General features: G+C 64.3%; 120 protein-coding genes (2 of these 120 only partly in view). 53 read left to right on the plus strand and 67 right to left on the minus strand.

Annotated features, from left to right (window positions below):
* Positions 1–439, plus strand: partial view of a chromosomal replication initiator protein DnaA gene (gene dnaA, locus H0O22_RS01925; RefSeq protein ID WP_185187387.1) — the 3' portion only. The gene continues 968 nt to the left of window position 1, outside the view; the window shows 439 of its 1,407 coding nt (coding positions 969–1,407); the start codon falls outside the window, past its left edge; it ends in the stop codon at positions 437–439.
* A gap of 3 nt (positions 440–442) precedes the next feature.
* On the opposite strand, the gene cbbX is transcribed toward dnaA, so the two are convergent.
* The 16 genes from cbbX to H0O22_RS02010 all read right to left on the minus strand — a co-directional run bounded on the left by cbbX (position 443) and on the right by H0O22_RS02010 (position 16,067).
* Positions 443–1,375, minus strand: a complete 933-nt coding sequence (cbbX, locus tag H0O22_RS01930; RefSeq protein ID WP_185187388.1) for a CbbX protein — start codon at positions 1,373–1,375, stop codon at positions 443–445.
* Positions 1,362–1,616: a 4a-hydroxytetrahydrobiopterin dehydratase gene (locus H0O22_RS01935; protein WP_185187389.1), complete on the minus strand. Its 255-nt coding sequence runs from the start codon at positions 1,614–1,616 to the stop codon at positions 1,362–1,364. Before H0O22_RS01935 ends, cbbX begins: the two co-directional genes overlap by 14 nt.
* 9 nt (positions 1,617–1,625) lie before the next feature.
* On the minus strand, positions 1,626–2,768 hold the full coding sequence (locus H0O22_RS01940) for a CO2 hydration protein (RefSeq protein WP_185187390.1): 1,143 nt from the start codon (positions 2,766–2,768) through the stop codon (positions 1,626–1,628).
* A 1-nt stretch (position 2,769) separates the two neighbouring features.
* Positions 2,770–4,278 carry an NADH-quinone oxidoreductase subunit M gene (locus H0O22_RS01945; protein ID WP_185187391.1) on the minus strand — a complete coding sequence of 503 codons (1,509 nt, stop codon included), beginning with the start codon at positions 4,276–4,278 and terminating at the stop codon, positions 2,770–2,772.
* Between the two features lie 3 nt (positions 4,279–4,281).
* A complete protein-coding gene (locus H0O22_RS01950) occupies positions 4,282–6,141 on the minus strand; it encodes an NAD(P)H-quinone oxidoreductase subunit F (RefSeq protein ID WP_185187392.1) in 1,860 nt (619 codons plus the stop codon).
* Between the two features lie 93 nt (positions 6,142–6,234).
* Positions 6,235–6,738, minus strand: a complete 504-nt coding sequence (locus H0O22_RS01955) for a ferritin-like domain-containing protein (RefSeq protein WP_185187393.1) — start codon at positions 6,736–6,738, stop codon at positions 6,235–6,237.
* Positions 6,739–6,743: 5 nt separating this feature from the next.
* Entirely contained in the window at positions 6,744–7,400 is a 657-nt protein-coding gene (locus H0O22_RS13380) for a BMC domain-containing protein (RefSeq protein WP_304623028.1), read from the minus strand.
* An 82-nt stretch (positions 7,401–7,482) separates the two neighbouring features.
* Complete coding sequence (locus tag H0O22_RS01970; RefSeq protein ID WP_185187396.1) at positions 7,483–7,734, minus strand: carboxysome peptide B; 252 nt, start codon at positions 7,732–7,734, stop codon at positions 7,483–7,485.
* Positions 7,734–8,024, minus strand: coding sequence for a carboxysome peptide A (locus tag H0O22_RS01975; protein WP_185187397.1), 291 nt, complete (start codon positions 8,022–8,024; stop codon positions 7,734–7,736). Before H0O22_RS01975 ends, H0O22_RS01970 begins: the two co-directional genes overlap by 1 nt.
* 1 nt (position 8,025) lies before the next feature.
* Positions 8,026–9,777 carry a carboxysome shell carbonic anhydrase gene (locus tag H0O22_RS01980; RefSeq protein WP_255439409.1) on the minus strand — a complete coding sequence of 584 codons (1,752 nt, stop codon included), beginning with the start codon at positions 9,775–9,777 and terminating at the stop codon, positions 8,026–8,028.
* A 13-nt stretch (positions 9,778–9,790) separates the two neighbouring features.
* Positions 9,791–12,151: a CsoS2 family carboxysome shell protein gene (locus tag H0O22_RS01985; protein WP_185187398.1), complete on the minus strand. Its 2,361-nt coding sequence runs from the start codon at positions 12,149–12,151 to the stop codon at positions 9,791–9,793.
* A gap of 174 nt (positions 12,152–12,325) precedes the next feature.
* Positions 12,326–12,667, minus strand: coding sequence for a ribulose bisphosphate carboxylase small subunit (locus tag H0O22_RS01990; protein ID WP_010316537.1), 342 nt, complete (start codon positions 12,665–12,667; stop codon positions 12,326–12,328).
* Between the two features lie 116 nt (positions 12,668–12,783).
* Positions 12,784–14,196 (minus strand): form I ribulose bisphosphate carboxylase large subunit, encoded by a 1,413-nt coding sequence (locus H0O22_RS01995; protein WP_185187399.1) that lies wholly within the window; start codon positions 14,194–14,196, stop codon positions 12,784–12,786.
* A 71-nt stretch (positions 14,197–14,267) separates the two neighbouring features.
* On the minus strand, positions 14,268–14,582 hold the full coding sequence (locus H0O22_RS02000) for a BMC domain-containing protein (protein WP_010306728.1): 315 nt from the start codon (positions 14,580–14,582) through the stop codon (positions 14,268–14,270).
* Between the two features lie 204 nt (positions 14,583–14,786).
* Entirely contained in the window at positions 14,787–15,068 is a 282-nt protein-coding gene (locus H0O22_RS02005) for a transcriptional regulator (RefSeq protein WP_185187400.1), read from the minus strand.
* Between the two features lie 3 nt (positions 15,069–15,071).
* Positions 15,072–16,067 (minus strand): sodium-dependent bicarbonate transport family permease, encoded by a 996-nt coding sequence (locus H0O22_RS02010; RefSeq protein ID WP_185187401.1) that lies wholly within the window; start codon positions 16,065–16,067, stop codon positions 15,072–15,074.
* Between the two features lie 209 nt (positions 16,068–16,276).
* Between H0O22_RS02010 and rdgB the strand changes: the two genes are divergently transcribed.
* Positions 16,277–16,873: an RdgB/HAM1 family non-canonical purine NTP pyrophosphatase gene (rdgB, locus tag H0O22_RS02015; RefSeq protein WP_185187402.1), complete on the plus strand. Its 597-nt coding sequence runs from the start codon at positions 16,277–16,279 to the stop codon at positions 16,871–16,873.
* 1 nt (position 16,874) lies between these two features.
* Here the strand turns inward: rdgB and H0O22_RS02020 are convergent, their stop codons facing one another.
* The gene (locus H0O22_RS02020) at positions 16,875–17,669 is read right to left on the minus strand and encodes a BMC domain-containing protein (protein ID WP_185187403.1); all 795 of its coding nucleotides are present in this window, start codon (positions 17,667–17,669) and stop codon (positions 16,875–16,877) included.
* Positions 17,670–17,869: 200 nt separating this feature from the next.
* Between H0O22_RS02020 and H0O22_RS02025 the strand changes: the two genes are divergently transcribed.
* Both H0O22_RS02025 and H0O22_RS02030 read left to right on the plus strand, forming a co-directional pair.
* Positions 17,870–18,178, plus strand: a complete 309-nt coding sequence (locus tag H0O22_RS02025; RefSeq protein ID WP_185187404.1) for a hypothetical protein — start codon at positions 17,870–17,872, stop codon at positions 18,176–18,178.
* 73 nt (positions 18,179–18,251) lie between these two features.
* Complete coding sequence (locus H0O22_RS02030; protein ID WP_185187405.1) at positions 18,252–18,686, plus strand: hypothetical protein; 435 nt, start codon at positions 18,252–18,254, stop codon at positions 18,684–18,686.
* Here the strand turns inward: H0O22_RS02030 and H0O22_RS02035 are convergent, their stop codons facing one another.
* Positions 18,687–19,085 carry a hypothetical protein gene (locus H0O22_RS02035; protein WP_255439410.1) on the minus strand — a complete coding sequence of 133 codons (399 nt, stop codon included), beginning with the start codon at positions 19,083–19,085 and terminating at the stop codon, positions 18,687–18,689.
* Positions 19,086–19,152: 67 nt separating this feature from the next.
* Here H0O22_RS02035 and H0O22_RS02040 point away from each other — a divergent pair, with 67 nt between their 5' ends.
* Entirely contained in the window at positions 19,153–21,003 is a 1,851-nt protein-coding gene (locus H0O22_RS02040; RefSeq protein WP_255439411.1) for an APC family permease, read from the plus strand.
* Here H0O22_RS02040 and bioA read toward each other — a convergent pair.
* Together bioA and H0O22_RS02050 are read right to left on the minus strand one after the other, a co-directional pair.
* Positions 21,000–22,268 (minus strand): adenosylmethionine--8-amino-7-oxononanoate transaminase, encoded by a 1,269-nt coding sequence (bioA, locus tag H0O22_RS02045; RefSeq protein ID WP_185187406.1) that lies wholly within the window; start codon positions 22,266–22,268, stop codon positions 21,000–21,002. The genes H0O22_RS02040 and bioA overlap by 4 nt on opposite strands.
* Positions 22,269–22,271: 3 nt before the next feature.
* Positions 22,272–23,960: a SulP family inorganic anion transporter gene (locus tag H0O22_RS02050; protein ID WP_255439412.1), complete on the minus strand. Its 1,689-nt coding sequence runs from the start codon at positions 23,958–23,960 to the stop codon at positions 22,272–22,274.
* Between the two features lie 110 nt (positions 23,961–24,070).
* Here H0O22_RS02050 and H0O22_RS02055 point away from each other — a divergent pair, with 110 nt between their 5' ends.
* A complete protein-coding gene (locus H0O22_RS02055; protein WP_185187407.1) occupies positions 24,071–25,168 on the plus strand; it encodes a DUF389 domain-containing protein in 1,098 nt (365 codons plus the stop codon).
* 56 nt (positions 25,169–25,224) lie between these two features.
* Positions 25,225–26,310, plus strand: coding sequence for a calcium/sodium antiporter (locus H0O22_RS02060; RefSeq protein WP_185187408.1), 1,086 nt, complete (start codon positions 25,225–25,227; stop codon positions 26,308–26,310).
* A 12-nt stretch (positions 26,311–26,322) separates the two neighbouring features.
* Here the strand turns inward: H0O22_RS02060 and H0O22_RS02065 are convergent, their stop codons facing one another.
* Both H0O22_RS02065 and H0O22_RS02070 read right to left on the minus strand, forming a co-directional pair.
* Positions 26,323–26,541, minus strand: a complete 219-nt coding sequence (locus H0O22_RS02065; protein WP_185187409.1) for a hypothetical protein — start codon at positions 26,539–26,541, stop codon at positions 26,323–26,325.
* A gap of 95 nt (positions 26,542–26,636) precedes the next feature.
* Positions 26,637–26,852, minus strand: a complete 216-nt coding sequence (locus tag H0O22_RS02070) for a DUF4278 domain-containing protein (protein ID WP_370521461.1) — start codon at positions 26,850–26,852, stop codon at positions 26,637–26,639.
* A 366-nt stretch (positions 26,853–27,218) separates the two neighbouring features.
* On the opposite strand from H0O22_RS02070, the gene H0O22_RS02075 reads away from it, so the two are divergent.
* A complete protein-coding gene (locus H0O22_RS02075; RefSeq protein WP_185187411.1) occupies positions 27,219–28,676 on the plus strand; it encodes an ammonium transporter in 1,458 nt (485 codons plus the stop codon).
* A 97-nt stretch (positions 28,677–28,773) separates the two neighbouring features.
* A complete protein-coding gene (locus H0O22_RS02080) occupies positions 28,774–29,028 on the plus strand; it encodes a hypothetical protein (protein ID WP_185187412.1) in 255 nt (84 codons plus the stop codon).
* Here the strand turns inward: H0O22_RS02080 and H0O22_RS02085 are convergent.
* Positions 29,021–29,473 carry an Rrf2 family transcriptional regulator gene (locus H0O22_RS02085; protein ID WP_255439413.1) on the minus strand — a complete coding sequence of 151 codons (453 nt, stop codon included), beginning with the start codon at positions 29,471–29,473 and terminating at the stop codon, positions 29,021–29,023. The genes H0O22_RS02080 and H0O22_RS02085 overlap by 8 nt on opposite strands.
* Before the next feature lie 145 nt (positions 29,474–29,618).
* Here H0O22_RS02085 and H0O22_RS02090 point away from each other — a divergent pair, with 145 nt between their 5' ends.
* Together H0O22_RS02090 and H0O22_RS02095 are read left to right on the plus strand one after the other, a co-directional pair.
* Positions 29,619–31,424, plus strand: coding sequence for an SLC13 family permease (locus tag H0O22_RS02090; RefSeq protein WP_185187413.1), 1,806 nt, complete (start codon positions 29,619–29,621; stop codon positions 31,422–31,424).
* Between the two features lie 32 nt (positions 31,425–31,456).
* Complete coding sequence (locus H0O22_RS02095) at positions 31,457–31,918, plus strand: DUF2062 domain-containing protein (RefSeq protein ID WP_185187414.1); 462 nt, start codon at positions 31,457–31,459, stop codon at positions 31,916–31,918.
* Here H0O22_RS02095 and H0O22_RS02100 read toward each other — a convergent pair.
* Complete coding sequence (locus H0O22_RS02100; protein ID WP_185187415.1) at positions 31,915–32,910, minus strand: CNNM domain-containing protein; 996 nt, start codon at positions 32,908–32,910, stop codon at positions 31,915–31,917. The genes H0O22_RS02095 and H0O22_RS02100 overlap by 4 nt on opposite strands.
* A 50-nt stretch (positions 32,911–32,960) precedes the next feature.
* Between H0O22_RS02100 and H0O22_RS02105 the strand changes: the two genes are divergently transcribed.
* From H0O22_RS02105 to bchL, 5 genes are all read left to right on the plus strand, one after another.
* On the plus strand, positions 32,961–34,364 hold the full coding sequence (locus H0O22_RS02105; protein ID WP_185187416.1) for a TrkH family potassium uptake protein: 1,404 nt from the start codon (positions 32,961–32,963) through the stop codon (positions 34,362–34,364).
* A 45-nt stretch (positions 34,365–34,409) separates the two neighbouring features.
* Positions 34,410–35,114 (plus strand): TrkA family potassium uptake protein, encoded by a 705-nt coding sequence (locus H0O22_RS02110; RefSeq protein ID WP_185188227.1) that lies wholly within the window; start codon positions 34,410–34,412, stop codon positions 35,112–35,114.
* Between the two features lie 121 nt (positions 35,115–35,235).
* Complete coding sequence (locus H0O22_RS02115) at positions 35,236–36,501, plus strand: ferredoxin:protochlorophyllide reductase (ATP-dependent) subunit N (protein WP_185187417.1); 1,266 nt, start codon at positions 35,236–35,238, stop codon at positions 36,499–36,501.
* A gap of 10 nt (positions 36,502–36,511) precedes the next feature.
* Positions 36,512–38,095 carry a ferredoxin:protochlorophyllide reductase (ATP-dependent) subunit B gene (locus tag H0O22_RS02120; RefSeq protein WP_185187418.1) on the plus strand — a complete coding sequence of 528 codons (1,584 nt, stop codon included), beginning with the start codon at positions 36,512–36,514 and terminating at the stop codon, positions 38,093–38,095.
* Positions 38,096–38,332: 237 nt separating this feature from the next.
* Positions 38,333–39,217, plus strand: coding sequence for a ferredoxin:protochlorophyllide reductase (ATP-dependent) iron-sulfur ATP-binding protein (bchL, locus tag H0O22_RS02125; RefSeq protein ID WP_185187419.1), 885 nt, complete (start codon positions 38,333–38,335; stop codon positions 39,215–39,217).
* A 13-nt stretch (positions 39,218–39,230) separates the two neighbouring features.
* On the opposite strand, the gene H0O22_RS02130 is transcribed toward bchL, so the two are convergent.
* The 7 genes from H0O22_RS02130 to psaM all read right to left on the minus strand — a co-directional run bounded on the left by H0O22_RS02130 (position 39,231) and on the right by psaM (position 42,201).
* Entirely contained in the window at positions 39,231–39,458 is a 228-nt protein-coding gene (locus H0O22_RS02130; RefSeq protein ID WP_185188469.1) for a hypothetical protein, read from the minus strand.
* On the minus strand, positions 39,455–39,913 hold the full coding sequence (locus tag H0O22_RS02135; protein ID WP_185187420.1) for a hypothetical protein: 459 nt from the start codon (positions 39,911–39,913) through the stop codon (positions 39,455–39,457). Before H0O22_RS02135 ends, H0O22_RS02130 begins: the two co-directional genes overlap by 4 nt.
* Positions 39,910–40,182 carry a hypothetical protein gene (locus tag H0O22_RS02140; RefSeq protein ID WP_185187421.1) on the minus strand — a complete coding sequence of 91 codons (273 nt, stop codon included), beginning with the start codon at positions 40,180–40,182 and terminating at the stop codon, positions 39,910–39,912. The genes H0O22_RS02135 and H0O22_RS02140 overlap by 4 nt, the downstream gene beginning before the upstream one ends.
* A gap of 15 nt (positions 40,183–40,197) precedes the next feature.
* Positions 40,198–40,404 carry a hypothetical protein gene (locus H0O22_RS02145; protein WP_185187422.1) on the minus strand — a complete coding sequence of 69 codons (207 nt, stop codon included), beginning with the start codon at positions 40,402–40,404 and terminating at the stop codon, positions 40,198–40,200.
* 78 nt (positions 40,405–40,482) lie between these two features.
* The gene (locus H0O22_RS02150) at positions 40,483–41,493 is read right to left on the minus strand and encodes a protochlorophyllide reductase (protein ID WP_185187423.1); all 1,011 of its coding nucleotides are present in this window, start codon (positions 41,491–41,493) and stop codon (positions 40,483–40,485) included.
* 42 nt (positions 41,494–41,535) lie between these two features.
* Positions 41,536–42,039, minus strand: coding sequence for a hypothetical protein (locus tag H0O22_RS02155; protein WP_255439414.1), 504 nt, complete (start codon positions 42,037–42,039; stop codon positions 41,536–41,538).
* A 63-nt stretch (positions 42,040–42,102) separates the two neighbouring features.
* Positions 42,103–42,201 carry a photosystem I reaction center subunit XII gene (gene psaM / locus H0O22_RS02160; protein WP_185187424.1) on the minus strand — a complete coding sequence of 33 codons (99 nt, stop codon included), beginning with the start codon at positions 42,199–42,201 and terminating at the stop codon, positions 42,103–42,105.
* A gap of 133 nt (positions 42,202–42,334) precedes the next feature.
* On the opposite strand from psaM, the gene H0O22_RS02165 reads away from it, so the two are divergent.
* A complete protein-coding gene (locus tag H0O22_RS02165; protein WP_255439415.1) occupies positions 42,335–42,820 on the plus strand; it encodes a CRR6 family NdhI maturation factor in 486 nt (161 codons plus the stop codon).
* 4 nt (positions 42,821–42,824) lie between these two features.
* Here the strand turns inward: H0O22_RS02165 and H0O22_RS02170 are convergent, their stop codons facing one another.
* Positions 42,825–43,607: a sulfite exporter TauE/SafE family protein gene (locus H0O22_RS02170; protein ID WP_370521462.1), complete on the minus strand. Its 783-nt coding sequence runs from the start codon at positions 43,605–43,607 to the stop codon at positions 42,825–42,827.
* A 12-nt stretch (positions 43,608–43,619) separates the two neighbouring features.
* Here H0O22_RS02170 and H0O22_RS02175 point away from each other — a divergent pair, with 12 nt between their 5' ends.
* On the plus strand, positions 43,620–44,345 hold the full coding sequence (locus tag H0O22_RS02175; protein WP_185187425.1) for a lipoate--protein ligase family protein: 726 nt from the start codon (positions 43,620–43,622) through the stop codon (positions 44,343–44,345).
* Here the strand turns inward: H0O22_RS02175 and H0O22_RS02180 are convergent.
* The gene (locus tag H0O22_RS02180) at positions 44,342–45,568 is read right to left on the minus strand and encodes a site-2 protease family protein (RefSeq protein WP_185187426.1); all 1,227 of its coding nucleotides are present in this window, start codon (positions 45,566–45,568) and stop codon (positions 44,342–44,344) included. The two genes, H0O22_RS02175 and H0O22_RS02180, sit on opposite strands and share 4 nt — an antisense overlap.
* 55 nt (positions 45,569–45,623) lie before the next feature.
* Here H0O22_RS02180 and H0O22_RS02185 point away from each other — a divergent pair, with 55 nt between their 5' ends.
* Both H0O22_RS02185 and H0O22_RS02190 read left to right on the plus strand, forming a co-directional pair.
* Entirely contained in the window at positions 45,624–46,328 is a 705-nt protein-coding gene (locus H0O22_RS02185; RefSeq protein ID WP_185187427.1) for a phosphoribosylanthranilate isomerase, read from the plus strand.
* A 9-nt stretch (positions 46,329–46,337) separates the two neighbouring features.
* Complete coding sequence (locus H0O22_RS02190) at positions 46,338–46,838, plus strand: hypothetical protein (protein WP_185187428.1); 501 nt, start codon at positions 46,338–46,340, stop codon at positions 46,836–46,838.
* On the opposite strand, the gene folE is transcribed toward H0O22_RS02190, so the two are convergent.
* The 6 genes from folE to H0O22_RS02220 all read right to left on the minus strand — a co-directional run bounded on the left by folE (position 46,835) and on the right by H0O22_RS02220 (position 52,168).
* Positions 46,835–47,554 (minus strand): GTP cyclohydrolase I, encoded by a 720-nt coding sequence (folE, locus tag H0O22_RS02195; RefSeq protein ID WP_185187429.1) that lies wholly within the window; start codon positions 47,552–47,554, stop codon positions 46,835–46,837. The two genes, H0O22_RS02190 and folE, sit on opposite strands and share 4 nt — an antisense overlap.
* Positions 47,555–47,574: 20 nt before the next feature.
* On the minus strand, positions 47,575–48,306 hold the full coding sequence (locus tag H0O22_RS02200) for an SDR family oxidoreductase (RefSeq protein WP_255439416.1): 732 nt from the start codon (positions 48,304–48,306) through the stop codon (positions 47,575–47,577).
* A gap of 45 nt (positions 48,307–48,351) precedes the next feature.
* Positions 48,352–49,341 carry an acetyl-CoA carboxylase carboxyltransferase subunit alpha gene (locus H0O22_RS02205; protein WP_185187430.1) on the minus strand — a complete coding sequence of 330 codons (990 nt, stop codon included), beginning with the start codon at positions 49,339–49,341 and terminating at the stop codon, positions 48,352–48,354.
* Between the two features lie 38 nt (positions 49,342–49,379).
* A complete protein-coding gene (locus H0O22_RS02210; RefSeq protein WP_185187431.1) occupies positions 49,380–50,444 on the minus strand; it encodes a long-chain acyl-[acyl-carrier-protein] reductase in 1,065 nt (354 codons plus the stop codon).
* A gap of 78 nt (positions 50,445–50,522) precedes the next feature.
* On the minus strand, positions 50,523–51,236 hold the full coding sequence (locus H0O22_RS02215) for an aldehyde oxygenase (deformylating) (RefSeq protein ID WP_185187432.1): 714 nt from the start codon (positions 51,234–51,236) through the stop codon (positions 50,523–50,525).
* A gap of 107 nt (positions 51,237–51,343) precedes the next feature.
* Complete coding sequence (locus H0O22_RS02220; protein WP_185187433.1) at positions 51,344–52,168, minus strand: creatininase family protein; 825 nt, start codon at positions 52,166–52,168, stop codon at positions 51,344–51,346.
* A gap of 63 nt (positions 52,169–52,231) precedes the next feature.
* Here H0O22_RS02220 and H0O22_RS02225 point away from each other — a divergent pair, with 63 nt between their 5' ends.
* Genes H0O22_RS02225 through pgeF form a run of 3 tightly spaced genes read left to right on the plus strand, consistent with a single transcriptional unit; the run spans position 52,232 to position 55,313 of the window.
* Entirely contained in the window at positions 52,232–53,584 is a 1,353-nt protein-coding gene (locus tag H0O22_RS02225) for a S1 RNA-binding domain-containing protein (RefSeq protein WP_185187434.1), read from the plus strand.
* Complete coding sequence (locus H0O22_RS02230) at positions 53,581–54,480, plus strand: Tab2/Atab2 family RNA-binding protein (RefSeq protein ID WP_185187435.1); 900 nt, start codon at positions 53,581–53,583, stop codon at positions 54,478–54,480. Before H0O22_RS02225 ends, H0O22_RS02230 begins: the two co-directional genes overlap by 4 nt.
* Positions 54,481–54,488: 8 nt before the next feature.
* Entirely contained in the window at positions 54,489–55,313 is an 825-nt protein-coding gene (gene pgeF, locus H0O22_RS02235; RefSeq protein WP_185187436.1) for a peptidoglycan editing factor PgeF, read from the plus strand.
* Here the strand turns inward: pgeF and H0O22_RS02240 are convergent.
* Positions 55,306–57,000, minus strand: a complete 1,695-nt coding sequence (locus H0O22_RS02240) for an FAD-binding domain-containing protein (RefSeq protein WP_185187437.1) — start codon at positions 56,998–57,000, stop codon at positions 55,306–55,308. The genes pgeF and H0O22_RS02240 overlap by 8 nt on opposite strands.
* Before the next feature lie 103 nt (positions 57,001–57,103).
* Between H0O22_RS02240 and H0O22_RS02245 the strand changes: the two genes are divergently transcribed.
* A complete protein-coding gene (locus tag H0O22_RS02245) occupies positions 57,104–57,469 on the plus strand; it encodes an AbrB family transcriptional regulator (RefSeq protein ID WP_185187438.1) in 366 nt (121 codons plus the stop codon).
* On the opposite strand, the gene H0O22_RS02250 is transcribed toward H0O22_RS02245, so the two are convergent.
* A complete protein-coding gene (locus H0O22_RS02250; protein WP_185188232.1) occupies positions 57,408–59,102 on the minus strand; it encodes an NAD(P)/FAD-dependent oxidoreductase in 1,695 nt (564 codons plus the stop codon). The two genes, H0O22_RS02245 and H0O22_RS02250, sit on opposite strands and share 62 nt — an antisense overlap.
* A gap of 87 nt (positions 59,103–59,189) precedes the next feature.
* Here H0O22_RS02250 and H0O22_RS02255 point away from each other — a divergent pair, with 87 nt between their 5' ends.
* Together H0O22_RS02255 and H0O22_RS02260 are read left to right on the plus strand one after the other, a co-directional pair.
* A complete protein-coding gene (locus H0O22_RS02255) occupies positions 59,190–59,972 on the plus strand; it encodes an MBL fold metallo-hydrolase (RefSeq protein WP_185188233.1) in 783 nt (260 codons plus the stop codon).
* 24 nt (positions 59,973–59,996) lie between these two features.
* Positions 59,997–60,758, plus strand: a complete 762-nt coding sequence (locus H0O22_RS02260; RefSeq protein ID WP_185187439.1) for a Tic22 family protein — start codon at positions 59,997–59,999, stop codon at positions 60,756–60,758.
* Positions 60,759–60,771: 13 nt separating this feature from the next.
* On the opposite strand, the gene H0O22_RS02265 is transcribed toward H0O22_RS02260, so the two are convergent.
* From H0O22_RS02265 to H0O22_RS13270, 6 genes are read right to left on the minus strand one after another with little or no spacing between them, the layout of a single operon-like run.
* Positions 60,772–60,987, minus strand: coding sequence for a GIVxVP protein (locus H0O22_RS02265; RefSeq protein ID WP_185187440.1), 216 nt, complete (start codon positions 60,985–60,987; stop codon positions 60,772–60,774).
* Positions 60,988–60,993: 6 nt separating this feature from the next.
* Positions 60,994–61,362 (minus strand): nuclease, encoded by a 369-nt coding sequence (locus H0O22_RS02270; protein WP_185187441.1) that lies wholly within the window; start codon positions 61,360–61,362, stop codon positions 60,994–60,996.
* Positions 61,359–63,212: a biosynthetic-type acetolactate synthase large subunit gene (gene ilvB / locus H0O22_RS02275; RefSeq protein ID WP_185187442.1), complete on the minus strand. Its 1,854-nt coding sequence runs from the start codon at positions 63,210–63,212 to the stop codon at positions 61,359–61,361. Before ilvB ends, H0O22_RS02270 begins: the two co-directional genes overlap by 4 nt.
* Entirely contained in the window at positions 63,172–63,813 is a 642-nt protein-coding gene (locus H0O22_RS02280) for a M23 family metallopeptidase (protein ID WP_255439417.1), read from the minus strand. Before H0O22_RS02280 ends, ilvB begins: the two co-directional genes overlap by 41 nt.
* Positions 63,764–64,939 (minus strand): ferrochelatase, encoded by a 1,176-nt coding sequence (gene hemH, locus H0O22_RS02285; protein WP_185186234.1) that lies wholly within the window; start codon positions 64,937–64,939, stop codon positions 63,764–63,766. Before hemH ends, H0O22_RS02280 begins: the two co-directional genes overlap by 50 nt.
* 8 nt (positions 64,940–64,947) lie before the next feature.
* Positions 64,948–65,199 carry a hypothetical protein gene (locus H0O22_RS13270; RefSeq protein WP_255439418.1) on the minus strand — a complete coding sequence of 84 codons (252 nt, stop codon included), beginning with the start codon at positions 65,197–65,199 and terminating at the stop codon, positions 64,948–64,950.
* Between H0O22_RS13270 and H0O22_RS02290 the strand changes: the two genes are divergently transcribed.
* Both H0O22_RS02290 and cobO read left to right on the plus strand, forming a co-directional pair.
* Positions 65,194–66,240 (plus strand): site-specific integrase, encoded by a 1,047-nt coding sequence (locus H0O22_RS02290; protein ID WP_255439419.1) that lies wholly within the window; start codon positions 65,194–65,196, stop codon positions 66,238–66,240. The two genes, H0O22_RS13270 and H0O22_RS02290, sit on opposite strands and share 6 nt — an antisense overlap.
* Before the next feature lie 26 nt (positions 66,241–66,266).
* The gene (cobO, locus tag H0O22_RS02295) at positions 66,267–66,944 is read left to right on the plus strand and encodes a cob(I)yrinic acid a,c-diamide adenosyltransferase (RefSeq protein WP_185188236.1); all 678 of its coding nucleotides are present in this window, start codon (positions 66,267–66,269) and stop codon (positions 66,942–66,944) included.
* Here cobO and H0O22_RS02300 read toward each other — a convergent pair.
* The gene (locus H0O22_RS02300; RefSeq protein WP_185187443.1) at positions 66,941–67,147 is read right to left on the minus strand and encodes a hypothetical protein; all 207 of its coding nucleotides are present in this window, start codon (positions 67,145–67,147) and stop codon (positions 66,941–66,943) included. The genes cobO and H0O22_RS02300 overlap by 4 nt on opposite strands.
* 101 nt (positions 67,148–67,248) lie before the next feature.
* On the opposite strand from H0O22_RS02300, the gene pyrH reads away from it, so the two are divergent.
* The 3 genes from pyrH to H0O22_RS02315 are packed head-to-tail and all read left to right on the plus strand — an operon-like array spanning position 67,249 to position 69,691.
* Entirely contained in the window at positions 67,249–67,962 is a 714-nt protein-coding gene (pyrH, locus tag H0O22_RS02305) for a UMP kinase (RefSeq protein WP_185187444.1), read from the plus strand.
* Between the two features lie 44 nt (positions 67,963–68,006).
* Entirely contained in the window at positions 68,007–68,546 is a 540-nt protein-coding gene (gene frr / locus H0O22_RS02310; protein ID WP_185187445.1) for a ribosome recycling factor, read from the plus strand.
* Positions 68,543–69,691, plus strand: coding sequence for an NAD(P)/FAD-dependent oxidoreductase (locus tag H0O22_RS02315; protein WP_185187446.1), 1,149 nt, complete (start codon positions 68,543–68,545; stop codon positions 69,689–69,691). The genes frr and H0O22_RS02315 overlap by 4 nt, the downstream gene beginning before the upstream one ends.
* 4 nt (positions 69,692–69,695) lie before the next feature.
* On the opposite strand, the gene H0O22_RS02320 is transcribed toward H0O22_RS02315, so the two are convergent.
* From H0O22_RS02320 to H0O22_RS02340, 5 genes are all read right to left on the minus strand, one after another.
* Complete coding sequence (locus H0O22_RS02320) at positions 69,696–70,076, minus strand: Crp/Fnr family transcriptional regulator (protein ID WP_185187447.1); 381 nt, start codon at positions 70,074–70,076, stop codon at positions 69,696–69,698.
* Positions 70,077–70,109: 33 nt separating this feature from the next.
* The gene (locus H0O22_RS02325; RefSeq protein ID WP_185187448.1) at positions 70,110–71,279 is read right to left on the minus strand and encodes a transaldolase; all 1,170 of its coding nucleotides are present in this window, start codon (positions 71,277–71,279) and stop codon (positions 70,110–70,112) included.
* A gap of 77 nt (positions 71,280–71,356) precedes the next feature.
* Positions 71,357–73,180, minus strand: coding sequence for a penicillin-binding protein 2 (locus tag H0O22_RS02330; protein WP_255439420.1), 1,824 nt, complete (start codon positions 73,178–73,180; stop codon positions 71,357–71,359).
* Positions 73,180–73,638, minus strand: coding sequence for a hypothetical protein (locus tag H0O22_RS02335; protein WP_185187449.1), 459 nt, complete (start codon positions 73,636–73,638; stop codon positions 73,180–73,182). Before H0O22_RS02335 ends, H0O22_RS02330 begins: the two co-directional genes overlap by 1 nt.
* A gap of 47 nt (positions 73,639–73,685) precedes the next feature.
* Complete coding sequence (locus tag H0O22_RS02340) at positions 73,686–75,113, minus strand: CPBP family intramembrane glutamic endopeptidase (RefSeq protein ID WP_255439421.1); 1,428 nt, start codon at positions 75,111–75,113, stop codon at positions 73,686–73,688.
* A 65-nt stretch (positions 75,114–75,178) separates the two neighbouring features.
* Here H0O22_RS02340 and H0O22_RS02345 point away from each other — a divergent pair, with 65 nt between their 5' ends.
* Both H0O22_RS02345 and H0O22_RS02350 read left to right on the plus strand, forming a co-directional pair.
* Positions 75,179–76,543 (plus strand): histidine phosphatase family protein, encoded by a 1,365-nt coding sequence (locus H0O22_RS02345; RefSeq protein WP_185187450.1) that lies wholly within the window; start codon positions 75,179–75,181, stop codon positions 76,541–76,543.
* A 30-nt stretch (positions 76,544–76,573) separates the two neighbouring features.
* A complete protein-coding gene (locus H0O22_RS02350; protein ID WP_185187451.1) occupies positions 76,574–77,851 on the plus strand; it encodes a dihydroorotase in 1,278 nt (425 codons plus the stop codon).
* Here H0O22_RS02350 and lepB read toward each other — a convergent pair.
* A complete protein-coding gene (gene lepB / locus H0O22_RS02355) occupies positions 77,820–78,581 on the minus strand; it encodes a signal peptidase I (protein ID WP_185187452.1) in 762 nt (253 codons plus the stop codon). The two genes, H0O22_RS02350 and lepB, sit on opposite strands and share 32 nt — an antisense overlap.
* Positions 78,582–78,643: 62 nt before the next feature.
* On the opposite strand from lepB, the gene H0O22_RS02360 reads away from it, so the two are divergent.
* The gene (locus H0O22_RS02360) at positions 78,644–80,137 is read left to right on the plus strand and encodes a hypothetical protein (RefSeq protein ID WP_185187453.1); all 1,494 of its coding nucleotides are present in this window, start codon (positions 78,644–78,646) and stop codon (positions 80,135–80,137) included.
* Here H0O22_RS02360 and H0O22_RS02365 read toward each other — a convergent pair.
* Positions 80,100–80,477 carry a Spx/MgsR family RNA polymerase-binding regulatory protein gene (locus tag H0O22_RS02365; RefSeq protein WP_185187454.1) on the minus strand — a complete coding sequence of 126 codons (378 nt, stop codon included), beginning with the start codon at positions 80,475–80,477 and terminating at the stop codon, positions 80,100–80,102. The two genes, H0O22_RS02360 and H0O22_RS02365, sit on opposite strands and share 38 nt — an antisense overlap.
* Entirely contained in the window at positions 80,474–80,833 is a 360-nt protein-coding gene (locus H0O22_RS02370; RefSeq protein ID WP_185188239.1) for a 2Fe-2S iron-sulfur cluster-binding protein, read from the minus strand. The genes H0O22_RS02365 and H0O22_RS02370 overlap by 4 nt, the downstream gene beginning before the upstream one ends.
* 141 nt (positions 80,834–80,974) lie before the next feature.
* On the opposite strand from H0O22_RS02370, the gene H0O22_RS02375 reads away from it, so the two are divergent.
* Entirely contained in the window at positions 80,975–81,643 is a 669-nt protein-coding gene (locus H0O22_RS02375; protein ID WP_185187455.1) for a class I SAM-dependent methyltransferase, read from the plus strand.
* Here the strand turns inward: H0O22_RS02375 and H0O22_RS02380 are convergent.
* Together H0O22_RS02380 and H0O22_RS02385 are read right to left on the minus strand one after the other, a co-directional pair.
* A complete protein-coding gene (locus H0O22_RS02380; protein ID WP_185187456.1) occupies positions 81,640–82,155 on the minus strand; it encodes an inorganic diphosphatase in 516 nt (171 codons plus the stop codon). The two genes, H0O22_RS02375 and H0O22_RS02380, sit on opposite strands and share 4 nt — an antisense overlap.
* Before the next feature lie 369 nt (positions 82,156–82,524).
* Positions 82,525–82,971: a hypothetical protein gene (locus H0O22_RS02385; RefSeq protein ID WP_185187457.1), complete on the minus strand. Its 447-nt coding sequence runs from the start codon at positions 82,969–82,971 to the stop codon at positions 82,525–82,527.
* A 240-nt stretch (positions 82,972–83,211) separates the two neighbouring features.
* On the opposite strand from H0O22_RS02385, the gene H0O22_RS02390 reads away from it, so the two are divergent.
* From H0O22_RS02390 to H0O22_RS02405, 4 genes are all read left to right on the plus strand, one after another.
* On the plus strand, positions 83,212–85,038 hold the full coding sequence (locus tag H0O22_RS02390; RefSeq protein ID WP_185187458.1) for a proline--tRNA ligase: 1,827 nt from the start codon (positions 83,212–83,214) through the stop codon (positions 85,036–85,038).
* A 28-nt stretch (positions 85,039–85,066) separates the two neighbouring features.
* Positions 85,067–85,477, plus strand: a complete 411-nt coding sequence (gene psb27, locus H0O22_RS02395) for a photosystem II protein Psb27 (RefSeq protein WP_185187459.1) — start codon at positions 85,067–85,069, stop codon at positions 85,475–85,477.
* Positions 85,478–85,619: 142 nt separating this feature from the next.
* Complete coding sequence (locus tag H0O22_RS02400; RefSeq protein ID WP_185187460.1) at positions 85,620–86,939, plus strand: adenylosuccinate synthase; 1,320 nt, start codon at positions 85,620–85,622, stop codon at positions 86,937–86,939.
* A gap of 5 nt (positions 86,940–86,944) precedes the next feature.
* Complete coding sequence (locus tag H0O22_RS02405; protein WP_185187461.1) at positions 86,945–87,940, plus strand: adenosine kinase; 996 nt, start codon at positions 86,945–86,947, stop codon at positions 87,938–87,940.
* Here H0O22_RS02405 and cutA read toward each other — a convergent pair.
* Complete coding sequence (gene cutA / locus H0O22_RS02410) at positions 87,933–88,247, minus strand: divalent-cation tolerance protein CutA (protein ID WP_185187462.1); 315 nt, start codon at positions 88,245–88,247, stop codon at positions 87,933–87,935. The genes H0O22_RS02405 and cutA overlap by 8 nt on opposite strands.
* On the minus strand, positions 88,240–89,055 hold the full coding sequence (locus tag H0O22_RS02415; protein WP_185187463.1) for a precorrin-6A/cobalt-precorrin-6A reductase: 816 nt from the start codon (positions 89,053–89,055) through the stop codon (positions 88,240–88,242). Before H0O22_RS02415 ends, cutA begins: the two co-directional genes overlap by 8 nt.
* 32 nt (positions 89,056–89,087) lie before the next feature.
* Here H0O22_RS02415 and H0O22_RS02420 point away from each other — a divergent pair, with 32 nt between their 5' ends.
* Entirely contained in the window at positions 89,088–89,564 is a 477-nt protein-coding gene (locus H0O22_RS02420) for a single-stranded DNA-binding protein (RefSeq protein ID WP_185188240.1), read from the plus strand.
* A gap of 22 nt (positions 89,565–89,586) precedes the next feature.
* On the opposite strand, the gene H0O22_RS02425 is transcribed toward H0O22_RS02420, so the two are convergent.
* Positions 89,587–89,808, minus strand: a complete 222-nt coding sequence (locus tag H0O22_RS02425) for a hypothetical protein (protein ID WP_185187464.1) — start codon at positions 89,806–89,808, stop codon at positions 89,587–89,589.
* Between H0O22_RS02425 and H0O22_RS02430 the strand changes: the two genes are divergently transcribed.
* From H0O22_RS02430 to H0O22_RS02440, 3 genes are read left to right on the plus strand one after another with little or no spacing between them, the layout of a single operon-like run.
* Positions 89,807–90,349, plus strand: a complete 543-nt coding sequence (locus tag H0O22_RS02430; protein ID WP_185187465.1) for a DUF2854 domain-containing protein — start codon at positions 89,807–89,809, stop codon at positions 90,347–90,349. The genes H0O22_RS02425 and H0O22_RS02430 overlap by 2 nt on opposite strands.
* 54 nt (positions 90,350–90,403) lie before the next feature.
* The gene (argB, locus tag H0O22_RS02435; protein ID WP_185187466.1) at positions 90,404–91,288 is read left to right on the plus strand and encodes an acetylglutamate kinase; all 885 of its coding nucleotides are present in this window, start codon (positions 90,404–90,406) and stop codon (positions 91,286–91,288) included.
* On the plus strand, positions 91,289–92,431 hold the full coding sequence (locus H0O22_RS02440; RefSeq protein ID WP_185187467.1) for a DUF3153 domain-containing protein: 1,143 nt from the start codon (positions 91,289–91,291) through the stop codon (positions 92,429–92,431).
* On the opposite strand, the gene priA is transcribed toward H0O22_RS02440, so the two are convergent.
* The gene (gene priA / locus H0O22_RS02445) at positions 92,428–94,689 is read right to left on the minus strand and encodes a primosomal protein N' (RefSeq protein WP_185187468.1); all 2,262 of its coding nucleotides are present in this window, start codon (positions 94,687–94,689) and stop codon (positions 92,428–92,430) included. The genes H0O22_RS02440 and priA overlap by 4 nt on opposite strands.
* A gap of 455 nt (positions 94,690–95,144) precedes the next feature.
* Between priA and rpoD the strand changes: the two genes are divergently transcribed.
* The 7 genes from rpoD to H0O22_RS02480 all read left to right on the plus strand — a co-directional run bounded on the left by rpoD (position 95,145) and on the right by H0O22_RS02480 (position 103,586).
* Entirely contained in the window at positions 95,145–96,554 is a 1,410-nt protein-coding gene (gene rpoD, locus H0O22_RS02450) for an RNA polymerase sigma factor RpoD (protein ID WP_185187469.1), read from the plus strand.
* Between the two features lie 80 nt (positions 96,555–96,634).
* The gene (locus H0O22_RS02455; RefSeq protein WP_185187470.1) at positions 96,635–97,735 is read left to right on the plus strand and encodes a glycosyltransferase family 2 protein; all 1,101 of its coding nucleotides are present in this window, start codon (positions 96,635–96,637) and stop codon (positions 97,733–97,735) included.
* A 2-nt stretch (positions 97,736–97,737) separates the two neighbouring features.
* Positions 97,738–99,504, plus strand: a complete 1,767-nt coding sequence (locus H0O22_RS02460) for a glycosyltransferase family 39 protein (protein WP_255439424.1) — start codon at positions 97,738–97,740, stop codon at positions 99,502–99,504.
* Positions 99,505–99,509: 5 nt separating this feature from the next.
* The gene (locus H0O22_RS02465; RefSeq protein WP_255439425.1) at positions 99,510–100,178 is read left to right on the plus strand and encodes a phosphatase PAP2 family protein; all 669 of its coding nucleotides are present in this window, start codon (positions 99,510–99,512) and stop codon (positions 100,176–100,178) included.
* Positions 100,171–100,578, plus strand: coding sequence for a DUF1824 family protein (locus tag H0O22_RS02470; protein ID WP_185187472.1), 408 nt, complete (start codon positions 100,171–100,173; stop codon positions 100,576–100,578). Before H0O22_RS02465 ends, H0O22_RS02470 begins: the two co-directional genes overlap by 8 nt.
* Before the next feature lie 94 nt (positions 100,579–100,672).
* The gene (gene hemC, locus H0O22_RS02475; protein WP_185187473.1) at positions 100,673–101,626 is read left to right on the plus strand and encodes a hydroxymethylbilane synthase; all 954 of its coding nucleotides are present in this window, start codon (positions 100,673–100,675) and stop codon (positions 101,624–101,626) included.
* Positions 101,601–103,586, plus strand: coding sequence for a chloride channel protein (locus H0O22_RS02480; RefSeq protein WP_255439426.1), 1,986 nt, complete (start codon positions 101,601–101,603; stop codon positions 103,584–103,586). The genes hemC and H0O22_RS02480 overlap by 26 nt, the downstream gene beginning before the upstream one ends.
* Positions 103,587–103,631: 45 nt before the next feature.
* On the opposite strand, the gene H0O22_RS02485 is transcribed toward H0O22_RS02480, so the two are convergent.
* From H0O22_RS02485 to H0O22_RS02500, 4 genes are read right to left on the minus strand one after another with little or no spacing between them, the layout of a single operon-like run.
* Complete coding sequence (locus H0O22_RS02485) at positions 103,632–104,219, minus strand: inorganic diphosphatase (protein WP_185188243.1); 588 nt, start codon at positions 104,217–104,219, stop codon at positions 103,632–103,634.
* Positions 104,220–104,275: 56 nt separating this feature from the next.
* Positions 104,276–105,286 carry an LOG family protein gene (locus tag H0O22_RS02490; RefSeq protein ID WP_185187474.1) on the minus strand — a complete coding sequence of 337 codons (1,011 nt, stop codon included), beginning with the start codon at positions 105,284–105,286 and terminating at the stop codon, positions 104,276–104,278.
* Positions 105,287–105,340: 54 nt separating this feature from the next.
* On the minus strand, positions 105,341–106,870 hold the full coding sequence (locus H0O22_RS02495) for a carboxypeptidase M32 (protein ID WP_185187475.1): 1,530 nt from the start codon (positions 106,868–106,870) through the stop codon (positions 105,341–105,343).
* A gap of 40 nt (positions 106,871–106,910) precedes the next feature.
* Positions 106,911–107,312, minus strand: a complete 402-nt coding sequence (locus tag H0O22_RS02500) for an OsmC family protein (protein WP_185187476.1) — start codon at positions 107,310–107,312, stop codon at positions 106,911–106,913.
* Positions 107,313–107,364: 52 nt separating this feature from the next.
* Here H0O22_RS02500 and H0O22_RS02505 point away from each other — a divergent pair, with 52 nt between their 5' ends.
* Complete coding sequence (locus tag H0O22_RS02505; protein WP_370521463.1) at positions 107,365–107,805, plus strand: DUF2721 domain-containing protein; 441 nt, start codon at positions 107,365–107,367, stop codon at positions 107,803–107,805.
* On the opposite strand, the gene H0O22_RS02510 is transcribed toward H0O22_RS02505, so the two are convergent.
* The gene (locus H0O22_RS02510; RefSeq protein ID WP_185187477.1) at positions 107,776–108,201 is read right to left on the minus strand and encodes a thiol-disulfide oxidoreductase DCC family protein; all 426 of its coding nucleotides are present in this window, start codon (positions 108,199–108,201) and stop codon (positions 107,776–107,778) included. The two genes, H0O22_RS02505 and H0O22_RS02510, sit on opposite strands and share 30 nt — an antisense overlap.
* Before the next feature lie 76 nt (positions 108,202–108,277).
* On the opposite strand from H0O22_RS02510, the gene H0O22_RS13400 reads away from it, so the two are divergent.
* Positions 108,278–108,733: a secondary thiamine-phosphate synthase enzyme YjbQ gene (locus tag H0O22_RS13400; protein WP_185187478.1), complete on the plus strand. Its 456-nt coding sequence runs from the start codon at positions 108,278–108,280 to the stop codon at positions 108,731–108,733.
* 3 nt (positions 108,734–108,736) lie between these two features.
* On the plus strand, positions 108,737–108,793 hold the 5' portion of the coding sequence (locus H0O22_RS13405; protein WP_185187479.1) for a hypothetical protein. Its footprint extends 198 nt past the window's final position; 57 of the gene's 255 nt are visible here — the first part of the coding sequence; it begins with the start codon at positions 108,737–108,739; the stop codon falls past the right edge of the window.

A 108,793-nucleotide genomic window follows, 5' to 3' on the forward strand; every position in this document is an offset into this window, starting at 1 on the left:
TCGCTTCACCTCCAACATCCGTGAACTCGAGGGTGCTTTGACTCGGGCCGTGGCCTTTGCCTCGATCACCGGCCTGCCGATGACGGTGGAATCGGTCGCGCCGATGCTCGATCCCGCGGGCGTTGAGGTGGAGGTCACTCCGGATCAAGTGCTCAGCAAGGTGGCCGAGGTCTTTGGTGTCGGCGTCGATGAGATGAAGAGCGCCAGCCGCAAACGGGCCGTCAGCCAAGCCCGCCAGGTGGGCATGTATCTGATGCGCCAGGGCACCAACCTCTCCCTACCCCGCATTGGCGATGCCTTTGGCGGCAAGGATCACTCCACGGTGATGTACGCCGTCGAGCAAACCGAGAAGAAGCTCGCGGCCGATCCCCAGCTGGGTCGCCAGGTTCAGCAGGTGCGCGATCTCCTTCAGATCGACTCCCGCCGCCGCACCCGCTAGGCGTTAATCGGTGATCGGCTCACTGGGGTCGAGGCCTTCGACTTCACCGGAGAAGACGCGGCTGGCGGTGATGTCATCCGCTTCGAGAGTCATCAGATCCAGCTTGGTGAGCTGACTGCTGTTCATCACCTTGAACAGACGATTGGCCTGGCGCATCCGTGCGCGATCGATCGCATTGCGGATCGAGCGGGCATTCGCAAAGAACGGCAGTTGCATGCGCCGATCGATGTAATCCGCGAAGGCTGCCAGGGCCTCCTCGCTGAAGCGGTAGTTCTCCTCCGCCAGGATCAACCGGGCAATCGCGAGCAGCTCACTCGCGCTGTAGTCCGGGAAATCAATGTGATTGGCGACCCGGGAGGAGAGACCTGGATTGCTTTGGTAGAAGACATCCATACGCTCCTTGTAGCCCGCAAAGATGACGACGAGGTCATCGCGGTTGTTCTCCATCACCTGGAGCAGGATCTCGATCGCCTCCGCGCCGTAGTCCCGCTCGTTTTCAGGACGATAGAGGTAGTAGGCCTCGTCGATGAACAGCACCCCGCCCATCGCCTTTTTGAGCATCTCCCGCGTTTTCGGTGCGGTGTGGCCGATGTATTGCCCCACCAGATCATCCCGGGTGGCGGTGACCACATGGCCTTTGCGCACATAGCCGAGCTTGTGCAGAATCTGCGACATTCGCTCGGCCACGGTCGTCTTGCCCGTGCCCGGCCGACCCGTGAAGGACATGTGCAGGCTGGGGGCCGTCGTGGAGAGCCCCACCTGCTTGCGGGCGCGATCGACGACCAGCAGAGCCGCGATTTCACGGATCCGCGTTTTCACGGGTTTGAGGCCGATCAGCTCCCGGTCGAGTTGATCAAGAACGTCCTGAACCTCGGCGCCTTCGTAGGCGGCCTGGAGATCAACCGGCGTGCTGTCGGGCTGCTCAGATGAGACCATCGATGGCAGCGGCAAACGCGTGGTCAGCCTCGCCGATATTGGCCCCCTCCTCTTCAGGCCTCAGGGTGATGTTCACGTATGTACGACCAAAACTGAGGTCGGGGTAACGCCCTTCCTGTTCACAGAAGTCGTTGAGGCGATCCAGAAAAGCCCGATTGCCTGCGTAATCCTCGAATTCAATCCGGCATTCCAGCCATTCGACGCGATCGGGCTTGGGCCGTGGGTTCCAACGTTGATCCATGGCTTGACCCTACGCCGCGAGGCAGTCGGTCCTGCCGATCACCAGGCGACCTGCCCAGGAGGCGGCATAGGCCCGGTTGGCCTCCTGTTCCTCCGGGTTAGTCGTGTCCAGGGCGTGGGGCATCGTGCCGCTGATGGCCGCGTTGGTCACGCAGAACATCGACTTCTGGAAGCTGCGGCAAATCTTTTCGCGCACATCCCCCTCGCCGCGGGTGCGTTCCCAATACCACTCGTGTAGACGCTTGGGCAGATGGCGGTACATGTCCTGCATCAGCAGGCTGGGCGGAACGCCGGCACCCATCGTGGGTAGGGGATCGGCGTAGAGGGCGCCGTAGGTGAAGGTCGCCTGGTCCGGTGAGATCTGCTGGGCCTGGGCGTTGTAGCTGACGGTGCCCAGGAAGGGCATGCCCCGCAGGAAGACCGCTTCGACGTAGGGGACGGCCACATCCACCAAGAAGGTGAGCTTGGCCTCGGGCGGCAGGATCCAGAACCGTTGCCCGCCGATCATCACGCCGTATTCGATCGGGTTGGCGGCGGCCGCCACCAGTCCCTGTTTGATGAAGTCGACCACATCCGGGATCGAGCGCACGGAGCCAGAGCGCTCAGCCTTGGCCAGATCGATGAACAGATCGCTCATCACCCGCCAGAACTGACCCAGGGCATGGGTCGTGGCGGCGTTGCGGATCAGTTCGCTCAGGAAATCCGGGAAGAGCGGATGCAGGATTGCCAGCAGCGGGTCGCGCCGGCGCTTGGCGGCGATGATCGCGTTGCAGTTCTCGGCGAAGGCCTCACTGTCGAAGTAGGCATCCATCCCGCCGGTGGCATGCCAGAGCATGCCTTTCATGCAGTACTCGGCGTACTCGAAGTTGATTCGGTCGTGGTTGAGATGGCGCCAGATCTTGGCGGGGCTGAGGTCCCCGTCGAGGTACTTGAAGATCGGGAATGGATTGAGGAACTGATGTTCCCCTTGGTAGATCAGGTTCTTGCTGTAGGCGTCCAGGACTTCGCCATAGCTCTCGAGCACATCGACGACCTCGATCAGATGATCGGGGGTATCGCTGAGGAGGGTTTCACCGCCAAGCAGCTTGGCGATGATCTGCTCGGTGTCGAGGCCGGGGTTGCTGTGAACCAGCTCGGCAGGAATAACAGGCATCTCAGCTCACTCCCATCGATTGCAGGGCCAAGGCGGTGATCGAGGTCTCGCTCAGGTAACTGAGGCCAAACGGTAAGAGCCCAAGCGCAACAATCGCTGCCGCCAGGGCGATGGCCGGATAGGTCTCCCTCGGAGCCACCGGAGCGAGTTGCACGTCCAAGCGGGCGTCCTTGATCGGATCGTCGCTGTCCGGGGTAATGGAGAGGCGGCCGAAGAAGGCGCGGTTCACCAGCAGCAGGAAGTAGACCGCCGTCAGACCCGAGCCAACCATCGAGAGCAGGGTGGCGACGGGGAAGGCCGCGATGCTGCCGCGGAAGACCAGGAATTCGGAGATGAAGCCCGCCATGCCGGGCAGGCCGGCGCTGGCCATGACCGCCAGGATCATCAGGGTTCCGGTCAGGGGGAGACCCTTCTCGGGGCTCAGCAAGCCATGGAGCACCTTGAGATCGCGGGTGCCGGTCTTGCGGTAGACGATGCCCACCAGCAGGAAGAGCAGGGCCGAAATCAGACCGTGGGCCACCATCTGGAAGACGGCCCCAAGCAGGCTGATCGGCGTGTTGGCCGCGGCAGCCAAGAGCACGTAACCCATGTGGCCGACCGAGCTGAAGGCCACCATTCGCTTCATGTCGGTCTGGGCGATGGCCGCCAGGGAGCCATAGAGCACGGAGATGGCCGCCCAAATGGCTAGGCCCGGGGCCAGTTCAGCCCAGGCTTCCGGGAAGAGCTGCAGACCAAACCGCAGCAGGCCATAGGTGCCGAGTTTCAGCAGCACACCCGCCAGCAGGACCGAGACCGGGGTGGCGGCCTGGGTGTGTGCATCCGGCAGCCAGTTGTGCAGCGGCACCAGGGGGATCTTGATGCCAAAGCCCAGCAGGATCGCCACCAGCAGAACGATTTGACCGCCCATGGCCAGGCGATCCGAGAGGACCGGGGTGATGCTGAAGTCGACACTGCCGGTGAGCAGGGCCAAGCCCAGGAAGGCCCCCAGGATCAACATCCCGGAGATGGCCGTAAAGATCAGGAACTTCGTGGCGGCATAGGCCTTGTTGGCGCCCCCCCAAACTGAGATAAGGAGCCAGAGCGGGATCAGCTCGAGCTCATAGAAGAGGAAGAAGAGCAGCAGGTTGTCGGCGATGAAGGCACCATTTACGGCACCGCTGATCAGCAGCAGCATCGCGAAGTAGATCCGCGGCCTTCGATCGATATCGCGGGTGATGACCGCCGAAACCAAAGTCAGGGCGGCATTGATCAGCACCAACGGCAGGGAAAGGCCGTCGATCCCGAGGGAATAATCCAGACCGATGCCCGGCAGCCAGCTGTGGAATTCCTGCAGCTGCATCCCGGCAATGCCGGGATCGAACTGGACGGTGATCACCAGGCTGGCCAGCAGCTGGACCACAAGGATGGCGATCGTGATCAGGCGCAGCCGTCCCAGGGGTTGCTCCCCCGGCCAGAGCAGCAGGATGGCGGTCCCCAGGAAGGGGATCAGAAGCAGAGAACTCAGCAACATCGATCAACCTCCCCGTCCGAGCTGGAGCACACCGAGCAGCAAGACAATCGCCAGCAACACCGTCAGCACGTAGCTCTGGGTCTTACCGCTGACGCTGAGCTTCAGTCCGTTGGCGGTGGCCATCGAGAGGTTGCCGACACCATCGGCCATGGCCTTGATCACGTTGAGATCAAACCAGAGGGTGAATTGCGCCAGGTTGGCCACGAGGCTGACGACCGTGCGCTTGTAAATCTCCGGCGTGTAGAAGTCGTAGGCCAGCAGATCCTGCAGGGTTCGGATCCACGGCGTTGTGGAGCGTGACCAGAACTGATCGAGGGGGATCAGGGCTCCGATCACCACACCGATCAGGCCGGAAACTGAGACCGCACCGGCCACCGGAAGGCTGAAGGAGGCGATTCCTGGTACGGGATCGATGCGCTGCATCATCGCGGGCAGCAGCAGCACGATCACGCTCAGGCTGACCATGGGCAGGGCCATCAACCAATTGACCTCAGGCGCACGCTTGGTCTTCGGCAGAGGCTTCCCAAGGAACAAGGAGCGGTAGACCCGGGTGGAGTTCGTGGCCGTCAGCAGGTTGGTGAGTAAGAAAACCACCGCAAAGCCCGGCGCGCTGTCCTGGAGGCTGTTGACCATGAGGCCGTAGCACCAGAAGGAGCCGAGGGGCAGCAGACCGACGACGCCGGCGCTGCCGATGATGAAGGCCAAGGAGGTCGCGGGCATGCGGGTGCCAATGCCGCCGAGCTCCGTCAGGTCCTGACAGTTGGTGGTGGCGATGATGCTGCCCACCCCCATGAACTGCAGCGCCCGGGCCAGGCCATGGGCGAAGAGCAAGAGCAGGGCAATGCCAGGCAGTTGGAGGGCGATCGCGATGAAAACGAGACCCAGATAGGAGGTCGTCGAGTAACTGAAGGCGCGTTTGAGGTCCACCTGGGCCAAGGAGACCAGGGCTCCACCGATCGCACTGATGGCTCCGACCGCCAGCAAGACATCAGTGGCGACCGGCGAGAGCCGAACGATCGGCATCAGCTTCATCAGCACGATCGCCCCGCAGGTCACCACGACGGAATTCCTCAGGATCGAAGCCGGGTTCGGGCCCTCCATGGCTTCGTCGAGCCAAAGGTGCATCGGGAACTGGGCGCACTTGCCCATCGGGCCTGCAATCAGGCCGAGGCCCAACAGGCTGATGCCGAGTGGTCCGAGGGCCCCCGTTCCCTTGAGGTTGCCGGCCCAGTCGTAGAGGTCGTTGAACTCCATCGAGCCGGCAAAGGCCGAGAGTGCAACCACCCCCATCAACAGCAGAACATCGCCAACGCGCTTGGTCAGGAAAGCGTCGCGGGCGGCGGTCACGACCAAGGGCTGGGCATACCAGAACCCCACCAGCAGATAGGTCGAAAGCGTGAGCATCTCCAGCAGGAAATAGCTCATGAAGAGGTTGCTGCTGAGCACCACACCGCTCATGGCCCCTTCGAAGAAACCGATCAGGGCGTAGAAGCGGGCCAGGGACCACTCTTTGTCGAGGTAGCCCAGGGCATAGACCTGGCAGATCAGGCTCATCGTCGTGACGAACTCCAGCGCAGCCAGATTCGTCAGCGAGAGATCGAAGCCAATGCGGAGATTCAAGTCAGCGGCCTGGAACCAGGCCAGATCGACATGCTGCGGTCCGATCTCGTAGACCGAGCGGATCACCAGGCTGCCGTGCACAACGGCGAGCAACGTGATCAACAGATTGAGGTAGGCCGCCGGACGGGGGCCATTGCGCTTGATCCACCCCGTCGCCCAGGGCAACGACAGGAGCATCCCACTGAACCCGTAGATCGGGATCAGCCAGATCAGTTGCAGGGGGAGGGGTAGAGCGGCGCTCAAACGGTTAAAGAATTGGGCCGCCGAATGCGGCTTCGGTGGCGGAATTTAGGCGCTTCTGATGCCGATTGACGAAACCAGAAGCATCCAAGCGACTCAGAAGCTGGCGCGGTCCTGCAGGGTTCCGCGGCGGCGGTTGCCGTAACGGCCATACCCACGTGGACGGCGACCGCCGAGCTCCTTGAGCCAGGCCTCCAGGTCCTGCATATGGTGCTGCTCGTCGTCCAGCAGGGACTGGAAGAAGGCCGCGTTGTTTTGGTCGTTCAGCAGACGACAAAAACGCACGGCTTCGTCGTAGTGGCTGACGAGTTGCTGCTCCAGATCGGCGTTCTGCTCGAGCAGTCCCACCAGATCGGTGGCGTGGGTGACCGGCTGCAGTTGGGAGGCTGCCGGTGCCACGCCAAGGGAGAGCATCTGCTGGACGATCCGCTCAGCGTGTTGCATCTCCTCCACGGTTTCCTCGCGGAACCGTTCGGCGGATGCCTCATCACCCCAGAGCCCCGCGAGGGAGGCCTGGGTCATGTACTGCTGAACAGCGGTCAGCTCAAGGCTGAGGGCTCGCCCCAGAAAACCCAGGACGCGCGGATGGACGGCGTCCATGGTCATCAGGCCCGGCGGTTGTTGGTGCTGGACAGGGCGGGCTCCACTTCGGCGTGGGGGCGGGCAATGATGTGGGCTGCCACGAGGCCGTCACCCACGCGCTCGCAGGCGTCGGCGCCAGCGCGAACGGCGGCGTTCACAGCACCGGTTTCGCCACGCACCAGCACGGTGACGTAGCCACCACCGACGAACTCGCGACCGATCAGGGTCACTTCAGCCGCCTTGGTCATGGCATCAGCTGCTTCGATCGCGGGCACCAGACCGCGGGTCTCGATCATGCCGAGAGCAATGCCTTGAACGGAAGAAGCCATGGGGGAGGTGCGAGTGGAGGGGGTAGAGCGGTTGCCGCCGGAGCCCGAGCCGGAGGCAGAGGAGCGAGAGGCCGCAGCGCGGGTGCTGCGGCGGGCGGCCGGAGCCGCCTTGGCGGCGGAGCTGGCCGCGGTTTTCGCGGGGGTCGAAGCGACCGTCTTGGCGGTCACCGTCACGGGGGCAGAGGCTGCCGCCGGAGCGGGGGTGCTGGCCTTGGCGGCCGCCGCGGGGATCGCGGTCACCGGAGTGGTCCCGGCCGCAGGCTTAGCGGCAGCTGCTTTGGCGGCAGAAGGCTTCGCGCTGGTTTTTGCGCTCGCTGACGTGCTGGTGGCTCGGGATCGTGGTGTGGCCATGACGGTGATGGGCTAAGCCCGGTGGATGGTCGCTGGTGGAAACGGAATGGACCCAGGCTGGCTGGGAGGAACGCAGGGCTCCTTAGCCGTCGGGCGACCAGTGGTCGATGATGCCGCCGATCGTGAGATCGGTGAACAAGTTGGCGTTGCCGGTGGCGTGGCGGGCAGCGGAGCCACTGGCGGTGAACACCCAATTGCCGGGGGAGGCACCCACCGGATCGGTGGCGACGTTCAACTTGCCCTTGGAGTTGCGCAAGATCCGCAGGTTTTGGTGGGCGAAGCCCTCCACCCGTTGGGTGCAGACCATCGATCCCATCACCTGCATGATCTCCATTACTTGGCTGCCCCTTGGGGTTTGCCCGCCGCCATCTCTTTGCCGGCGTCTGGATCCCAGTGGTCGATGATTCCGACGATCGTCAGATCGCTCGGATAGGACTTGCTGCCGGCCGCTTCGCGGGCCGCGGAGCTACCGACGCAAATCACCCAATCGCCGGGGATGGCACCGACGGCATCGACAGCCACCTTCTGGGTGCTGCCATCGAGCACGACCTGGAGGTGTTTGTGCTGGAAGTCCGCGATGCGGTTGGTGGAAACCAGTGGCTTCACCACTTTGCAGATCAACATGTCAGTGCCCCCCTCCTGTGTTGAACGTGATTGAGGAACTTACGGTCTCGGCCGGAATGTGCCGATCGCGATCCCTCACGGTGAGAAGGGTGTGCAAAAGACCTTGCTCACAGAGTTCGCTGTAACGGGCCTCGATGGCGGCCTTCACCCGCTCGCAGTGCTGGATTGCACGTTCGCGGGCACCGGGAACGGCACCGTGGTAGTCGAAGCGCAGCACCACCGGAATCGGTAGACCGCGGGAGACGTTGAGGCCCTTGAAGATCTTGACCCCGACGTCGAGATCGGGAGCGCCTTCTTCCACGGTGTCCATGTAGGCGAAGTAGGTCAGGTTGCGCAGGTGGATCTCCTTGAAGCCGATGCCCACACCGATGAAACGCTCGGCGTGGCCGAAATCGCTGTAGCTGCCGCCGTGGTACTGGCGGACGTAATCGATTTGAGAAAGGTTGTTCTCGATCAGTCGGCTGATCAGCTTGACCATGCCCTGATCGGGGGCCCCGGCTGCAGCCGAGCTGACCTGCTTCTCGATCTCATCCCGGGCCTGGTCCGCGCGCATGCCGCGGGTCGCCTCATAGACGTCGCGGGCATCGAGCCAGCGCTCCAGGTTGGTGCTGCCCTCGGCACCGGGAACGTGGACCCGAATCGCGTCGGTGTCCGTGTCCATGCCGATCAGCAACAGATCGACGGAGGCGCCGCAGCAGAAGCTGTTCTCGACCGCTTGCTGGAAGTCCTGCAGACGTTGCAGCCCCTGGGCGGCGGCGGCGGTGTCATCGCTGCCATGGGCGGCGCAGCCCTCATGGCAGGGGTCCTTCGAGCTGAAGTGGTAGACGACCGTTTTCAGGTAACGGGTGTCGGCGTGGGCAGGGTTCGGAAGCCCTTCGCGGTAACGCCTGTGCTCGGTCTTGACCCAGCGGTCGACGGTGTTCTCGACGTCGAACATCGCACCGGCATGGGAGCGGCGGCGCACCGAGCTGAACGGCAGCCTGAGCGCATAGGCGATCGCATGGGCCAGGCGACCGTCTGCGCAGGGGGTGACATCCAAGAGATGGAAGCCGCACTCCAGCAGGAAGGCGTTGAAGGATTCGGCGTCGCTGCTGCCGGACTGGGCCGCCAGGGGATCGTCGTTGAAGAAGGAGAGGCTGGCTTGCTCGTAGGCCTCAAAGACGCACCAGGCAAAGAGGGTGCGCATGTCCAGTTGCGCGGTCCAGGCGGTCTCGAGGATCGGCTGGGGCAGCTCATGGCCCAGCTCAGCGAGGGCCAGGCGCTGGGCCTGCTCAACAAAATTGTTCTCGTGCTGAAGGGCCGAGAGGCGCTTCAGGACCGGCACGATCCGGTCAAAGGAGCCAAGGGTCTGCTCCTCGTAAGCCCGTAGGGCGGCGTTGGCTTGGCCGTTGCTCAGTGGATGGAGTCCACCGGAACGCATCGAGCTGGCCGAGAGGACTGCACTGGAGCTGCGGTCCAGAACGACCTGGGTCGCGACAGGACGAACGCGGCGAGCGTTCCCCAGCTTGGTGCTGACCACCGCGCTGGAGGGTTTCTTTGCCCTGGGGCCGCTGGGGCGTGTCGCGCCGCTGGGGGTGCGGGAGGCGTTCGCCAATTCACGCTGACGCAGAACCTTGCTGAAGGCACTGCTGGGGTTGAGCTCAGCGGGAGAGTCCGCTGGGTTGACCGAGACCGGGTCCCCAGTGCCGCGTTGGCGGCGGCTGGGGGCCGTTGGTGCTAGCGGCCGCTCGTTATTGGCGGAACGCTGAGGCATCTCGAAGTGCTCCTCAGCCCCGGGCGCCGCCGGAGACGGTGATCAGAGAGCCCTGATCGGTGCTGCCGCTGGAGCCGGTCACCTTGTTGTTGGGAGCGGGAACTTCGTCGTTGCGCTTCGGCTGAACGCCGGGCATGGCACTCATCGGACCCACGCGGGTGGGGTTCCGGCGGCGGGCCGAACGGCCCTCGGTGCCGGTGACGCGGTCTCCACGATCCCAGTCATCGCCGGTGATCTTGGTGCCGGAGCCTTCCCCGGTGACGCGGGAGGCTTGGGCCTCATCGGCGGCGATGGCCACGGGCTCCTGGGCTTGGGCCAGGCGCTGGCTGGAGCGACGGTCGAAGCGGAACTGTTCAGTGCCGGTGATCTTGCCGCTGGCCATATCGAAAGGACCAGTGATCCGTCCGCCTTGCTCGTAGGTGCTGCCGGTGACGCGACCGGTGCTTTCGCGCTCTTCCTGAGCAGCACGCGCCGGGGATTGGACGCTGAACTCTTGCCAAGCCGCACCGTTCAGGGGCTGGGGAAAGTCGGCATCGCGGCTGGGAGCAGTGCCGCAGGCGTTGGCCTGTTGGTCCGCACCGACGTAGGGGGTGCCGCTGATGGATTCGCAGGCGCCGCGCTCGGCGCCGGTCATCACACCACCGATGCCGGGCTGAATGCCGGTCATGCGGTTGGAGTTGCGGACGGGGGTGCGCTCACGGACAGCGCGAACGGCGGAGGTGTTGCAGAAGTCGCCTGCCTGCTCGAGGCCGGCGTAGGGGGTGCCGGTCACCACCTTGCAGCTGCCGGGCTCATCACCGGTGACTTTTTCAGAGCGGCCGGTGCGGCTGCCGCTGACCACTTGATTGCGGTTGGTGATGCTGAAGCCCACCTTCGCGGCTTCCGGTGCGGGACGCGTGCCGCAGAAGCCGTCGAACTGCTCGCTGCCGATGTACTCATCACCAGTGACGTTGCGGCAGCTACCGGGTTCATCGCCGGTGACTTGCTTGCTGCGGCCCACGGCGGTGCCGGTGACATCGGTGCCCCGAAGGGTGTTCTGGCTGCTGACCTTGGTGGCCGCACGGCCACCGACGCTGGCATCAGAACCCAGGTACTGGTCGCCCGTCAGGTTGCGGCCTGAACCGGCTTCATCTCCGGTGACGCGCTCGCTGCGACCCACCATGACGCCGCTGACGGCCTGGCCGCCTTGGGTCTGGCTGCGCCCCACCTTGCGGACGGACGGATTCACGCCACCGCAATAGGAGCTGGACTGGTTGGCCGAGATGTACTCGGTACCGGTCACGGTCTTGCAGGTTCCGGGCTCATCGCCGGTGACCTTTTCACCGCGGCCGACTTCGTTACCGGTGACGCGGTTGCCGTGGCTGGTGGCGCTGACGCGCACCTTTGAGGGCTGGTTGCTGCTGGCGGGTTGGCCACCGCAGAAGGTCTGGAACACCTCGGCGCCGAGATATTCGGTACCGGTGATCGAACGGCAGGTGGCTGCTTCGTTGCCGGTGGTTTTCACCGAACGGTTGGCTTGGGTGCCGGTGACCGTTTGACCGGAGAGGGTTTCGCTGACGCCCACCTTCCAGGCGGCATCGGCGGCGGCTTGCTTGGCGCCGTGGCGGTTGGGGCCGCTGGGGCGGGTGCCGCTGTTGCGGGCACTGCCGGCAGCACCGGTCTTGCTTTTCAGCTCACGGACTTTCTGGGCCAGCTCGCGGGCACTCAGATCAGGGTTGATCTGGCGGGCGACAGCCGCGGCACCGGTCTTGGTGGAGTTGCTGGCGGACTTACCGCGCTTGCTCAGGGCCTCACGGCGAGCCAGTACCAGGGCGCGGCTGGCGTTGTGCTGAGCGGTCCCCTTGCGGGCAGCGGCGCGACGCTCACTGCCGGCACGGCTGGAGCTAGAGGCAGCCCGCTCGCTGGAGAGCGACAGGGACGCCGAACGGGATTGTTGGGTATCGCTGGTCTTGTCTTGGCACTTGCACTTGTGCTCAGCAGCGGGCGCCGCAGCTGCCTTCGGGGCTTCCTTCGCGACGTCGGTGCGGGTGCGGTCTTTGGAGGTGTCCGCGCGCTTGCCACCGCGAGTCATGGCCTCACGGCGGGAGAGCACCAGGTCGCGGCTGGGGTTCGAAACCCGCTTGCCGGCGTTGGACCGATGGGCGCTGATGGGGGCGGACAGCTGACGGGTCGGTGCCGCAGCAGGGTCAACTGCTTCAGCGGCAGCCGGACGGGGGGCGCTGCTGGGAGCGGCGTTGGTCCGGGTCGGACGGGCATCGGAAGCGCTGCGAACGCGACCACCACCGCTGCCGTAACGGCCGGAGGCTTTCTTACCGCCGTCGGTGAGGGCCTTGCGGCGCTCCAGGGCTGCTTCGCGACTCGATTTAGTGGCCATGTCCGCCCGGTGTATGGAATGACTGGATGGCATTAACGGGCTGGTTGATCTCAATCAACCCAGCGCGACAATGCTTGGAATCTGAAGGCGGAAACCCGCAATCAGATGGTTAATGCGTAAAAGAAGGAGTGGTCTCGAGATCACCCGAGACCACAACTTGATGAAGGCGCTTTATCAGCGGCCTTCGAACACCACGAAGCAAGCGCCTTGGCTTTGGGTGTAGGCGTCGTAGCCCACGAGACGCACGTGGTGGTCGGGGTAAGCGCGGTGGCAAGCTTCGAGCTCGTTCACGATGACGCTCAGGTCCTTCTCACCGAAGAAGGGCAGCTTCCAGTAGGACCAATAGGTGGCCATGGAGCGGCTGGGGTGGACGTGCTCAACGAGCGGGCTCCAACCCTGGGCAATGATGTACGCGATCTGGTCGTAGATCTCGTCCTGGGTCATCGGCGGGAGGAAGCCGAAGGTCTCCAGGGTGGCGACTGTTTGGTAGTCACCCACGGTGCTCTTGAAAGGCATGGGGTTCCTTGAGATGGATGGAATGAATGAACCTTGATTTGGTTCGATGTCCTGTTCCGATCACTGAGTGGGTAGGAGTCAACCGAAGCTGACTCCGTCTCCCACTCGCTTCGAAATCAGTTGACGTCGAGCTTGTCGACGGTGTCGAACTCGAACTTGATTTCCTTCCAGGTCTCGAGGGCGATGGCCAGCTCGGGGCTGTGCTTCGCGGCTTCCATGAGGATGTCGCGGCCTTCGCGCTCAATCTCGCGACCGGCGTTACGGGCTTTGACGCAGGCTTCCAGTGCCACGCGGTTAGCCGCAGCACCAGCAGCAGAACCCCAGGGGTGACCGTGGGTACCACCACCGAACTGGAGCACGGAGTCGTCGCCGAAGATGCTCACCAGGGCCGGCATGTGCCAGACGTGGATACCGCCGGAGGCCACGGCGAACACGCCGCCCATGGAACCCCAATCTTGGTCGAAGAAGTTACCGCGGCTGCGATCTTCGGGAACGAAGGATTCGCGCAGTTGGTCGATGTAGCCGAGGGTGGACTGACGGTCGCCCTCGAGCTTGCCGACCACGGTGCCGGTGTGCAGCTGGTCACCACCGGAGAGACGCAGACACTTGGCGAGAACGCGGAAGTGGATGCCGTGCTTGGGGTGACGGTCGATCACCGCGTGCATGGCGCGGTGGATGTGCAGCAGGATGCCGTTCTTACGGCACCAGTGCGACAGACCGGTGTTAGCGGTGAAGCCACCAGTGATGTAGTCGTGCATGATGATCGGCTGCCCGAGTTCCTTGGCGAACTCGGCCCGCTCGTACATCTGCTCAGGGGTGGCGGCGGTGCAGTTCAGGTAGTGACCCTTACGCTCGCCGGTCTCCTGCTCAGCGGACTTCACAGCTTCGGCAACGAACTCAAAGCGGTTCTGCCAACGCTGGAAGGGCTGGGAGTTGATGTTCTCATCGTCCTTGGTGAAGTCGAGACCACCGCGGAGGCACTCATACACAACCCGGCCGTAGTTCTTACCGCTCAGGCCGAGCTTCGGCTTGATGGTGCAACCCAGCAGGGGACGGCCGTACTTGTTCATACGGTCGCGCTCGACCTGGATGCCGTTCGGGGGACCCATGCAGGTCTTGATGAACGCCATCGGGAAGCGGATGTCTTCCAGACGCAGGTGGCGCAGAGCCTTGAAACCGAAGACGTTGCCGACCAGGGAGGTCAGAACGTTGGTGACGGAACCCTCTTCGAACAGGTCGAGGGGGTAGGCGATGAACGCATAGAAGGATTCCTTGTCGCCAGGAACGTCTTCGATGCGGTAGCAACGGCCCTTGTAGAAGTCGAGGTCGGTGAGGAGCTCGGACCACACAGTGGACCAGGTGCCGGTGGAGGATTCAGCAGCCACAGCAGCGGCAACTTCTTCCTTGGGAACGCCTTCCTGGCCGGTGCACTTGAAGCAAGCCAGCAGGTCGGTGTCGAGGGGGACGTAATCAGGAGTCCAATACGTGTCGCGGTACTCCTTAACCCCAGCGTCGTACTTCTTAGCCATGGAGAATCTCCGAGTGGGTCGAGGGAAATAAGTCAGAGGGATGAGAGGCCATCAATGGCCTAACTCAGTCCTCAGTCCTTCGAACCAACGAAGCCGGCGCTGCTGTTCAGAGCAGGCTCCACTTCACGGTGGGGGCGAGCAATGATGTGGGCGGCAACCAGGCCATCACCCACGCGCTCGCAGGCATCGGCGCCAGCGCGAACAGCAGCGTTCACAGCACCGGTTTCGCCGCGGACCAGAACGGTGACGTAACCGCCGCCCACGAATTCGCGACCGACCAGGCGCACTTCGGCGGCCTTGGTCATGGCGTCAGCGGCTTCGATCGCTGGGACCAGACCCCGGGTCTCGATCATGCCGAGGGCGATGCCCATGGTTTCGTTAGCCATTACCTGCTCCTGGAGGAGGGGTGGAATGTTCGCCAGCAACCTTGCTTCGGCAACGATCCGTAAGTCAAGACATTTGGAGCTCAATCACGATCACCGTCCCCTCAGTCTTTGATAAGAGCGGCTGATCAGTGCATCACAAAACTTTGGGGATCCTTCTCGGGTGGCTTTCGGGTCGGGTGCCTGACGTCTCCAAAAGCACTGCGGTTAGAGCGATTCGGCGTCTGAGAGATAGGCAACGCCGCCGTAATACTCCAGTAATGGCTTGAGGGTGACCCGCAGTCCCTCCACGATCTTTGGCTCGCAAAACACCAAGACGTGGGCATTCGCACCCAGTCCGCTGAAGTCCATGGCCTCTGATACGGAGCCGTGGGGGCCCTTGCCGGTCACGTGTTTCATCACGGTGTAGCCCGGTGAGCCGGCCGCATCGATCGCTTTGAGGACGGCATCGAGCTCCCGCTCGCTCACGATCACATCGAGACGTTTCATCGCTCAGCCGGCGGCGGGAAGGACGGTGTTGATCAGGGCCATGTACAGCGGGATCCCGACCAGGATGTTGAAGGGAAAGGTCAATCCCAGGGCCGTTGAGGTGTAGAAACTCGGGTTGGCCTCTGGAACCGTCATCCGCATCGCCGCAGGGACCGCGATGTAGGAGGCGCTGGCGCACAGCACGACAAATAGAAGGGCATTGCCAGGGCTGAGAGCCAATCCCCTGGCAATCAACGTGCCCAGGAGGGCGTTAAAGAGGGGCATTAACACCGCAAAACTGATCAGAAAGACACCGGCTTGCTTCAGGTCCCGAAGGCGTTGGGCGGCGACGATGCCCATGTCGAGCAGGAAAAAGCTCAGGGCGCCATAGAACAAGTTGTCGGTGAAGGGCAGCATCTTTTCAACGCTGCTGGGGCTGTTCGCGGCACTGAGAAAGCCCACCAACAAGCTGCCGACAAGGAGATAAACAGAGCCGTTCAGCAGCGCCTCATGCAGCACTGCTCCCCAGCGCATTCCGCCTGAACTGGGGCGTTGCTGCGGCGCCGCCAGTTTCACCAGGAGCAGGCCAACAATGATCGCCGGCGACTCCATCAGCGCTAGCGCCGCGACCATGAAGCCGTCGTGCGGCACGTGCTGGGTGTCCAGAAAGCTTTCGGCAGTAATAAAAGTCACCGCCGAGATCGAGCCGTAGGTCCCGGCAGTGGCGGCTGCATTGAAGCTGTCCAGCTTCCAGCGCAACACCGCGAAGGAATAAAGCGGCACCACGAGGGACATCAGGACCGCGGCGGCAATGGTCGGTAGGACTTGGCCACTGACGCCGCTGTGCTGCAACTCGAGGCCGCCCTTAAAGCCAATCGCCAGCAAGAGATAGAGCGAGAACTGCTTCGGCAGGGGGGCGGGGATCTCCAGATCCGAGCCCACCAACACGGCAATGCCGCCGAGGAAAAAGAAGAGGACCGGGGGCGTGAACAGGTTCTGGAGAACCAGGCTGGTGTCCATCCAGGAACCCGTTGCGATGGGTCGATTCTGGGCGCTCCCCAGAACTGTTCAGAGCTGCACACATCCGGCCAGGCGCCGCTTGCAGCGCCTGGGGACCCTCCCTACGGTTCGATCGAGGCAGGTGCCCCTGGATTTGTCTGGGGTGGAATGTTCAACCCAACCTGCCTCACCCCTTTAGGCGGCACAATGGCGGCCCCTGGCGTCATTGGATGCGACCTGGCACGTCCCAGCCGATTTTGGTGATTGCCAGTGGCAACCCCTACAAGGTGGCCGAGATCCGCTCGATGTTGGATGCGGTCGACCTGGAGGTTCGTCAGCAGCCGGATGGCCTCGAAATTGAAGAAACCGGCTCGACGTACCTCGAAAACGCTCGCCTGAAGGCCTGCGGGGTGGCCCAGTTGACGGGGCAGTGGGCGCTGGCCGACGACTCCGGCCTCGAGGTCGATGCCCTGGCGGGTGCCCCGGGCCTCTACTCGGCCCGTTACGCCGCCACGGACCCCGAGCGCATCCACCGGTTGCTGCAGGAATTGGGATCGAGCCCCTACCGCAGCGGCAGCTTTAACAGCGCCATGGTGCTAGCCGACCCTGAGGGCCGCCCGGTGCTCGAGTCCGAGGGCATCTGCCGAGGTGAAATCCTTACCAGCCCCCAGGGGACTGGCGGCGGTTATGACCCGATCTTTTGGGTGCGTGAAGCCGGCCTGACTTATGCCCAGATGGGTCAGCACCTCAAGGACAAACTGGGTTCCCGTGGCAAGGCCGCGCGTGCGTTAGCGCCGGGCCTTAAGGAGATCTTCGGTCTGGCCTAAATCAGCGGGCTGAGCGCCTGTTGATCTGCTCGACCGCGCGCATGGCGGCGGCGGCGGCTTCGTTCACATCACCTTCCCAGCCGGCCAGGGTCAGGCGGCCGAAGGCGCCGACGGCTTTGACGTCAACGACCGTGATGTTGCTCGCCTTTTCGGCCTCATTGGCCGCGAGTAGGACATAGCCAGCGGGTTCGGTCTCGAGGATGAACATGCTCATGCCCGCCTGGATCATCGAACCACGCCGGTTCTGACGGTTGATCAGCACCGCATGGTCCGGGGTGATCGCGCGAATCACCTCGGTCCAGGTCACGCTGCAACGGGTCCGTTCGTCGACGCTGCTGCCGATCGCCTCCAGCACGACATCGCCGGAGTGGAGCACATTGCTCTGGTCGCGGTGATAGAGGGCGAGGGAGCCAAAGGCCCGCTCGACGATCATCTGGCCAAGGCGGACCGTGCTGGCCTTCAGGGCAATGTCGGTGACCCGGTGCACGGCCATGCCCGGGGAGACCTCCAACCAGAGGCAGGCATCGCCGGGGATCGGCAGGAAGCCTTGGCTCACCGTGCCCATGTAGGTGGCGAGCTGGGGTTGGAGCGAGTCGAGAAAAACGTAGGTGCGCAGTTCGATCGATTCGACCGCACTGGCTTGGCTCACCAGCCGCGCTTCGCTGTCGGTGGTGATGACGCAGCTGGCGGCCGATGGATGGAGCTCATCCAGGGAGGTGCCACTGCCGCTGAATCCCAGGTCGGTGCCAGTGATCTGGACCGATGAACTGCGTCGCCTGGGATTGCGTTCGATCAAGGGGTCGGGATGCTCCCTGAAGTTGGTTCAGCACCGCCTTCATGGCGGTGAGGTCCTCAGCTGACCAGCGGGAGGAGCGCGGCGATCTTACCGCCCGATCTCTGTGTCCTCGCTCGCTAACGCCGGCCTGAAAAGGTGTCCACGGCCACAACCGCCGCCGCTGGCGTGGCTAACACGGGCCCATCCGCGGTGCGTTCGCGATGCTCACACCGTCCACCAGGCTTCGTCTGCAGAACATCGTCCACCGCATTGGTGCGGACGAGGCGGTCTCGTTGGAGGAACGGATTTATCTCCAGAAATTTGCCGACCGCCATCACGCCGTCGCGGCATGGCTGCGCCAGGCCCGGCGCCGGCAGCAGGCGGCCTCCAGCCAAGGGGTCGATCGCTTGCTGGCGGAGCTGGATTTAGGGGATGTGGAACCAGGGCCATCCTTTCGGCCGGATCCGGAGGATCCCGGCGATCTCGGCGATTGGTTCGGCCATGCCCCGGATTGGTTGCGGCGCAGTTGATGTCCGCTTGTCCCTGGGGTCTTGCGCCGCGGGCGAGAGCCGGTACCGTCCGGCCATCCCCGCAGGATTGCCCGTGGCTGCTAAGCGCTCTGCCCCTTCTGCGTCCGCGAAGGGCGCTGCTCCCGTTCAAGACGGCGGCGATCTCAACGCGGATCAGGCGCTGGCACTCGTCAGCATGACCCTGATGCAGAAACTGGCAGCTCAAGGCGAGTTGCCTTGGGTCTGGAACGAGGCTGAGGACGGCGGTTCCTGTGACATCGCCGGTCTGCGCCAACGCCTGGAGCTGACCCAGCTCGCCCTGCGAACCGGTGCCCCTCTGACCACCGCCGAGGTGACCTATTTGATGGGTGCCCGCCCCAGCAGCGCTGAGGTGGAGCGCGGTGGCCTGCATGCCCGCCGCATCAGCCGCAACGTCTGGAAGCTGGCCCAGGTCTCCGGCGCCCAGCAGGCTCGCGGTGAAGTCACCAGCTTTGCAAGCTTCAACGACGGCCGCCGTCGTTTCGCCTGATCAAGTCCATTCGCCGCCTGCGCTGATCTCCTGATCCCAGGCGGCGATCAGTTCGTCTTTCAGTGTTTCCGCCTGCAGCAGAGCGCTCTCGAGCCCTCCCCACCAGTTGATGAGTGCCACCGGGACTGGCATGGCGTTGCATTCCAGCTCGTATGACTGGATTTGATCCTCAGCATCAATGAGGACACAGATGCTGAACTCCAGCAGCCCGCTGGGCCAGGGGTGCAGCGAAACCGTTGTCACGGCGCCCAGGTCAATGCTCCACCAAGGGGCGTCCGGTGGGACCTTGGGAACACCGGCAGGCAGGTCAAGTTTGGCCCAACCCCGCAGGACCAGTTGTTCCAGTAGGTCGTTGAGGTTGGAGCGCATGGACAGCCCCTGATGGGGTGTCTTTGTCATGGCACGGGCCATGGGCTGCCAGCAAGCGCAGATCCGGCCATGGTGAGCCCAGTTGCGCGCCACAGGGGTGCTCTCGTTTGCCCGTCGCCTGTTGGGGCGTCCCCTGCCGCGCGCGGAGGCTGATGCCCAGCGGCTCCCCAGCCTGATTGCGCTGCCGATCCTGTCCTCGGATGCCCTCTCCTCGGTGGCCTATGCGACCGAGGCGGCCCTGGGGGTGTTGCTACTGGCCGGCAGTGCAGCCCTTGGCTGGTCCCTGCCAATCACGGTCTGCATCGTGGGGCTGATCGCCATCGTGGTGCTCTCCTACCGGCAGGCGATCGAGGCCTATCCCGAGGGTGGTGGTTCCTATGTGGTGGCCCGGGAGAACCTCGGCCCCATGGCGGGGCTGGTGGCGGCGGCGGCACTGCTGGTGGATTACATCCTCACCGCGGCGGTGAGCCTGATGGCGGCGGTTCAGGCCTTGAGCTCGCTGCTGCCAAGCTTGCTGCCCCATGAAACCAGCCTGTCGCTGTTGCTGCTGGCCCTGGTGGGGTGGGCGAATTTGCGTGGCCTCAAGGAGGCCGGGCGGCTGTTTGTTCTGCCCACCTATTCCTTCGTGGTGATGGTGGGACTGCTGGCTGTCTTTGGTCTGCAGAACCTCGTCTTTGCCCATGGCTTCCGCCCGGATGCGCCACCGGCGGTGGCGGCCCTGGAGCCCTTGGGCCTGTTTTTGATCCTGCGGGCCTTCAGCGCCGGCTGTTCGGCCATGACCGGCATCGAAGCGATTGCCAATGGCGTGAAGGTCTTTCGTGAGCCCTCGGCCAAGCGCGCCCAGCGCACCTTGCTCGTGATGGGAGTCCTTTTGGCCCTGCTGTTCCTGGCCGTGAGCGGTTTGGCCTTTCTCTATGGGATTGCTCCGAACCCCGATCGCACGGTGCTGGCCCAGATCGGTCTGCGGGTGTTTGGCCCGAGCAACCCCCTCTACTGGTGCCTGCAGATCAGCACTCTGTTGATCCTCGGTTTGGCGGCCAACACGGCGTTTTCCGGTTTCCCGCGCTTGGCGGCCCTGCTCGCCCAGGACCGCTATCTGCCCCGCCAAATGGCCTGGCTTGGGGATCGCCTGGTGTTCCAGAACGGCATCGGCCTGCTGCTGTTGGTGTCAGCGCTGGTGATCGTGGTCTGCCGCGGCAACACCAATGTCGCGATCAATCTCTACGCCTTGGGCGTGTTCTTGGCCTTCACCCTCTCCCAGGCGGGTCTGGTGCGGCACTGGTGGTGCAGGCGTGGCTCTGGCTGGCGTGGGCGGCTGGCGATGAATGCCCTGGGGGCGATCACGACCGGTCTGGTCTTTGCGGTGATCGTCCTGAGCAAATTCGATGAGGGCGCCTGGATCGTGGTGCTGTTGCTGCCGCTCATGGTCTGGGGACTGGGCGGGATCGGCCGCCGCTACGAACGGGTTTACGACGCGATCGAACTGCAGCCCGGGGAGGACATCTCGGTGCGATGGCCGGATCGTCAGGACGTGTTGGAGAACCAGAGCATCGTCTGGCTGGCGTCCTGGAGCCGTCCCACGCTGGAGGCCTTGCGCTACGCCGCCCAGGTCTCGGATCGGGTGATTGGCGTGTGGGTCTGTGAACCGAATGACGACTTTGAGGCGTTGCGCCAGCGTTGGCATCGCCTCGTCGGCGATGCGCCTCAATTTGAGTTGCGCCTGCTGGAGAGTCCCTTCGCGTCGTTGATCGATCCTTTTGCCCAGTTCGTGGCGGAGGAGGAAGCCCGCTGCCCGGAGAGTCAATTCACGATCGTGATGCCGATGGCGATTCCCCGGCGGCGGTTTGATCACCTCCTGCTCAACCAGCGTGGCCTGAACATGCGGGAGGCCCTCAACGAACGGCGCAGCCGGGTGTTCACCCTGGTGCGCTACTTCCCTCCGGCCTAGAGCTGCTCCAAGCAGGACTGCAGCGCGTCGTAGCACTGCTGCAGTTGGGCATCGCTCGTGCACAGGGGCGGCAGCAGGTAGACGACGTTGCCCAGGGGTCGGAGATAGACCCCCTGCTCGATGCAGTGGCGCTGGACGACCTTGCCGATCGGGTTCAGGTAACTGGTCTCGCCAGCCTCGATCTCGAAAGCGGCCACGGTGCCGGTGCAGCGGACGTCCTGCACCTTGGGGTGCTGTGCGAGGGCCTCGAGATGCGGTTGATGGCGCGCCTCAAAACCCGTGTAGGCCTGTGGGTTGGCCTCCAGCAGATCCAGGCTGGCGAGAGCTGCGGCGCAACCCAAGGGGTTCGCGGTGAAGCTGTGGCCGTGGAAAAAGGTGGCGGTGGGCTCGCTCTCGCTGATGAAGCCGGCGTAGATGCGCTCACTGGCCATGGTCACGGCCATCGGTAAGAAACCGCCGGTGAGTCCTTTGGAGAGGGCCACCAGGTCAGGTTGAATCCCGGCACGCTGGCAGGCAAAGAGCGCCCCGGTCCGGCCGAAGCCGGTCATCACCTCATCGGCAATGAACAGGGCCCCGCTGGCTTGGACTTCCTCGGCAACGGCCTTCAGGAATTGAGGGCGCACCATGCGCATGCCGGCGGCCCCCTGGATGAGGGGTTCGACGATCAGGGCGGCGGTGGGGGTCTGGAGGGCTTCGCGTAGGGCCGTGAGGGCGGCCGCCTCCCGCTCATCGATGCTCGTATCACCCCAGTGGGTGGCCGGCCAGGGCAGTCGGGTGACATCGAAGAGCAGCTCTTCGAAGGCTTCGGTGAAGACCGAGCGATCGCCGACGGCCATCGCCCCAAAAGTGTCGCCGTGATAGGCCCCTTCAAAGGCGATCAATTGGCGGCGTTCACTGCCTTGGTTGCGCCACCACTGCCAGGCCATTTTCAGTGCCACCTCGACGGCGCTGGAGCCGTTGTCGGAGAAGAAGAGCCGCTCCAGACCGGTGTGGGCACTGAGTCGGTTGGCGAGTTGTTCGGCGGGCCCGTGGCTGAAGTTGGCGAAGATCACCTGCTCGAGCGCATGGGCTTGGCGCCCAATGGCGGCCGCGATGCTCGGTTCGGCGTGGCCATGGAGGGTGACCCACCAACTGCTGATGGCATCGATCAGCGCACGGCCGTCTTCGAGTTCCAGCAGTGACCCCTGGGCCCGCACCACCCGTTGGGGCGCGTCGCTGTGCGCCACCTGGGTGATCGGGTGCCAGAGGTGGGGATGCCAATCCATGGCTTAAGCGATGGCGCTGACGGCCTGCTGTAGGGCCAGGCGACGGTCCAAGCCGGTGCGCTCCGGGGGCAATTTCTTGTAGAGCCCGAGCTTCTCGAGGCGACGCTTGGTGGTGCCTGTGGCCCCAACCACAAAGACCTCGCGGCCCTTCTCGATGGCCTCTTCGACGGCGTTCTCCACGGCCAGGGCGGCAGTGACCCCGAGGTGGGAGACCTCGGTGAGGTCGAAGACCACGGCGCGGCAATCCCCGATGGCGTTGTGCTCGCGGCCGATGGCCTTAGCGACACCGAAGATCATCGCCCCGTTGAGCTGGAAGAGCAGGACTTGACCGCGGGCGGCATCGAGCAGTTGACGTTCTTCGTCGCTGATCTCGAGGTCGCCGTCACCGGTGCTGATCGACTTAACGCTCTTGCTTTGCAGGGCGCTCATCTTGTCGATTGTGAGGATGTTGGCGATGAAGACGCCGACGCCCACGGCGGCGATCAGGTCCACCAGAACGGTGAGAGCAATCACCAGATACATGATCAGCGCACCGCTGATCGAGATGCGGTGGGCGCGCTGGATGAAGCCCCAGTCGACGATGTCGACACCGACCTTCAAGGCGATGCCCGCGAGGACGGCTTGAGGGATCCGGGCGGCCACGCCGGTGAGGGCGAGGATCACCACCATCAAGATCAGGGCGCGGCTGATGCCCGAGAGGGCGCTGCGGCCGCCGCTCTGGATGTTGACGACAGTGCCCATGGTGGCGCCGGCGCCGGGCAGGCCACCGAAGAGGCCGGAGGCGAGGTTGCCGAGGCCTTGGCCAATCAGTTCTTTGTTGGAGTTGTGCTCGGTGCGGGTGATGCTGTCGGCCACCACCGAGGTCAGCAGAGCATCGATGCAGCCGAGCATGCCCAGCACGGCCGCGTCCACGAACATCAGCTGCAATTCGCCCAGCTCAAAGTGGGGGATCTGCAGGGCGGGGAATCCCGAGGCGATTTCCCCGATGCGGCGGATCTCTTCGCCGCCGCCGCCCGAGAGCAGCGTCAGGGAGAGCACGGTGCCCACCACCAGGGCAATCAGTTGCGGGGGCGCAATTTTTTTGACGGCCGCCGGGGTCAACCAGAGGATCGCCATGGTGATCAGCGCCAGGCTGATCTCGGTGGGCCGCGCGTTGGCCAGCAGTTGGGGCAAGTTATTGAGGGTGCCCATCACGCCGCCTTTGGGGCTGGCCTGACCGAGGAAGGGTCCCAGCTGGAGGATGATCAGGATCAGGCCGATCCCACTCATGAAGCCCGAGATGACCGTGTAGGGCATCTGGGTCACGTAGCGACCGAGCCGCAGCAGACCAAAGACGATCTGAAAGACGCCCGCGAGCATCACCACGGTGAAGGCCATCGCTAGGCCGTGCTCGGGGTTGCGGGCGGTCAAGCTCGCAATCACGGTCGTCATCACCACGGTCATCGGACCGGTGGGCTCCGAGATCAGGCTCGGGGTGCCGCCAAACAGGGCCGCAAAGAGGCCCACCAGCACAGCGCCCCAGAGGCCAGCGGCCGCTCCGGCTCCAGAAGCGACGCCGAAGGCCAAGGCCATGGGCAGGGCGATCACCGCGGCGGTGACACCGCCGAAGAGATCCCCTTTGATGTTGTTGGTGCTGATCTGATTCAGCAGGCGAAAACTTGACGCTCTTGGGGAGGTCGACGCCGGGGTCATGACCGCTGCGAGTGGGGGCAAGACGCTACGTCTGAGCCGAATCATTTGGGGCTTGGCCGGCAGCCCGTGAGCGAATCGGTCATCCTGAAGTCACTACCTTTCTGCGACCCATGGGCGAGCCCACCAGCCTGGCGGCCCTGGAGGCCAGCTTTGAGCGGGAAGCGCGCCTGGATCAGTCCTATGTCGTGCTGACGGTGGCGGCGAGCTTGATTGCCACCCTGGGGCTGTTGGCTGATAGCGCTGCGGTGGTGATCGGGGCGATGTTGATTGCCCCCTGGATCCTGCCCCTGCGCAGTGCCTCCTTCGCGATCTTGGAGGGCCGGTTGGCACTCGTGGGTCGGGCCCTCCTGACCTTGGCGGTGGGGGTGGCGATCACGGTGTTGACCTCAGCGGCCCTGGGCTTGGTGGCCAACCTGCCTGTGCTCGGCGATGAGGTGCTCGGACGCACAACCCCCAACCTGCTGGATTTGGGAATTGCCCTGGTCGCGGGCTCGGTGGCCACCTATGGCCGCCTCAAACCGGAAGCGGTCTCCTCGGTGGCAGGAACGGCCATCGCGGTGGCCCTGGTGCCGCCGGTCTGCGTGCTCGGATTGCTGCTGGCGTTGCAGCAATGGGACCCCGCCAAGGGGGCGGCCTTGCTGTTTGCCGCCAACCTGCTCGGCATCCTGTCGGGGGGCCTGCTGACGTTGGTGGCCACCCAGGCGAGCCTGCGCCAGCAGCTGTTCCGCAGCCAGATGGGGCTGGTCAGTTTGCTGCTGACCGGCCTGCTCTTGATCCCGCTGACGGGTGGCTTTGTCACGCTGCTGGGTCAAGCGCAGCAGCGGCAGGCCCTGGAAGAGGTGGAGCGGGCGATTACCGAGAGCCTGCGTAAAAACACCATCACCTTGGGCCGGGATTCTGAGCTCACTGACGTGAAGATCGATTGGAGCCAGAACCCGCCCTTGATCAAGGCGGCGGTGCGGGTGAGCCGGCCGAACTTGCCAACCCCCAAGCAGGTCGCGGCCGTTCAGGACTTCATTAATAAGACCCAGAAATTCCGTTATCGGCTTCTGGTGCAGCGGGTTTCGATCGATGTGATCGGTCCTGAAACCGAACCCAACCCGGAGCCGATCCCGGTGGAGGAACCCAAGGAGCAGGCGCCCGAACCGGTTGAGCCGGCCCCGGTGCCTCCGACTCCTCCCGTGACGGCCCCGGCTCCGCCCGCTTAACGCTCAGGAGACATTTCGGCTGTTCTGTGCACAATTGGGCCAGTCCGCTGCTGGCCATGCCTGACGCCCTCACCTTCCTGGAGATCGTGGCCGGCATCTCGCTTCTCTTTGGCGGGGGAGAGTTGTTCGTGGCAGGGGCCGTGGCGCTCTCGCTGCTGCTCGGCATCCCCCAGATCGTCATTGGTTTGACGGTGGTTGCCTTTGGCACCAGCGCCCCTGAGTTGTTTGTGAGCCTGCTCTCGACCCTTCAGGGCAGCTCAGGCGGTGATTCGATTGCCGTGAGCAATGTTCTGGGCTCGAACATCTTCAATGTGATGGTGGTGCTGGGCGCGAGCGCGGCGATCACGTCCCTGCGGGTGCGCAGTCGCTTAGTCCGGCGTGATGTGCCCCTGTTGCTCGCGGTGTCGATGGCCACGTGGGCCATGGCTTCATCCGGCAGCTTCACCTGGGTTGCGGGTCTGGCCCTGTTGACGGCCCTGGTGATCACCCTCGTGTGGGAAGTCCGCTCAGCCCGGGAAGACCACGAGGAAGGCCTCGATGATATTGATGCGGAGGGGGCTTCAACCACTCCGGTGGCCCTGTTCAAGTTGGCCGTGGGCCTGGCGCTGCTGGTGGTGGGGTCCCAAGTGCTGATCAAAGGGGCGATCGCGGCGGCCCAAACCCTGGGGGTCAGCGAGGCGGTCATTGGTCTGACGATCGTCTCGGCCGGAACCTCGATGCCTGAGCTGGTGACCTCCCTTGTGGCGGCCTATCGGGGCAAGGCGGACTTGGCCATCGGCAACGTGGTGGGCAGCAACCTTCTGAACCAACTGCTGATCCTTGGGCTCTGTGCCTTGTTCTCTGGTCAGGACGGTCTGCTGGTCAGCCCGGAGCTGCTCCGCCGTGACTTCCCTGTCATGGTGCTGACGACCCTGGCCTGCCTGCCGATTTTCTGGAGTGGCGGCGTGATCAACCGCCTGGAAGGTTGGTTGTTGCTCGGGGCCTATGGCCTCTATCTGATTGAGCAGATCCTGAGCAGCACTGCGGCACCAGGTATCGATGAATTCAGGCTCTTTGTCCTGGTGGCGGTCCTGCCGCTGGTTCTCGTTTTCCTCACCTGGACCTCTCTGCGTTGGATGCAGCAGCGCAAGGCCGCTGGCTAGAGAGGCGGCGCTTCAGTTCAGAACAACGCTCGGGAGCATGGAGACGCTGAGCCCAGCCGCGGTGGCGTCGCTGTAGAGACTCTCGCTGCTCTCCCGGTTCAGATTCACCTTGCCGGAGCAAATCAGCTCCCAGGTGTCATTGGCGAAATGGGTTTGCAGCCAAAGCATCCCCAGAACACTGCGGTGTTTGAGGTTGTAGCTCGCTCCGACGGACGTCAGGGTGATGTCCATGGCCCAAAAAAAACCTCCCCCTATTCCAGGGGGAGGCGTCGGATGCTGATGTATCAACGCGAACCAAAATCAAAAGCCTTGGTTTTGCTGCGTGATCAGCCCTGGTTGACTTGGGCCGCGGCGTCCGCCTGACGGTGGTGGTAGTGGTGGCCGCGGTACTGGAGGTCGACGGAGGCGTCGACGGCAGCGGCTTCGTGGCGTAGAGGGGCCTCGAAGTGCTGGCCCCGGTAAGCGTGCTCAACAGGGATGGCGGCGGGCTGTTCGTGGCTGGCGGTGTCGTAGCTGACGCCCCGGTATTGCAGTTTGCTCATGGTGGTCATCGGGCCTCGAAGGGTCGGTGGGTTGTCCGCTTCGTGGGAAGGAGCGTTGCTTCGCCTTGCGGTGGGCTACTTCCGGTGGAGCCAGGCCCAGAGGGGGCTCCCTCAACGTTTTGTCCTTCTGCAGCATTTCTAGCGGAATAGGAATGTTCACAGTGAACAAAATCTGTGTATCTGTACTTTTTGTAATATTGTGTGTGATTTCTCGAACATCTTTCCTTCATATTCGTTCCGGTGGCTCGGTCGTCTTTTCGAGTCAAATTGCTAATTTGTAGCGACTGCCACCTTGACGGGGTTGGTTGATGCGGAACATTGGGTCTAATGGCGGTTATCCGTCATCCACCCAGCGACTGCTTTTTGATGACTGTTGCTTCTGCATCTCGGCCTCGGCCGAAGAGCCTGCAGGAAGCGAGTTTGCTTGAGGGACCGCAGCTCCTGCTCCGCAAGGTGCGAGGTTTTTCCTCTGGCCGCTCGTTGACCTGGTTGGCCTGTGTACCCCTGGCTCTCTTCGGTCTGGGTGTCTTCAACCTTTCAGCTCACGCAACCGAGTTGCCAGAGCTCAATGCAGCCTTCTTGGCTAACAACATGTGGCTCTTGGTGGCCACGATCCTGGTGATCTTCATGAACGCCGGTTTCGCCATGGTCGAAGCCGGGATGTGCCGACAGAAGAACGCCGTCAACATTCTCGCCAAGAACCTCTTCGTGTTCGCCCTTGCGGTGACCGCCTATTGGTTCATTGGTTACTCACTCATGTACGGCGGCTCCGTCGCTGACGGCTGGTTCTATTTCAACGGCCTGTTCTTTGACCCCACTGTCACCGCTGAGATGGTGACTGACGGAAGTCTGGTCCCCACCGTTGACTTCCTCTTCCAGGCCGCTTTCGCGGGCACCGCTGCCACGATCGTTTCCGGTTTGGTTGCTGAGCGCGTCAAGTTCGGTGAGTTCGTGATCTTCGCTCTCGTCCTGACCGCGTTTATTTACCCGATCTCCGGCTCCTGGCAGTGGAACGGCGGCTGGCTGAGCGAGCTCGGCTTCATTGACTTCGCTGGCTCCTCCATCGTTCACTCCGTTGGGGCTTGGGCCGGTCTGGTGGGCGCCATGCTGCTTGGCCCCCGCATCGGCAAGTTCGTGGGCGGTAAGCCTCAGGCCATCCCTGGCCACAACATGTCGATTGCAACCCTCGGCGCGCTAATCCTTTGGATTGGCTGGTACGGCTTTAACCCCGGCTCTGAGCTGGCGATGGACCAGTACGTGCCCTACGTGGCAGTGACCACCACCCTGGCTGCTGCTGGCGGTGCCATTGCGGCCACCATCGTCTCGACCCTGACCTCGGGTAAGCCTGACCTGACGATGATCATCAACGGCATCCTGGCCGGTCTGGTGAGCATCACCGCAGGTTGCGGCAACATGACCCTGGTGGGTTCTTGGGTTGCCGGTGCCGTGGGTGGCATCATCGTCGTCTTCGCGGTCTCCGCACTCGACGCCGCTGGCATCGACGATCCCGTTGGCGCCTTCTCCGTGCACGGTGTGTGCGGAGTTTGGGGCACCCTTGTGATCGGCCTTTGGGGCGTGGATGGCATGGATGTGGGCTCCGCCGGCATCGGGCTTCTCAATGGTGGCGGCATCAGCCAGCTGGGTATCCAGGCCCTGGGCTGTGCGGCCTATGCCATTTGGACCATCGTCACCTGCTGGATTGCTTGGTCGGTGATCGGCGGTCTGTTTGGTGGCATCCGCGTCACCGAGCAAGAAGAGATCGAAGGTCTCGACATCGGCGAGCACGGCATGGAGGCTTACCCCGATTTCGCCTCGGCGAAGTGATTCTCTGACCGGTACTCCCTGGGCCCGCTTCGGCGGGCCTTTTTTATTGGCCGGCTGTACTGGCCTGTCAGCATGCAAGCCAACGGCCGTCCAGCTCTTGCCCTGCCCGCGCTGCGGTGCTCGCTTGATCACCAAAACCGAGCAGCCGCCTGTGCGCTTGGTTTGCGTGGAGTGCCGGCAGGTGCTGCCCCAGAACGCCCAGGTGCCAATCATCACCTTGGTGGTCCGTCACTTTTGGGGCGTGACGCTGCTGTTCGGCTTCGTGGTGGTTCCACTGCTGGTAATGAGCCTTTCGCCGTGGATTGAGCGGGTCCCCCGGGCGCCCCGCACCCACTTGAGCACCACTAGATGAAGTACATCGCCTGAGCCTGGAGGCGCGCATCCCGCTGTGCGAGGAGATCCGCCAGGGTTGTGGACTCCAGCAGCGTTCGCCGCTGGTCCGTGAGCTGAGTGTCGAGGGCGTGCAGCACCTGTCGCTCCAGACTCGGTTGAACCGCCTGCTCCGGTTCAGATCTGCCCTCCAGGCAGTCGAGCACCTCGCTGAGATGGATCGTTGCGGCGGGTCGGGTCAGTTGGTAGCCCCCCCTGGGGCCGCGGCTGCTGTTGAGCAGGCCCTCTTTGCGCAGGCTGGTCAGCAGCTGCTCGAGGTAGCGCTCGGGAATGTCCTGGCGCTGGGCGATGGCGGAGACCTGCAGCCGTCCTCCTCGGGCCTCGATGCCAGCGAGTTCAAGTAGGGCCAGGAGCCCGTAGCGGGTTTTGGCGTTGAAGGACAACGGCGCGACTTGGGTTGATTCCACGGTAAAGCACTTGGGAATTGTTAGTGCGTGGTTCCCTTTTGGCTATTGGCTTCTGCTATCCCTTTTCCCTTCGGGTCGTAGTTCCCGACCTCATTGCCGTATTTCTTGACCTGTAGGCTGAATGCCTTGCCCGATCGCCCCTGTCTTGGCTGATCTTGTTGCTGCCGCTCTGCAGCCCGAAGCATTGATCACGCTGCTGGTGCTGATCGGCTCGGTCGTGCTGTTTGTGTCCGGTTGGCTGGCCCCGGATCTCACGGGCCTGCTGGCCGCCGGGTTGCTCGTCAGCTTTCACGTGATTGAGCCGAGGGAGGCCCTGGAGGGCTTTGGCAGCCCGGCCCTGATCACCCTGGCGGGTCTGTTTGCGATTTCCGCGGGATTGTTCCGCAGTGGTGGTTTGGATCGCCTGCGGGCCTTGATTGGCTCCGATGCGATTCGCAGCCCCAAGCGAATGATCGCCCTAATGGTGACTGTGGTCGGCCCCGTTTCTGCGGTGGTCCCCAACACCCCGATCGTGGCCAGCCTGCTGCCGGTGGTCGAGGGCTGGTGCAAGCGCCGCCGCATTTCCCCGTCGAAGGTGCTGCTCCCCTTGTCCTTTGCGACGGTGCTCGGGGGCACCATCACCCTGCTGGGCAGTTCGGTGAACCTTTTGGCCAGTGAGGTCAGCAGCCGTCTGGGTTACGGCAGTTTTGGCCTGTTCAGCTTTACCCCGATTGGCTTGGGGGTCTGGTTGCTGGGCGGCTCCTTGATGGTGCTGCTCGCCGATCGCTTTCTGCCGGACCGGGGGCGCGATGACGATGACCTGATCGCCGATCTCTCCAGCAGTGGCTATTTGACGGAGGTCAAGATTCCCCTGGGCTCGGAGCTGATCGGTCAATCGCTCCATGCCACCCGTCTGCAACGGCGCTTTGACCTCGACGTCCTCGAGCTCCACCGCGGCACGGAGCGCTTCATGCCGCCCTTGGCCGATCGCACGTTGATGCTGGGTGATCGCTTGCTGCTGCGCTGCAACCGCGACGACCTGCTGCGGCTGCAGCAGGACCACACGGTGGTGCTGGCCCCCACGCCCGAGCAGCCGGTGAGCTTGGAGCAAGACAACAGCCAGCGAATGGTGGAAGTGCTGTTGCCTTCGGGCTCCACCTTGGCTGGCGATTGCCTGCGGGATTTGCGCTTCAGGCAGCGCTACAACGCCACGGTCCTTGCGTTGCGCCGCGGCAATGCCGTGCTGCGGGAACGGCTGGGCCGGGCTCAATTGCGTGAGGGCGATGTTCTCCTGCTGCAGGGGCCGAAGGACGCCATCCGTGGCCTTCAGGCCAACAACGACTTGGTCGTCCTCGAGCAGCTGGAGAAAGATCTGCCGACGGTGAGCCGCAAGTGCGTGGCTCTGCTGATTGCCGCCCTGGTGTTGCTGCTGCCCAGTTTTGAGGTCATCCCCCTGGTCGCGTCCGTCCTGCTGGGCACGGTGGCGATGGTGGTGACGGGGTGCCTGCGGGCCGGTGAATTGCAGCGGGTGGTGCGCCTGGACGTCCTCGTGCTCTTGGGCTCCTTGGCCAGCTTCAGCGTCGCCCTGGAGAAAACGGGCTTGGCCTCGGCCCTCGCCCAGGCGTTGTTGCTCGGCCTCAGCAGTTGGCCGGTCTACGGCGCGATGGTGGCGGTCTTCCTCTTCACGGTGGCCCTGACGGAGGTGATGAGCAACGCCGCCACCGTGGCGATGTTGATTCCGATCGCCGGTCAATTGGCCCAGGGGTTGGGCTTGCCGCCGATGGCGCTGATCTACATCGTGCTGTTCGGCGCCAGCCAGAGCTTTCTCAGCCCCGTCGGCTACCAAACCAACCTGATGGTTTATGGCCCGGGTCGCTATCGCTTCTTGGACGTCTCCCGCTACGGCTTCCCCCTCACCATCGCCATGGCCATCGCTGTGCCCTGGATGGTCTGCCGTTGGTTCGGGCTGTAGAACGTGGGTCTCCAGATCCGAAAGACTCTTCAATGAGCGGGCCCAAGTCGTGGCTGAGGCGCCTGCGTCAGTGGTTGCTTTGGCTATGGCATCACGAGGCCACGGTCGGTCAGAAGGCCCGCGGTTTAGCCGCCGGCGTCTTCATGGGCTGTTTCCCCATCTTTGGCTTGCAGACCCTGCTGGGCATTGCCCTGGCCAGCCTGGTGCGCGGCAACCACATCCTCGCGGCGGCGGGCACCTGGATCAGTAATCCCCTGACCTACATCCCCCTCTACTGGTTCAACTACGCCGTGGGCTGCAGGGTGCTGGGTCCAGGCCCCGCCTTGCCGTCTCTTGAGGTGCTTCAGCAGGGGGGACTCTTGGAGCTGGGCCTGGCGATGAGTTCCCGCCTGTTGCTCGGATCCACCCTGGTGGGATTGGCCAGTGCGGGCCTCTTTGGTGGGCTCTATTGGTGGTTGCTCAGGCGCAGTAAGGGCGCCAGCTCCCACACCTAACCCTCGCTGGGCACCCGCTTCCAGCCGGCCAGCACGCCAAGGATGTCGGCGGCACTGACCAGGCCGACGAAGGCCCCGAATTCATCCACGACGACCCGGACGGAGCTGCGGTCGCCTCTGCGGAAGCTGGTGAGGAGTCGATCGGCGCGGATCATCTCCGGTACGAACTGCGGCGCATCGCAGAGCTGGCTGATCAGGCGGTAGCCCCCGCCGCTGAGCAGTTCAGCCATGGCCCGCTCACGGCTTTGGACCCCGAGGACCTCATCCACCTCCTCTCCAAGGACCACCCACCAGGCGTCATCGGGGGCATCCAGGATCTCCTGGCGCACCGAGTCCAAGTTGGCGGCGCCGGAGAGGGAGGGGGTGGCAACCCGCGAGACCATCAGGTCCCTGGCGGTGAGGTCATTGAGGGCAAAGACCTTGCCGATCATGGCCGCCTCGTCGGCTTCGATTTGCCCCTGCTGTGAGCCCAGGCGTGCCATCAAGTGGATCTCACGTTCGTTGGTCGTGAGTTCGTTCTTGGCGGTGATGGCCGGCATCAGCTTCTCGAGCACCAGCAGCAGGGGCAGGGTCAGGCGCTCAAGCATCAGCAGGATGCGCGCGGAGACCAACGAGATGGGCATGGCGAAGCTGTTGCCAATCGTCTTCGGCAGGATTTCAGCGAAGAGGATCACGGCCACCGTGAATCCGACGTTGAAGAGCAGCAGCGCCCAGCGCCCCCCGACGGTCTCGAAGACCTGGTTCGCCTGGCTGCCTAGCAGGATGGAGCCGGAGATGTTGAAGAGGTTGTTGATCACCACGAGCAGCACCAGGGCCCGTCCCGGCCGGGCCTTGATCCGCTCCAGGGCCTTGGATCCGGCCACCCGTTGTTGCTTGAGGGTGTGGACCTGAATCGGATTCACCGTCAACATGGCGGCTTCCGTACTGGAGGCCAACGCCGAGCCCACCAGGATCAGCACTGCCATCACCAGCAGCACAACGATCGGATTCATCGACTGGTGGACGCTGCGAGATCGATCGGACCTTACCTACGGTTTGCGGGATGAACCCGTCTTCGAGCAATCCAGTTCGGGCGCTGCAGCGTTGGCGTCAGCAGCTCACGGTGCCGCAATTCACCGTGGTGACGGGTCTGTTGGTGATCGTTCTGGCGACGCTGCTCCTCTCGACGCCCCTCTGCTCCACCAGCAACGTTGGCCTTTGGCAGGCCCTGTTCACGGCCACCTCGGCGATCACCGTGACGGGACTGTCGGTGATCGATGTCGGCGAAGACCTGACCTTCGCCGGGCAGGTGGTGCTGGCCGGGCTGATCATCACCGGCGGTCTCGGCTTGATGGCGATTACGACCTTTCTGCAGGGCTTCGTGCAGGGGCGATCCGGTTTGCGGCATCGCCTCGACAAGGGGCGTTCCCTCGATGAGTTCGGCGTCGGTGGCATTGGCCCCACCTTCCACAGCATCCTGCTGGTGGCCCTCTGTGTGATGGGTCTCGGCACAGTCGTGCTTTACAGCTTTGGCTTCACCGACATCGACGACCCCGGCCGCCGGCTGTGGGCTTCGATGTTCCATGCGATCAGCGCCTACAACAACGCGGGCTTTGGCCTCTGGTCCAACAGCCTGGAGAACTATCGCGATAACCCGGTGGTGACCGGTGTGATCGCCTTGATGATCGTCGTTGGCGGCATTGGCTGGCGGGTGGCCAATGACATCTGGAACAACCGCTTTCGGCTGGGGCGCCTGCGTCGCCTGAGCCTGCACACCCGGCTGGTCATCCGCAGCACGGCCCTACTCATCGCGATTGGCGCGGTGGGTCTGCTCATCACGGAGCATTTCGGCTACGGCGCCTCGGCGATGGAGCCCTACAGCTTTTTGCAGCGCCTTCAGATCGTCCTCTTCCAGTCGATTACGACCCGGACCGCTGGTTTCAACACCATTCCCCTCTCGGCCCATCAGATCACCGATGCCGGCCTGCTCTTGATCATCGTCTTGATGTTCATCGGTGCCAGTCCCGGCGGCACCGGCGGTGGGGTCAAAACGACGACCTTCGCGATCTTGATGGGGGCAACCCGCTCGACCCTGCAGGGCCGTAGCGATGTTCTCTTGCATCGCCGTCAAATCCCTGATGCGACGGTGTTGCGGGCCGTTGGGGTCACCTTGGCGTCGGCCTTGTTCGTGGTGTTGATGGCCCTGACCTTGGGGCTGGGCAATTCCCTCGGACAGCAGCAGGTCCAGTCCTTCAGTTTTCTGGAGAAGCTCTTCACCTGTGTGTCCGCCTTCGGCACGGTCGGTCTGGATCTGGGGGTGACGGCTCACCTGAACCGTTGGGGCCAGTTGGTCTTGATGGTGGGAATGTTCGTGGGACGGGTCGGAATCCTGTTGCTGCTCTCGGCGCTGTATGGCCATCGGCACCAAAGCCGCGTCGGTTATCCCAAAGAGGATTTGTATGTCTAGTGGCTTCACCACTTAGAACAGGGGCGTCGAGCTGAATCAGTGGTTGTGAATCAGTGGTGGCAGTGGAGCGCTGAATCCGGGGTCCGCCGCGGCAGCTTTGCCGTGATCGGAGTCGGACGCTTCGGCTCTTCAGTCTGCTCGGAATTGCTGCAGTCCGGCGCTGAGGTGTTGGCGATTGATTCCAACCAACGCGCCATCGACGAGCTGCGCCAGATCGATCCCGCGATCGAAGCGCGGGTGGTGGACTGCACCGATGAAGAGGCCCTGCGGGCCGCCGGGGTGCTGGACATGGAGACGGTGGTGGTCGCCATGAGCGAACCGCTGGAGGCCAGCGTCACCGCAACCTTGATCTGCAAGGACTCCGAAGGCAGCCGCGTGAAGCAGGTGATCGCCCGGGCCACGAGCGACATCCACATGAAGATGCTCAAGCGGGTTGGTGCAGACCGCGTCGTCTTCCCTTCAAAAATGATGGGTCAGCGCCTGGGGATGGAGCTGGTGCGGCCGAACCTGCTGGAGCAATTGCGATTGGATGACCGCAGCAGCATCGAAGAGATCAAGGTTCCCGAGGTCTTTGTGGGCCATTCCCTGCGGGATCTCAACCTGCGCAAGCACTACAACGTCAATGTGCTGGCGGCGGGCCCGGCGGGTGAGCTGCATGTGAACCCCCCGGCGTCCCATGTCTTGGCGGACGGGGAGCTGCTGGTGGTGATGGGCTCTGAGGACTCCCTGCGGGCGCTGCCGGCCAGCTGACGGCGGGCCTTTGTGCGCTTTCCCTCACCCCGTTAATGACAGCTTGTGCCCAAAGCTCCCCTAACCCCCCGCGGCGGAGCTAGCCCGGGTCGATAGCGCTCACCAAAGGGGGCTGACTGTCATGGTCAGTAGCTCAGTGGCTTCATCAACCTTGCCGCCACCGCTGAAGGAAAGCGGTCAGCGGGAGGTGTTCTGCGGCCTGACATCGATTGTCTGGCTGCACCGCCGCATGCCGGATGCCTTCTTTCTGGTGGTGGGCTCACGCACCTGCGCCCACCTGATCCAGAGCGCCGCCGGGGTGATGATTTTTGCGGAGCCCCGCTTTGGTACAGCGATCCTTGGCGAGCGGGATCTGGCTGGTTTGGCCGATGCCAACGAGGAGTTGGATCGCCTCGTGGCGCAACTGCTGGAGCGTCGCCCCGAGATCCGCACCTTGTTCCTTGTGGGGAGCTGCCCGAGCGAGGTGATCAAGTTGGATCTCGCCAAAGCCTCCGAGCGGCTGAATCAGCAGCACGCCGGACGGGTGACGGTGATCAACTACACGGGCAGTGGCATTGAGACCACCTTTACCCAAGGGGAGGACAGCGCCCTGCAGGCGCTCGTTCCCCTGATGCCCAAGAGCGATCAGCCGCAGTTGTTGATCGCGGGAACCCTGGCCGACGCGGTTGAGGACCGGTTGGTGGGTCTGTTCCAGAAGCTCGGCATCGAGCGGGTGGCGAGCTTGCCCCCCCGCCGCTCCACCGAGCTCCCTGCGGTGGGTCCGGGGACCCAATTGCTGTTGGCCCAGCCCTATCTCTCCGGAACGGCGCGGGCCCTGGTGGATCGCGGCGCGAGCTTGATCGAGGCGCCCTATCCCTTTGGGGTCGAGGGCAGCCGGGACTGGATGGCCGCGGCGGCAAGGGCCTGCGGTGTCGATCAGGCCCAGATCGATGCCGTGCTGGATCCCCTGGTGGAGCGGGGGCGGCGCGCCTTGGCTCCCCACCGGGAGGTGTTGGAGGGCAAACGTCTCTTCCTGCTGCCCGATTCCCAGCTGGAGCCGGCCTTGGCCCGGTTCCTCGCGCGGGAGTGCGGCATGGAGCTGGTGGAGGTGGGCACCCCCTATCTCGATCGTCAGTTGATGGCCGAAGAACTGGCGCGTCTGCCCGAGGGCACCCAGCTCAGTGAGGGACAGCACGTGGACAACCAATTGCAGCGGGTGCGTGAGGCGCGTCCCGACTTGGTGGTCTGTGGCTTAGGCCTGGCCAATCCCCTTGAGGCTGAGGGGATGGCGACCAAGTGGTCGATCGAGTTGGTCTTCAGCCCCATCCACGGCATTGATCAGGCTGGTGATCTGGCCGAACTCTTTGCCCGTCCCCTGCGTCGCCGCGGCGCGCTGCAGTTCTCCTGATTCGCCCCCGATGGAACTCACGCTCTGGACCTACGAAGGCCCCCCGCACGTCGGGGCCATGCGCATCGCCGCCTCCATGGAGGGGGTGCACTACGTCCTCCATGCGCCGCAGGGTGACACCTATGCCGATTTGCTGTTCACGATGATTGAGCGGCGGGATCGCCGTCCGCCCGTCACGTATACGACCTTCCAGGCCCGGGACCTCGGCGGTGACACGGCGGAGTTGGTGAAACGCTCCATCGCCGATGCGGTCGAACGGTTTCAGCCCGAGGCTCTGCTTGTGGGTGAGAGCTGCACGGCGGAGTTGATCCAGGACCAGCCCGGGGCCTTAGCGGCTGGCATGGATCTCGGCGGGATTCCGATGGTCAATCTGGAGTTGCCGGCCTACTCCAAGAAGGAGAACTGGGGGGCTGCGGAGACCTTCTACCAACTGGTCCGCAACCTGCTCAAGCCCCAGTTGCCCGCCCCTGGTGCGCCCAAGCTGGACCCCACCCGCTGGCGCGCCGAGAACCGTCGTCCCCGGGTCAATCTCCTTGGCCCCTCGCTCTTGGGGTTCCGCTGCCGCGATGACGTTCGCGAACTGACGCAGCTGCTGGCGGGCTACGGCATCGATGTGACCGTCGTCGCTCCCCTCGGTGCCCGGCCCGCGGATCTGCTGCGCATCCCCACGGCCGATGCCAACTTGAACCTCTACCCCGAGGTGTCCGGTTCGGTCTGCAGCTGGCTGGAGCGCCAGTTCGGTCTACCGGCGGTCAAGACCGTTCCGATCGGCATCGGTGCCACGGTGGACTTCCTGCGGGAGTTGCATGGCGTCTTGGGCCTCGAGCTGCCCGCTGAACTCCAGGCCGAGCGCCAGTCCCGCTTGCCCTGGTATTCCCGTTCCGTCGATTCCACCTATCTGACCGGGAAACGGGTGTTCGTCTTTGCCGATGGCACCCATGCCATTGCGGCCGCCCGGATCGCCAGTCGCGAGCTGGGTTTCGAAGTGGTCGGCTTGGGCACCTACAGCCGCGAGATGGCCCGGGAGGTCAGGGCGCTGGCGGCTGAGTTGGGGCTCGAAGCCTTGATCACCGATGACTACCTCGCGGTGGAAGCGGCCATGGCCGAGGCGGCACCGGAGTTGGTGCTGGGGACCCAGATGGAGCGCCACAGCGCCAAGCGTCTTGGGGTCCCCTGCGCGGTGATTAGTTCCCCGCTGCATGTGCAGGACGTGCCGGCCCGCTACGCCCCGCAGATGGGTTGGGAGGGGGCCAACGTCATCTTCGACAGTTGGGTCCACCCCTTGATGATGGGCCTGGAGGAACACCTGATCGGCATGTTCCGCCATGACTTTGAGTTCGTGGACGGCCATCGCAGTCACCTGGGGGATGGTGCTCCCGCTGCCCCAGCGGTTGAGGAACCGGCTCCGGTGGCGGTCGCCGTTGCTGGGGGCAGCCTGAGTTGGAGTGCCGACGGCGAGGCGGAACTGGCGAAGATCCCATTCTTCGTGCGCGGCAAGGTCCGCAAAAACACCGAGGCCTATGCCCGGGAGCAGGGGCTGGCTGTGATCGACAGCGAAGCCTTGTATGAAGCGAAGGCCCACTTCAGCCGCTAGGTCACTCCGCTGCGATCCAATCCCCCGCGAGGGGGATTTTTTTGTGGAGTACTCATCCACTGCTCCGATGGCAATGAATTGAGTATTGCTACCTAGTTCATTGTGTTCGAACCCTGATTTGTGCGATCCAACTGTTTCGCTTTGCATGGCGATGTCTCACGGCAGCCCCATGCAGGCCTTGGATGGTCACAGGACTCCAAACCACAGGTTTTGTTCGCTGTGGTTTTCCCTTGATTTATGACCACCACGCTCAAGCGCCCCGACGGTGAGGGCAGCGTTCAGGTTCATCAAGATCCCTCGGTGAACATCGAAGAGGGGGCGTTGGTCATTGCGGTCTATGGCAAGGGCGGCATTGGCAAAAGCACCACCAGCTCGAATCTTTCAGCGGCCTTCTCGAAGCTGGGCAAACGGGTGCTTCAAATCGGCTGTGATCCCAAGCACGACAGCACCTTCACGCTGACCAAGCAGATGGTGCCGACGGTGATCGACATCCTCGAAGGGGTGGATTTTCACACCGAGGAACTACGGCCAGAGGACTTCGTGTTTGATGGCTTCAATGGGGTGCAATGCGTGGAGTCCGGTGGCCCTCCGGCCGGTACCGGCTGCGGTGGTTATGTGACCGGGCAGACCGTCAAATTGCTGAAGGAGCATCACCTTCTGGAAGACACCGACGTGGTGATCTTTGATGTCCTCGGTGATGTCGTCTGCGGTGGTTTTGCGGCACCTCTGCAACACGCCAACTACTGCTTGATCGTCACAGCGAATGATTTTGATTCGATCTTTGCGATGAATCGGATCATTGCCGCGATTCAAGCCAAGGCCAAGAACTACAAGGTGCGCCTCGGTGGGGTTGTGGCCAACCGCAGCCGTGACACCGATCAAATCGATCGCTTCAACGAACGGGTGGGCATGAAGACCATGGCCCATTTCCCGGACCTCGATGCGATCCGCCGCTCCCGTCTGAAGAAGTGCACGATCTTTGAGATGGAATCCACCCCTGAAGTGGAGGCGGTTCAAAACGAATATCTGCGGCTCGCCCAGTCGATGCTGGACAGCGTGGAGCCCCTGGAGGCCGAATCGCTCAAGGACCGCGAGATCTTCGATCTGCTCGGCTTCGACTGAGCGACGGTCTCGGCTAGAGCCGCACCTTCGTCACCTCGGCCTTGAGGCTTCCGCCGCGGGTTCCGACATCGATCGGAGCCCGCGTGAAGATCTCCACGCGAAGGCCATAGCGGGCAATGCTCCAAAGCCACTGGGCCAGGAGCGCTGCGCTGGCCACAGCGGCGAGGGGCCTGAGCAGCGGCTGCAGCAGGGCGGCACGTTGGCCGTTCAGCAGCAGGCAGGACTCGGCGGTGCGGTTCAAGAGCTCAGGCTCGTGCAGGCCTCCAGTAGGAGAGTCTCGGCTGGGGTGCCCACGCTGGGAACGCGCCAGTCGCCCCAGTTGGACCCCGCCCGCTTGCGGTTGATGGTCATGTCCTTGCAGTTCACCGCCAAGGCGCGATCGGGAATGCTGCCCTTGGGATCGCTGTCGGGGGTCGAGGGCCAACTGATGCCGCCAATCGACGTGGGCCGGGTCACGGCGCGCCGCCAGGGGGCGATCCAGACGTAGGGGTGGGTGTCAAAGGGCTTCCAGCTCTTCCAATCCACTTCGACGTCCCCAAAGCGCCGCCAGCGCGCGTGCTCTTCCTGTTGCCGCCTCCGCAGCCGCTCCAGCAGGACCTGTTGCTCCGACGCGCTTGCGGTGTCGGCCCGCGCGCTGGGAGTGCTTGTGCACAGCACCAGCATGAGCACGGCAAGAAGAGGCGCACGTCGCGTCATGGCAGGGGGGGTAGCGGCAGGGGCGAGATCGACTTCAGGGCGTCCTTGATCGAGACGGTGACATTGCCGCCGATCTGGTTCACTCCCACCTCGCCATTCACCAGCAGCGGTTCTTCGCTGACGATCTCCACCGCTTCGACGATCTTCTCGACGGCCACCGGCTTCTGGATCCGTGCCACATCTACAGGCAGGGATTCATTGGCTCTCACAGGGAGAGCCGTTGGGGCACTGACGGCAACCGGAAGGGAGCCATTGGCCTGAACCTGCACCGGTTTCAGGATCTTCTAGACCTGAATCGGTCCTTTCAGGACCACCGGGAAAGGCATCTGCCGCTTCACGGCGATCGGTATGGGTTGCCCAAGGATCTGGATGGCGGCCAGGGCCGCTGACCAGGTGGCGAGGACAATCGCCAGGGGCCAGCGACTGGCCATGGCCAACAGGAACCAGCGGGGCTGGTCCTCCTGGTTCAGTGGATTCACGGGCCTGCCCATCGGCAACCCCGTAAGGCTTGCCTCAGGCGTACATCAGGGATCAGGGGTTGTCATCCCTACTGCAGGGGAGACGTAGGCCTACCCCAAGCCGACCAATTTGAGCGATTCCTCCCAAACCCCCTGTGCGGTCTCCGGGTTACTGGCTTTGTCGGAGAGCTCCTGGCTGAACTGTTTGCCGCCCTGTTTCTGGCGATTGCCCCAGCTCCAGTGCACTCCCGATGTGCCAAAGCCAGGATCGGCAACAACCTGGGCGACCCGTTCGCCGGCCAAGGCCTGGCTGACGTAGCCCCCGGTCACGTTCTTCTGGAACCAGGGGAAGATTTTTTGGAAGGCCCGGGGCGTGTTGCGGAACAGGGGGGTGTCCGCAACACAGCCGGGGTAGAGGGAGCTGAAGACGATCCCGGTGGACTGGTGCAGGCGCCGATGCAGCTCCTGGGTCGTGATCATGTTGCAGAGCTTGCTGTCCTTGTAGGCCTTGCCGGGCTTGAAGGCTTTGCCATTGGCCATGGCGATCGGAGCCTTGAACCCCGCCTTGAAGCCGCTCAGGTCACCAAGGTCGGCGGGTGCAGGAATGGGGATCTTGCCGCCGAGTTCCTTGGAGTTCGCGGTCACCGTGCCCAGGATCACCACCCGCTTGGAGGGATGCTGCGATGCCTGTAGCTGCGGCAAGAGCATCTGGATCAGCAGGAAGTGCCCCAGGTGGTTGGTGGCCATGGAGAGCTCATAGCCCTGGGGGGAGCGTTCAGGCTCCTTCAGCCGGGGCTTGTAGACGGCCGCATTGATCACCAGGGCATCGAGGCCGAATCCCAGCGAATTGATCAGGGTCTCAACGCCCACCCGAACACTGTCCAGGTCTCCGAGATCCATGCGGATGTGGTGGAGTTTGACGTTCGGGATGCCCAGGGAGTCAGCGGCGGCTCCTGCCCGGATGGGATCGCGGTTGGCCGTCACCACCGTCCAACCCCGATCAGTCAGGGCTTTCACGGCATTGAGTCCCACTCCGGAGGTGGTGCCAGTCACCAGCACCGCACCGGCACGGCTTCCCGGGTTCGGAAGGTTGGTTGAACGGGAGTCGCTGCTGGCGGTCATGGACCCAAAAAATGCCCGCAACAACTTACGGAAGGAAAGGCCTCAGGGGGTCGCGACTGTCTTGGACGGTTGCTGATTGGAATCCGGTTTGGTTTGCTTCCAGACCACCCGCAGCCGGTTCGGGGCAATCCACTGGTCCTGTTCTTGGATCAGCTTTTGCTCGCCGCCCACGCTGAAGAGGCGGTCAAAACGGTTTTGCGCCTTGAGCAGCTTCGCTTTTTGGATGTCCAGGACGGCGGTGATTTCGCCGTAGCGATCCAGGCGTTCCTGGTAGGCGCCAGCCAGTCGGACCAGGCTGACGACCGCGACCAGGGAGAGGCCGATCTTCAAGGACAGTCCGATCGAGCCGTACAGCAGTTCCTGACTGGGGCTTGAGGCCCGCAGTTGCTGGGCGGGAGCGGATTCAACGACGCTCAGCTTCGCTTCGCTGCGCTTGCGACCAGCGTGACGTTGGCCTCGGGCGGGCTCAGCTTGGGTGGCTTGAGCAGCTCGACTCCGATTTGCGGATCGCCTCTGCGATGGCCGGGCAGATCGGGAGGGGCTCAAAGGTGTGGAGATGTCAGGAGAGACGCACCGCTTCTAGCAGTTTGTCTCTCCCGTGCCAAGGGATCAGGCGCGATAGAGGCTGGCGGCGAGACGCACTGCGAGCACGCCAGCGTGGGCGGCCACCACCAGGGCAATCAGAACTTCAGCCTGGGTGAGGGACATGACCGTCAAGAAAAACACCAGCCCATTCTCACGTAGGTGGGCGTTCTGGCTAGGGAGAAGGCCTGCGCCTGTCACAGCTCGACACCCCTGGGGGAGGGCCTGGCTACGGTCGATCTGCACTTCTTAAGGCGTTTTGGTGTCTGGTCTGGCTCCTGGCAGCACGGTGTCGATTTCGGCGCAACAGGTTCAAGACCAGAGCCTCGAGCCTCTGCAGCCTTGGTTTGCCCTGGATCCCAAGGACCTGCTGCAGGCCAGCGGCAGTCTCAGCCTGGTCTTCGATTGGCCGCGCTCGGCCGAGGATCCGCGCGAGCTCTCTGAAATCACGGAGCTGCGCCTCTGGAGCCTGCGGGCTGATGCCCTCTGTCCTTGGCTACCGCTCCTGCTCGAGCGCAGCAGTGGTCAGTTGACCCGTCACGTGGCCATGCTGCTGCCCCATCAATTCAGCCGCACTGAAGGGATTCGCTTTGCTCCAGACAGCCTGGAGCTCTGGATGACCCATCGCCTCTTTCTGCTCGATCACTGGTCCCGGGGATACGGCCTCAACTGCCGGGGCAACCTGGAGCAGATGGCGGCAGTGCTTGGTTTTGAGTTGGACGGCAGCTTCTGGACAGACCACTAGGGGGTCAGAGCCAGAGCAGCAGGGCCCGACGGCCCACATCAACGGACAGCAGGATGCAGAGCAGTCGGATCAGCCCCACCAGGCGTTGCTCGGAGACCTTCTGCAGGTGAGCGGCTGACCATTGGGCGGCTGAAGCGGCCGTGGCCCCAAGGACGAAGCCGATCAGCAGTTGCGCCCTGCCGTCACCCCAAAACGTGAAGGCAGCCACCAGGGACGAGGCAAAGACCGCCATCGTGCTGAGCCGGATCGCGAGGTAGACCCCCAGCCGCAGGCTGCGCACCATTAGCGGCACCATCACGAGCCCGCCACCAACCCCGAGTAGGCCGCTGGAGAGCCCCGCCACCAGGCCGACGCCGATCAGGCCGGGCACGGGCACGCTGCTGCGGCTCTCGCCAAGGTCCTGTTTGGGTGCAATCACCAGGGCCAGTAGCCCGTACATCAGGGCCTGCAACGCCAGGAGTTGCCAACCCTCCAGGCTGTGGCCCACCCGGCTGAAGAGTCCGCCCCCACAGGCGGCCCCCGCGCCGATCGCCAGGGCGGCTTGTCTGGGGACCTGACCGCTGCGCCAGTGGGTCAGGCTTCCCGCCATCGTGGTGGGAACGATGGCCAGGGTGCTGGTGGCGAGAGCCTGATGGGGCGGCAGTCCAATCCAGAGCAGCAGCGGCGAGAACACCAGTCCGCCGCCGATGCCGAGCAATCCCGAGAGCAATCCAGCCAAGAGGCCAAGGGGCAGCAGAGGCAGGAGCTCCCAGGGCATGGCGTCGCCTGCTGCAATGGCAAGGCGCATCCTGTCAGTTCGATGACGTGGCGTTGGATTCCTCCGCTGACGGCTGACGGCCAACGCCAGATGGCCATCGATCGCTGGATGCTTGCCCAGCAGTCAGGCGGCCAGGCCTCCCCAATGCTTCGGCTGTACCGCTGGAGTCAGCCGACCCTGTCCCTTGGGCGGCATCAACGCCAGATCGAGCCCCACTGGATTGCCCTGGCGGAGCAGGGGCGGTTGCGCTTAGTCCGTCGTCCCAGCGGGGGGCGGGCGGTCCTGCATGCCGGAGAGCTGACCTATGCCTTGGCCTGCCGGCCGAGGACGACCCATCGGCTCACGGCCTACGCCGAGGCCTGTCAGTGGTTGGTCGCGGCCTTTGAGGCCTTGGGGGTGCCACTGCACTTCGGCTCCGTGAAGGCCGCGGCGGCGGCCCAACGGGGCAATTGTTTCGCCAGCGGGACGGCCGCTGACTTGGTCCAGGCCAATGGCGCCAAGCGCATCGGCAGTGCCCAGCTCTGGCGTGGGGCCTGCCTGCTGCAGCACGGCAGTGTCTTGTTGCAGCCTCCCTCGGACCTTTGGCGGGAGGTCTTCTCCAGTCCGGCCCCAGCGCTGGAGCCCCTGCCTGAATTGGCGGTGATGGAGGCGTTGCAGCGGGCCGCGCGCGATCACCTCTGTGGCGGCCTGCTGCAACACCAAGAGTTGAGCCCATCGGAGTGGGGGGAGATTGAGGGGCAGGGCGACCCGGCCGCCCTCGCGCTTTAAGCCTCGGGATTGCTCTCGATGGTGCGTGCCACCGGCGGCAGCATCATCCCCAGGGGGTAGACGCCCTGGCGCCGTGCCGCCTCGAGGATGGGTAGAGGGAGGCGGACCCCCAGTTCCTTGAGCACCCGTTCCGCCAGTTCGGGGCGCTCCAGGGTCCCACTGGGTAGCCCCGCGGGACCGAGCACCAAGAGGCGATTCACCTCGGGCTGGTCGAGCTGGAGGATCGCCTGCCAAAGCGGGGTGTTGTCGCGGATCATCGGGAGCTGATCGAGCGGCTGCAGGTGGTCGCCGATGCACTCCTCATCCCAGCGCTGAACGGGCAGGGTCTGCAGCGGGGCATCGGTGATGAAGCCCTTCCAGCGGCCCCGATCACAGACCAGCAACCAATCGGCGAGTCCGTTCTCGTCGTTCAGTCGAATCCGGCTCAGATCCCGCAGGCTGGTGTCGGCCTCGAGCACCCGGAAGCGCCGTTGCGCCGCATCCTTGACCTGCAGGCGCCTCAGGACGCCCTGCAGCGCCAGCATCTGCGATTGATTGCGGGCCGCCCCCAGGCCGAACCAGCCCAGCAGCATCAACCAAATCCCAGCGACCCCGGCCCCCCGCAGCAGCAGGAAGGCCCCCAGGCCGATGGCCGTGAAGGCGAGCACCTTGCCGCTGGCGGTGGCGACCTGGACTCCCTTGCGCTGGCTGCCGGTGAACTGCCAGACCAGGGCCTTGAGGATCAGGCCGCCGTCCAGGGGCAGTCCAGGCAACAGGTTGAAGAGGGCCAGGATCAGATTTAGGCCCCCCAATTCGCTGACCATGGCCCCCAGCAGGGGGGAGGCATGGCTGGCGCTGTGGCTGCTGAGCAGCAGTAGGGCGGAGAGCACCAGGCTCACCAGCGGCCCAGCGGCGGCGACCCAGAAGGAGCCCATGGCCGTCGGGCATTCCCGCTCCACACTCGCCACCCCGCCGAGGAGGAAGAGGGTGATGCTGCGGACCTTGACCCCTTGGCTGAGGGCCACCAGGGAGTGCCCCAGCTCATGGAGCAGCACCGAGAGGAAGAGCAGCAGCGCGGTGAGGAGGCCAATGGCCCAGAGCCAGGGCTCCTGGGTTTGGGCGGCGAATTGCTGGCTGTACTGCTGTTGGAAGGCCACTGTGGCCAGGGCCAAGATCAGAAACCAGCTGGGGTGAATGCGCAGGGGGATGCCCCGGATCCGCATCAGTTGCCAGCCTTCCCCCACGCGTCCTCGTCCGTTGAACTGATCCTAGAAAGGACCTGCTTCCAGGGGCCACGGCATGACGGTGCGTCCAGATTCTCCGCTTGGGTACAAGCCTTGGTTGAAGGTCTGTGGCTTGCGCACGCCTGAGCAGGCCAGCGCCGTGGCCGCCCTGGGAGTGGATGCCATCGGCGTCATCGCTGTGGAGGCCTCACCCCGTTGGTTGGCGCCCGAGACCAGACCGGCGTTGTTTGCCGCGGTCCATCAGGCCTCCAGCCGTTGTCTTGGCGTCCTGGTGGTGTCCGACCCCAGTGATGCGGAGCTGCCCGTTCTTGGCCCCGCAGGAGGGCATCAGGTGTTGCAGCTCCATGGTCAGGAGACCCCTGAGCGTTGCCTGCAGTTGCGGAACGCCCTAGGTCCCGATCTCCTCCTCTGGAAAGCACTCCGCATTCGGCAGCCCGAAGATCTGCAGCGGGCCGTGGACTACGGCTCGGTGGTTGATGGCTTGCTGCTGGATGCCTGGGTGCCCGATCAGCTCGGGGGGACCGGCCATCGCATCCCCATCGAATGGCTCAACGGATTTGAGCCCCCGCTCCCCTGGTGGCTGGCGGGTGGTTTGACCCCCGAGCGCGTCGCCCCAGCCCTGGAGGCGCTGCAGGCTCAGCCGCCCTCTGGGCTGGATGTCTCTAGTGGGGTGGAGCGAGCCCCCGGGGATAAGGACCTCGCCAAAGTGCAGCAGCTGGTGGCCGCGTTGGCTCCCTTTCGCCAGGATTTGAGCAGTTAGCTCCAGGCCATGGCCGCCCAGCGCTCTGCCCGCTTGCTCGTCGCCCTTGCCCTGGCCTCTGGCTTGGCTGTGCAGGCCCAGGACCTGGTGGGCTGCCGGTTGGTGGGGGCCAGCCTTCAGTGCATTCCGGGGGTGACGGAAAGCGCCCAGCAGCAAATCAGTACCTTTCGCAATCAGATCTCCGCGGACCTGGAACTCGAAGGCGCGATCCAACAGCAGATCAACGGACTCCAGTCCTTGGTGATCGCAGGAGAGGCGATTGAGGGCGGGTTGCTTCAGGCCACCATCTATGCGGATGCCGACGCTGCCCTGGCGACCCCCCAGTACCACTGGTACCGAAGAAGCCCAGACGCAACGACGTGGCTGCTGATTGAGTCAGCCCAGGGCACGATCTACGTGCCCGCTCCCGTCGATGTCGGTCAAAACCTGATCGTTGTGGCCGTGGTCATACAGGACGGTCAGGTGAAGCGAATCGCTTCGGCCCCGGTTGGTCCCGTGCTGGCCCCTTAGCCCAGCATCGACTCCTGCTGTTTGACCAGTTCAAAGAACTCCGCTTTGAGGCTGGCGTCGTGGCGGAAGTCGCCGCGGACGACGGAGTTCACCATGCTGGTCTGGGGCTCCTTCACACCGCGCCACTTCATGCAGTAGTGCTGCGCCTTCACGAGGATGGCCAGGCCCTGGGGTTCGCAGAGACGCTCGATCTCGTCGGCCAGGATCATCACCGCTTCCTCCTGGATGTGGGGACGGGAGAAGACCCAGTCGGCCACGCGGGAGAACTTGGAGAGGCCAATCACGCGCTCGCCGGGTTTGATGCCGATCCAGCAATTGCCCAGGATCGGGACCAGGTGATGGGAGCAGGCTGAGCGCACCGTGATGGGCCCCACGGTGTAGATCTCATCGAGCTTTTTGACGTTGGGGAAGCTTGCAATCTTGGGTTGAGGGTGATAACGACCCTTGAACACCTCATGGAGGTACATGCGGGCCACACGCTCCGCCGTTTCCTCGGTGTTGTGGTCGTTATCGATATCGATCACCAAGCTGCGCAGCAGCTCGCGCACCTTGCCGGCGACCTCGATTTCCAGTTGATCGAGTTCACCGTCCTTGAGGTGCTCGGCGATGTTGTCGTTCGCCAGGAAGGGGACGCCAGCAGACTCGAGGCGTTCGCGGATGCGCCGGCTCACGGGGGCCAGCTGACCGGGAATACTCGAGGGCAGGGTTGAAGTCATGAACGAATCCCGGGCTGCGTTCAAAGAACGCCCGCGGCGGGCATAAGGGTGATGTCCTCCATAACGTTGGAGGAAGGTTGCTGGGCCAAAGACAACAGCGTCTCGGCCACGCGCTCTGAAGTGAGCATGGCATGCCGGTCGAAGGAACTGTGGACCGTTTCGGTGTCCCAGAGGGGCGTATTAACCGCACCCAATGTGAGGGTCGATACACGGATTCCGTGCTGGCGTTCCTCCTCAGCGAGGCAGCGGCTGAAGGAGGCGAGGGCTGCTTTGGTCGTGCAGTAGGCCCCCCACTCGGGGAAGGCATTGCGGGCCGCGTGGCTGCTGACATTGATGATCAGGCCGCGGGTCTGGCGTAGGGCCGGCAGGACCGCTTGGCAGGTTTGGAGCACGCTGGTGAGGTTGAGCTGCAGCAACCACTGCCACTGCTCCAGCGGCATCTCAGCGAGGGCGCCGGTGTAGGCCGCTCCGGCGTTGTTGATCAGGACCGTGGGAACGAGTCCGCGGCCGAGGAGGTCCTCCAGAGCAGGGCCGATGGCCTGGGGATCAGCGAGATCGACGGCGATCGTCTCAACGCGGCAGGTCGAGCTGCCCAGCTCAGCGGCCAGCTGCTCAAGGTCCGGCTTGGATCGTGCCAAGAGCAAGAGCTGATAGCCCGCCTGGGCGAAGGCCCGGGCCGCGGCAGCGCCAATGCCCCTGGAGGCCCCAGTGATCAGAGCGACGGGGGGTTGGGCGGATGCGGAGGAGCTCAACGGCGCGGGCGGGCCGCAGGGGCCCCAAGGAAACCGAGGAAAACCTTAAGAGCTCAGGCTCGCGTCCTGGGCGCCGGACTCCAGGAAGCGCCCCATGCGGCGGAACTTCGCGTAGCGCTGGTCCACGAGCTGCTCTTCGCTGAGGGCCTGCAGCGGAGAGAGCTGCTGCAGGAGAGCCGCCTTCAGGTTCTCGGCCGCCTGGAGCGGGGCCCAGTGGTTGCCGCCGGAGGGCTCCGGAATGATCTCGTCGATGATTCCGAGCTTGAGCAGATCCGGTGCGGTGATTTTCAGTGCTTCGGCGGCCACGGGTGCCTTGCCGGCATCGCGCCAGAGGATCGAGGCGCAGGCCTCGGGGCTGGCCACGGTGTAGACGCTGTGCTGGAACATCAGCAGCCGGTCAGCAACGCCGATGCCCAGGGCTCCGCCGGAGCCGCCTTCACCGATGACCGTGGCCAGGATCGGAACCCGGAGTTTGAACATCTCCCGCAGATTCACGGCGATCGCTTCGCCCTGACCCTGTTCTTCAGCCAGCAAACCGGCGTAGGCACCAGGGGTGTCGATGAAGCTGAGGATCGGCAGCCGGAAGCGATCCGCGTGCTCCATCAGTCGCATCGCCTTGCGATAGCCCCCTGGGGAGGCCATGCCGAAATTGCGGGCGACGTTTTCCTTGGTGTCCCGACCTTTCTGGTGGCCGAGCAGGACGACACCCTGGTCTCCGATGCGGCCCACGCCACCGACGAGGGCCTGGTCGTCGCTGCCACGGCGGTCCCCATGCAGTTCGATGAACTCATCGGTAAGCACCTGGATGTAATCGAGGGTGCTCGGTCGATGGGGGTGCCGCGCGACCTGAATCTTCTGTGCGGGGCTCAGGTTGCTGAAGATCTCCTCGCGACGGCGTGCCGCGAGGGTCTCGAGTTGGAGCAGCTGCTGGCTGACGTCGACTTCAGAGTCCTTGGCCAGCTGCCGGATTTGGTCGATCTGCTCCTCCAGCTCCACCAGGGGCTTCTCGAAGTCGAGCAGGGGACGACGGGCCATGGCAGCGGGTGTAAGGGACAGGCGTTGAACCGGAGGGCCTAGGCAGCGGCCAGTTCCAGGTCGGGGTTGCCGGAGCTGGTGGGGGATTGGTTCAGGCCAATGGCGCGGAAACCATGCCGCAGGGAGGCCTCACCAATGAGCTCCATGTTCGCGATGGAGATGCGATTGCGTCCCCAGCTGAAGTTGGTGTGAATGCCCTCGAATTCCAGCAGCATTGCCTCGGCAAAGCAAGCGAACAACTGGCGTTTGGGGTTCTCCATCTCCACGACTTCCATCATCTGCCAGCTGATGTCCTGCCAGAACTCGACGATGCCGCCCTTGAGGACATGGACCCCTGCGCCGGCCACCTTGGCGTCGAGGTTCTTGGGGTAGCCGCCGTCAATCATCAAGCAGGGTTTCCGCAGGCTGCCCTGGTCGATAGTCAAGGTCTGGGGAAGGCTCGCGACCCAAACCACCACATCGGCTTCGGGCAGGGCCTCCTCAAGGGTCAGGATCCGCCCGCCCCCGAGGGACTCCTGCAGGTCCGTGAGGCGCTGCTGCTGGCGGGCCACCAGCAGCAGTTCGCCGACGCCGGTTTTCTGTGAGAGCCAGCGGCAGACGGCACTGCCGATGTCCCCGGTGGCGCCCACCACGGCCACCTTGGCCTGACTCAGATCAATGCCCAGCAGCGGTGCATTGGTTTCGACCTGTTGGCAGATCACCCAAGCGGTGTGGGTGTTTCCGGTGGTGAACCGCTCCCACTCCAGGGTGGTGTTGCGGATTTGCTGGAACTTCGAGAGGTCGTAATTCTCGAAAATGATCGAGGTGAATCCGCCCAGGGCTGTGACGTTGATGCCGTTCTTCTGCGCCAGCTCCATGGCGTTCTGAACCTTCCGAGTCGCAGTCTTGAAGCGACTGAGCATCTCCGGCACGAAGCAGGAGTCGATGTAGGTCCCCTGGATGGTGGCACCGGTCTTGCTGGTGACCTCAAAGGTCTCCAGTAGCTGGGGAGGGGCTGAACACCAGGAGAGAAGGTCCGCCTCGGCCATCTCCTCAAGCCCCAAGTCGCGGGCCTTTTCCTGGGCCTGCGCAAAGCTGCTGGAGTGACCGATCAGACCAAACATTCCTAGGGGCTCTCCTGGGTGGACACCGGCCAAGACACCTGATTAAAGGGCAGCGCCGGCTCGTTCAGGCTGGTGGCTTCAGCCGACCAGGGCGGCAGCCGCCATGCGGGCGATTTCGCGGGTGCTGAAACCGATCTCGGTCAGGGCTTCCTGGTAGGCGATCAGGAAGTCTTCGATCAGGTCCTCCTTATCCATGTGCAGCACCGCTGCATCACCGGCCACCTGGTCCAGCATCCGGCGGATCAGGGGCAGGTTTTCACGGTTGGCTTCCTCAAGCTCCTCGCGGCAGTTCTCCAGGTTGGCCTTGAGCCAGACCTCGCCGTAGTTGAGGTGGGTGTACTCGTCCTTCACAACCCCTTCGGTGATCTTGCGGGCGAAGGGATCGGCAACAGGGATATAGATGTGATAAGCGGAGATCGCGAAGGCTTCGATCAGCAGGGCCTGGATCAGCAGGCAGGTCGGCACTTTGCCCTCGGCGAGGGCCTTCTGGAAGTTGCCGTGCAGGGGGGCAAAGAATTCCTTGGCAAACGCCATGTCGGCGGTCACACCCAGGTTGTTGGCACAGGCGGTGAAGCCCTTCATGTGCTTCATCTCCATCCGAGCCAACTTGGTCAGCTCATCGGCCTGGTCGGGAATGAGGGTGCCGATCGAGATGTAGTTGTCGTGGGCTTCCTGCTCGCCCTCGATCACGATCGCGTTGATCCGGCTGTAGGCGTCTTTGTAGTTCGCGCAGGTGAAATCGGGAAGCGAAGCGCCCGCCGTAGGCAGATCAGTGGCTTCAAGGGTCGCCATGGCTACCGAGAACACGTTGCAATGGGGTTGACTGTAACCATCTCCACAAGCCCAAGACGGGGTTTGGCTGCTTTTGCGCACCTCCCGTTGTCTGCAGGTGGTGGACCTCAGGGTTTGGATCCGGCTTTCCGGGGGGGCCAATCACTGTTGAGTAGCGCCATGAAGAGGCTGCTCCAGCCCTGCACCAGCCGTTCCTGAAGCGCTTCCCCCAAGGCTCCGCTGGCTTGGCGGGCATCGCCGATGACGCCGCTGGTGCTGAGGTCCTGGGTGAGCCAGGCATTGGGGACGGCTCCCTCCAGGCTCCAGCCCTGGGGAGGGTGGCTGGCCTGGAGTCCATCGACGGGCCGCTCCGGGCCGACCAGTTCAGGCTGCAGCTGGAGCATCAGGCTGGTCTCGGCCTGCCCCGCGTGGAGCCCCTGATGGCGTTCGGGCTCGGGAATCAGGCTGCTGAGCCCATCGGGGCCACTCCAGAGGAAACAGGGCAACACTCCGAGTGAGGGGTGGGCGGCCCTGAGTTGGCGCGCGGCCACCTGGAGTAAGGCGATCTGTCCGCCGTGGCCGTTGAAGAGCACCAAGCGCTGGAAGCCGGCCGCCGCCAGCTGGCCTCCGATCGCTTCGATGCTGCCCAGGAGGAGTTCCGGGGGCAGGCTCAGGCTGCCGGGAAAGCCGAGGTGCTCCGGCGAGAAGCCCAGGCTTTGAATGGGTAGACGCCAGATTGGGGCCTCTGGCGGCAGTCCCGTGAGCACCTGATCGAGGATCTTCTCGGCGAAGAGTGCATCGGTCCCGAGGGGCAAGTGCGGCCCGTGTTGCTCCACGGCACCAAAGGGCCAGACCACGGTGCTGCCCGGGGTTTGGGCGGCGGCTTGAACCGCGGGCCAGTTCAGGTGGTCGAGGCGACGAGACCCCTGCCGGGAGTGTGCGTCTTCGCCCATTGAGCCGTCTTCAACCAAGAAGGGTCGTCCCTACAGTGTGGCGCTGTGCGTCTTTGCTTGGTCATGGCCGGTTCCGGCACTCCCCAGCCCTCCCAGCCCTCTGCCAAGCAGCAACCCACCTCGGCCCGTCCGGTGCCCCCGTCGCCGCAGCGTCCCGCCGCCGCGCCGCCGCCGGTTCGCAAGCCCCCCCAGGTTCTGCAGATCAATAAGAAAGAAGAGCAGCTGCGTCTCGAGCGCGAAGCCGCTGAAGCTCGTGCCGCCGCCGAAGCCGCTGCCCAGCGCGCAGCGGAACTCGAGGACGCCGCCCGGGCGGCCCGTGGTGAGGCCCCCGTTGCCCCCCAACGGCCCGCCGCGGCTCCCGCCAACAAGGCCGGTGACGATGAGCTGTTCGACATGAGCGGCTTTGAGGGCCTGAGCATGGCCGATCTGCTCGGCCCCGATGACCGGAACAAGGGCCGTCGCTCTGGCGGATCCCGCATGACGGCCCCCCAGGCGAAGCCTGCCGCTGTCCCCTCCCGCTCGGTCGACGATTTCGACTTCGATGAGGAGGCCTTCCTGGCGGCCCTCGATGAGCAGGACTTCGTGGGCACCACCGGTGAAGTGGTCACCGGCACCGTCATCGGCATGGAGAGCGACGGCGTCTATGTCGACATCGGTGGCAAGGCCCCTGGCTTCATGCCCAAGAAGGAATGTGCGCTTGGGGTGATCACGAACCTCAAGGAGCGTTTCCCCAAGGGCCTGACCGTCGAGGTGCTCGTCACCCGCGAGCAGAACGCCGAGGGCATGGTCACCATCAGTGCCCGTGCCCTCGCCCTGCGTCAAAGTTGGGAGAAGGTCCGCGCCTTGGAGAAAGAGGGCAAGGTCCTGCAGGTCAAAGTCAACGGCTTTAACCGCGGCGGCATCACCTGCGACGTCGAAGGTTTGCGCGGCTTCGTGCCCCGCTCCCAGCTTCAGGAGGGCGAAAACCACGAGGCACTCGTCGGTAAAACCCTGGGCGTGGCCTTCCTGGAGGTCAATCCCGAGACCCGCAAGCTGGTGCTCTCTGAGAAGAAGGCGGCCACCGCAGCCCTGTTCCAGAACCTGGAGGTGGGTCAGTTGGTCGAGGGTCAGGTGGTGGCGATCAAGCCCTACGGCCTCTTTGTTGATCTGGGCGGCATCAGCGGCCTGTTGCACCACTCGGTGATCACCGGTGGTCAGATGCGTGATCTGCGTGAGGTCTTTGGTCAGGGCGATCGCGTCAAGGCGTTGATCACCGAGTTGGACCCCGGTCGCGGCCGCATCGCCCTGAATACGGCCCTGCTCGAAGGTCAGCCCGGCGAGTTGTTGATCGAGCGCGACAAAGTCATGGCCGAAGCCGCCGATCGCGCCAACAGGGCTCGTAACGTGCTGCGTCAGCAGGAACAAGCCGCCGGATGATTCAGGCCACCGAGCCCGCGAGTCCTGCCCGCCTGCAGGCGGATTGGGAGCTGGATTACTACTCCCGTCCGATCCTTGAAGAGGATGGAAAGAAGCGTTGGGAGCTCTTGATTTGCAGCTCCCCTTCCGGCGCTGATCCGGAGCGTTCCTTTCAGTGGGTCATGAGGTGCCCCGCCTCCAGCGTGAACTCCCAGTGGCTGAAGAGCGCTCTGGAGCAGGCGTTGGAGCAGGCGGATTCTGAGGGGTTTGATCCTCCGCGCAAAATCCGCTGCTGGCGTTCGTCCATGCGCACGATGGTGCAGCGGGCCGCTGAGCAGCTGGGCCTTGAGCTGATTCCCAGCCGCCGCTGTTACGCCCTGGTGGAGTGGCTCCAGGAGCGTCAAGCCACGGTTTATCCCGAGGAAGAGGGCTACATGGCTGGCCCACTCGCACCTCCTCCGCAGCCGATTCAGCCCGTCGCTGTTCCCCTGCCGGAGGCGGCCCGCGGCGACAGCTGGTCTTGGGCCTCCCTGCCGATCGGCGTCCTGCGCGAGGCGATGACCTGGAACACCAGCTTCTCGGGACTCGTCCCCTTGCCGGCGTCCCTGGACAATGAGCTGATGGTCAGTGGCCTGCGCCTGTTCAGCGCGAGCCGCTCCCTCGCGATTGCCGGTTGGGTCTCCGGCCTGGAGCCCGTGCGACTGGAGGTCTCTGGTCAGCAACTTGTGCTGGAGGCGGGGCAGGAGGATCGCTGGCTTCTCGGTCAGCTGGAATCCGAAGAAGCCGAGGCCGCCGCTGGGGCGTTCCTCGCCGCCCGCGGCCAAGCCGGTGGTGTGCAATTCCTGGCCGTGCAATCCAGTCCCGATCAACCCGGTTTTGATGGCTTCTGGATCCTCCGGGACCTTCCCGATGCCTAACGGGCGCCATGGCTGAGGCCGTCGAGGCCCCCTTCAACCGCCCCGATGCTGGTTTCAATGCCCTTGAGGGCTGGACCTGGATCGGCTGCTACGGGGGCTACTACCTCCAGTCCAATCTTCTGGAGGCCTTTGAACATGGCTTCTTCACCCGCCAGTGGCAGGGCCGGGGGCCTGACGTGTTGGCGGGTTATCTCAGCGCTGGCGTCAGCGTTCACCGTCCCCAGCAGGTCCACGGCGCCGTGGTGCTGCCGGCGAGCCAGGCCGCCTCAGAACCTTGGCCCGACGCCGATGGCCTGGTCGCCGATGCGGGGGGTCAGAGCCTGTGGGTCTGCGGTGCTGACTGCACTCCGGTGCTGTTGGCGGATCCCCGCTCCGGCCAAGTCGCGGTCTGCCATGCCGGTTGGCGCGGGGTGGCCGGTGGGATTGTTCTCGAGGCGATTCGCCAGTTGGAACAGCGCGGTTGCCAGCGCCATGATCTGCTGATTGCTCTGGGGCCAGCCATCAGCGGGCCCGAGTATCAAGTGGAGCCGTCCGTCCCTGCGGCGATTGCCGCGCAGCTCCAGCAGCTCGATGGGTCCCTGTCTTTGGAGGCCGCCCTGGCGGCTTTGGAGGCCTGCGCTGCCCTCAAGCCGGATCCCGATCCAAGCCGTCAGCGCTTGGACCTGCGTTTGGCGACTCGTCTGCTCTTGGAGCGGGCCGGAGTTCCCGCCGATCAGATCAGCGTCTGCCCGCTGTGTACGGCGTCTGAGCCCCTGCTGTTCCATTCCTGGCGCCGCGATCAGGTGAAGGCGGTGCAGTGGAGCGGCATCGTCTCCCAGCAGCTGCCTAGCTGAGATCGAAGCTCAGCTGTCCCTCTGCGGCTTTGCTGCGGCGCGATGGACGTGCGGCGGCCCGCGGGCGCCGGGGGGCACGTTCTGCGTCCTCATCGGTTTCCGCGGAGCGCCGCAGGCTGAACCAGCTCAACAGCGCCATCCAGCCCTCTTGGTCGAGCCGATCGAGGTCGACCGCTTCGGGGTAGAGCTCCGGTGAGCGCTCCTGGGCCCAGAGCACCTGACTACCGGCAATACGATCGCTGCCAAAGGGGGTCAAGTCCTCCGGAAGCCGAGCCAAGGCCCGCGGGATGGCTCCGATGCCGTGGCGTGTGCTGCTCAATGTCTCCAGCCGCGCCTGTCTCGCCTGTTCGTAGTTCAGGACTGGGGTTGGGTAGTCCGCCAAGGCCGGCGGCTCCCCGAGTTGGTCGTTGGTGAGGCGCTCGAGCTGCGGCAGCCAGCGGCGAATGAAGAGGCCATGGGGATCGCAGCGATTCACCGCGACTTGGCCTGGGTGATAGATCCGAGTCCAGGCCTTGGTGCCCCGATAGGTCGCTCCGGCCTGCATCGCCCATTGGTAGTGGTCGATCGGACAGTCCCCATCGATCAGGTGCCGCATGAAATGCAGTGCCCCGTAGCGCCAATCGATCCCGCAGAGGTTGCTGAGAAAGCTGGCGTAGATCGCGCGGCTGCGGAAGTTCAGCTCCAACCAGCCACCGCCTCCCCGCAGGCAATGGGCTGCCGCGTCCACGATCGGAAAACCGGTGCGTCCCTCTTTCCAGGCCTCGTAGAGCTCCGTTCGCTCGGCTGTCAGAGGGGTGTTGTCATCGAAGGCGTTCCAGAGGGAGCGCAATTCCAGCTGCGGGAGATAGCGAAAGCGTTGGTGAATCGAGCAGCCCCAGCGCAGCCGGCTGAACAGTTGCTGGATGCTGCGCAGTCGGCTGCGGTCGGCTTGATCCCGGGCCTGTTGACCGGCGGCTGTGAGTCGCTGGAGGCACTGCCTGGGGCTGACGACGCCGAACTTCAGGTACGGGCTGAGCCCGGAGGTCACCTTGGCGGAGGGATAGCTCAGTTCCCAGTAGTAGGTCCGAGCATCGGGACCCTCGAGAAACCGATCCAGCCGCTGCAGGGCCGCTGCGGTCCCGGCTTCTGGAATCGGTTTGCCATCCCTGAAGAGCCCGAGCTCACGCAGGTCCGGGACCGGCGTGTCCGGGACCTGTTCAGGCACGACAACGCGTTGCGGTTCGGGCATGAGCGCTGCGGCCATTGCTCCATGCCACTGACGGTTCCATGCGCCGTAGGGCTGCAGCTCGGCGCTGGCCCCCGCCGGTTCGATCCACTCCAGGCTGACGCCGTTGTCCTGCAGGGCGCGGCCAACGCGGGCATCACGGACCCGCCCGACGAGGCGCTCACTGTCGGTATGGGCCAGGACCTGGCGGCAGCCGTGGCGTTGGGCAAGGCGAGGCAGAACCTGTTCCGGTCGTCCCCGCTCAATCAGTAATCGCCCCCCCAGTTCCCGCAAACGTGCATCCAATGCACGCAGGGAATGGAGCAAAAACTCAACACGAGCGACGGCAGTCTCAGCATGAAACAGCAAGGCGTCATCCAGGACAAACACAGGGATGACAGACCCTCTTGAACAGGCCTTAACCAATGGTTCGTGATCTTGCGTGCGCAAATCACGGCGATACCAAACCAGCGTCGGCGGCATTGATTGAAAAAAACTCCCGAAAAATCTGCAAATTGGAGACGATCAGCCTTGTGCAATTGCAGGCTGAGTGTGATGATGCACAAGTTGCATAACTATTGCTCTCATGCTCACCGGAGCTGATCTCCTCGCCAAGGTCAAAGAAATGGGCGACGTGAGCAAATCCGACGTCGTACGTGCATGCGGATATGTCTCCACGAAGAAAGACGGCAGCGAAAGGCTGAATTTCACGGCGTTCTACGAAGCCCTGCTCAACGCGAAGGGCGTTGATTTTGGCGGTTCCAGCGCCAAGGTGGGCAAAGGTGGCCGCAAGTTGAGCTTCACCACCAAGGTGCAGTTCAACGGCAACCTGATGGTGGGCAAGGCCTATACCGCCCTGCTGGACCTCAAGCCCGGTGACGAATTCGAAATCAAGCTGGGTCGCAAGCAGATCCGCTTGGTTCCCCTGGGCGCTCCTGACGAAGAAGAGTGATTCCAATGGCCTCCGCGACGCGGATGCCATCCATCGCAGCGGAGAGGATTCCACCGGCAAAGCCGGCCCCCTCTCCAGCCGGATAAAGCCCTGGGGTGTTCACGCTCTCCAGGGCTTTTGTTCTGGGAATGCGCACCGGCGAAGAGGTGCGGGTTTCAACGCCTGTCAGCAGCGCATCGTCCATGGCGTAGCCAGGGATGGACTGGTTGAACTGCGGGAGCGCCTCCCGCAGGGCCTTGATCACAAAGGCCGGTAAGGCTTGCCCCAGATCCGCCGGCACCACGCCGGGGTTGTAGGAGGGCTTGATCGTCCCCAGTGCAGTGGGTGCGGCGTTGCTGGCGGCGAGGAAGTCACCCAGTCGCTGCCCCGGTGCGGCATAGCTGCTGCCACCGAGCTCAAAGGCCTTGGCCTCCCAGTGCCGTTGAAAAGCAATGCCCGCTAAGGGGTCCCCCGGGTAGGCGCCGTAGCTCTCGACGTCGTCGGTCTCGATGTTGACGACGATGCCGCTGTTGGCATTGCGCTCGTTGCGGGAGTGTTGACTCATCCCGTTGGTGACGACCCGCCCCGCCTCCGAGGTGGCCCCCACCACGAGGCCGCCCGGACACATGCAGAAGCTGTAGACGCAGCGGCCGTTGCTGACGTGTTTGACCAGCTTGTATTCCGCGGCCCCGAGCCGAGGATGGCCGGCGCATTCCCCCCAGCGGGCGGCATCGATTAACGGTTGGGGGTGCTCGATGCGAAAACCCACCGAGAAGGCTTTGCGCTCCAAGGTCACCCCCTTCTCGTGGAGCATGGCGAAGGTGTCCCGGGCGCTATGGCCCACCGCCAGCACCACCTGCTGAGCCGCGATGCGCTGGCCGTCCGCCAGCTCCACACCGCAGAGGCGGCGGCCGTCTTCCAGCGGCTCAAAACAGAGCTGACTGACCCGGCTTTCGAAGCGAATCTCCCCACCCAGCTCCCTGATCTTGCGGCGTAGGCCCCGCACCACGGTGGCCAACTTGAAGGTGCCGATGTGGGGATGGTGTTTGACCAGGATTTCTGGGTTGGCGCCCGCCGCCACGAGTTCTTCGAGCACCTTGCGCCCGAGGTGCTTCGGGTCCCGGACCTGGCTGTAGAGCTTCCCGTCGGAGAAGGTGCCCGCACCCCCTTCGCCAAATTGCGCGTTGGATTCGGGGTTAAACGGTTGGGTCCGTCTCCAGAAGCCAAAGGTGTCCGCCGTTCGCTCCTTGACCGGCTTGCCGCGCTCCAGGAGCAACGGCTTTAGACCCATCTCCGCGAGGACGAGGGCGCAGAAATAGCCGCAGGGGCCCGCGCCGACTACCACCGGCCGGGGGGGTGCTTGGCTGCCGGGGCTGACCTGGCCTACGAGGCGATAGCGCGTGTCGCTGGCCGGCTGCAGGTGCGGGTCACGCTTGAAGCGTTTGAGCAGTTGGCGCTCGAGTTCCGGTTGGAGTTCCAGCTCCAAGCTGTAGGCGATCTGAATCGCCGACTTGCGCCGGGCGTCCACGCTCTCTTTGACCACGCGGTGCTTGAGCAGCGCCGCCGGATCGATCTTGAGGCGTTTGCAGACGGCTGGAGCGAGATCCGCCTCCTCGTGGTCGAGTGGCAGTTTCAACTCGCTCAGTCGCAGCACCACAGGTTCTGAGCCTCCTTGCTGTATTCCAGCACCGCACTGCGCCGGCTTCCGCTGCCTAGCCTCCCCGGCAGTTGTGTTGACGCCGTGGAAGCGACCTATTTCGGGGCCAATGGTTGGTTGCTGGAATGGTCCGGACTGCGGGTGCTCGTCGACCCCTGGTTTCGCGGCCCGCTGGTCTTTCCTCCAGGGCCTTGGTTTTTTCAGGGGGAGTTGTCCCAGGCGTTGGACCTGCCAGGGGAGCTGGACCTGCTGCTGCTGACCCAGGGCTTGGATGACCATGCCCATCCGGAGACCCTGGTGCTGCTGCCTCGCTCCCTGCCGGTGGTGGGGTCCCTGAGTGCGGCCAAGAAGGTGCAGCAGTTGGGCTTCACCCAGGTCACGGGACTGCGCCCTGGCGAGACCACGACCGTCGGGGAGCTGGCGATCCAAGCCACGGCCGGAGCGCCGGTTCCCCAGGTCGAGAACGGCTACCTGCTGCGCCACCCCGAAGCCAGCCTCTATCTCGAGCCCCATGGCTATCTCGCGGCGGATCTGCCGCCGGAACCCCTGGATGCCGTGATCACACCCGTCGTGGACCTGGGACTTCCCGTCGCCGGGGCCTTTGTGCGCGGTCAGAGCGTCTTGCCGGAGCTGGTGCAACGCTTCTCACCGCGGACGGTCCTGGCGAGCACGACCGGCGGCGAGGTGCGCTTCAGCGGATGGCTGAACCGTTGGCTCTGGCAAAAGGGAAGCGTCGCCGCGGCCCATCAGGCCCTGAAGGCAGCGGCTCAGTTGATCGATCCTGTCCCGGGTACCCGCTATGCCCTGGGGAGTGGTCATGGGGAACACCGTCCTGATCCGCTGGGGTCTCTGCTGGGTTCTGACTAGGGTTGACCTTTCTTGATGGCTCGCATGCTCTCGCGCTTTCCCGCTTGGTTGAAGCCGATGGGCCGTCAAGCGGCCTCCCTGCTGGCCCCCGTCGCTGTCCTGGGCGCCATGGCCGCTGGTCCGGCGCTGGCCATCCCCGAAGCCGAGGCCATCAAGAAGCTTCAGGTGATCCCGGTGTTTGTGATCACCGATGCCAACGGCATTCCCCTGCCGATCCCCCGGGATGAGGCCCTGGTCCTGCCCCTGTATCTAGAGAGCGATCGGGCCAATGCCGAACTCAAGGCGCTGCTGAAATCGAACCCGAGCCTGAAGGCCAACGTCACCCCCGTTCCACTCAACGTGATGAACGAGAAGGTGGTGGAGCTCAACAAGCAGCTCAAGGACAAGAGCAAGCCACTGGTGGCTCCGGTGGTCATGAATGACGCCGACATCAAGCAGGCCTACACCTTGCTGAAGCAGGAGGGCCTCAGCGATGAGGAGATCAAGAAGGGCCTCAACGTGGCCGTGTTCTTCACCCAGCCCTTCCTGACCCTGAACACCCCTGATGGCCCCCGGGGTGTCTTCTTCCTCAGCTACGACGAACTGCAGAAGGCCCTCTCGAACGTGCCCCAGGCCGAGCGCGGCAAGCTCAAGCCCCGCGTGGCTGACCTCACGGCGGTGCTCTCCCAGATCAGCAAGGCCAAGGAAGACAGCTTCGTGATCTTCCCCACCCGCGAGTATTTCCGACTCGTGGAAGAAGGCCGGACCAAGGCCCAGTCCACCCCTCAGACCAAGCCCGCCAAGTAGGGCTACTCAGCGGTCAGGGTTCGTTCTGAGCCCTCTTGGCTTCGGGTTCCGGCTCCGGCATCAGTTGCGCGAGCAGGCCCGCGGCGATCAGGACACAGCCCACGACGATGGCGACCGGTTTGTTCTCGGCCGCCGCCGCGGGCCCCCAGGCGGCCGTCGCGAGAAACGCGCTTCCGAGTAAGAGGGTTGGCACCAAGACGATGCCCTTGGCTGCCCGATTGATTCCCAACGGCCGTCAGCAGGATCCGGACGAGGAGGCTAGGCCGGATTCAATCAGCTCGGCGCCGAGGTCGTGGTTGCCTTGGCCATCCAAGTGGTTGATGTGGGCAATCAGGACACCATCGGAGCTGCCGGTGGGCCGCAGGTTGACCTTGCTGCGCCGCGGCAGTTGCTTGCGAATCCAGTCGACGGCCTCTGCGTCATCGGCGGGATCCACCACGACGCAGGCCAGTTGAACGCTGTAGGTGCGGTTGCGGTCACCGATTTGAAGGAGCGTGCCGCTGCGCACCTGCAGGACCTCGGCTGCGTCGACTGGGCTGGACCAGAGCAGCAGGCAGGTTGCCGCTGCTGCGCAGAGAAAGCGCCGGATGAGCCCGAAGGTCACAGCTTGGCGCCGCAGTTGGGGCAGTAGAGGCTCGAGCTGGAGGTGCTGTGGTGGCAGCTATGGCATTCGCGGTTGGTGTCGATCGCCAGTTCCGGATGGGAGGGCAGGCCGACCATCTGGGCATTGCTGGCACCGGGGGGCACCATCGGATAGCAGTTCTCGTTGCGGCGCACCTGCACCTCGATGAAGGCGGGGCCGGGATGGGCGAGGGCTTCGGCGAGCTTGCTGCGCAGCTCCTCTCGGCCTTGGATCTGCACCCCTTTGACGCCAAAGGCTTCAGCGACCGCGGGGAAGTTGGGCATGCCACCGGTCATCTCCGACGCGCTGTAGCGCTCGCCGTAGAAGCTCTCCTGCCACTGGCGCACCATGCCCTGCCAGCCGTTGTTGAGCACCACGACCTTCACGGGAAGGTGGTACTGACTGAGGGTGCCGAGCTCCTGGATGTTCATCAGGATGCTCGCGTCGCCGGCCACGCAGATCACCGGCTCCTCGGGGAAGGCGCACTGCACGCCCATGGCCGCCGGCATGCCAAAGCCCATGGTGCCCAGGCCCGCCGAGCTGATCCAACGGCGCGGAAGGGTGTGCAGGAATTGGGCGGCCCACATCTGGTGCTGACCGACGTCCGTCGTAAAGAAGGCCTTCGGGGAGAGCTCTTGCAACATCGAGACCACCTCCTGGGGTGCGATGTCGCCTTCGGGAGCGGGCACGACCAAGGGGTAGTGCTGCTTCCACTGGGCAATTCGCTCCAGCCAGGCTTCGGTGCGGCCGCGGGAGTCCTCTTCGCTGGAGGCCGCCAGCAGGGCTTCCACGGCCTGCTTGACGTCAGCGACCACAGCGACGTCCGGCAGACGGGTTTTGCCCATCTCGGCCGCATCAATGTCGATGTGGATGACCTGGGCCCGCGGGGCAAAGCCATCCAGGCGGCCGGTGACGCGGTCGTCAAAACGGGCGCCCACCGCGATCAGCAGGTCGCAATCGGTGACGGCGAAGTTCGCGTAGGCGGTGCCGTGCATGCCAAGCATCCCGACGGACAAGGGATGGAGCTCATCGAAGGCGCCCTTGCCCATCAAGGTGGTGGTCACGGGCAGCCGGAAGCGCTCCGCCAGGGTGTGGATGACCGCGTGGGCGCCACTGCTGATGGCGCCACCACCGACGTAGAGCAGTGGCCGCCGGGCCTGGCGAATCAGCTCAAGGGAGGCCTCGATCGCGCTGGGGTCCGCGGCGGGCGGCAGCTTGAAGCCGGGGGGAATCGCGGCGCCGGGTTCCACCGGCACATAGTCAAATTCCTCGACACCCACGTCCTTGGGCACGTCGATGAGGACGGGACCTGGCCTGCCGCTGGAGGCGATCAGGAAGGCCTCCGAGACGATGCGGGCAATGTCCCGCGGATCACGCACCACCCAGGAGTGCTTCACGATCGGCAGGGTGATGCCGAAGATGTCGGTCTCCTGGAAAGCGTCCGTGCCGATCGCTGCCCGGGGCACCTGCCCGGTGATCACCACCATGGGCACCGAGTCCATGTGGGCGGTGGCGATGCCCGTCACCAGGTTGGTCGCGCCAGGGCCGGAGGTGCCAAAGCAGACACCCACCTGTCCGGTGGCCCGTGCATAGGCGTCTGCGGCGTGGGTTCCGCCCTGTTCATGGCGCACCAGGACGTGCTTCAGCCAGCCCCGGGACTCGGCCTTGTGCAGCTCGTCGTAGATCGGCAGGATGGCGCCGCCCGGATAGCCAAAGATGGTCTCCACGCCATGGCGCCGAAGGGCATCCATCAGGGCGTAGCCGCCACTCACCCGGGTGGGGGTGGAGTGTTCAGCGGCGGTGGCCGCTTGCGAAACGGACGTCACGGTCACGGCGGCGGCGGACTGCGTATTCAGATCCAGTCACCCTAAGGTCTGGCCTGAGAAATGGGCGCTTCAGGCTTTCTCGCGCAACCATTGCTCGCAGCACAACCAGCGGGTCCAGCCAGCGGTTCTTGAGCTTGACCCCCCAATGCAGGTGCGGACCGCTGCTGCGGCCGCTGACGCCAATGGCGCCCAGGGGCTGCCCGGTTTTCACGCGGGAGCCTCGCCGCAGCTCCACCGCTCCACTGCGTAGCAGGCCGTCCTCGACGCTGCCCTGCAGATGGCAATAGAGGTGCTCGTAGCTTCCCGAGCGGATCGCTAGGCCGATTCCGCAGCTCTCGTCATCGATCAGCCGCTCCACGCGGCCGCCCCACCAACTCAGCACGGGGGACCCCAGGGGCGCAGCAATGTCCAGGCCCCGATGGGGACTCGAGTCATTCGCCCGCCAGCCGAAATGGCTGGTGTAGCCGCTGAACTGCGGCACCGGGAACCGGGCGAGGCGCCAGGGATTGGCCTGAACCGGAGCCGCCAGGAGCAGGGCTGCGGCCAGTAGGGCCGGTTTAGAGCAGCCCGATGGCATGAAGCGGGCCGCGTCCGCTGAGGATTTCAAGGAGGAAAGCGGAGAAGCCGAGCATGGCCAAGCGACCGTTCCAGACCTCAGAGCTGTTGTTCCAGCCCCAGGCCCACTTGTCCTGGGGATAGAGCTTGACCTTGGTGGGTAGAGCGGCGGCTTGATCGAGGTTGACCTCGGGTCCTTCTAGGGCGTGTTGGACGAGGTTGGCGAGGCCATTGATAAAGGAGGGAGTGGTGTCGAGTGCGGGTACGCGTCGGAAGTTGGTGATGCCGGCTTCCGTTGCGATCTCGCGGTACTCGATATCGATTTCCTCGAGGGTTTCGATGTGCTCGCTGACGAAGCTGATGGGGACGACGACGAGGTCTTTGACGCCGGATTCACCGAGCTCATTGAGGGCGTCATCGGTGTAGGGCTTGAGCCATTCCACCGGACCCACACGGCTCTGGTAGGCCAGGGTGAAGGGATTGGAGTGGCCGAGATCGCTGGCCAGCTTGTCCATGATCAGCTGGGCGCAGGTTTCGATCTCCTTTTGATAGGGATCACCGGCTTCCTCGACGTAGCTCTTGGGGACGCCGTGGGCGGAGAAGAAGACGTGGGCGTCAGCGGGGTTGGGGCAAGCCTGGATTTCTTTGCCGATCAGTTCGGCCATGGCCCCGATGTAGCCGGGGTCGTTGTAGTAGCTGCGGATGCAGCGGATGGGGAGCTTGGAGAAGGAGGGATCGCCCTGGCGGAGGCGTTGCAGTTCGCGGAAGCTGGAGCCGCTGGTGCTGATGGAGAAGTGGGGATAGAGCGGGAGGACCACCACCTCATCGATGCCGTCGGCCTTGATGTCGGCGACGGCGGATTCAGTGAAGGGGTGCCAGTAGCGCATGGCCACGTAGCTGGTGGCCTCAATGCCGCGTTGGCGCAGGGTGCTCTGCAGTTCCCGTGCCTGCTGCTCGGTGATGCGGCGCAGGGGTGAACCACCGCCGATGGAGCGATAGGCGGCCTGTGATTTGCCGGCGCGCAGGCTGCTGATGAGCCAGGCGAGGGGTTTTTGGAGTGCCGGGTTGGGGAGCCGGATGATCTCCGGGTCAGCGAAGAGGTTGTAGAGGAAGGGGCCGACGTCCTGAATGCGCTCAGGGCCGCCGAGGTTCAGCAACACCACGCCGACCTTGGCCATGCCCCGCTTCATCGGACAACAACAGCGGCGAGCGTAACGCTGCCGGCTTGGGCCTGGTCGCTCCGGCCCAGGCTCGATAGGGTCGGCCGGACCGCTTCGGTGACGAGATCAGCCTCGAACAGCTCGATCTGGCCCTTCGCGAACACAACGCGCTGCTGGCGGGCAGCGGTGTCTCGCTGCGGCTGGAACGGCGCGGTTCTCGGCTGGGCCTGAGGGGCCCCCTGCCCTGCCGCATTGGTGGACCGTCCCAGCGGGTGCAACGGATCAGCCTCGGCCTGGAGGCCGACATGGCGGGGCTGGAGCAGGCCCGCGCCCAGTTGAAGCAGGTGCTGCAGGAGCTCCAGCACCAACGCTTCCGTTGGCAGGACTGGGGGCCAAGCTCCAAACCGAGCGAAGACCACTCGGCTCGGTTGACCCCTGCCCTCACGACGTCGATTGGGACCCGGCTGGAGCGCTTTGAGGAGGCCTTCTTCAAGGACCCGCGCCGCCGCCGCAACCCATCGGGTGCTCGGACCACCTGGAGCAGCGCCTATCAGCCTTATTTAAGACGCCTCCAGGGCCTGGCCCAGGACCAGGCCCTGGATTGGGGATTCCCCCTGCTGGAGGCCGTTCTCGAGAGCTATCCCCTGGCGTCGCGGGGGCGACAGCAATGCGGCACTACCTTGGCGGCCCTCGCCCGATCGGAAGGCCTGGCCTTGCCTTCCGACTGGAGTGAGCGGGCCGCAGGCTATGGCCTCCATGCCGCCCAGTTCCGTCAACTCCCCAGTGATCAGCAGATCCTGGACTGGCTGGAGCGCATTCCCAATCCCGGTTGGCGCTTGGCCTATGGCTTGATGGCCACCTACGGCCTGCGCAACCACGAGGTGTTCTTCACCGATCTATCCGCCCTGGCCCCTGGGGGCGATCGGGTAATCCGCGTGTTGCCGACGAGCAAAACAGGCGAGCACCAGGTCTGGCCCTTCCAGCCGCAGTGGGTGGAGCGCTTCGGCCTGGAGCAACTCGGATCCCAGCGTCAGTTGCTCCCGGCGGTCTGCACGGATCTGAGGCGCACCACCCTGCAGCAGGTGGGACGGCGGGTGGCGGAGCAGTTTCGGCGCTACGACCTTCCCTTAACCCCCTATGACCTGCGCCATGCCTGGGCGGTCCGCACCATCCACATCGGCCTGCCCGACACCGTGGCGGCGCGAATGATGGGGCACTCGGTGGCGATCCATACCCGCACCTATCACCACTGGATTACACGGCGGGACCAACAGCAGGCGGTCGACAACGCCCTGGCCCGCCATCAGGCGACGGCCTGACCTTGGCAGATTGGAAGGACACCCGCATGGCCGCTGTGTCTGATCCCAACGCCCTCGACCAGACGGCCTCGGAGCTCGGGATGGGCGGCGATCTGGCCCCTGAAGCCAGCGCCGACGCCTACCAACGGCGCATGGCCCGTCGCAAGGAGGTGCAGCAGCAACGGGTTGGCGAGCGCTCCTTAGAGAAGGGCTTGGTGCTCGTCTTCACGGGCGATGGCAAGGGCAAGACCACGGCGGCTTTGGGGTTGGTGCTGCGGACCTTGGGCCATGGGGAACAGGTGGCCGTGGTTCAGTTCATCAAGGGGGGCTGGCATCCCGGCGAAGCCAAGGCCCTGGAGGCCTTTGGAGAATCCCTGCATTGGCATGCCCTCGGTGAGGGGTTCACCTGGGAAACCCAGGACCGCGAACGGGATCGTGCCTTGGTGCAGGAGGCCTGGAAGCGCTCCTGCTCCTACCTCGCTGATCCCACTCGGAAATTGGTGGTGCTCGATGAGGTGAACGTGGCCCTGAAATTGGGCTACCTCGACGTGGAGGATCTGCTGGAGGGACTCAAGCTGAGGCCTCCGCTGACCCATGTGGCCTTGACCGGCCGCGGCGCTCCGCCGGCCTTGATTGAGCGGGCTGACCTAGTCACGGAGATGAAGCTCGTACGCCATCCCTTCCGCGAGCAGGGGGTGAAAGCCCAGGCCGGGATCGAGTTCTAGGAGCTGGCGTTGGCCTGAACCGTGGCCAAGGCACTCATCAGAACCGACAGCCCACTAATGAGTAGCGCTCGGTGAACCACCGGCTCTCGCCAGGCGCTGGGGTCTTCGGTGAGCTGTTCCACCGCTGAGAGGGTGAGCCGGGCCATCAGGCCGCTGCGGCAGGAGCCGCGGGGGGGAATGGGTTGGTCTTGATGCCTGTCCATCCAGCACTCCCATCTTTCGGCCATCGAAGCGCTCCTGGCCAGCGTCGGCAAGGGATCTCACGCTTGCTACTGTTCGGCCAACGAAGCTGCAGCACGAAGGGATGGCCTATCAGCGCGTGTTGCTGAAGCTCAGTGGCGAAGCCCTGATGGGCGAACAGGGCTACGGCATCGATCCTGCGGTGGTGGACGCGATCGCCAAGGACGTGGCTGCGGTGGTGGCCGACGGCAGCCAGCTGGCGATTGTGGTGGGCGGTGGCAACATCTTCCGCGGCCTCAAGGGATCAGCGGCTGGCATGGATCGGGCTACGGCTGACTACGTCGGCATGCTCGCCACCGTGATGAATGCGATCACCCTCCAGGACGGACTCGAGCGGGCCGGTATTCCGACGCGGGTGCAGAGCGCCATCTCGATGCAAGAGGTGGCGGAGCCCTACATCCGGCGCAAGGCCATCCGCCACATGGAGAAGGGGCGTGTCGTGATTTTTGCGGCCGGCACCGGCAATCCCTTCTTCACGACCGACACCACCGCCGCGCTGCGGGCGGCGGAGATCGGGGCCGATGTGGTCTTCAAGGCCACCAAGGTCGATGGGGTGTACGACAAGGACCCCAACAAGTTCGCCGACGCGGTGCGCTACGAGAGCCTCTCGTTCATGGATGTCCTCAGCAAAGAGCTCGAGGTCATGGACAGCACGGCGATCGCCCTCTGCAAGGACAACGCCATTCCAATCGTGGTGTTTGATCTGTTCGGTTCCGGCAACATTGGCCGGGCGGTGCGTGGTGAACCGATCGGCACCAGCATCCTTCCTTCGGCCTAACGGGTCGGCCCGGTTCTTTTCTTCAGCGACTCCTTTTTCTCGCCATGGATCTCGAAGCCAGCATGCGCAAGTCGGTGCATTCCACCCAGCGCACCTTCAACACGATTCGCACCGGCCGGGCGAATTCCTCGCTGCTCGACAAGATCCAGGTGGAGTACTACGGCGCTGATACGCCCCTGAAGGCGCTGGCCACGATCAGCACACCGGACTCCACCACGATTCAGCTCCAACCGTTCGATATGAGCTCCTTGGCTCTGATCGAGAAGGCGATCTCGATGAGTGATCTGGGCTTGACCTGCAACAACGACGGCAAGCTGATTCGCATCAACATCCCGCCCCTCACCGAGGACCGCCGCAAGGACCTCTGCAAGCTGGCGTCGAAGTATGCCGAGGAGGGCAAGGTGGCCCTGCGCAACATTCGTCGCGATGCCATCGACAAGGTGAAAAAGCAGGAGAAGGAAGGCGAGTTCTCCGAGGACCAGAGCCGCGATGAGCAGGACAAGGTTCAGAAGCTCACCGACAAATTCATTGCGGAGATCGAGAAGCTTCTGGCGGAGAAGGAAGCGGACATTCTCAAGGTGTGAGCCAAACCCACGCGTTTGATGTCGCCGTCGTCGGTGCCGGTGCGGCCGGTGCAGCGGCGGCTTATCACTTGGCGGCCCGTGGCCGCCGTGTGCTGCTTCTGGAGTCCGAGGCGTTGCCCCGCTCCAAGCCCTGCGGTGGCGGCATGGCGGCGTCGGTGCAGCGCTGGTTCCCCTTTGATCTGCAGCCGGCCGTTGATCGGGTGATCACCCAGGTGAAGTTCACCTGGTGCCTCGAGGATCCGGTGGTGGCTGTGCTGCCGGGTGATTCCCCGTTCTGGATTGTTCAGCGCTCCAAGCTCGACCATTACTTGGTCCAGCAGGCCGTGGCCGAGGGCGCCGAGCTGCTGGATGGCTCCGAAGTGTCGACGATTCAGCGGGATGGCGACCAGTGGTCGCTCAATGCTGGGGGGCAGGGCTACCGGGCGCGAACGGTCGTGATTGCCGATGGCTCCAATTCGCGTTTCGCTGCTCCCCTTGGCCTGGGCCCCAGCCAGCCCCGCTTTGCCGAGGCGTTGTCGGCGGAGGTGGATGCGGATGTCCTGGAGGGGGACACGGCACGGTTTGAGTTTGGTCTGGTGCGCCATGGGTTCTGCTGGGCCTTCCCTCGCCAGGGCGGCTACAGCATTGGTGTGGGCACCTTCATTGGCCGCGATGCGGCGGATGCGGATGCGGTCTTGGCGGAACTATTGCCGTCGTTGGGTCTGCCCCCGGGTGCTGGGCTGCGGCGCCGCTCCCCGTTGCGGGTCTGGGATGGTCACCACCCCTTGCATGTGCCGGGGGCGGTCGCGGTTGGCGATGCGGCCTCCCTCTGTGACCCCTTCCTGGCGGAGGGGTTGCGCCCGGCCTTGATGAGTGGCGTCCGCGCCGCAGAGGCGGTGGATCGTTTCTTGGGCTGCTCTGTGGCCGACGAGCAACTGCAGGCCTTAGCCCAGTACAGCGCTGACATGCGCCAGCAGTGGGGACACTCCATGGCCTGGGGCAGGCGTATCGCCCAGGTCTTCTACCGGGTTCCCAAAGTTGGCTATCAGCTGGGCATCAAGCGCCCCACCGCACCCCAACGGATCGCCCAGATCCTCTCTGGCGAGATGGGCTATGGGGATATCGCCCAGCGCGTGATCAAACGCTTGCTGTTCAAGCGGGGCTGAGTGCCTAGCCGACCTTCGTGCAGTCCTTGAGTTGGCGGAGGCGTTGATCGATGGAGCCGAGCAGTTCAATGGCAAACATCGGTGACTCCTGGACCGCGAAGAGGAACTTCTCGCGATTCATCTTCAGCAGTTTGCAGTCGCTGACCGCTTTGGCGTTGCCGTAGCGGCGATGCTCCGCCGTGACCAGCGCGCCGGCCCCAAAGACGTCTCCGGCCTGGATCACTTCATGGCCAACCTCATCGTTCCAGGTGAGTTCGACGGTCCCTTCGAGAACGCCGAACATGCAGTCCCCTGTCTCGCCGGACGAGAAGATTGACTCGCCTGCCGGAGCCTGAATGACCTCACCCTGGCTCGCGAGGGCGCGCATGGTTTCGAGGGCGTTCACGCAGGAGCTAGCGCGGTGGTGCCGGACTTTAGGTCAGGTATTGAGGGCGAGTGCCGCGCCGAGGCCGCCACGGATGTCGTTGGGCAAGAGGCGCCCATCGTGGTCGGTGTCCAGGGCATCAAAGACGGCATCGCTGCCCAACCACTCCTCGCGGGTGATGCAGCCATCGCCATCGAGGTCGTTGAGCAGGAAGATTTCCTGGGCGGCATGTTGGAAGGCGCCTGCGCCCTCCAGTTCTCCGAGGCGGTGCGCCAGCTGGGCTTCGAGGGTTTCGATGGCTTTGGTGAAGCCACGGATGCCTTCATCCAGTTTTTCGGTCGCCATCGGGTCCTCGGCCATCATCCCCTTGAAACCCGCAGCATCCAGATGAATCTGTTGCTCGGTTGTGGCCGGGTCGAAGGGGTTGAGTTTGCGTTGCAGATCCCCCTGGGTGTTGCGCAGTTGATCGAGCAGCTTGGGGGAGATGGTCAGGAGATCGCAGCCGGCCAACTCGACGATCTCGTCGATATTGCGGAAGCTGGCCCCCATCACCTCGGTTTTGTAGCCGAAGGTCTTGAAGTAGTTGAAGATCTTGGTGACCGAGAGGACACCGGGATCCTCGTGGCCGGGGTAGCTCTCGCGGCCGGTGCTCTTCTTGTACCAGTCGAGGATGCGACCGACGAAGGGGGAGATCAAGGTCACCCCGGCTTCGGCGGCAGCGACCGCCTGGGCAAAGCTGAAGAGCAGCGTCAGGTTGCAGTGAATGCCCTCCTTTTCAAGTACCTCGGCGGCTTTGATGCCTTCCCAGGTGGAGGCAATCTTGATCAGGACGCGATCGCGGCCGATGCCGGCTTGGCGATAGAGGCCGATCAGCTTGCGGGCTTTGGTGATCGTGGCTTCGGTGTCAAAGCTCAGGCGGGCATCGACCTCGGTGGAGACGCGGCCGGGGACGATTTTGAGGATCTCCTTGCCGAAGGTGACGCAGATCTCATCGAGGGCTTCGCGCACCACCTCTTCGGCGGGGGCCGACGGGCCGCAGACCTCGCGGGATTCGCGCAGGGAGGTGTCGATCAGGTTCTGATAGGCCGGAATCTGGGCGGCCGCCAGGATCAAGGAGGGGTTGGTGGTGGCGTCCCGGGGGGTGAACTGCTGGATCGCATCGATGTCACCGGTGTCGGCGACCACAACGGTCATCGCGGCCAGTTGGTCGAGGAGATTGGCCATGCCGGGCACCAAACGTAATTTCAAGCTAGCCATGCAAAACGGGGACAGAACCCCGTTGTCATCAAGCGGTCACCGATTCAGCTCGATTGCCGGGCGGTCGTTGGCACCGAACGACTGGGGGGAATCTTTTCCAGGACCAGCAAGGCTTCGATGATTTGTTTGGCGACCGGTACGGCAACGGTGGAGCCATAGGCGTTCTCGCCTTTCGGCTCGTCAATCACGACCAAGACGACGTAGCGCGGGTTGTTGATCGGCAGATGGGCGATGAAGCTCGTGATCTTGGCCCCGGAGACGTAGACGCCATTGCGAGCCTTTTGCGCTGTGCCGGTTTTGCCGCCAATGCGGTGACCGGGGATTTGAACGCCGCGTCCACTGCCTTTCTCCACCACGGTCTCCATCCAATTCAGGACGGTCTGCGCGATGGCCGGTCGGATCAGTTGCACCCCAGACGCGGGCGGGGCGCTGGCGAGGTCGTCGCCGGAGCGCAGTCCCCGGGTGATGTGGGGACTGACCAGCCTGCCGCCGTTGGCCAACATGGCGTGCAGCTGAATCAGTTTCAGCGGCGTCAGGTTGAACCCTTGGCCGAACGCGGCCGTCGCCGGTTCAATCGGTTGCGTTTTGAAGGTCTCGAGGGATTTGAGCTGGCCTGCAACAGCGCCGGGTAGGTCGGTGTCGGGGGTGTTGTCGATCCCAAGGGTGTGAAGCCAATGCCAGAACCGCGCCGGCTGGACGCGCCGCATCGCCTCGACCATGCCGACATTGCTGGAGACCTGCAGCACCGTGGGGAAGTCAATCACCCCATTTCCTTTGCGGTCGTGGTTGAAGATCGGCCAGCCACCAATGGTCAGCTTGCCTGAGTCGTTGACCTTGCCGGAGGGATCAATGGCGTTTTCCTGCAGGGCGATCGCCAGGTTGATCGGTTTGAAGGTGGAGCCCGGTTCGTAGAGGTCTTGGACCGACCATTCCCGGAAGAGCCCGGGCTTGTACTTCCAGAACTGGTTGGGGTTGTAGGTCGGTGTGGAGGCCAGGGCCAGCAGTTCACCGTTGCTGACATCCATCACCAGCACCGCCCCCCGCTGGGCTTTCCACTTCTTCACCTGCTTAGCCAGGGCCATCTGGGTCACCTGCTGCAGGCGGGCATCGAGGGTGAGCTGGAGCTTCAGGTCATCTCCGTAGAGCACCCCTGGCTTCAGCCCGTCGGGAAGGGGGGTGCCATCGGCGCCGCGCCGGAGACTTCTCGAGGCCTCTTGGCGACGCAAGTCGCGATCACGGCTCTGCTCGAGACCGGCCTGCGGGATCCGCTCCAGGTTGAGGAAGCCGACGACGTTGGCGAAGAGCCCGGCTTGGGGATACACCCGCTGCGGGTAGGCCTCAAGATCGACACCGCTGATGCCGAGTTCGCGCACCCGTTGGGCGGTTTCGGGATCCAGCTCGCTGGTCAGTTTGACGCCGGATTTGCGGCCCTCCATCGCCTTGAGCAAGTCCCCCATGGGCTTGGCGAGCACCGGGGAGAGCTTGCGGGCCACGTCCAGGGGACTGCGCAGGCGTCCGATGTCGTCGCCGGGGAAGGAGAAGTAGCGGGGGTGGGCCCAGACGGTGAAGCGCTCTTCATCCAGGGCCACCAGGCGGCCTTGGCGATCGACGATGGTCCGGCGCCGACCCAGGGGTGTGATCGTCTGGGTCTGGATGGCACGGGCTCGGTTCAGCAGCTCGTTGCCCTGGATGACCTGGACCCAAGCCAGGCGGAGTGCCAGCCCACTCAGCCCGGCCGCCAAGAGGCCGTAAACGATCCAGAGCCGCCGTGGCGGGACCGGCTGGAAGTCCACAACCTGGTTGCGTCTGGGCCGGCGACCTTTCCGTGGAGCAGGGGCGCGGCGGCCTTGCAGCCCCTGGGATCCCATCAGTAGCCCGGGAGGATTTGGCCGGGATTGACCTGGGCAAGCAGGGCTTCAAAACTCGGGCCCGCGCCGGTCGCCGGGGGAGCGACGTAGACGAGTTTTTCGCTGCTGGTGGGCTCCAGCAGGCTGGGCTTGCGGGTCATCGAGAGGTGGTGCTGCTCGAGCACCGCCGCCGATTCCTGCAGCCGGTGTTCGAGGCGCTGGGTGGCTTCGAGGGATTGGAAGCTGCTGGTCCAGCGGCCTTGCCAGTGCAGGGTCAGGGCGCTGAGGCCCACCACGGCGACGCCGAGGCCCACGAGGCTTCCATCGGCAATGCGGTGGAGATTGCCCAGCCAAGGGACTTGCCGATCGAGCTTGCGGGCGAGCAGCGAGCCCTGAAGGAGCTCGAGGGATCGCCTGGAGCGGTTGCTCTGCGCTCGATTGCTCTGCTGGAGCGGAACGGCAACCACAACGTCGAACAAGGTCTGCGCAAGTCAACCACGCGAGAGCGCTTCCAGCAATGGGGTTTTCACCAACCCAGCACAACCAAATTGAAGAACGTCAGGCTGTTCCAAAGGGCATGCATCAAGACGCAGCTGCCGAGCCGTCCGCTGCGCCAGCGCAACCAGCCCAACCCGAGGCCCAGCACCATCAAGGGCGGGAATTCGCCGAGGCTGGAGTGGGCCACCGCAAAGACCGCGGCGCTGGCCACAATTCCCCAGGACGATCCCCAATAACGGGCGGCCACCGGCAGGAGCACGCCGCGAAAAATCGTCTCCTCAAAGACGGGCGCCATCACGATCGCCGTCACGCCAAAGCAGGCCAGGGCAGGGACGTTGTGTCCGTTGAGCACCAGCTCCAGGAGCGGATTGCTGCCGCCTGGATCCTCAAAGAGCTGTCCCTGCAGCCAGCCGACAAGGCTCACCAAGGGCAGGACCATCAAGAACCCCTTCAGGGCTTGGCCGAAACAGAGTTGTGGCGGTGACCAACGGAATTGCAGCCATCCCCCCTGGGGGCCTGGGCCCAGCGGCTTGAGCAGCAGCCGCAGGATCACCAGCGGACCGGCCATTAAGGCGCCATAGAGCGCGACCACGCTGATGCCTTGTTTGAGCACCGCATCGATGGGCAAGTCCTGCAGCAGGCGGGTCAGCAGAGGCGCCACTAGGAGTGGGGTCAGCAGTTCACCGACCACGACAAAGCCGCCCGCCACAAGGAGGATGGTGTCCAGCCCCGAGAGATTCGGCCCCTGCCAGGGAGCGGCTGCTTGGGCCTTCCCGCGCCAGCGGCGCCACAGCTCCCGCAGCAGCAGGGCGATCCCTGCGATGAGGCCGACTCCAGGCAGGAGCGTGACCGAGAGCAGTTGAGCGCTGGCCCTCCGCGCGACGGCCTCGCCATTGCAGGCTCCATCCCCCAGCAGTGCCTCGCAGCTCCATTGCCGCAGCAGCGTGGATCCCTTGAGTTGGGCCAGCAGAGCTTCTCGCTCGCTCCGGTTGCTTGCCTCCGGCGTCAGCAGGGCGGCGGCGATGGCGGAGGGGCTTCCGGTTCCAACGCTGAGGTCCTGGAGGACGGCCGTGGCCTCCTCGGCCTGCCCGGTGCGCTCCAGCAGCAACGCCTGCTCGAGCAAGAGCTCAGGGGCTGGCGTGCGTCCATCCTCTTCGCTGCTGCTGATCGCCGTCGTCAGGCTCTCCTGGAGGGCCTGCAGGGGATCGCCGGAGCTCAGAAGCGGACGGATCGGTTCGCTGAGGTTGCCCTGGGCGAGCACCGTCAACTCGAGCTGACGCCGACTGAGGTCATCGCCAACGGAGGGGCGCTGCAAGCTGGTGACCAGCCCGTTCAGCCAGAGCAGAAGGCTCAAGGCCAGGCTGACCAGGGCGAGGGCTGATTTCCAGCTGGGGGTCTGATTGTTGGACTCGTGTTCCGCGCTCACCCCACTGCCCCGTGGTTCAGATCGGGGCATTCTGTCGGCTCGGGCTGGGCAAAAAGAGCACTCCAATACGATGCTTTTTCGTTACAGACGTGCCCGTGTCCCTCCGGATCCTGCTGGTTCGCCACGGCCTGAGCAGCTTCAACCTCGAGCACCGCATCCAGGGCCGCGATGACCTCTCCAGCCTCACTGAGGCTGGCTCGAAACAGGCCTTGGCGACTGGCGAAGCCCTGCGGGGATTGACGATTGACGCGGCCTACAGCTCCCCCCTCCGGCGGGCCCACGACACCGCTCGCGCCCTCCTGGCGGCCCAGGGCTCGAGCGTCGAGCTGCAGCTCAGTGACGACCTGCTGGAAGTGGACCTCGCGCCCTGGAGCGGTCTGCTCAGCACGGAGGTTCAAGCCCAATTCCCCGGAGATTACGCCACCTGGAAGCAGCAGCCTGAGCAGCTCCAGTTGAAGCGTCCCGATGGGTCGGCCTATGCGCCGATCCCTGAATTGATGGCGCAGGCCCAGCGCTTCCTGGATCGTTTGCTGGCGGCCCATGACCCCGCCGCCGGGGCGAACCAGACCGTGCTCGTGGTGGGGCACAACGCCATCCTTCGCTGCCTCGTGCTCGCCCTGTTGGGGCTGGATGCGTCTGGCTTCCGTCGCCTGCGCCTCGAGAACGCGTCGCTCTCGGTCTTCAACGTCAGCCCGGCCCCCTCCGCCTCCGCCGCGAAGCCTTGGGCGGTGCAAATCGAATCCCTGAACGGCACCACCCACCTGCAGCCCGAGGTGTGTGCCAGTAGCCTGCCAAGCAAAGGTCAGGGCCCCCGTTTGCTGCTGGTGCGCCATGGAGAGACCGACTGGAACCGTCAGGGCCGCTTCCAAGGACAGATTGATATCCCCTTGAACGAGAACGGCCGTGCTCAGGCCGCGGCGGCGGGTGAGTTTCTGCGCCAACTCAGTTTTGATCGCGCCTACTCCAGCTCCATGTCACGGCCCCGCCAGACGGCGGAGGGGATCTTGAAGCACCATCCCGGTGTGCCCCTCACCAGCGTCTCGGACCTCGTGGAGATTGGTCACGGCGAATGGGAAGGTCGCCTCGAGGAGGAGATCTCGGCCACGTGGGCGGATCTCCTGGCTGACTGGAAACGGGCACCGGAAACAGTTCAGATGCCGGAGGGGGAGACCATCCAGGATGTCTGGCAGCGCTCCCTACGGGGCTGGAACACCATCGCGGCCAGCTTGGCCGCTGAGGAGACTGCCTTGGTTGTCGCCCACGATGCGGTCAACAAGACCATCCTCTGTGCCTTGCTCGGCTTGACCCCGGCGGATATCTGGGCGGTGAAGCAGGGCAACGGTGGTGTCACCGTGATCGACTACCCCAATGGAGCCGATCAAGCGCCGGTGGTGGTGTGTTTGAACCAGACGGCGCATCTTGGGGGAGTGATCGACCGCACTGCAGCCGGTGCTCTCTGATCGCCTGATCCCCCAGCGTTAACGATGTCCATGTCTCTCCCCCAAGCCCTGGTGCTGCGCCAGGTTCAGCTTTTGGAGGGACCGGGTCAGGCGCCGCGCCGCTCCGACGTCCGCCTGGAGGACGGCCGGATCAGTGCCTGGGGCGAGGGTTGTCTCGACCCCTCCAGCCCGCAGATCGACGCCTCGGGGCTGCTCCTGGCTCCCCCACTGGTGGATCCCCATTCCTGTCTGGAGGATCCACAACACGGGGTGGCCGAGACCCGGGCGTCCCTGGAGCGCTCTGCCATTGCAGCGGGTTACGGCACCGTCGCCCTGCTGCCGGACGCCAACCCTTGGCGCGATACCCCCGAGCGGCTCCAGGCCCTGGGTGCCGCCCCCGCTGGCGGACTGGAGCTGTTGCTCTGGGGAAGCTTCAGCTTGTCGGGGGCAGGGCATGAGCTGGCTCCCCATGGCGATCAACTCGCGAGCGGTGCCCTCGGACTTGCCGATGGCCCCCAGCGACCATCCCTCCCCCTACTGGAGCGTGGCCTGAGCCTGGCGGAAATGGATCAGGCTCCGGTGCTCTTGGCCCCGCGGGATCGGAGTTTGGCCCAGGAGGGCTTCGTTCGGGAGGGGGTGGAGGTATTGCGGGCCGGATGGCCCATGGATCCCTCCACGAGCGAAACGTTTCCCCTGCGCACGCTTCTGGATCTGGCGGCGCGTTATCCCGAGGTTCGTCTGCAACTGATGAACCTCTCCACAGCGGACGCCGTTGCGCTCCTGGGCACCCTGCCGATGGAGCAACGTCCTGCCGCCACGGTGTGCTGGTGGCATCTTCTGGCGGATTCCGCCGGCTTGGATCCGATTGCGGAAGGGTGGCGGGTGGAGCCGCCCCTGGGATCTGCCGAGGACCGCGAGCAGCTGAAGCAAGGATTACGGGATGGACGGATCGCGGCCGTGGCCGTTCACCATCAAGCCCTGGATCCCGAGGAGCAACTCCTGCCCGTCGACCAGCGCCGTCCTGGGGTGGCGGGCCATCGCTTTGTCCTGCCTGCGCTCTGGCAGGAACTCGTCGAAGGGGATGGCTGGAGTCCCGATCAGCTTTGGCAGGTGCTTTGCTTTGGGCCCGCGTCTCTACTGGGTCTTGAACCCCCCACGCTCCAACTGGGGAGCGATCGCTGGGTGCTGTTTGATCCCTCGCAGGTCTGGTCGGCCCAGGGGGATCCCTATGCGCCGCTGGCCGCGAATCAGCCCCTCGGCCGATCCAGCCTGAAAGGTCAGGTGGTGGCGACGGGGCTTAACCCCCAGCTTTGGCGCCGGAGTTCTTGAGCGGATCGCGACTGGTCAGCGCCCCCGAGGTGGACAAGGGCCAGAAGCGCCAGAACGCCCGGCCAATGATCTCCTTCTCGGGCAGGAAGGCCCCGCCGGGCCAGAAGCGACCATCCCAGCTATTGGCGCGGTTGTCGCCCAGGACCAGGACATGGCCTGGGGGGACGACGGAGTTGAGCGTGCGGCACTGCCCCATGCCTAGGGCATCGACGGGGCAGTAGCGCTGGACGTAGGGCTCCTTGAGCCAGGTGCCGTTGACGTTGACCTCACCACGGGGGTTGACGACAACCCGATCACCGGAGACGGCGACGACGCGTTTGATGTAGGCGTCACAGGCCGGATCGGCAACTCCGGGGATGCTGTTGACGATCGGCAGGTGGGCGAGGACGCAACCGAAGGGGCCAACCTTCCGATCGGCGCTCAGGACCGGATCGAAATGATGCGGGGCATGGAAGACCACGATCTCGCCCCGTTGCGGCGCGCGGCTGCGAAGGGAGAGTTTCTCCACCAGCAACCGATCCTGCAGCTGCAGTCCAGGAAGCATCGAACCCGAGGGGATGTAGCGCGCCTCCAGGACGTAATGGCGTACCCCAAGGGCAACGCCGAGGGTGATCAGAACCCCTCGCCAGAACACCCAGGGGCTTTCTTGGGGTGGCTGTTTCCCGCCGGTGTCCGGTTCTGAGCCCCCGGTTGTTCCGCTGGATGCTTGTGTTGGATCGTGCGAGGACAAGGACGGGGCTGCCAGCTTGGGGTTCGGCTAGGGAAGATTAGGTCGGTCCCCTCGCTTCTTCGATGGTTCGTCCGCGTTGGTTGTCTGTTCAGCGAACCGCCGCGGCGCGCAGCTGGGTGATCTGGGATCGCTCCATTGCCCTGTGGGCGACCGTCAACCTTGTCTGGGTGGCCTTTGACATCACCTATGTCCCCTTTCGCACCTTCTGGCTGCAGCGGAATCTGACGCCGATTCCCCAGGTGCCCTTGGTGGTTCCCCTGAAGGTGCTCCCGAACATCACTCCCCTCTATGACCCGGTGAAGGGCATTGAGCCCCACCGGGAGACCCAGGCCTATCTGCAGCACTTCGATCAACTGGATGCAGCACTGTCCCAGGCTGCTCCGTTACCCGGCTCGGCTGCGCTGCGTCGCCAGCAGGTGCAGTTGACCGAGGCGATGATCAATGAGAACCCGTTTGCCGCATCGGGCAACAGCGGGACGCTCGAGAAGATCAAGAACCGCCTTCGCCAGCGCGCTGGCTTGGATTCGGCGAAGCAGTCGGCGGAGCGCCTCCTCTCCGATCGCTGGCTGCAGCAACACACCTGGGAGGAGGAGCGCCGCTTCTGGCAGCAGCAGATTCTGCCGCTGGTGGCGACCAGCTATTGGCGCTCCATCGACGAGAACGGCCGGCCGAGTGATCACTTCTGGCGTTACGACCTTCTGCTCTTCCAGAGCGTCTTTGCCTTTGACATCCTGCTGCGGATGCTGCGCCTGCGGCGGCGTTTCCCCGGCCTGAGCTGGCGCGATGCCTTGCTGCGCCGTTGGATTGACCTGCCGCTGCTGCTGCCCTTTTGGCGTTGGATGCGGCTTGCGCCGGTGGTGGAGCGCCTCAGTCAGACCGGCCTGATCAACGTCGAGCCGCTTCGGGCTGTGATCAGCCGCGGTGTGGTCTCGCTGTTGGCCCTCGAGCTGTTTGAGGTGCTGGCCCTGCAGTTGGTTGATGGCACCCAATCGCTGATCCGCTCTCCCCAGTGGCCGCGCATGATTCGCAGTCTGCGCAGCCATCAGAGTGTCAGCGCCCTGCCGCCGCAGCTCGAGCAGCCACTGCTGGGCTTGCTGCAGCTCTGGGGACCGATGGTCCTGGGACAGGTCACCCCGCGGCTGACCCCAGAGCTCCAGTCCCTCTTGAGCCATGCCCTCGAACAGAGTCTGCGGGAGGTGCCTGGCGGTGCGGTGGTTCCGTCCGCCCTCGCCCGGCAGCTCACGGCCAGCATGGTGGAGACCGTTGTTGAGCTCTCCCGGACCACGGCCGATCGTCTGGCCCAAAGTGACGACCGTCAAGCGGAGCTGCTTCAGCGCTTCGGGGATCGTTTCTGGGAGGAGTTGGCCGCGGCGCTAGAGCGCGGCGACACCCTGGAACGCAGTCAGGAGCTGCTCTGCGGTCTGCTGCAGCAGGTCAAGCTGAACTATCTCGCCCAGGTGAACCGGGCTGGGATCGGCGCTCTGATGGAGGAGCTTGACGACTTGACCTCCCCGGGAGCTACGACCCCAGAGCCGCCTGCCACTCCTCCGGTTTGAAGCCCACCAGGGCTATCCCTGCATCTGTGATGGCGAAGGGGCGTTTAATCATCTTCCCATCGGCGGCCAGGGCCGCCAGCGCTTCGTCATCGCTGAGGGCGGCGACGGCGGCTGCCCCCAGGGCGCGGTAGCTCTGGCCACTGGTGTTGAAGAGGCGCTTACGTCCTAAGCTGTTGAAGGCCAGCTGCAGCTCCTCGAGGGCGGGGGGCTGCTGGGTGATGTCGATCAGTTCGAGGGTGCCCTTCCCAACAGAAAAGCCCTGCTGGTCTAGCCAGAGCAGGGCTTTGCGGCAGGTGCCGCATTTGGGGTAACTGAAGAGCCGAAGTCGGCTGGTGCTCACTTGCCTAGCAGGCTCTTGATGGCGCCGACGAGGCTGTTGGAACCGGCACCGACAGCGTTCTGAGGACGGGTGCGAACGGTCACATCACCGTTGACGCTGGTGCGGCAGCTCAGGCGGTAGTTGGCGGGACGATCAGCCAGATAGACCTGCTCGACGTCGCTGCGGGGGGACAGGTTTTGCATGCCCTCCACAACTTCGACAACGCAGGTGCCGCATTGGCCGACGCCACCGCAATTGTTGAGGTTGCTGAGACCGCCGTAGGGGTTGACCCCTGCATCCACGGCAGCCTTGCGAAGGTTGGCCCCCTCAATACAACCGACCTGCTGGCCTTCCTGTTCAAAACGGATGGTGGGCACGGTCGGACGGGGATCTTCGGCGCCGACAAACTTACCTGGCCGGCGCCGATCATTGACGTTGTTTGCTTTGGTTGACACCAAATGCAGCGTCCTGACGGCCTGAATCGGGCTGCCTAGGATTGATCTTTCTCGGCTGAAGCGGTGCATCCATCGGGTTACGACCGTCTCCAGAGCCAGGTCATTCCTGGTTACGGAAGCTTGGCCCGACTGGCGGTGGCCCTCCTCAGCTGCTCACCCCAGGCACAGCAGCAGGGCTCGTCGGTTCTGGTGGCGGGCTGCGGTACCGGTGCGGAGCTGCTGGAAGCGGTGGCCCAGCGGCCTGATTGGCAGCTCACCGCCCTGGACCCGAGCGACGAGATGCTCAGTGCCTCGCGCGAGCGACTGGCAGGCGCCCCCTCAATCCGTTGGCATCAGGACACCGTTGAGGACTTTGTCGCCGGGGAGGCCGCGGCTGGCGGCTTCAGCGGTGCCCTCTCGGTTCTGGTGCTCCAATCCCTGCCCGATGACGGCAGCAAGCTGGCCTATCTCGGTGCCCTGGCGAAGTCTCTGCAGCCCGGGGCCCAACTGGTCTTGGTGGACCTGATGCGTAGTTCTCTGACCTCCCTGGAGCCCCAGCTCGAGGCCGCTTGGGAGGGCTTTCAGCGGGCCAGCGGCTTGGAGGTGACCCGTGATCAGTTGCCATCTGTGGGATTGCATCCCATTGGTCTGGCCCGCCTCACCAGCTTGGTGAATGCGGCAGGCTTCGGTGATCCGGCTCGGGTCTTCCAAGCCTTGGGCTTTGAGGGTTTCTTGCTGCAGCGTCAGGGTTAGGCCTTTTGGGCTGCTGCGCTGCAGCGCTCGATCAGCGCTGGAACAGCGTCGACGTCCAACCAGTCCAGGATCTCCACGACCCGCCCTTCCATGCTCTTGTAGGTGCGGAAGAACTCGGCCACTTCCTCCAGCTGGACCGGAGCAATCTGGCGAATGCTCGTGATTCCCCGTTGATTGGGATCGGCGGCTGGCACGCAGAGGAGCTTGCCGTCGTGGGCCCCCTCATCCAGCATGTCGAGGATGCCAATCGGGCGGGCCTGGATCAGGCAGCCCGCAAAGGTGGGCTCGTGCATGATCACCATCGCGTCCAGGGGCGCTCCGTCCTCCGCCAGGGTGTTGGGCACAAACCCGTAGTCGAAGGGATAACGAACAGAGGAGTGCAGGACCCGATCGAGGGTCATCACTCCAGCGGCTGCGTTGAATTCGTATTTATTGCGGCTGCCAGCCGGAATCTCGACCACCAGGTTCACTAGCCCTGGCTGCGGGGAGGCCTGCAGACTGCGCAAGTCCATGGCTGGGGTGCTCAATCACGCCGGAGGGGGGAGCCGCCACCACGGGCTGATTGGGTCGACTACCAAGCACGCTGGCCAGGGGAATCACCATCGTGCAGATCGCGACCACAAAGCCCAATAGAGGAGCAGCTGTGTCGTAGATCGGGCTGGAACTGAAGGGTTCCTCGCTCGATTCACTGGGTTGAGATGGGGATCTGCCGCTGGCGGCTTGGGGCGGGGCTGAGGCCTGTTCCGCTGGGGAGCTCGCTAGGGCGGATCCGCTGGTTCGGGGAGGGGGGTCTGAGTCCATTCAGGGGGTTAATGAAAACCCTCGGTACAGATTAGTAATTGCATCCTGACATCCAGAGCATGGAGTGTCAGGTGTGCTGGCTACGCCGCGGGTCGCTCTTGCTCGTGCTGATCGCGCCGGCTATCGAGGGTCGTGGGGCTGATGTTGCTGGCGTCGAGCAGCTCACGGATGCTGCGCAGCTCATCAAGGATGGATCCCAGAAGTTGTTGCGTTGCTGTTGAGGGAGAGTTCAGGACCTCAACGGTGACCTCCTTGATCCGGAGGACGTCTCGGGCAAAGCGAGCCACCTCGTTGGGGTGGAACATCAGCGGTTCCTTCTGATCGCTCCGGTACTCGGGATTGAGTTTCCGGGGGTTGAAGGGGGGGTTGAGGTTACGGGGGTCGGTGTTGGTGTAGCGGTAGACCGAGGCGCGCGAACGGTTCAGGGAGCGCTGGACCTCATCGATGCCGATCAGGTTTTCCGACTGCTCAGAGCTGTTGGCTGCCCCTTCGGCGCTGCCTTCGATCGCTGCTGCTGCTTTCGCCATGGCCTGACCCATTCCTGCTGAGAACGAATGGGGGGTCATGAGACGTGCTTGCGACAAATTGGAATTGACCGGAAGTTAGCAGGCTTTCCTCTCTGCAACTGAAATTTCTTCTTGATTCCAGCTGCGCTTGTGGCGCTTTTTCAAGCGGGTGCGACGGAGGGTTGTGCTGGGCCGAGATCGCTGAGCCGACCCGCGCACAAGCAGGTGATAGCTTCCGGCCTCTTTCCCCCTCTCGATCCGATGCGCGTCTCCCGCCTGATGCTGGTGACGCTGCGGGACGACCCCGCCGAGGCTGAGATCGCCTCCCACAAATTGCTGCTCCGGGCCGGTTACATCCGCCGGATCGGCAGTGGGATTTACGCCTATTTGCCCCTCCTCTGGCGCGTTCTTCAGAAGGTCTCGGCGGTTGTTCGTGAGGAGCTCAATGCGGCCGGAGCCCTGGAGACGCTTCTGCCCCAACTCCAGCCGGCGGAGCTCTGGCAGCGCAGCGGCCGTTGGGCGGGCTACACCGACGGCGAGGGGATCATGTTCCACCTCGAGGACCGCCAAGGGCGGGAGCTGGGTCTGGGTCCGACCCACGAGGAAGTGATCACGGCCTTGGCTGGAGATCTGCTGCGGTCCTACAAGCAGCTTCCGGTGAACCTTTACCAGGTTCAGACCAAGTTTCGCGATGAGATCCGTCCCCGCTTCGGCCTGATGCGTGGGCGCGAATTCATCATGAAGGACGCCTATTCCTTCCACGCCAATGAGGACTGCTTGAAGCAGACCTATGGGCAGATGGATCAGGCCTACCGGCGCATCTTTCAGCGTTGCGGCCTCAGGGCTGTGGCCGTTGAGGCCGACAGCGGTGCGATCGGAGGCTCCGCGAGCCAGGAGTTCATGGTCACGGCGGACTCCGGTGAGGACCTGATCCTGGCCGCTGCCGATGGCCGCTATGCCGCCAATCAGGAGCGGGCGATCTCCCTGGCCCCCGAGGCACAACCCCTAGCGCAGGCCTCGCCGGTGGAGCGGATTCAGACCCCCGGCCAATCCAGCATCGAGTCCCTTTGCGAGGCCCAGGGGTGGCACCCCACGCAAGTGCTCAAGGTGTTGCTGTTGCTGGCCCGCTTCGAGGATGGGTTGCAGCAGCCCGTCCTTGTGAGCCTGCGTGGCGATCAGCAGCTCAATGACGTCAAGTTGAGCAATGCCCTGAGCCGGCGCCTCTCCGCTGAGCACGGCACCCTGTTGGACGTGCAGCCGTTGCTGCCCGATGAGGCGGCCAAGCAGGGCCTGCAGAGCATTCCATTTGGCTTCCTCGGCCCCGACCTCAGCGATGTGGTGCTCGCCGGGGCCAAGTCCTGGGCTCCGCGATTTGAGCGGTTGGCCGATGCCACCGCCACGGACTTGGCGGCCTTTGTCTGTGGTGGTAACGAGCGCGATGAGCACTGCCTCGGAGCCCGTTGGGCGGACTGCGGAGGTGCCCTGCCCCCCGAAGACCTGCGCTGCGCCCAGCCCGGTGATCGCTGTGTGCACGACCCCAGCCAAACCCTGGAGGCCAGTCGAGGCATTGAGGTGGGCCACATCTTCCAGCTGGGTCGCAAGTACTCGACGGCCCTGGGTGCCACCTTCACCAATGAGTCCGGCGCTGAAGAGCCGCTCTGGATGGGCTGCTACGGCATTGGTGTCTCCCGCTTGGCCCAAGCCGCGGTGGAGCAGCACCACGACGCCAATGGCATCTGTTGGCCTACGGCGATTGCTCCCTTCGAGGTGATTGTGGTGATCGCCAACGTCAAGGAGGCGGCCCAGGTGGAGCTGGCGGAGCGCCTCTATGGCCAGCTCCAATCCGCCGGTGTGGATGTGCTTCTCGACGATCGCCCTGAGCGGGCCGGCGTCAAATTCAAGGATTCAGAACTCCTGGGGATCCCCTGGCGTGTCGTCGTGGGTCGCGGTGCGGCCGATGGACAGGTGGAGCTCGTCCAGCGCTCCACGGGGGACAAGCAAGATCTTTCGGCCGATGCCGCGGAGAGCACGCTGCTGCCCCAGCTCCAAGTGGAGCGTCAAGGGCTTCTGGCGGTGGAGGCCCCCTAGGATCCCGCTCAAGTTGAACCTGAGACCGATGGCAGCTGGTTGGCGTCGAATCAAAGCAGCCCTGCTGGCTGTCTGCCTTGGCCTGACCCTGTTGGTCACGGCTTGCTCCGGCAGCGGTGGTCCCCTGACCGGCAACTACGTCGAAGACACGGTCACGGTTGCTGATCAACTGATCGCCACCATTTCGATTGGTGCCGATGATCCCGGCCGCAGCGAGGCGGAGACCTCGGCTCGGGCTCTGATCAATGACTACATGGCCCGTTACCGCCCCCAGCCCAAGGTCAATGGTCTGGCCTCCTTCACCACGATGCAGACGGCCCTGAACTCCCTGGCGGGTCACTACGCCAACTATCCGAATCGGCCCGTTCCCGATGCGCTGAAGGATCGTCTGAGTAAGGAACTCAAGAAGGCCGAAACCGGTGTGGTCCGCGGCGCTTGATTGAGCCCCGCTCACTGATGTGAAGGAAAAGCGGCCCGGTTGGGCCGTTTTTTTTGTCCACACACTTTTGTGATTGTTTTGACGGAGGGTCACCCCATCTGAGATCCTTGATCCTTGTGCTTAGAAGCGGCTGCGGGCCGCTGTGTCCTTGGCCAACGTTGTCGTCATCGGTGCTCAGTGGGGTGACGAGGGGAAGGGCAAGATCACCGATCTCCTGAGTCGTTCGGCCGATGTGGTCGTCCGCTACCAGGGCGGTGTGAATGCCGGTCACACCATTGTTGTGGACGACAAGGTGCTGAAACTGCACCTGATTCCCTCCGGCATTCTTTACCCAGGAACCGTCTGCCTGATTGGTTCCGGCACCGTTGTAGACCCCAAGGTCATGATCTGTGAGCTCGACATGCTCGCTGAGAACGGCATCCCCGTGGATGACCTGCGGTTGGCGGCCACGGCCCACGTGACCATGCCCTACCACCGCCTGCTGGATAAGGCGATGGAGCAGCGTCGCGGAGACCAGCGGATCGGAACCACCGGTCGTGGCATCGGCCCCACCTACGCGGACAAGTCCCAGCGCAACGGGATCCGGGTGATCGACATCCTGGACGAGGCGCGTCTGCGGGAGCGTCTGGCTGGTCCTCTGGCCGAGAAGAACGAGATCCTGCAAAAGATCTACGGCATCGAACCCCTCGATTTCGATGCGGTTGTGGCCGAATACGTGGCCTACGGCCAGCGCCTGGCCCCCCATGTCGTCGACTGCACCCGCGCCATTCACCAGGCGGCCAAGGCCAAGAAGAACATCCTGTTCGAGGGGGCCCAGGGCACCCTCCTCGATCTTGACCACGGCACCTACCCCTACGTCACCTCCTCGAACCCGGTCAGCGGAGGAGCCTGCATCGGTGCAGGGGTTGGTCCGACCCTGATCGACCGAGTCATCGGTGTGGCCAAGGCCTATACAACCCGCGTCGGCGAAGGCCCCTTCCCCACCGAATTGGAGGGCAGCCTCAACGATCACCTCTGCGACCGCGGCGGCGAGTTCGGCACCACGACGGGCCGTCGTCGCCGTTGCGGTTGGTTCGACGGCGTGATCGGTCGTTACGCCGTTGAAGTGAACGGTCTCGATTGCCTGGCGATCACCAAGCTCGACGTTCTCGATGAGCTCGACGCGATCCAGGTCTGCGTGGCCTATGAACTCGATGGAGAGCGGATCGAGCACTTCCCCGGCTCCGCCGAGGACTTCGCCCGCTGCAAGCCGATCTTTGAGACCCTGCCCGGTTGGCAAAGCTCCACGGCCGATTGCCGCCGTCTGGAGGACCTGCCCCCAACGGCCATGAGCTATCTCCGCTTCCTGGCGGAGCTCATGGAGGTGCCGATCGCGATCGTCTCCCTGGGTGCTGATCGTGATCAGACGATCGTTGTTGAAGACCCCATTCACGGTCCCAAGCGGGCCCTGCTGAGCCGCTGATTCCCATGCCTGAACAGAAGACCCTGGACGTTGTCGGCATCGGCAACGCCATCGTTGATGTGCTCGTCCAGGCTGACGATGCCGTCATCGAGGGCTTTGGCCTGACCAAGGGAACCATGGCCCTGATCGATCAGGACCAGGCCGAGACCCTCTACGCGAAATTGGGCCCGGGTCTGGAAACCTCCGGGGGCTCTGCCGCCAACACCTTGGCCGGGATTGCCCAATTGGGAGGCCGTGCCGGATTCATCGGCCGCGTTCGCGACGACCAGCTCGGCTCGATCTTTGCCCACGACATCCGTGCGGTCGGCACCCGCTTTGAGACCCCCGCCGCGACGGCGGGTGCTTCCACCGCCCGTTGCCTGATCCTGGTGTCGCCCGATGCACAGCGCACGATGTGCACCTACCTCGGCGCGTCAGTCGGTCTCGATCCCAGTGATCTGAACCTGGAGATGGTGGCCCAGGCGAAGGTGCTCTACCTCGAGGGCTACCTCTGGGATAGCGATGAGGCCAAGGCGGCATTTCTCGCGGCCGCAAGGGTCGCCAAAGAGAACGGCGCCGAGGTGGCCCTGAGCCTCTCGGATGCCTTCTGTGTGGAGCGCCATCGCGACAGCTTCCTGGAGCTGGTTGATGGTCACGTCGACATCCTCTTCGCCAATGAGATGGAGATCACCTCCCTCTACAAGGCCAACAGTTTTGAAGAGGCCGTCCAGGCCGTGCGCGGTCAGTGCCGCATTGCGGCACTGACCCGCAGCGAGCAGGGGTCCGTTGTTCTCAGTGGCGACGAGTCCATCACGATCCAGCCCTTCAACCTTGGTGCGCTGGTGGACACGACCGGCGCCGGTGATCTCTATGCCGGTGGTTTCCTGCACGCCTACACCCAAGGCGAGTCGCTGGAACGTTGCGGCCAGCTGGCTTCCCTTTGTGCTGGTCAAGTCGTGACCAGGCTTGGTCCCCGTTCCCAGGTGGACCTCAAGGCCCTCGCCCAGACCCATCTCAGCTAAGGACGGATCGGGCCCAGCTGGCGTAATCCGCGCTGGCCTCGGCTGGCCAGCAGAGAAATTCAGGCGTCGCGTAGCTGTGCTGCTGCCGCACCGCAGCCTCCAGGGCGTCCCGTTGGTCGGGACGGGCCTTGATCAGAAGCTGCACCTCCTCGCTGGATTCGATCTGGCCTTCCCACCAGTAGAGGGCCCGCTGCGGTTGCAGTGCGACGCAGGCGGCGAGACGTTGCTCGAGCAGCGCCCGGGCGAGGGCTTCGGCTTGCTCTTGGTTGGCCTCCGTCGTGAGGGCCAGGATCAAAGCTTCACTCATGCCGTCCCTGCGGTGCCCCAACCTGGCGCAGGATCGCCTCCTGGAGGAGGCCCTGCTCGGCAGCGTCCCCTGGCGGTTTGATCTGGATCAAGCGCAGCCCCAGCTCCTGACTGAGGCATTGCCAGATCTGCTGGGTCAGCCCCCCGGACTGCCGGCAGAGCACCGCGCTGATCCTCCAGCGCCGGCAGAGGGCGCGCTCGATGGCGCCCTCCGGGAGGAGGCCTGGCCTGACGCAGGCGAGCTGCTCGGCAGGGAGGCCTGCGGCGAGGGCGAGGCGGAGGCTCTCCGGGTTGTCGAGAACCCGGGCGAAGTGCTGCGAGGCGGAGCTGAAGCGCAAGGCTGTGGCCAGATGCCTTGAGCCAATCGCCAGGAGGAGTCGCTCGTCTGAGAGCGGCAGGCCTTGGAGCTCCTCAAGCTGGTTGATGCGCGTCCCTGATCCGGCCAGGGTGACGTCCCGTTGGAGCCGGAGTAGTGGCTGGCCTTGGGCGTGGCAGCAGCGCTGCAGTCGGCTGCTGATCACCGCTGCAAACGGGTGGGTGGCATCGATGACCCAGCGCGGCCTGTGGCGTTGCAGCAGCAGATCGACCTCCCCGTCCCCCTGGAGTGCCCCCACCTGAAAGTGGAGAGCCGGATGGGAGCGGTAGGCCCGAGTGGCGGCCTCGCTGACCACGCTCACCAGGAGGGTCCAGCCCCGCTCCAGGAGGGCCTGGGCCAGGCGGGGGCCATCGCCGGTGCCGGAGACCAACCAAATCGTCTCGGTCGCGTCAGAGGTCGAGGAATCCCCCTGGTGAAATTCCAGGCGTTGCATCAGGATGTGGCCCCCTGTCCATGACCGGTCCTGTGAACCATTGCTTGCTGGAGGTAGAGGTGCTGGAGGCGCCTCAGGTGCGTTACACCCAGGACAACCAAACTCCAGTGGCGGAGATGGCCGTTCAATTCGATGGCCTGCGTCCTGATGATCCGGCGGGTCAGCTCAAGGTGGTCGGCTGGGGAAGTCTTGCTCAGGACCTTCAGAACCGGGTTCAGGTCGGTCAGCGTCTGATGGTCGAAGGCCGTCTGCGCATGAACACCGTGAGCCGCCAGGACGGTGTGAAGGAGAAGCGAGCCGAATTCACCCTCTCCCGTCTGCATCCTCTGGGTGGTGGTGCCGCCCGCCCCGCATCCCCGGCGCCGGCCTCCTCGGCTCCTGCTCCGGTTCGTGCCTCGGCTCCCGCTCCCGTCGCGGCCGCCGCCGCAGCGCAGCAGCAACCCCCGACCTGGAACGCGTCGCCCCTGGTGCCCGATCTGCCCGAGGGTGAGGACGAGATTCCGTTCTGATCGCTGGATCCGTTGAATGGGCTCAGCTGCTTGGGCTGAGCCGTTCTTGGGCCTGCTCGAGTAGTTGACCCAGTTCCCGCTCTAGGGCGGCCAAGTCCAAACGCAGCTCAGGCCAGCGCCCCTGATCGAGCTGCTGCAGCAACCAAAGCCGGTCCCGCTGCAGCTGCTCAATCAGCTCCTCTGTGCTGGGGGCATCGTGCACAGGGTTTGGCTCTTGCCCCCCGTTGACCGAAGATGCCCGCATGCTTGCAATCGCTTCCCCCGGCAGCCTAGTCACCTTGGCCGGCGCCGCTCTCTCGGTCATTGGTTGGGTCGGCTATGCCACCTCCAATCCGAACCTCAGCTTGCCGACGATCTTTTACGGCATCCCCATCCTTCTGGGGGGCTTGGCCCTGAAGTCCTCGGAACTCCCCCCGGCGGAGCTGCTGCCGGCTCAGGCCGATGCCGTCGCCCTGCGAGAGGAGGCCTCCAGCAAGACCCTGCGCAAGTTGGTGAAGGATGTGACCCGCTGGCGCTACGGCCAGAAGGCACACCTCGAGAGCTCCTTGGAGGCTCTGAAGCTCTGGGACGAAGATCAACCGCCCCAGCTGATCAGCGTTGCCGAGCGGGCCGTGGATGGTCGCTACGCCGTGGCGATGCGATTCCGCTGTGAAGGGGTTCCCTTTGCCCGATGGCAGGAGAAGCAGGACCGCTTGGGCCGCTTCTTTGACCGTGGCCTGCGCGCCGAGCTCAGCGAGCCCAGCAGCGGTGAAGTGTTGCTTGAGTTGTTGCCCGCTGCTGGCTAAACCTTGAGCAGCGCCGTGTTGTTTTGACCCCATTGTTCGACCGCCGTCCCTCCCTTGCGCGAACGTCCTGCTGATCGCACCGACGCCTTGCGGGTGTCGGTGCTGAGTGAAGCCCTCCCCTACATCCAGCGTTTCTCCGGCCGCCGCGTCGTCGTCAAATACGGCGGTGCGGCCATGGTCCGTGAAGACCTGCGGGATGCGGTCTATCGCGATTTGGTGCTTCTGGCTTCGGTTGGGGTGAAGCCCGTGGTGGTCCACGGCGGTGGGCCTGAAATCAATGAGTGGTTGGGGCGCCTGAACATTGAGCCCCAGTTCCGCAATGGCCTTCGGGTGACCTGCCCGGACACCATGGATGTGGTGGAGATGGTCCTGGTGGGCCGGGTCAATAAGCAAATCGTCAATGGCTTGAACCGCCTGGGTGCTCGGGCCGTGGGCCTCTCTGGCAGCGATGGACCGTTGGTGCGGGCGCGCACCTATGGCGATGGGGCCAATGGCCTCGTTGGCGATGTGGCTGCGGTGGATCCCTCGGTGCTCTTCCCGCTGTTGGACGCTGGCTACATCCCCGTCATCTCCTCGGTGGCCGCCGATGGGGAGGGCCAGGCCCACAACATCAATGCCGACACCGTGGCCGGCGAGTTGGCTGCGGCCTTGGAAGCGGAGAAGTTGATCCTGCTGACCGATACCCCAGGCATCCTTCGCGACCGGGAGGATCCCAGCTCCTTGATTCGCTCCGTCAGCCTCTCCGGGGCCCGCGAGCTGATCAGCTCCGGGGTGGTGGCCGGGGGCATGACCCCGAAGACTGAGTGCTGCATTCGCGCCCTCGCCCAGGGCGTCGCCGCCGCCCATATCGTCGATGGACGCACCCCCCACGCGCTGCTGCTGGAGGTGTTCACCGATGCAGGCGTCGGCACGATGGTCACGGGCCGCTCCAACTTCTAGGTGCCGGTGGAGGACCCCAGCTCAGAGCCGGCGGCGGATCCCGCGGCGCTGCTGCCGGCCCGCGCTGCCCTGGAGCGGGGGGACTACGGCAGTTGCGAGCGCTTGCTGACCCCGTTGCTGGAGGCCCATGGGCCGGTGACCCCGTTTGGCGGGGAAGTGCGCCTGCTCCTAGCCACGGCCCAGTTGGGACGTGGGGACCATCAGGCCGCGGCGGTGACCTGCCGAAGCCTGCGGGCCTGCCGCGATGCCACCCTGCGCGCCCAGGCCAAGGGGTTGCAGGAGATTCTGGATGCTCCGGCTCTGGTCAGGCCAAGGGAGTGGTCCATGACCCTCCCGAGCCTTGGCGAGATGAAGCCGCTTGAGGGCGAGCTCAAGGCCATGGCCCGGCAACGGCGCCGCCGCCGGCGTCCCCCTGAGCCACCGCCGCCGCCCACCGGACCCACCCAGGCACCGATTGGTTTTGCCGTGGTGGCGGTCCTGCTGCTGCTGATCACCGCGTTGCTCGGGGGCTGCGTTGACCTGGAGACCCAGCTCCACTTCCCGGCCCCGGGCCGTTTGCAATTTGAGCAACGCAGCCAGTCGTTGACCGATCAGCCCCTCCCCTGGCAGGCCCAGCTGCGCCAGACGCTTCGCGGCCGGTCCCTGAAGGTGCATCAAGACCACGGTCTCCTGGAGGTGCGCTCGCCGGTTTTGCCGGCTGCTCAAGCCCTGCGGCTCCTTGAGGACAGCCTTGCCCAGGGTGCCGAGCTGGCCAATCTCGAACTCCCCGCCCCCGAGTTGCAGTTCAGCGAGCGCAACTGGTTGATCGGGGTCCGCCAGCAGCTTGTTCTTCGCCTGGATCTGGAGACGCTGCAACCGCTTCCCGGCCTGAAGCTGAGCGTCGACCTGGAGCCCATGGCCCTGCGCGCGATCCAGGCCTCGGGGCCGATTCCCGCCCAAGCCCTTCGCCGCGCCAAAGACGAGCCCGAGGCTGTCCGCTGGCGCCTGCAGCCTGGCTCCGTGAACACCCTCCACCTCTCCTGTTGGCGCTGGAGCAAGCTCGGCTTGGGCAGTGTTGCGATCACGCTCCTGCTCCTCCTTGTGGCCTTGCTGCAGCGGCTGCGTCTGGCCGCTGGCTTTGGCTTGCCTCAGCTCCCGGCCTAGAGCTCGAGGGGGTCGGGATCGATGGCCAGGCTGACGTCCGCGGGTAAGAGCGCCCTGAGCTCGGTTTCCATCGGTAGCGGCAGATCGGAGCCGGCCGGTCCATGTAGCAGCAATTGCCAGCGGCTATTGCCGGCCACCCGTGCCACAGGTGCCGGTGCCGGTCCGATCAACAGCCAGCCGTCTTGCATCAGTCGGGTACGCAGGTGTTCGGCGAGGCTGGAGGCCGCGGTCGCCGTTCGGCTGGCGGAGGGCCCGGCGAGTCGCAGCAGGCAGGCCCGGCTGAAGGGGACGAGCGAGGCGGCCTCGCGCTGCTGGAGTTCCTCGCCCAAGAAGGCCTCGTAGCGGCCATCGACCAGATGCCGAATCACCGGGTGTTCGGGGCTGTAGGTCTGCACGAGAACTTCCCCCGGCCGATCGCCGCGTCCCGCACGGCCCGCCAGTTGCAGCAGCAGCTGCAGGCTTTCCTCGGCGGCCCGGAGATCCGGGCGATGCAGCAGGCCGTCGGCCGCCAGCACGGCCGCCAGGGTGACTCGCGGCAGATCCATGCCCTTGGCCAGCATCTGCGTACCGATCAAGACATCGGCCTCTCCGCGGGCAAACCGCTCCAGGAGTTGACGGTGACCGTCCCGTCCGCGGGTGGTGTCCCGGTCGAAGCGCAACAGGCGCAGGTCCTCCAGTTCGTCCGAGAGGTGCTCGAGCACCTGCTGGGTGCCAGCGCCGAAGGGTTTGAAGGCCGTCGAGCGGCACTTTCCGCAGCGGCGTTCGATTTCGGCGCGATGGTCGCACCAATGGCAGCGGAGCCAGGAGCGCTCCAGCTGGCGGTGGACGGTGAGAGCGACATCGCAGTGGGGGCACTGCACCACCTCACCGCAGCTGCGGCAACTCAAAAAGCTGCTGTAACCCCGGCGTGGCACCAGAACGACGGCCTGCTCGCCCCGTTCTTTGAGGGTTTGCAGGCGATCCATCAAGGGCCGACTGACGAGTCGGCGATGCCCCTCCGCCAGTTCCTGCCGCATGTCCACCACCAGAACCGGGGGAAGCACACTTGTGCCAATCCGCTTGGGTAATCGCACCAACTGGCAGTCCGCGTGGGGGCCCTGGCAGGCCCGCCAGGTTTCGAGGCTCGGAGTGGCACTGCCCAGGATCAACGTGGCACCGCAGCTCTGGGCCCGCAGCCGCGCGACGTCCCGCGCGTGATAACAGGGCATGGGGCTGTCCTGCTTGTAGGAGCGGTCATGTTCCTCATCGAGCACCACCAAGCCCAGTTGGCGCAGGGGCAAGAAGATCGCTGAGCGGGTGCCCACCACCAGCAGTGGTTTCTCGCTGTTGAGACAGCGGCGCCAGGTCCGAATCCGTGCGCCATCGCTGCAACCGGAGTGGTACTCGGCCACCGCGTCGCCAAAGCGGGCCCGGCTGCGATCCAACAGTTGGGGGATGAGGCCAATCTCGGGGGTCAACAACAACACGGAACGACCCGCCTTGAGGGCCTGGGCTGCCGCCTGGAGATAGACCTCCGTTTTGCCGGCTCCCGTGACGCCCCACAGCAGGAGTCGGCTGCCGGGTTCCGCCTGCTCAATCGCGTCGAGGGCCAGGGCCTGATCCGCCGTGAGCGCTTTCGGGAGGGCGTCCTCGGGTCGGTGGATGGTTGCCGGGGCCGTTGCGCCGTGAAAAAGGCGCCGTTCGCGCCGGAGGGTTCCCCGGCGCAGCAGGGTGTCGCTGATGGATCGGCTGACCTGCGCGGCCTCGAGGGCCTGGCTTTGCCAGCACTGACCCCCCTTCTCCTGGAGGACCTGCAGCAGACGGATCTGTCCCTTGCTCCAGCTGGCGAGCTCCTCCTCCGTGGGCGGTTGGATCAACTCGAGCCACAGTTGCTCCCTGGAGCGTTCTGGGGCGGAGCTGGCCCGTTGTCCCAGCCAGCCGGGCGGCAGGACCGCCTTCAGTGTTCGAAAGGAGGTGGTGCGGCACTGCTGCGCAACCGTCTCAATCAGGCTCTGCCAATGCGGTTCAACCGCGGCCTGCTGGTGGATTGCTTCAATCGGTTGCAGGGCTTTGCCGTCCAGGGCTGATGGGACCTGATCGAGCAGTTCCACCACCAGTCCAACGTGGCGGCGGCCCCGGAGTCGAATCTGCACCAGATCACCTGGGGCGCAGGGGAGTTGCCGGGGATTGCCGTAGGTGAAAACCTGTCCTTCACGGCCTGCCTCGAGCCAGACCTGGACCCAGGAGCCCTGGGCAGCAGCTGAGGCGGAGACGGTCAATCTTGCAAAGCTCTTGGGAGTTTCTTAAGCTGAGTCTGTTGAGCAGTCCATATGGCTGCAGTCGGAACCAGGCAAAGTTCCGTCCAGCGGGAAGATCTTGAGGACAGCCAGCTCTGCTGCGCGCCCGATCTGCGAGCCCCCCTGACAGCCTTGCCGGGCTTCTGGCCCCGTTCCGTAACCCTGTTTTAAACCCTCAGTCCCTGCCGATTTTTCGGCATCAGAGCTGAGTCCGCCGACACCTCCCCGTCAATCGCCCACGGGTGCTCACGCTTTAACGGTGTGAGTGCTGACTTGGTTAGCTCCTCAGTCTGAGCCAAGTTGATTGTTGGTTTGTCCTCTGCCGCTTGCGCGGTTCAGACACCCGGAGTTCGTCTGCCGTCAGGCCTGGATCCATTTCCCCCCGGGGACGATCCATCTGATTTGCCTTCCGCCTCAACTTCATCTAGCCGAACGCGATGAGTCCTGCTGCTGCGACCAAAAAGTCAGCGACCACCAAGACCGCTTCGAAAGCATCAGCGACGGCGGAGAAGCCCTCTGATGAGATTCTCACCGTGGCGAACGCCTCTGGTGACTCCGTCAAGGTGACGAAGGCCAAGGCCACCAGTAAGACCAAGAAAGAAACCGAGGCCGCCAATAAGGTCGCTCCGACCAAGGCCAAGGCCACCAGCACAAAGGCCAAGGCCTCCTCCACGAAGGCTGCCGCCAGTAAGAAGAGCACCACGACCAAGGCGGCCTCTACTAAAGCGGCAGCCTCTAAAGCCGCTGGAAAGAAAGCGGCTTCAGCCGATCTCGACAAGGCTGCTGATCAACTGCTGGCCGCCGCGGGTAAAGCTCCTGCCGCCGATGCCAAGGCGTCGGAGAAGGACGCGGCCAAGACCGCCAAGGCCCTGGCCAGCATCAAGATCGGTCCGAAGGGCGTCTACACCGAAGACTCGATCCGGGTTTACCTCCAGGAGATCGGTCGCATCCGCCTGCTGCGGCCTGATGAAGAGATTGAGCTGGCCCGCAAAATTGCCGACCTGCTTCAGCTGGAAGAACTGGCGAACCAGTTCGAAGCCGACAACGGCCACTACCCCGACACCAAGGAGTGGGCGGCCCTGGTCGAGATGCCCCTGGTGAAGTTCCGCCGGCGCCTGATGCTCGGCCGGCGCGCCAAGGAAAAAATGGTGCAATCAAACCTCCGCCTGGTGGTTTCGATTGCCAAGAAGTACATGAACCGGGGCCTGAGCTTCCAGGACCTGATTCAGGAAGGCTCCCTCGGCTTGATTCGTGCCGCGGAGAAGTTTGACCACGAGAAGGGCTACAAGTTCTCGACCTACGCCACCTGGTGGATTCGTCAGGCGATTACCCGCGCGATTGCGGACCAGTCCCGCACCATTCGTCTCCCGGTGCACCTCTACGAGACGATTTCTCGAATCAAGAAGACCACCAAGACGCTTTCCCAGGAGTTCGGCCGTAAGCCGACCGAAGAGGAAATTGCTGAGTCGATGGAGATGACCATCGAGAAGCTCCGCTTCATTGCCAAGAGCGCTCAGCTGCCGATTTCCCTGGAAACCCCGATCGGTAAGGAAGAGGACTCCCGCCTCGGTGACTTCATCGAAGCCGATATCGAAAACCCTGAGCAAGATGTTGCCAAGAACTTGCTCCGGGAGGACCTCGAGGGCGTGCTGGCGACCCTGAGCCCCCGCGAACGCGATGTGCTCCGCCTGCGCTACGGCCTTGATGACGGTCGGATGAAGACCCTCGAAGAGATTGGTCAGATCTTCGATGTGACCCGTGAGCGGATCCGTCAGATCGAAGCCAAGGCTCTGCGCAAACTGCGGCACCCCAACCGCAACGGCGTGCTCAAGGAGTACATCAAGTAACCAAGCCGTTGGCTTTCGCCCAAGCGGTTTAAGGTTCAGGCGCCGGCGGGATTTCCCGCCGGCTTTGTCTTGAGGATTCCATGGGCTTGCGGGTCTCGATTGTTCTGCCCACGTACAACGAACGGGGCAATATCGAGCCGCTCTTGGCCCAACTGCTTCCCCTCGGTGAGCAGTGGGACCTGGAACTTTTGGTCGTTGACGACGATTCCGCCGATGGGACCGCCGAGCTGGTGCGTCAGCTCGCCCACAACGAGCCGCGGCTGCGCCTGATCCGCCGGGTTGGTCGCTCCGGTTTGGCCAGCGCGATCAAAGAGGGATTGCTGGATGCCACCGGCGATCTGGTGCTGGTGATGGATAGCGATGGTCAGCACGAGCCGGGATCGGTTCGCCGCGCCATCGAAACCCTGGAAGCCGGCGGCTCCGATCTGGTCATCGGCAGCCGCTTCCACCCGGAGGCCCAGATCCTGGGGTTGAGTGACCGCCGTGAGACCGGTTCCACTTGGGCGAATGCCAGTGCCCGCTTCAGCCTGCCGAAGCGCTACGCCCATCTCACGGATTACATGAGCGGCTTCTTTGCCCTGCGCTTAGAGCCCCTGCTGCCTTTGATCCGGGGTGTGGATGTCAATGGTTTCAAGTTCCTCTACGAACTCCTGGCCGTTAGCCGTGGGCGCTTGAGCACCGCGGAGGTGCCCCTCACCTTCCAACCCCGCACCTATGGCAGCTCCAAGTTGGATCTGGCCATCTTTTGGGATTTTTTGATTTCGATCCTCCACAGCCTGAGCTTCCGCCTGTTGCCCCGGCGCGCCATCAGCTTTGGGTTGGTCGGCTTGAGCGGCGTTGCGGTGCAGCTGCTCATCACGCAGCTCTTCATGGCCCTGTGGGGCCTGGGCTTTGAGCAGGCATTGCCGATTGGCGTCATCTCGGCCGCCAGTTCCAACTATCTGATTAACAATGCCCTGACCTTCCGCTTTGCACGCCTGAAGGGTGTGCTGCTCCTGCGCGGTCTGCTCAAGTTCCTACTGGTGGCCTCCTTGCCGGTGATGGCGAATGTGGGGCTGGCCTCGGCGTACTACAGCCTGATCGCCCCGAATGCCTTCTGGGCGCAGCTGGCCGGGATCGTTGTGGTGTTCGTCTGGAACTACGCCGCCAGCAGCCGCTTCGTTTGGAATACCCCCAACTAGTGATGCAGCGGCTCAGAACCTGGCTGGACGCCAACCCTTCCCGCGCCCTCGCTGCGGCCTTAGCAGCCCTCTTGGGCCTTTGCTTGCTGGCCTTTTTTAACCAGTTGGGCAGCCTGGGTCTGCTCGATAAAACCGAAGGACTCTTTGTCGAGGTGCCGCGCCAGATGGTCTTGAGCGGTGACTGGGTCACCCCCCGCTGGAACGGCGAGACCTTTTTCGACTACCCCGTCTGGGGGTACTGGATGGTCGGCCTCAGCTTCCAGGTGTTCGGCATCAGTGAATGGTCGGCCCGATTGCCGGCGGCCCTGGCGGCCACTGCCGTGGTCTTTGCGCTCTTTGGCCTGTTGCTTGCCCTCGCGCCTGCCCAGGAGTCCGTCAGTGATCGCTTTGGACGGGCCACCCTCTGCGCTGGCCTCTTGGCCCTGAGTCCCGGTTGGGTCGGCTGGGGCCGCTCCTCGGTCACCGACATGTTTTTGGCGAGTGGGATCAGCCTGGCCTTGCTGGGTTTCGCGTTGGCCTACTGGCGCCGGGACCGGCCTTGGCTGCGCCAGCTCGGACATGTCGCCCTGGCGCTCTTCTGCGGTGTCGCGGTCTTGGCGAAGGGGCCCGTGGGTTTGCTCTTACCCGGCCTCGTGATCATTGGCTTTCTGCTGTTGCGCCGTGATCTCTGGCCTGAGGTCCGTCAGACCCCATGGCTGCCGCTGCTGTCCCTCTTCATCGGCGTCACCCTCCCTTGGTATGCGGCTGCGACCCAGGTGAACGGCTTCAACTTCCTGGCGCGCTTCATCGGTTTCAGCAACCTGGAGCGTTTCACCTCCGTCATCTACGCCCACCCCGGTCCTCCGTGGTTCTATCTGCCTTGGCTACTGCTCTTGGCGCTGCCCTGGTCGCTTTATCTCCCCGCGGCGATTCTTGATCTACAGGTCTGGGCTCCCCAGCGCTGGCACCGCGCCGATGGGGGATCAGCCCTGGCGCAATTGGCGCTGATTTGGCTGGTCGTTGTTGTGGGCTTCTTCTCGGCGGCAGCCACCAAATTGCCCGGCTACATCCTTCCGGTTGTTCCCGGTGCGGCCCTACTCGTGGGACTGTTCTTCGCCCCCCTTTCGGCCCGTCCGCCCCGGGCCCTTTGGTTGGACCGACTGCAGCGCGGCAGCGGCTGGTTCAACGCGCTGTTGCTGGGAGCGATGGCGTTGGCGGCGGTGCTTGCCCCGCGGCTGATCGAGGTGGACCCCTCCTACCCGGGCTTTGCTGGTGCGATTGCGCGCTCAGGTTTGCCCTGGCTGCTGGCCCTGCCCCTTGCCGCGGCTTGCGCAGGCTTGATCGTCGTGCTGCGGGACGCGAATCCGGAGGCGCTGCGATGGTTGTGGCTCCCCAACACGGCTGGCTTCGCGGCGGTCTTGGCCCTGGTGATTCCGGTCTTGGCGCCCTTGATGGATCGCGAGCGCCTCTTGCCCATTCGCGTCTTGGCGCGTCAGGCCGCTGCGGCTGCGCAGCCCGGAGAGCCGCTGCTCGTGGCGGGCTACAAGCGCTACAGCGTCGTCTTCTACAGCGGCCGGCCTGTGCTGTTTGTCCACGATGCCCGCTCCGCCCTCGAGCAACTGGAGGCGCAAGCCAATCCAGCCGGATCGGTCCTGGTCTTGGGGTCCGATCGGGAGCTCCTGGACCTTGGCGTGGGACCGGGTGATGCGGAACTCCTCGGTCGTTTGGATGCCCACCGCTTGATCAGACTGGACCGCAGCACCCTCGATCAGTTGAGCGAAAGACCTTGATCGCCATGCCCCCTGTTGTTCGCGAGTGGCTGTACGTTCTCGGCCGTCGGCGCCTGTTCATCGCTCTGGCCATCGCGGCGGTGCTGCTGGTGGCGGGTCCCAGCCTCAAAGCCAATGCTCCGGATTCCTGGGATCGCGCCCTGCTGGATGGCCTGCATCAGCAGATCCCGGAGTGGTTGGGGCAGCTGTTGCTTGTGGTTTATCAAGCCAGCGGTGTGCACGTGACCGCCGTGCTCGTGTTGGCTGTCCTTGGCTTTCTGGCCTTCAAGCGGTTTTGGCCTGATTTGGTCTGCCTGGTGGCGGGAACCGGCGGGATCTTGGTGATCGTGGATCGTCTTCTGAAGCCCTGGTTCGATCGCCCGCGGCCCGACGCCAGTCTGCTGGAGCTGAGTGGCCGCAGCTTCCCCAGTGGCCATGCCGCTGGCTCGGTGGTCTTTTACTTAATGAGCTGCACCCTGCTGGCCGCCCACTATCCGCGGTTGCGCAGGCCCCTCTTTGTTCTCTCCAGCCTCTGGGTCGCCCTGGTTTGGCTGAGCACGCTCTACTGCCGAGCCCACTGGCCGAGCGACATCCTGGCGGGGGCGGCAGTCGGTTATGTGTGGCTCAGCTTCTGCCTTGCGGGGTTCACCGTCTGGGAGCGGCACCATTCCCATCCTTCCTCGTCCCATGGCTGATGCCCCCTCACTGCTGGCTTCGCTGAAGGGACTCCGTTCAGCCCCCACCTTGTCCGCCGCTGAGCAGGGCCAGCTGGCCGACGAGCTGATGGCGGCGCTGGCCACCTGCGAGTGGTTCACCGTCGGTGTGATGGCCCCCTCCGCCGCGGTCGCCGTTGCGAGCCTGCGGGCCCTGGAGACGCGGCTCTCTTGGGAGGCCCTGGAACTGGATCCCTCAGGGGAAGAGCTGGCCTCCATCGAGGGTCCGGTCTTCCTCAAGGCCAACCAGAACAATGGCCGCTTCTTGGTGCGCCGCGAGAGTGGCCTCGGCGAAGGCCTGCTCATCACCGGCCATAACCCCGTCGATCCCAGTGCTGAGGACACCTGGGGCCCCCTGCCCTTGGGCTTGTTCGACGACTGATCACGACTTTTGGGCCTTTGGCCTGGATGGGCACTTCACTCCCTAGGCTTGGCGGCTGTGATTCGGCGGCCCTTTGCTGCCTTGATGCATTCCGATGGCTGGTTCCCAACTGCGTATTGCTTCCCGTCGCAGCCAGCTGGCCATGGTCCAGACCCATTGGGTGCGTGACGAGCTAGCTAAGGCCCACGACGGCTTGGAGATCACCATCGAAGCGATGGCCACCCAGGGGGACAAGATCCTCGATGTGGCGCTGGCCAAGATCGGTGACAAGGGCCTGTTCACCAAGGAGCTTGAGGCTCAGATGCTGGTGGACCGTGCGGACATCGCCGTCCACAGCCTGAAGGATCTCCCCACCAACCTGCCCGAGGGCTTGATGCTGGGCTGCATCACCGAGCGGGAAGATCCCGCCGATGCCCTGGTGGTGCACGAGAAGCACAAGGACAAAACCCTCGCGACCCTGCCGGAAGGCGCCGTGGTGGGCACCAGCTCCCTGCGTCGTTTGGCCCAGCTGCGCCACCACTTCCCCCACCTCACCTTCAAAGATGTGCGGGGCAATGTGATCACCCGCCTGGAGAAGCTCGATTCCGGTGAGTTCGATTGCCTGATCCTTGCTGCCGCCGGCTTGGGCCGCCTCGGCCTGGGGGATCGCATCCATGAATTGATCGATCCGTCCATCTCGCTCCATGCCGTCGGCCAGGGTGCTCTGGGCATCGAGTGCCGTGATGGCGACGCCAAGGTCCTGGAGCAGATCAAGGTGCTCGAGCATGTCCCCACCGCCCGCCGCTGCCTGGCGGAGCGCGCGTTCCTGCGGGAACTGGAGGGCGGTTGCCAGGTGCCCATCGGCGTCAATACCCGTTTTGAGGGTGACGATCTGGTGCTGACCGGCATGGTCGCCAGCCTCGATGGCAAGCGTCTGATCCGTGATCAGGTCCAGGGTGATCAAACCAACCCCGAAGCCCTCGGGATTGACTTGGCCAACAAACTGAAGGCCCAGGGAGCAGGAGAGATCCTGGAGGAGATCTTTGCAACCGTTCGGCCCGAGGCCTGACACCCCCCCGGAAGGGGCCGAGTTGGATGAGGCTCGGCCCCTTCCTTTTCAGTGGAGCCTCCTGGCATGGGCCGCCCTGGTTGGTGCCCTGACGGGCCTCGCGGTTGTTGGCTTCCATGAGCTACTAGGCCTGATCAACAACGGCTTGTTTGGTCCTGCCGTGTCCTGGGCGCTGGCCCTGGTGGGCCAGGCGCAACCAGAGCCGCCACCCCTTCCGGTGGAACCCTTACCGGTGGAAAGCGGCACGCCGTTGCGAGCTTTGCTGCAGCTCGGTTTGGGGGGCGTGGGCTTTTTGCCTGATCAGGCCCCCGCGGTCCCGGATCCAGTCCCGGCCCTGGCTGGAGATCTCCCCCTCTGGTTGGCTTCTTGGCCCGTGGTGCTCATGCCACTTCTCGGTGGGCTGGGGGTCGGTGTGTTGCGGCTCTGGTCGAAGGATTTGGGACCAGGCTTACCGAGCTTGATGGCGATGGCCGATGGGGCCGTTCAGGCGAACCCGAAGCTGCCCTTTCAACGCCTGCTTGGGGCGTCCTTGAGCTTGGGGAGTGGAGCGTCCCTTGGGCCTGAGGGGCCGAGCGTGGAGAGCGGCGGCAACATTGGCCTCTGGCTCGGCATGCGTGGTGGTCTGCCGCCGGAGTCCCAGAAGGCATTGGTGGCCGCCGGTGTTGCGGCGGGTTTGGCGGCGGGCTTCAAGGCACCCATCGCCGGGGTCTTTTTCGCCTTTGAGGGCAGTTACAGCACCATCCCAGGGCGTCCCAGCATCCGTGCGGTCTTGGTGGCGGCCGTGGCCTCCGCCCTGGTCACCCAGCTCTGCTTGGGCAGTGATCCGATCTTCCGGTTGCCGGCCTACGAGGTGCGCTCCCCCCTCGAGTTGCCCCTGTATCTGGGACTGGGGTTGTTGGCCAGTGGTGTCTCCCTCGCCCTGCTGCGCCTGCTGGCGGCCGGCCGCAGTCCGCGCGTCCAGCGCTGGCTGGGCCTGCTGCCCCCATGGCTGCTGCCCGGGGTTGGCGGTCTGGCCATCGGTCTGTTGGCCTTGGGCTTCCCCCAGGTGCTGGGGGTCGGTTACGACACGATTGAGGCCCTCTTGGGGAGCGGCGGTGGGATCGCCCTGCTGACCCTGGTGGGCCTGCTCTTGGTGAAGCTCGTGGCCACCGCCTTGAGTAGTGCCACGGGATTTGTCGGCGGTGGTTTTGCGCCCTCGCTCTTTGCCGGGGCGGTCTTGGGCAATGTTTATGGCCAGCTGCTGGGAGACAGTGGCTTGGGTCTGCCGGTGGCGGAACCCCCCGCCTACGCCATGGTCGGCATGGCCGCGGTCCTGGCGGGCAGTGCCCGTGCGCCTCTGACCGCCCTGCTGCTGCTCTTTGAGCTGACCCGTGACATCCGCATCGTTTTGCCGCTCATGGCGGCAGCGGGCTTAAGTGCGGCGTTGGTGGAGCGTTGGCAGGGTCTGGCTGATCCGGGTCTGCTCGGACCGGATCTGCTTGAGGATCAGCGGCGCCAATCCCTGGCGGCCCTCCCGGTTGTGGACGCCTTTGAGCCGGAGGCCCCCTTGGTGCTGAATGCCGCGGAGTCAGCCCAGTCGGCCCTTCAGCAATTGCTTGAGGCCCACGGCCACTGCTTGATGGTCGAGCAGGAGAACTGGGTCGTGGGACTCGTGACCCTCGCTGATTTGCAGCGGGCCCTGACGGGGCTCGGGCCGGCGGTCACCCTGGCGGAGTGCCGCCGCTCCGACCTGTTGTGGCTGCCAGCATCGGCGAATCTGGCCCAGTTGGAGGATCAGCTGCGCCCCAATGGCCTGCGCCAGCTGCCGGTCTTCGACCTCAGCCTTCCGGACCTGCCCCATCTCCCGAGTGCTTTGCCCAGCAGCGGCTTGCCGGTGCAGGCTCTGCAGGGATTGGCCAGCCGCGATGGCATGGCGCGGGCCGTGGCCCGTGCCCAGTCCTTGGTTCACTCCCAGCCATGAAAAAAGCCCCCGCTTGGGGGCTTGGATGGTCGTCGAGCGCTTGGCTCAGTTGACCAGCTTGGGATCGATGACCTCCATGTAGCGGGCCTCGCACTCCTTGACAATCTTCACGGCTTCGGCGGAGTCGAAGAAGCCGTTGACGCGGCAGGTGCCGGGCTTCTTGAGGTCCTTGTAGTGCTCCCAGTAGTACTGGGTTTCCTTCAGCCAGTGCTCACCCAGTTGGGTGTAGCTGGTGATGTGGTCCATGCGCTTGTCATCGGCCAGCACGGCAATGACCTTGTCGTCGACTTCGCCGCCGTCGTCGAATTTCATGATGCCGATGATGCGGGCTTCCACCAGGGAGCCGGGCACCAGGGGCTCGGTCACACCGACGATCTCGATGTCGAGGGGGTCGCCGTCCTCATCCCAGGTGCGGGGGATGGTGCCGTAGGCGAAGGGATAGGCCAGGGAGGAATAGCCGACGCGGTCCAGCTTGAGGTGACCGGTTTCGGTGATCAGCTCGTACTTATTAATCGTGTTGCTGTTGAGCTCCACGATGGTGTTCAGCCGCAGCTCGGCTTCATCGGCAAAGGCCGGCAGCACGTGCAGCAGGTTGAGCATCGTGCGGCTTGGGGCGTGGTCGATGTTCGCCATCAGGGCAGCGGGCCTAAGGATGGCCGGCATCCTACGGAGTTCCCGGAACAGCCCTTTTAGGCGGCGAGTGCCTCGGAACTGGGTGCGTCGTTCGCCTTCTCTTCGAAGGCTTGGATCCAGGACCAGGCCTCTTGGGCTGAATCGGTGAACTGGAAGAGCTCGAGGTGCTCCTCGCGGATCAGGCCGCAGTCCGCCAGGTAGTCGAAATCAATCAGGCGCTGCCAGAAGTCCTTGCCAAAGAGGATGACGGGCATCCGCCGTTTGATGGCCGTCTGACGCAGGGTGAGCACTTCAAACAGCTCATCGAGGGTCCCGAATCCACCGGGGAAGAGAACGGCCGCGGTCGAGCGTTTAACGAAGTGGAACTTGCGCAGGGCGAAGTAGTTGAACTGAAAGCAGAGTTCTGGGCTGATGTACGGGTTGGGTACGGGTTCCCCCGGGAGCTTGATGCTGAGACCGATCGATCGCCCACCGGCGTCGAAGGCGCCCCGGTTGGCGGCCTCCATGATTCCGGGCCCTCCGCCGGTGACGATGACTTGCTTGTGGTGGCCGGCCTGCTGATCCGCTGAGACCAGGCGGCTGAATTCACGGGCGGCGTCGTAGTAGCGCGAGAACTCCAGTTGCCTCTGGCTGCGTTGGTGCTGGCGCTTCAGGGCAGGGTTGCTCGGGTCGGCGGCGAGCTCGGCTTCCGCGGCCGCCAGGCGCTGTTCGGCGTCGCTGCGCTCAATGATGTTGACCCCGCCAAAAATGATGATGGTGGAGTCGACGCCTTGGGCGTCGAGGATTTGCTGCGGTTTGGTGATCTCCAGCAGCATTCGCACACCGCGCATTTCGGCGCTGGAGAGCAGGTCTCCATCGGAGTGGGCCAGCTGATAGCTGGAGGACCGCAAGATTTGCTGGAAGTTCTCATTCACCAGGCGCTCATCTTCACTGCGCCTTCCGCCTTGGATGGCCTCAAGGTTCGTGACTTGGCTGTTAATACCCTCGATCCGCTCCCGGGATCTCAGATCGAAACTTGCCTTGCGGGGGAATTGATCGGCCATCTCTTTCTTTTCGCGCAGGCCCATCACAGCGCAACGGTCAGGGTTTGCACACCTTTGTCCCGTTTCTTTACGCAGTGCCTATGGCGTCGCGAGTCGCTCGAGCTTCCCTTGGAGGTAATGAATGAAGGGGCGATGGTCCAGCGGGCGGCCGCTGACCTGCTCCACCAGCTCCATCGCGTTGACACTGCGACCGAGTGGGTAGATCCGCTGGTTCAGCCATTGAGCGAGGGCCGCGTCTTCCCCGGCCTCGAGCAGTGCTTCGATCGGGCCGAGCTGGGTTTCGATCGTCTCGCTGATTTGGGCGCTGATGAGGTGACCGAGGGCATAGGAGGGGAAATAGCCAAACAGTCCCTCGCTCCAGTGCACGTCCTGCAGGCAGCCCTCGCGGTCCGTCTTGGGCTGGATGCCGAGGAGGTCTTGCATGCCCTGATTCCAGGCACTGGGGAGCTCCTCCACCGGTAGGCCCCCCTCGAGTAGGGCCAGCTCCAGCTCGTAGCGCAGCAGCACGTGCAGGCCGTAGCTGACCTCGTCGGCTTCGACACGGGTGAGCCCAGGGGCGATCGGATTGAGGTCACGCCAGAAGGCCTTCGGGCTGCCCCAGGTGTCTCGGCCTAGGGCTTCGCTGAAGCGGGGGTGCCAGCGTCGGGCGAGGGCTTCGCTTCGGGCTAAGCGGTTCTCGTAGAAGAGGCTCTGGCTTTCGTGAACGGCCATTGAGGTGGCTTCACCCAAGGGCCAGGGAAACCAGTGGTCACCGGTGCGCGGTAGCCCCTGCTCGTAGAGGCTGTGGCCCCATTCATGGGCGGTGGCCAAGAAGGCGGAAAAGGGCTGAGCGGTCACCACCCGGGTGGTGATCCTGAAATCATCCGGTCCGAGGGTGCTCGAGAAGGGATGGGGTGAGCGGGCACGGTGGCAGCGCTGGGCGTTGTAACCCCACTCCTGCAGCAGTTGATCGCAGAGGGTCTCCTGGGAGGACTCCGTGAGATCCCAGGGCTCACGGCTGCCCTGCGGGATCGATCGGGCTCGCTCCAGCAGGGGAGGGAGTTCCTGACGTAGCGGCAGCAGCCAGCCGGAGAGCTGCGCTTTGCTGATGTCGGGCTCAAAGGGTTGGGCCAGGATTTCCCAGGGGCTGCGCTTTTGCCCAGAGGGGTCCTGCTCCACGGGGGCCAGTTGGCGGGCCTGCTCGAGCCGCAGCTCAATCAGGGTCTTGAGGGCCGGCGCAAAACGCTCAAAGGCGTCGGCTTGTTTGGCTTCCTGCCAAAGGGCATAGCCCTGGGCTTGCGCCTGGGCGAGTTGGCCGACCAGGGCCGGGTCCAGGCGGGATTGACGCTCCCATTGCCGGCGCAGGAGCTCGAGATTGCGTTGCTGCTCCGGGTTGGCTGAACCCGCAGCTTCCGCCTCCGCCTCGGTCAGCAGATCGGCGTACTCCATCGAGGTCTGCCGGCCATGGAGTTGCAGCGCCAACAGTGCCAACTGCTCACCGCGCCAGCCCGCCGATGCCGCGGGCATGGCGGTGTTTTGGTCGAAGTAGAGCGTGCTCTGGATCCCTCCAAGCAGTTGGGTGGTGTGCAGGTGATCGCGAAGCCGTGCGTATGCCTGTCCTGCGCCCAAGGTGCTCGAGAGAACGTCCGCGAGACCCTAGGCGTTGTGCTCAGCTCCAGTGGAGCTCCATCGGAACCGCCCCTTCCAGGCTCACTTTGACGGGGCAGTTTTCGCCGGCCTTTTGCAAGATCTTCCGCGCCTTGGCATCGAGGTGGGCCGGCAATTCAATCCAGACCTCGAGCTTGGCGATCTTCCTCGGCGCTTCGCTGGTCATGACTTTCTCCACCCGGGCCGTGCACCCCTTGAGATCCCAGTCGTGCCGCTCGGCGACGATCCCCATGATCGTGAGGATGCAGGTGTTGAGCGCCGTGGCCACGAGGTCGGTGGGCGAGAAGCGCTCCCCTTGGCCTTGGTTGTCGGTTGGCGCATCGGTTTCCAGGGCTGAGCCCGATGGTCCATGGATCGAGGCACAGCGCAGTTCGCCGCTGTAGCTGCTGGTGATCTGGGTCATGGAACGGCGAGCCTGTGCGGCCAGGTTGGCAGTTCTGAATCGCTCCGCTTAGGTGGAACGGTCGACGTTGCTGACGATGGATCCCGGAGCTGGTTCACCGATGCTCGGCTTGGCCAGGGCGATTCAGCTCTCGGTGGCCCCGGTGTTTCTGCTGACGGCCATTGCCGGTCTGTTGGGTGTGATCAGCAACCGCCTGGCCAGGGTGCTGGACCGGGCCCAGCGGCTGCAGAGCGTCACGGATGAAGCAATGGATTTGGCGTTGCTCAAACGGCGCATGACGTTGCTGACCCGTGCCAGCGAGGCCGTGACTACCACCGGGGTGCTGGTGGCGGCGGTGGTCGCTGTCACCTTCATCAGCGCGATTGCGGTAATCGATCTGACGGCGATCGTCGTGCCGCTGTTTGTGGTGGCGATGGTCTCGCTGATGGTGGGGTTGTTGACGCTGCTCCTGGACGCCCGCGTCTCAGCGCGGCTGATTCGCCGTCGCTTCTAGGCGGCAGCTGCAGAGTTCATCCAGGTCAGGCCGACCGGTCAGGGCCAAGCGCCAGTGGGCCCAGAGGCCATAGGCCCAATCCGCCAACGCTCCGATGACGGGCCAGGCTGTCGGGGCGTACAACCAGCCCAGTCCGATCAGTCGATAGGCCTCGCGGAAGACTGCGACATCCTTCAGAACAGTTCCGTCCCCCTGAATGGCGTGGATGCGGCCCATGGCCTCCCGGTAGCTGATCCCTTGGTGTTGCTCAGGTCTGTAGTGGTTGTCGTTGATGTCGACAAACGCGATCCGAGCTGAGCTGGGGTGCAGCCGTTGATCCCGCTGGCGCAGGAAGTTCACTTCCCGCAGACAGAGCGGACAGCCGCCGTCGTAGAGGAGCGTGAGTTGGATGGTCATGACGTCAGCCTGAACCATCAGTCGAGCTCTCCGTGGCCCATGGCGTTGACTGGTCTTTGCACCAACGGCACTGGTGATGGGCTTGCAGCAGGCGCTTGAGCAATTCGAGTTCCAGACATGCGGCAAGGGGTTCTTGCGCATCGATCCTGAGCTGAACCGCTGGATTCGCTCAACGGGTCTGCGTCAGGGCGTCCTTCATCTGAGTGCGCTCCACACCAGTTGCAGCCTGACCATCAATGAGAACGCCGATCCACGGGTTCTCGATGATCTCGCGGCCTGGATGGAGGCGGTGGTTCCTCAGGTCGCCCATGGCGCCTTGGATGGCTCCGATTCCCTTCGCCTTTATCGCCATGACGACGAGGGGCCCGACGACATGCCCGCCCATATCCGCTCGGCGTTGACCAGCCAAACCCTGTCCCTGAGTGTTGTGGACGGGGAATTGCTGCTGGGCATTTGGCAAGCGGTCTACCTCTGGGAGCACCGTGCTAGGCCCCAGCGCAGGCGGGTCGCGGCCCATCTGATCGGGGAGTAGGGGATGACGCTTTCGCTCGAGGAACTGACCTTGGCGCTCACGCGCCTGCAAGAGCGGGTG

The organism is Synechococcus sp. LTW-R, from assembly GCF_014217875.1.
Lineage (GTDB): Bacteria > Cyanobacteriota > Cyanobacteriia > PCC-6307 > Cyanobiaceae > Vulcanococcus.

Excerpts from the sequence above, each read along its gene's own strand:
- H0O22_RS02095 (WP_185187414.1), top strand. The coding sequence starts at position 31,457 with ATGAGCGGGCCCAAGTCGTGGCTGAGGCGCCTGCGTCAGTGGTTGCTT.
- H0O22_RS02055 (WP_185187407.1), top strand. The coding sequence starts at position 24,071 with ATGGGCGAGCCCACCAGCCTGGCGGCCCTGGAGGCCAGCTTTGAGCGG.
- H0O22_RS02025 (WP_185187404.1), top strand. The coding sequence starts at position 17,870 with ATGCTCACACCGTCCACCAGGCTTCGTCTGCAGAACATCGTCCACCGC.
- H0O22_RS13400 (WP_185187478.1), top strand. The coding sequence starts at position 108,278 with ATGGGCTTGCAGCAGGCGCTTGAGCAATTCGAGTTCCAGACATGCGGC.
- H0O22_RS02350 (WP_185187451.1), top strand. The coding sequence starts at position 76,574 with ATGTCTCTCCCCCAAGCCCTGGTGCTGCGCCAGGTTCAGCTTTTGGAG.
- H0O22_RS02415 (WP_185187463.1), bottom strand. The coding sequence starts at position 89,055 with ATGCAACGCCTGGAATTTCACCAGGGGGATTCCTCGACCTCTGACGCG.
- H0O22_RS02425 (WP_185187464.1), bottom strand. The coding sequence starts at position 89,808 with ATGCGGGCATCTTCGGTCAACGGGGGGCAAGAGCCAAACCCTGTGCAC.
- H0O22_RS02100 (WP_185187415.1), bottom strand. The coding sequence starts at position 32,910 with ATGAATCCGATCGTTGTGCTGCTGGTGATGGCAGTGCTGATCCTGGTG.
- H0O22_RS02105 (WP_185187416.1), top strand. The coding sequence starts at position 32,961 with ATGAACCCGTCTTCGAGCAATCCAGTTCGGGCGCTGCAGCGTTGGCGT.
- H0O22_RS02485 (WP_185188243.1), bottom strand. The coding sequence starts at position 104,219 with ATGGCGAACATCGACCACGCCCCAAGCCGCACGATGCTCAACCTGCTG.
- H0O22_RS01935 (WP_185187389.1), bottom strand. The coding sequence starts at position 1,616 with ATGGATCAACGTTGGAACCCACGGCCCAAGCCCGATCGCGTCGAATGG.
- H0O22_RS02145 (WP_185187422.1), bottom strand. The coding sequence starts at position 40,404 with ATGGGCAGGCCCGTGAATCCACTGAACCAGGAGGACCAGCCCCGCTGG.
- H0O22_RS02150 (WP_185187423.1), bottom strand. The coding sequence starts at position 41,493 with ATGACCGCCAGCAGCGACTCCCGTTCAACCAACCTTCCGAACCCGGGA.
- H0O22_RS01955 (WP_185187393.1), bottom strand. The coding sequence starts at position 6,738 with ATGGACGCCGTCCATCCGCGCGTCCTGGGTTTTCTGGGGCGAGCCCTC.
- H0O22_RS02240 (WP_185187437.1), bottom strand. The coding sequence starts at position 57,000 with ATGCCGCCGACGCTGGTTTGGTATCGCCGTGATTTGCGCACGCAAGAT.
- H0O22_RS02455 (WP_185187470.1), top strand. The coding sequence starts at position 96,635 with ATGGGCTTGCGGGTCTCGATTGTTCTGCCCACGTACAACGAACGGGGC.
- H0O22_RS02330 (WP_255439420.1), bottom strand. The coding sequence starts at position 73,180 with ATGGGATCCCAGGGGCTGCAAGGCCGCCGCGCCCCTGCTCCACGGAAA.
- H0O22_RS02060 (WP_185187408.1), top strand. The coding sequence starts at position 25,225 with ATGCCTGACGCCCTCACCTTCCTGGAGATCGTGGCCGGCATCTCGCTT.
- H0O22_RS02465 (WP_255439425.1), top strand. The coding sequence starts at position 99,510 with ATGCCCCCTGTTGTTCGCGAGTGGCTGTACGTTCTCGGCCGTCGGCGC.
- cbbX (WP_185187388.1), bottom strand. The coding sequence starts at position 1,375 with ATGGTCTCATCTGAGCAGCCCGACAGCACGCCGGTTGATCTCCAGGCC.
- H0O22_RS02390 (WP_185187458.1), top strand. The coding sequence starts at position 83,212 with ATGCGCGTCTCCCGCCTGATGCTGGTGACGCTGCGGGACGACCCCGCC.
- H0O22_RS01980 (WP_255439409.1), bottom strand. The coding sequence starts at position 9,777 with ATGCCTCAGCGTTCCGCCAATAACGAGCGGCCGCTAGCACCAACGGCC.
- H0O22_RS02300 (WP_185187443.1), bottom strand. The coding sequence starts at position 67,147 with ATGGACAGGCATCAAGACCAACCCATTCCCCCCCGCGGCTCCTGCCGC.
- H0O22_RS02190 (WP_185187428.1), top strand. The coding sequence starts at position 46,338 with ATGGCCGCCCAGCGCTCTGCCCGCTTGCTCGTCGCCCTTGCCCTGGCC.
- H0O22_RS02500 (WP_185187476.1), bottom strand. The coding sequence starts at position 107,312 with ATGACCCAGATCACCAGCAGCTACAGCGGCGAACTGCGCTGTGCCTCG.
- frr (WP_185187445.1), top strand. The coding sequence starts at position 68,007 with ATGGATCTCGAAGCCAGCATGCGCAAGTCGGTGCATTCCACCCAGCGC.
- cutA (WP_185187462.1), bottom strand. The coding sequence starts at position 88,247 with ATGAGTGAAGCTTTGATCCTGGCCCTCACGACGGAGGCCAACCAAGAG.
- H0O22_RS02230 (WP_185187435.1), top strand. The coding sequence starts at position 53,581 with ATGATTCAGGCCACCGAGCCCGCGAGTCCTGCCCGCCTGCAGGCGGAT.
- H0O22_RS02135 (WP_185187420.1), bottom strand. The coding sequence starts at position 39,913 with ATGACGCGACGTGCGCCTCTTCTTGCCGTGCTCATGCTGGTGCTGTGC.
- H0O22_RS02175 (WP_185187425.1), top strand. The coding sequence starts at position 43,620 with ATGACGTGGCGTTGGATTCCTCCGCTGACGGCTGACGGCCAACGCCAG.
- H0O22_RS02470 (WP_185187472.1), top strand. The coding sequence starts at position 100,171 with ATGGCTGATGCCCCCTCACTGCTGGCTTCGCTGAAGGGACTCCGTTCA.
- H0O22_RS02260 (WP_185187439.1), top strand. The coding sequence starts at position 59,997 with ATGCTCTCGCGCTTTCCCGCTTGGTTGAAGCCGATGGGCCGTCAAGCG.
- bioA (WP_185187406.1), bottom strand. The coding sequence starts at position 22,268 with ATGGATTGGCATCCCCACCTCTGGCACCCGATCACCCAGGTGGCGCAC.
- H0O22_RS01995 (WP_185187399.1), bottom strand. The coding sequence starts at position 14,196 with ATGGCTAAGAAGTACGACGCTGGGGTTAAGGAGTACCGCGACACGTAT.
- H0O22_RS02035 (WP_255439410.1), bottom strand. The coding sequence starts at position 19,085 with ATGACAAAGACACCCCATCAGGGGCTGTCCATGCGCTCCAACCTCAAC.
- H0O22_RS02405 (WP_185187461.1), top strand. The coding sequence starts at position 86,945 with ATGCCTGAACAGAAGACCCTGGACGTTGTCGGCATCGGCAACGCCATC.
- hemH (WP_185186234.1), bottom strand. The coding sequence starts at position 64,939 with ATGGCCAAGGTCGGCGTGGTGTTGCTGAACCTCGGCGGCCCTGAGCGC.
- H0O22_RS02065 (WP_185187409.1), bottom strand. The coding sequence starts at position 26,541 with ATGGACATCACCCTGACGTCCGTCGGAGCGAGCTACAACCTCAAACAC.
- H0O22_RS01940 (WP_185187390.1), bottom strand. The coding sequence starts at position 2,768 with ATGCCTGTTATTCCTGCCGAGCTGGTTCACAGCAACCCCGGCCTCGAC.
- H0O22_RS02325 (WP_185187448.1), bottom strand. The coding sequence starts at position 71,279 with ATGGCCAATCTCCTCGACCAACTGGCCGCGATGACCGTTGTGGTCGCC.
- H0O22_RS02050 (WP_255439412.1), bottom strand. The coding sequence starts at position 23,960 with ATGACCCCGGCGTCGACCTCCCCAAGAGCGTCAAGTTTTCGCCTGCTG.
- H0O22_RS13380 (WP_304623028.1), bottom strand. The coding sequence starts at position 7,400 with ATGGCCACACCACGATCCCGAGCCACCAGCACGTCAGCGAGCGCAAAA.
- pyrH (WP_185187444.1), top strand. The coding sequence starts at position 67,249 with ATGGCCTATCAGCGCGTGTTGCTGAAGCTCAGTGGCGAAGCCCTGATG.
- H0O22_RS02360 (WP_185187453.1), top strand. The coding sequence starts at position 78,644 with ATGGTTCGTCCGCGTTGGTTGTCTGTTCAGCGAACCGCCGCGGCGCGC.
- H0O22_RS02000 (WP_010306728.1), bottom strand. The coding sequence starts at position 14,582 with ATGGCTAACGAAACCATGGGCATCGCCCTCGGCATGATCGAGACCCGG.
- H0O22_RS01985 (WP_185187398.1), bottom strand. The coding sequence starts at position 12,151 with ATGGCCACTAAATCGAGTCGCGAAGCAGCCCTGGAGCGCCGCAAGGCC.
- folE (WP_185187429.1), bottom strand. The coding sequence starts at position 47,554 with ATGACTTCAACCCTGCCCTCGAGTATTCCCGGTCAGCTGGCCCCCGTG.
- H0O22_RS01975 (WP_185187397.1), bottom strand. The coding sequence starts at position 8,024 with ATGTTGATCTGCAAAGTGGTGAAGCCACTGGTTTCCACCAACCGCATC.
- H0O22_RS02220 (WP_185187433.1), bottom strand. The coding sequence starts at position 52,168 with ATGGGCGAAGACGCACACTCCCGGCAGGGGTCTCGTCGCCTCGACCAC.
- H0O22_RS02430 (WP_185187465.1), top strand. The coding sequence starts at position 89,807 with ATGCTTGCAATCGCTTCCCCCGGCAGCCTAGTCACCTTGGCCGGCGCC.
- H0O22_RS02460 (WP_255439424.1), top strand. The coding sequence starts at position 97,738 with ATGCAGCGGCTCAGAACCTGGCTGGACGCCAACCCTTCCCGCGCCCTC.
- H0O22_RS02185 (WP_185187427.1), top strand. The coding sequence starts at position 45,624 with ATGACGGTGCGTCCAGATTCTCCGCTTGGGTACAAGCCTTGGTTGAAG.
- H0O22_RS02510 (WP_185187477.1), bottom strand. The coding sequence starts at position 108,201 with ATGACCATCCAACTCACGCTCCTCTACGACGGCGGCTGTCCGCTCTGT.
- H0O22_RS02120 (WP_185187418.1), top strand. The coding sequence starts at position 36,512 with ATGGAACTCACGCTCTGGACCTACGAAGGCCCCCCGCACGTCGGGGCC.
- H0O22_RS02070 (WP_370521461.1), bottom strand. The coding sequence starts at position 26,852 with ATGAGCAAACTGCAATACCGGGGCGTCAGCTACGACACCGCCAGCCAC.
- H0O22_RS02340 (WP_255439421.1), bottom strand. The coding sequence starts at position 75,113 with ATGCCCCGATCTGAACCACGGGGCAGTGGGGTGAGCGCGGAACACGAG.
- H0O22_RS02115 (WP_185187417.1), top strand. The coding sequence starts at position 35,236 with ATGGTCAGTAGCTCAGTGGCTTCATCAACCTTGCCGCCACCGCTGAAG.
- H0O22_RS02385 (WP_185187457.1), bottom strand. The coding sequence starts at position 82,971 with ATGGCGAAAGCAGCAGCAGCGATCGAAGGCAGCGCCGAAGGGGCAGCC.
- H0O22_RS02490 (WP_185187474.1), bottom strand. The coding sequence starts at position 105,286 with ATGGGCCTGCGCGAAAAGAAAGAGATGGCCGATCAATTCCCCCGCAAG.
- pgeF (WP_185187436.1), top strand. The coding sequence starts at position 54,489 with ATGGCTGAGGCCGTCGAGGCCCCCTTCAACCGCCCCGATGCTGGTTTC.
- H0O22_RS02170 (WP_370521462.1), bottom strand. The coding sequence starts at position 43,607 with ATGCGCCTTGCCATTGCAGCAGGCGACGCCATGCCCTGGGAGCTCCTG.
- hemC (WP_185187473.1), top strand. The coding sequence starts at position 100,673 with ATGGCTGGTTCCCAACTGCGTATTGCTTCCCGTCGCAGCCAGCTGGCC.
- psaM (WP_185187424.1), bottom strand. The coding sequence starts at position 42,201 with ATGTCCCTCACCCAGGCTGAAGTTCTGATTGCCCTGGTGGTGGCCGCC.
- H0O22_RS02215 (WP_185187432.1), bottom strand. The coding sequence starts at position 51,236 with ATGGCGACCCTTGAAGCCACTGATCTGCCTACGGCGGGCGCTTCGCTT.
- H0O22_RS02205 (WP_185187430.1), bottom strand. The coding sequence starts at position 49,341 with ATGGCCCGTCGTCCCCTGCTCGACTTCGAGAAGCCCCTGGTGGAGCTG.
- H0O22_RS02010 (WP_185187401.1), bottom strand. The coding sequence starts at position 16,067 with ATGGACACCAGCCTGGTTCTCCAGAACCTGTTCACGCCCCCGGTCCTC.
- H0O22_RS02210 (WP_185187431.1), bottom strand. The coding sequence starts at position 50,444 with ATGTTTGGTCTGATCGGTCACTCCAGCAGCTTTGCGCAGGCCCAGGAA.
- H0O22_RS02225 (WP_185187434.1), top strand. The coding sequence starts at position 52,232 with ATGGCCGGTTCCGGCACTCCCCAGCCCTCCCAGCCCTCTGCCAAGCAG.
- H0O22_RS01945 (WP_185187391.1), bottom strand. The coding sequence starts at position 4,278 with ATGTTGCTGAGTTCTCTGCTTCTGATCCCCTTCCTGGGGACCGCCATC.
- H0O22_RS02075 (WP_185187411.1), top strand. The coding sequence starts at position 27,219 with ATGACTGTTGCTTCTGCATCTCGGCCTCGGCCGAAGAGCCTGCAGGAA.
- H0O22_RS01970 (WP_185187396.1), bottom strand. The coding sequence starts at position 7,734 with ATGGAGATCATGCAGGTGATGGGATCGATGGTCTGCACCCAACGGGTG.
- rpoD (WP_185187469.1), top strand. The coding sequence starts at position 95,145 with ATGAGTCCTGCTGCTGCGACCAAAAAGTCAGCGACCACCAAGACCGCT.
- H0O22_RS01990 (WP_010316537.1), bottom strand. The coding sequence starts at position 12,667 with ATGCCTTTCAAGAGCACCGTGGGTGACTACCAAACAGTCGCCACCCTG.
- rdgB (WP_185187402.1), top strand. The coding sequence starts at position 16,277 with ATGCGACCTGGCACGTCCCAGCCGATTTTGGTGATTGCCAGTGGCAAC.
- H0O22_RS02380 (WP_185187456.1), bottom strand. The coding sequence starts at position 82,155 with ATGGACTTGCGCAGTCTGCAGGCCTCCCCGCAGCCAGGGCTAGTGAAC.
- H0O22_RS02005 (WP_185187400.1), bottom strand. The coding sequence starts at position 15,068 with ATGAAACGTCTCGATGTGATCGTGAGCGAGCGGGAGCTCGATGCCGTC.
- psb27 (WP_185187459.1), top strand. The coding sequence starts at position 85,067 with ATGGCAGCTGGTTGGCGTCGAATCAAAGCAGCCCTGCTGGCTGTCTGC.
- H0O22_RS02245 (WP_185187438.1), top strand. The coding sequence starts at position 57,104 with ATGCTCACCGGAGCTGATCTCCTCGCCAAGGTCAAAGAAATGGGCGAC.
- bchL (WP_185187419.1), top strand. The coding sequence starts at position 38,333 with ATGACCACCACGCTCAAGCGCCCCGACGGTGAGGGCAGCGTTCAGGTT.
- cobO (WP_185188236.1), top strand. The coding sequence starts at position 66,267 with ATGGCCGCTGTGTCTGATCCCAACGCCCTCGACCAGACGGCCTCGGAG.